Genomic DNA, 84,874 nt, shown 5'->3' on the forward strand with positions numbered 1-84,874 from the left:
TCTATTTAATGTATATTGTAAAAATTATTCTTTATTTATAAAAATACTACAATCAAAATTGAAGAAAAATTAATATTAAGCACGGAAGCAACAATAGTTCTGTCTGGTAACAAATTAAAAAATAAAATTTATTTTCTGTGTATGCGATTGATAGAAAATGATTTAACTACCTAGATTCAATATATTGTATTTTAAATTAATTATTATGCAATTTTTGATATACTGTCGACTTTATATAGTAGCTATTCTTAATTAAAGAATAGATAAGGTTAAATCAATACACAAATTATTTATGATTTGTGATAATGCGTAAACAGGTAAACTTTATCAATATGCTTACACAAAATGAACAGCGATTAATTGTAAAAATAGCTCACCTTTATTACTATGAAGGATTAAAGCAATCGGAAATATCAGCGGCGTTACATATCTCTCAGTCTTGTGTGTCTAGGATGTTATCCCGAGCGACAAAGGAAGGTATAATCAAAATCAATATCATTCAACCGGCTAATATTTTCATTGATTTAGAGTTGGAAATTCAAAATAAATATAAAATAGATCAAGTGATTATTGTAGATGTTGTCGATGAAAATAATGAAGAACAAATAAAACAAACTATTGGTGCAGCTGCTGCACATTATTTGCAAACGACAATTCGAGAGGATGATTTTTTAGGGATTTCGTCATGGAGTAGCCATATAAGAGCAATGGTTGATAAACTTCATCCTTTAAATATAAAGGCAAAAGGTGTCATTCAATTATTAGGTGGTGTAGGTACTAATGGTAATGTTAATGCAACAATTCTTACCCACACCTTAGCAAATTACCTAAATTGTGATGCGTTTTTGTTGCCTTCACAAAGTATAGAAATGTCTAAAGAATATTTCGATCATGTTATGGGAACCGATGAAGTCAAGCAAGTTGTTTCAAAATTTAAAGAAGTTTCTATGGCAATTATTGGTATTGGTGAGCTGACACCGTCTTCCCTTCTAAAAAACTCAGGTAATTATTATAATGAAAGCATGCTCAAAAATCTTGAGTCGAAAGGTGCTGTTGGTGACATTTGTTTACACTATTTTGATAAAAAAGGTAAACCTATTTTATCTCCCGATGAAGATACAGCGATCGGAATGCAATTAAATGAAATAATTGCTTGTCCTCATGTTGTTGCTCTTGCTGGTGGTCGTCGCCGAGCTCAGGCAATAAAGGGGGCATTAATGGGCGGTTATGTCGATGTTCTTATTACTGATAAAGTTGTTGCAGAAATGTTAGTTTAACCATGTAAAACAAAGCTTGTTGTTTAATGATCTAAGTAAGTTTATCGATTTCTCAGTTAAAGGTGATAGATGATGCTATCACCAAATTTTAAGGTAAACTAAATAAACATCTTTATATCTATCAATATTATCCTTCATTTAAACTATCTCTTATAAATAGGATTATTTAGTTAACTATATCGTCCTTAAATTGTAATGAGGGAAAACCAATTTGTTATTATCAGCTATCGTTTTTAAGGCGATTCACTCTTTAAAATCTTCGCTTAACTAAATATACAAGAGGATTAGGCAATAATTTGCAATTATTGTATCTATACGAATGATATGATTAGTATTATATTCAAAAACCTACAATCTTATTTTTTTAGATCTTACCAGTATTATAAGGGAAATGTATGTTTTGTTATTTCACTTTTATTTGGACTATGTTTTATCAAAAAACCATGCAAAATCGTCATTTTTTATTTATAACACTTTTAACTCTATTAAGTACCATTTTCGTGGTAAGTAGTGCAAATGCAGATCAAAATAAGTCATCAGAAGATAAAAATAATAAAAAAATCTTAATTGTTTATTACTCTCGTACTGGTAATACGGATTTTATTGCTAAACAGATTCATGAGCAAATCGGAGGGGATGTAATTAAACTAGAAACTGTTGAACCTTATCCTGAACAATATCGTGCTACAACTATTCAAGCAAGAAAAGAACTCGAAGCTGATTTTCGTCCGGCTTTGAAAAACCAAATTGATAATATTGCTGATTATGATTTGGTTTTTATTGGTTCTCCCAATTGGTGGGGAACTATGTCTATGCCAATAAGAACCTTTCTTTATAGTTATGATTTATCTGGTAAAACAATTGCATTATTTATCACCCATGAAGGCAGTGGTTTAGGTCGATGTATGGATGACCTTAAAAAGTTTATACCAAATGCGACTATTTTGGATGGTATTGCCATTCGAGGAGGCAGTGTACAAAACAGTCAGAAACAAATACAAGAATGGCTTACCAATATCGACATAAGGTAATAGCGTGAATAAAAAATTGTTTTTTAGGTTGTGTATTGATTTTTCAATGTTCATTCTGTTTTTACTGTTAATGGCTTATCCTTTGTCTTTTCATTATCTTCATGAAATATTTGGCGTTGTTTTTGCTCTATTTTTAGGTTTACATACTGGGCTTAATTGGTGGTGGTATAAAAATCTGAACAAAGGTAAATATAATTTAATCCGCAAATGTCATACAGCTGTTAATTTACTACTTATTGCACTTATATTAGTAAATATTATTAGCGCTCTTGGGATCTCCCAGTGGTTATTTCTTTTTTTACCTATAGATTGGGGACTGACAGGTCGTAATTTGCATGTTTTATCAGCTTATTGGGGAATGATCCTTCTGGCAATGCATATCGGTTTTCATTGGGATATGCTAATGAGCATAATGAGGAAAACGCTAAACCTTTCATCTCCACATATTTATAGGACATATTTACTGCGAATATTGACTTTCTTAATTGTTTTTTATGGGTTTTTAGCTACGGTTAAATTGGAGATAGGTGCGCGATTAGTCGCCTATTATTCCTTTTTCTTTTTAGATCCGGAACAATCCTATTTTATGCTACTGATAGATTATCTTGCTTTCTGTGGACTTTGTATTGCTATTACCCATTATGGTATTAAATTCTTACGTAAACTTCATAAAATCAATACTAATCAGAATAACATCAAGATATAAAAACAATGATTGGTAAAATGAGTAAAATAGTTTATTGTTGACAGTATTGATAACAATACTGTAGCCAATTCTACATTACATTAATGGTGTGAAAGGAAATTATTTCACACTATTGAATGGAAAATATGTTATTTATGGTTGATTAAAACTTGTTCTAATACACTTGTGGCATTTTTAGCTGTTTTGGTGCTAATGTGATCATTAATTAACGCGATTAAACTCCTAAGTTGTGATTCAGTTACCCCATTATACATACTCACATTCATATGTGATCTAAGTTGTGGATTAACATTACCTAAACTAGCCAATGCGGCAACTGTTACTAATTCGCGAGTCTGATAATCTAGTACTCCACGTTCAAAAATATCCGCAAACAGGTGTTCTTTTAGAAATACTTCAATCGTAGGTACAAACACTGCATAACCGGATTTAGTGTCTGAAGGGGGTATACCTGTTAATAAAGCTAAATTTTCTTTACCTATCTCATATTTACTTTTATCAGTACGAACTTTTTCGGGGTTAATGCCTACAACATCTTTAACCCCTTTTTCTTGACGAGATTTGACAACTTTTTCAAAAGTGATAATACCATTTAAACTACGAGGAAAACCTGTATAAGCGTACATTTGGATCAATATTTCTTTGATTTCATTGATGGTTAATCCTTGATTTAATCCTGCATCTAATGCCTTTTCTAGTGATTCAAGATCACCTTGAGCCGTTAGTGCAGATATCAAAACTATACTTTGTTGTTTTGGTGTAAGTGAAGATAAAGCATCATCAGATTGGGCATTCGCTATAGAACTTAAACAAAAGATTGTCATCAACAAGCTTGCAAAAAAGGGTCGAATTTTATTAGGCATATTAGTATTTCCTGTCATATTATACGGCACAAGCTATGATCGATATTTTGTTATTTATACATCTACCGATCATCTTGTGCCAATTGTAAAAGCATTGGTTAAATTAATAATTAGAGATTTTTACCGTAAAATTGAGTTAATTTATTCACGGCCTGATCAACATATTTTGGTACCCAATAGGTTTCAATATGAGTCGCATCAGGAATAAGAAACAATTCTTTCTCTGTAGTGCCAGTTGCCACTTTAAATGCTTTTTCAGTCATATATAACGAGTCAGCTTTACTTCCAGCCATCATTAGTAGTGGTTGATTAATTAAATCCATGTTGCTTGCTGCATCAAAATTCATCAAATCAAGCAAACTACTCATTGTGTATTTGGAACTTGAATTTGGATGTTCATGAGTATATTGATAATACTCCATTCCTTGTCGGTAAAGCTCAAAAGGTAGCTTTGCAATTTGTTCTTTGGTTAATTTGGTATCCCCTCCAACATAGGTAACCTCACCACCGGCAGCTTCTTTAGCTCTTGCATCAGAAGCTTGTTTCAAACGCTGTTGAATAGTATCTAGTTGTGAATCCATATAGCCGTTACGACGTACTAAACCGGAATCAAACATACTTAATGTAGCCACGGCTTTAAAGCGTTTATCTGTTTGTGCAGCCTTAAGTGAATAACCACCACCACCACAAATACCTAGTAATCCAAGTCGATTTGCATCAACACCAGGGTACTGAGAAATAAAGTCTGCCATACCGTGAATATCTTCAATTCGGTTTGCTGGTTTATCGACATTACGTGGTTCACCACCACTACCACCTTGATAAGCAGCGTCAGCCACAATAGTTATGTAGTCAAGTTCAGCTAAACGTTGTGCATAAAGTCCCGCGACTTGTTCTTTAACGCCACCATTAGGGTGAGCAATGACTATTGTAGGGTATTTTTTCGCCGGATCATAATTAGCTGGAGTGTAAACATTGGCTACAATTTTAATACCATTAAGTTGATAGGTGACAGGATGAATATTAACTTTACCGACTACATTTTCGGTGATGGCATTAGCATAAGTTAACGTAAACGGATTTTTTCGATAATCATCGGCAACTGCACCACCGGCTAATGATGCAGTTACCACGGCGGCAACAACCATTTTTTTTATCATTTTTTAATTCCTCAAAGTAAGTAAAATGGACAACTAGTCAATTACTCTTTATTGGTAAGTTAATTAAATTAAACAGCATTAATTGCAATATTTATAAAATTATAGTTATCAATTTAAATCCTTAAATATTCGATCCGAGCAAATATGTGCCTAATTCATGCTTTATTGGTATTATGTGTGTGATTCGTTTGTTTTTTACTCTTCAGGGTTTGAGGTTATCTATTTAAATTACAAAGAAAAATGAAAAGTTAACTTAATGATCTAAAATCAATAATTTTGTTTTTTATGATTATTATTTTTAAGTTAATAATTATATTGAAGTGACAGTTTTGGAGGTAATGAAATGGTAAACAAATTGTTTTTATTAGGGTTAGCGCTATTATCTTTTGGAACATTTGCTAACGATAGCACTGGTTATGTAGGAACAGGTGGTATTAACTATATTAAGAATATAAATATTGCTATGGAAACAGAAGATCTCTTTATCAGTAAGGAGAAAATAGATGTTGCTTATCAATTTAAAAATTTAACCGATCATGATATTACTGAAACAATTGTATTTCCATTGCCGATAATGAGTGGCTTAGGTGAGGGTGATTATGCGGATACTGAACGCCTGCTTAATAGTTTTCAAGTTTTGGTCGATGATAAAATAATCATACCTAACCGTCATGTCAGAATCGCTTTTTATCCTAATATTGAGGATGAATACGGTGTGAAACTTGATTTCAACCACAATGATGCTATCGATGTTACTGCTGAAATAATGCAATGTGGAGTTACCGAGTCAATGCTCCTAAATACTTGGACAAGGAAAGAATCCTCAGAAGATATTGATGAAAAAATTGATGCTTGCCAAAACCAAACACTGAAGCAACTTGCCGATACCCATAGTTGGGGAGTGCAAGTAATTTATAGTTGGCAACAAACGTTCAAAGGTAATGCCATTACTAAAGTTAAACATCATTATAATCCATTGGTTGGTGGTGGTATTATCGTCTTTAGTGATTTAACTACTGATGAATATAAAAATTTTTGCGTAGATAATAATTTTATGCGCAAACTCAAACAATCAAAGTTAAAACCTGAGCAACCAACAATACCATCACAAGAACTTAGTTATATCTTAACAACAGGCGCGAATTGGGCTAAACCGATTGGAACATTTACTTTAACTATTGAAAGGGAACCTGACGAAATAGTATCACTGTGTTGGGATGAATCATTACAAAAAATCAACGCCACCCAATTTAGAGCCGTTAAAACCGATTTTATACCAAAACAGGATATATATGTTTTATTTCTTTGATTCATCGGGTAGTGTACTTAATTGTTATTCCGCATGTTCGTTGGTCATTACAATAAATAATATGAAAAATTAATCAAATTAGCCTATGAATACCAAACAAAAGGAAACTCTTAATACACTCAAAGCGTTATTAAATAACATAACGCTTATAGCGGAGGATGTTGATTATTTGAGCTATCAAAGTGTGAATATTCCCAAAAATATTTCGTCGTATGATGCTTATAAGATGATGACTTGCCATCAACCTAAATGGCTGGGAGTGTTGTTTAGAATTAGAGATTTTTTAGGCAAAATAGCGGGTATTGAGCCGATTAAAGGATTCGATAAATTGGGCGAGGATGAACCAAGTGTAGGTAGCACAGTACATTTTTTCACAATAACCGAGAAAGAAAAGCAAAAACTAACATTGGTGGTAAGAGATTCACATCTTGATGTTTGTGTACATATCCGTATTGTTCATGCTAATGATGATCAAAATAAATTATACTTAATTACCTCAGTTAAGAATCATAATGTGATTGGGAAATTATATATGTTACCAGTTTCTGTTATGCATCCTTATATTGTGAGGAGATTATTTAAAAATATAAAGGTTAGTTGAAGGAAGTAATAAGAAATAGGAAATAGCTTATTAATTCTTATTTGCTAATAAATTGGAAGCAGAAAAGGTGTTGATTTATGAGGTAGAAAAATTCTAGTTAGAATATTAACAGAAAATAATTTTTATGAATCAATAAGTTATAAACAGCTTTAGGTGTTTGTTTTTAAATGCGAATTTTGCTATCTTAGATTTAATTTTTACAAATTAAGGAAAATAAAATGATAATTGTAACGCTTACATTTAAAAAACCGATGCCTGAGCTTTTGGCAAAATTGGATGAACATAATATCTTTTTAGATAATTATTTCGCTCAAAACAAATTTATAGCTTCTGGACTTTTCGAGAATAAAACAGGTGGAATAATATTAGTAATGAGTGATTCACTTGAAGAATCAAAAAATATTATGAAAGAAGATCCTTTTTATATCCATGATCTCGTAGATTTTGATTATACCTTCTTTCAAGCATCAAAATTGTCACAAAGCTTATTGGGCAAATAAATCATCTTTTGTATCCGTAACCAAGTAAAATAGTTCGGACAAAATATTATCCTGCAATTGTTTATCATTGTTGTAAAGTTAGTGAAATGATTTGATTTTTGTTGGAATTACTGAGGCTAATGATTCTTATTGGTACTAAAATAATTGTAACTAAAGATGCTCCTCAGTACACGATAATTGTTAATAATACTGAATTTAAACAAATTCGTTTAATAAAAGCTAATAATATGAACAATTAAGTTTGACTTATTAGACTAAAATCCATTTAACTTTTTGAAGAGGTCTTTCATCGTAACTTAAAACACATATCCATTTTTGTATTAATTAACATTAGCTATAATTCACAGATTTATTAGTATTCTAATAAACCTGTGGTCGTTCTTGTGTCAATTCATTTGATTTAAACGCTCAATGAAAATTGATTTCCAATTATCAGATAAGTAAGGTAGTGCAATTAATTGTGTCAATATAGCGTGAGTATTTTCTCGCTGTTGATAACGATAGGATTGAACCAGAGCAATCGTCCATTGAGGGTTAGGGCGCTCAAGTAAAACGATAGGATCGCCTTGTTTAATGCAACCTTCTTCTAATACACGATAAAACCAGCCTGTTTTATGATTATCATGCATTTCCTTACTCATTGAACTAGAATTAAATAAATTGTCCATCGTTTGGCAAGCATCTCGTCCATGTGTTACTTGTACTTTACTGGTTCCTAAAGCCAAAATATCACCAATACATAGGTTATCCTCAGTTAAACCAATTGATGAAATGTTTTCACCAAAAATACCAATTTGATCGAGTTGTGGTTTGTAGTCGGGGTGAAGATGTTGCCAGAATGTATAATGTTCAAGTGCATAATGGAGCAGTGCTTTATCGGCATCTGTGTAGCGTTCTTCTCCTCCATTATCGGTAATTAAACCGTTATAGACGATTTGAGCATTTAATACAGGATCTTTTGTTCTAGTGCTATTAGCATGCGAACAATAACAAAAAATAGTATTTATATTTGACGATAATCTATTTTCGAAATTCATTCTATTGATTCCTTTACGCTAGATGCCAGACAATATATTAACCGAATTATTTTATCATTTTATTCCTTTTTCATAGTAATAAAATTGTTAATTTTAATGATAAAAGATATATTATTGATGACTGGAAAATATCTTGATTCGGCAACACAGTCACTCACATTTTTATAACAATATTAAACAAATGACGATCAAGTGAGGCATTATTGTGGTAAATCGCTATTATTCAAAAGTAATCATTATTGTTACTATTCTTTTTTTTACTATTTTTTCAGTTACAGCAAACCCAAATGATCAATCTGAAATTATGCAAAAATTTGGTGATATACCGCCGCCAGATGAAATAAACCGAGTATTGAGCTCGGGGCCTGTAGCGGATGTTATCTTATTGTCAGTAGCTCCCAATAAATTAGTGGGATTATCATCTCTTTCATTGTCTCCCCAACAAAAGAAGTTTTTTTCGCCAGCTATTCAAAATCTTTCAATGACAGGTCGTTTAGCCGGTAGAGGGACAACCGCTTCTTACGAGAAAATTATCCAATTAACCCCCAACTTAATTGTTGATATTGGTAATATTACTCCAACCTATGTCGATCTTGCTAAGCAAGTTGAAAAGCAAACTCGTATTCCTTATTTATTGATTAATGGAACGCTATCTAGTTCACCTCAGCAAATAAGACAATTGAGCCATATTTTAAATAACGATGAACAAGGTAATGCGTTAGCTGAATATGCAGAAAAAGTATTAAAACAGACTAAAAATATCGGTAATCTAACTAGTAACAATCAAGCCATCAAAGTGTATTCAGCAAGAGGACCTGATGGATTAGAAACGGGATTACGTGGATCGATTCACACGGAAGTCTTAGATTGGATTGGTGCTAAAAATGTTGCCGAACAATCTGGTAAAAATATCATAACTCGCGTATCCATTGAACAGTTAATGATTTGGCAACCAGATGTAATCATTATTTCAGATCGTAATTTTTATGCTAAAGTGAAGAAAGATCCGTTATGGCAGCGTATTAATGCTGTAAAAGAAGGGCGCGTTTATTTAGCTCCTTCTCTTCCGTTTGGTTGGATTGATGGGCCTCCAAGTATTAATCGCTTAATGGGATTAAGCTGGTTAAGTTACATTCTATATCCACAAAATATGTCGAAAGAGCAATTTACAGCTAATATTGTTGAGTATTTCCAATTATTTTATAACTATCAACTATCGTCAGATGAATTAGAACAAATTTTAACACCGGAACCATTGTGATCAAAAAAATAACACCATTTTTAATCCTAATGATTTTATTGATTATTGCCTTCTTTAGTGGAAAGCAGTTGTTCTCGGTTAGCGAGTTTTGTTCATCAATCCAACGAGTGATAACCGGTCAAAAATACACAGATCTAGATATTATTCTCTGGCAAATACGGTTGCCTCGAATTTTAACTGCATTATTAGTTGGTGCTTCTCTATCTGTTGCAGGTAGTACCTATCAAGGGATGTTTAAAAACCCGTTAGTATCTCCGGATATTTTAGGTGTATCAGTGGGGGCTAGTCTTGGTGCAGTAATAGCCATTTATTTTAATTTATCTATCTTTGGCATCCAAATTTGTGCATTTTTATTTGGTTTTATTACCGTACTATTGGTGTATGTCATTGCTCAACTAACTAAGCGACTAGAACCTATTTTGGCGATGGTACTTGCTGGTATATCAATATCCGCAGTATTGGCCTCAGCCATATCATTAATTAAATTATTGGCTGATCCTTATAGCCAATTGACCACAATCACATTTTGGATGATGGGGTCTTTAACCATGGCAACAATGAGTGATTTGTATGTTGTGGCTCCAATTATTCTAATCTGCTTAGTGCCTCTATTTTTACTCCGTTGGCGAATGAACTTAATGAGTCTAGATGATGAAGAGATATCAACGCTTGGTATAAATATTCGTTATTTGCGCATTATTTTTATTTTGATTGCTACTTTGATTACCTCAGCTACCGTTTCAATCACGGGTATTATTGGTTGGATAGGGTTGGTTATTCCTCATTTAGCTCGTTTATGGCAAGGGCCTGATTTTCGTCATTTATTGCCCACTTCAATATGCTTAGGTGCAGGTTTTCTATTAGTCACTGATACCATTGCAAGGTCAGCATTTCCAATTGAATTGCCATTAGGAATATTAACGGCTTTTATTGGTGCTCCTTTCTTTTTAGGGTTGTTAATTAAAGGAAAAACAAAGGTATGAGTAACCTTATAGAACTAAAAAATGTGACCATTGGTTATACTGATCGGTTAATAGCTACTCACTTAAATCTTTGTTTACAAGATCAGCAGATTGTTTGTCTACTTGGCGCTAATGGTTGCGGTAAAACAACATTATTAAAAACGATTCTAGCTATTTTACCCCTCAAGGCTGGGCAAATTTTTATTAATCAAATACCATTAGCACAATGGTCTAAAAGGGCATTGGCTCAGTTTATCGCTTATGTTCCACAAACACATAATTTTGTTTTTCCCTTTACAACGCAAGAAATGATATTAATGGGGCGATCAATGCATCTTAATTGGTATAGTGTACCCAGTAAAAAAGATCTTGAAATAGCTCAACAATGTATGGCAAGGGTAGGGATAAGCCATTTGCAAAGTAGAACATATAGCCGTTTAAGTGGGGGAGAGAAGCAATTAGTGTTAATTGCTCGAGCATTAGCACAACAACCGACGATATTAATTATGGATGAACCTACGGCCAGTTTAGATTATGGTAATCAAATCCGTGTATTAGAATTGATTAAATCATTTCGTCAACAAGGTTTAACTATTTTGCTGACAATGCATCAACCGGAGCATGTATTTGATATATCTGACAGAGTGATATTATTTGATCAAGGAAAAATTTTAGCTGATGATACCCCTGCAACGTGCTTAACCATCGATAATTTATCAAAAATATATTCTTTGGATAAAAGTATTATTAGCAAAAATTTGCGGTTTATAAAATGAGAGTAATCGGTAATGAATAACAACAGGAAAATGATTAACTATGAGAGATATACAATCTATTTACGATATTGATTTTGCATCCTTATATCGAACTCATGCTAGTTTAACATTAAGACAAAATAAAAAGCAGTCCGATTGGGATGCAAGAGCGCCTAGGATGAGGGAAAATGGTGGCAGCTGTTCAAATAGTAATTACATTCGTGATTTTGTGGCTAAAATGGATCTGACCCATGCGAAAACATTATTAGATGTTGGTTGTGGTGGCGGTGCAATTTCGTTAAGTGTGGCACCAAAGCTTCAGCAAGTATACTCCTTAGATTTTAGCTCGAAAATGCTGGACGTGGTCACAGAACGCGCACAACAATTAAATATTCATAATAATACTAATATATTACGAGCTTGGGAGGATTCATGGGATGACATTCCCGAATGTGATATTTGTGTGTCATCGCGGTCATCTATGGTGGCAGATCTTGAACCAGCCTTAGCAAAATTAAACGCTAAAGCAAAAAAAGCTGTCTATATGACTATGACAGTTGATAAGGACTTTATTCAACGAGATATACTAACAGCAATTGGTCGTGATGGTATTGGTTTTCCAACTTATATTTATGCGGTTAACTTACTCTATCAACAAGGATATCAAGTTTCGGTCGATTTCCTTAATACTGAGCCATTAATCAATCCAATGCCAGTAGATGATGAAAAAAGCTTCATTGATTCAGTGATTTGGTCTATTGGCGACTTGAATGAACATGAACTTGAACGCTTAAAGTATTACTACCAAAAAAATAAAGATCATTTAATATCAGGCGGTAATAAAAATCGGACATGGGCATTTTTAGCATGGAATCCCTCACAAAAGAGATAGAGAACCATTTTTTACCACTATAAAAAGATATGATTAACCTTTACAGATTTATTTCATCATGATCAATATTTCATGATGAAATAAATGATTATCGACTTTATCTCTATTTTTTAATAATTATACTCAAAACCTAACCAAAAATTACGACCTTCTTCTATGTAACCATTTGTAAATTGATAAGATTTATCGAAGATGTTATTAACGGCAATATGGGTAGAAAGTTCCTTATTGAAACGATATTCTATTCGTAGATCTGTTTTGCCAAATCCAGCTACTTTTTCGTTGCTATCACTGTAATTATAACTGGAATAACGTAGATCTTGCATGATAGTTATATCCATCGAATCAGTTGGACTGAAATCTATCCAAGAATACAATTTATGTTTTGGTAAACCTTCAACATGATCTATTTTTTTCGGGTTACTATAAATATAACCATAATTAGTACCCACTTTCATCCATGAAGTAACATCACCTTTTATACTTAAATCTATACCATAAAAATTAACAATTCCGCTATTTTGATTCTGAAAAAATGGTTGCCCATTTTTTATTACTGTATGAGCCAAAATAGCATCATTAATGTGGTTATAATAGAGACTAGCCTGATATCCCCATTGTTTATTAAGATTACCGTCATAGGTTAAATCTAATGTTAAAGCTCGTTCTGGTTTTAAATCGGGATTCACTATTCCAAGCGAATTATCTTTTGGTTTCTGAGTCGTATAACGCTCTTTCTGGGTAGGAAAGCGACTACGGTCAGAAAGTGAAAAACGTAATAAATCATCATTATCAAATTGGTATTTTACTAACATTTCCCAATTGAAAGCCTGTTGGTCGTTATCCTGTGATTTTTCATTAGTTTTTTTGCTATTGCGCCAATCATAGCCTATTGCTGCGACTACCTCTAAAGGAGGTGTAACTGACCATTGATATTCAGTTGCTACTGAATAAGTGCGATCTTTATAATGTAACCAGCTACCACCGCGTTTACTTTGTGCTTGATGCACATCATCTTTCCAATGAGCTGAAAAAGATAATACATCTGTTTCACGCATATCAATACCTAATTGTAGTGAGGCTCCATTGCTATAGTCATCATAATGACTATAATCTGGCGCTAAAGTAGTATTCTTCTTATACATTAATAAGGTATTAATAAATTTATCGTGGAAAAAACGGCTTTGTAAATTGATTTTATCTGTTAATTGTGTAATACCATTATAATAAAAACTTTCTTTGTTATAATCAGGCCATTTCCAATAACGATATTTACCTTTGCTTACACCTACAGTTGGCGGACTATCTTTATTATTGTCTTGTTTAGAATAGGTAAAAATATATTGATCAAGTTCGCGTGGGGTCAAACCGATTTTTATCATGCCTTGTTTATCATCGGATGATGAGTTGTAACGTCGACCATTAGCGCCAGCGTTTTTGTTGTTATCATAGTCGGTAGGCAATCCCCAAAAGCGTTGCTTGTATTGACTACCGCTAAATTGTAAAAAACCAATATCATTACTTACACTCAATCGCGCACTACCGTTATAGGCATTGTCTGCACTACGAGCAAATCCTTCGCTATAAGCGATTTTAGCTTCAAAGGGTTTCGATGGTACTATTGTTGATAAATTAATTGCACCGCCCATTAAGTTAGGACCTTGTAATAAGGAAACATAGCCTTTACTGACTTCAATGTTAGCAAGTTCACTCGTCATAAATCGACCAAGATCTAAATTGCCATCATAAGGAACGTAGATAGGGATACCATCAAGAAAAATAGGTACTTGTCGGCTATCAAAACCTCGTAATCTAATCGTTAACTCATTCCGATTCCCTGATTTATCAAGAATTGCGCCTGGCATAGTACTAATTGCTGTTGCAGCATTGTTTTTATTACGGGATTGCATCTGAGACTGCGTGATGACGTCTGGATTCATTGCTTTCGTGCTTCCCCAAATATTCATCACCTCAATATTTTTCACTTTTGTATCTTCATCAGCAAAAACAATAGCAGGGGTTACACATAGTATCATGATATAAATTGATGTTTTTTTCATAGTCATTCGCTATGTATTTATTTATATAACGGTAATAAATTAAACCATTAAAAATATGTATTATCAACTATTATGTGAATTTTGGCTGTATTTTGTCCATTTACACATAAAACAGTAATCCTCCCCAATAAAGATAATCACCATAACGTTTATTTTTTCTTATTTTTTAGAATAAAGCCTTCCAAATTTAATACACCAATAACGAATAGGTTCATAAGTAACAGAAATGCCTTTTTGCATCATGATCAGTTAAATATCGCGATGGCTTAACGTAAAGTGATAATAGCGTCAGACACAATGACTAATAATAGATGCAGGATAACGATGACGTTGATAGATTTTGCAGGAGTTTCATCTTTATGATTATACAAAAGAATAGTTAACTTGACCGTATCCACATATGGATAATATAGGGCTGAATTTTGTCTCAGGATAAACTAGATCAATTGCATTAGGTATGTGGTCTATAAAGAATGTGAGATCACATTGATCTCTTTATTAAAGTTACTTTAAGTTGCAGACTCATCGACTGCCGTTAGCGAGAAAAAGAGGGGGGATGCTAGGGATACCCCGTCCCCCCAATATAACACCTGAATTTTCATTGGTGCTAGCAATGTAATAAAGTTGCTTGAAGATTTATCTCAGTTGGCAAAAAAAGAAATAGGAAACGCAGAGCTTAGCCCTGCATCCCAGAAGATCTTAATCCATGCACTTGAATGTAGAACGCGCAAATGAATTATTGTAATTCCGGCCAAAAGTCTTTGTTGGCAACAATTAAGTCATCAAGAATCTGTTTAGCAACACTTGCACTCGGTACAGTTTTAGATAACGTAAGTGCTTGCCACAATTTTTGATAACTTCCTTCAATCCATGCATCAACTGTTAATTTTTCTACCGCAACTTGTTGTTCCATTAAACCTTTTTGGAAGGTTGGGATTGTTCCAATTGATAGAGGTTCTGGTCCATTGTTACCTACTAAACATGGCACTTCGACCATAGCATCTTTTGAAAAATTCTCAATAATTCCGTTGTTCTCAACAATTAATAGCATGCGTTCTTTTGTGTTAAAGGCTATTGCACAAGCTAAGTCTACAATAAACGTTGCATGAGCTCCAGTATGGAACGAGGCATCTTTGGCAGTATTTGCTGCGATAATTTTTTTAGCCATGCCAAACACCTCTTTTTCTCTTCCTTCTATGACTTCATTAGCCCTTGTGTGATGAATATCTGAATGCTCAACAACATAATCAGGGTAATAGTAATATTTCAAATAGGTATTTGGTAAAGTAGTTGGATCTAATGCATAGATATCTTTCGCTTTCTTAAATGTTTCAATCCAACTAGGCGCTTTATGTTGAAAGTCCTCTGTATTACTTGCATAACCAAATTGATTAACATGTTCTTTGAGTTTAGGTAATAGGTCGTTTCCTGCTTTATCTGTGATACTTGTCCACCAACCGAAGTGGTTTAAACCATAGTAACGAACAATAAAGTCTTTGCGAGATTTGTATCCCAAAATATCAGCAAAAATACCTTCAATAGCAACAGGCATATCACATATATTAATGATCTTTGATGTTGGGCGTAGTCGGCGTGTCGCTTCTGCAACAATTGCTGCCGGATTGGAGTAATTTAACATCCATGCATTTGGTGAATATTTTTCCATATAATCTAAAATTTCAAGGACTCCACCAATCGATCGCATACCATAAGCTATACCACCGGGACCACAGGTTTCTTGTCCTACTACGCCATATTTGAGCGGAATCTTCTCATCTTTTTCTCTCATTTCATACAATCCAACGCGGATGTGTGCCATCACAAAATCAATATCAGAGAAGGCTTCTTTTGGATCTGTAGTATAGGAAAATTTAATTGCAGGATGACGCTCTTGCATCATGATCTTGCACGCTTCACCAAGAATCTGTTGGCGTTCCATATTATTATCATATAACTTTATTTCACCGACAGGAAATCTGTTCGTATTCTCCATTAACATAAGTATAATACCCGGAGTAAAGGTACTTCCTCCACCTGCTATTGTTACTGAAAATTTCTTAGTCATAATTTATACCTTTTATTGTTACTCTAATTTACCTAGTTCTTGATCAACAAGATTACGTATTTCATTAATTTTCATACCATAGACAATTTGAATATGATTACTCTTTTTGACAATACCGGCAGCACCCGTATCTTTTAATTTACTCTCATCGATTAACGTATCATCTTTAATATCAACGCGTAATCGTGAAAAACAATTTTCGACCAAAATGATATTGCTTTCTCCACCCAAAGCCGACACAATCATTTGACCAATTAAGGCCTTTTCTTCCGTTGTGACCAATGGCTTATCCTCGATCATTTCTGAACTATCAGAATTTTCTTCTCTTCCTGGTGTTCTTAGTTTCATTTTGAGAATGATAAACTTTGAAACAAAATACATAACGGATGTTTCTGTTACACCTAATAATACAAAGACAGGCCAATTAGTTCTTCCGACGCCGGTTGGTATGTTATAGATAAGGAAGTCTATAATTCCATTTGTAGCACATACGCGTACATTAAAAATATCGGCTAACATTTGGAATGTACCGTCTATAAGCGAATAAATAACCCAAAGTAATGGAGCACAGAATATAAATAGAAATTCAAATGGTTCGGTGATCCCGACTAATAATGAAACTAAAACAACTGGTAATAAGATGACCTTTAGTTTTTGTTTATTTTCCGGCAATGCAGTTTTATAAAATGCATAAGCAACACCTGCAACACCAAAAATCTTCACCATACCAAAAGTTAAGAAACGGGCAGAACTATCTAGTGTCGTGATAGTTGCATCGGCCATTTCTGCCAAAAATATAGGTTTGGCACCTATAACGATTTGACCATCGATTAACATCTGTCCACCAATAGAGGTATAAACAAAAGGTGACCAGATTAAATGGTGTAAGCCTGTAGGAATAAGAAATCTATTTAGAAAACCATAAATAAAAACACCTGCAGCACCAATAGATTCCATCAAGCTAATTAGAGAGCTAATACCCAACGCGACAATTGGCCAGAAATAAGTTATAAAAATAGAGAAACAGGCAACAATTGGAATCATAACAATTAGGACAAATTTGCTGTTTCCGTAAATAGAAAAGGCGCCTTTAAATTCTTTATTAATAAATTTATTATGAACACTGGCAATAATTACGCCCAAAATAATGCCAAGGAATACACCCATATCGATAACTTGAAAGCCTAAAACAACCACTTGACCTGTACCATATAATGACGAGTTATTTTTCCCTTCGACAAGAAGATCTGTCACTTGTAACCAAGCATTGTTAGACGCGAGATACATAAAGTAAGATAGTGCAGCAACAAATACAGCATCTGCTTTCCTTGTTTTTGCCATGCCTGATGCAATACCTAAACAGAAGAAAAAGCTTAGATTATTCATAATAACCCACATCATACTGGCGATATATTTTCCAAAAATATAAACGTAGCTTTCTGGCTCTATCCATGATTTATTGGAAAGAACACTCATTAAAGCAATGAGCAATCCAACTATCGGTAGGAATAATACAGGACCAATCATCGATTTAGAAAATAATTGTAATTTATTCAAAATATTATCTCTCATACTATACTTCCTTTAAAATATTACACTTCCTATAAAATCGTTCTTTTTATTATTGTTATGATTTAATGATGTGTTTATTTTTAGATAAAAGTATTATCGACTTACAGTAAATTAATCAAGAACGTGATTTATATCACGTTTTTTTTCAGCCATTAGAAATACATTTTTCGATAATTTCATATATGAGTGATAGTGTTACTATAGTAATTTATTTTTTATATTGAAAATTCAACTAATTAAAGTAAAATAAATTGATTTAAATAGATATATAAGAGATCTAAAAGTGATATATATTAAAATTGCGAATGAACTGAAAGTAAGGATCAATGATGACAGCTTTAAGATAGGTGATACCTTGCCGAGTGAGAAAGTTCTCGCTAAAGAATTTAATGTATCAATAATGACAATCAGAAAAGCTCTTGCCATTCTTCAACAAGAGATGATCATTGTGAAAAAACATGGTAGTGGTTCTTATATTCAGAAAAAAATGAATTTTTCAGGTGGCGAACTTGATGGTTTTAAAAAACAAATGGATGATATTGGGTGTCAAAATTATCAAAATAAGGTCATCGACTTTCGTATTATTAGTTGCCCGTTCAATATCGCCAATCATCTGAAAATTGCGGCGGATGAAAAAATCTATTTTGTTAAAAGATTGAGATTAATAAATAATTCGCCGGTATTAATTGAAGATAGCTATATTCCAGTTAACCTCTTTCCTTATTTAAGTGTTGGACATTTAGAAAAATCAAAATTTTCTTACTTTAAGGAAAATTGTAATATTGAAATAACTAAAAGCCTAAGATGGTTCACTCCTGCGATTGCCACTACAGAACAAGTAGATCTACTAAAAATTGAACGTAATTCATTATTACTTAGAATTCAATCAATTAATTATTCTCAACACAATAAAATTGTCGAATTATCTGTTATTCACCAAGATACAAACAAATATAATGTGAAACGTTATGTTGAAAGACGATAGGGGCATTTTAGGATCATTCCTTCGCTTATAAAATACCTGAACCATATTGGTTCCCTATTTTTTAATTTAAAATCTAATTTTTATTATTCATTATGTTACGGTAATGATCTTATTGCGGATCCGGAAGTCAATCACCAAATTTTAAGGTCTGTTTCAAGCAGTTTTTTTATATCTAAAGTCTTTTCAGATAAGCTTTCAATGTGTTTTTCTTGCCAACCGACATCCACCAAAATCAACTCAAACCAAGTACAAAATCGGATACAAAGACTGGTCATTTGGTTCGATAATGGTGTGTATCGGTAAAATGAATTTGACGTTTTTATTTTCAATATATCTGGCTAATAGATTATATAAAAATGATACTAATTTAGTATGAATTTTATTAATTTAAAATGGCAAGTTTTATCTAATTGTTATGTGTATTTTGTATACTGATCTACTTATTATGGCATAAAGCAAGAAGAGAAATATTCTTTATCTCTAAATAGTATTGCTAATTCTGCTTCTTTAGCTGTTAATTATCGCTAGTTATGATGTAATAAACTAAGTTTTATTGTAAGTAATGCTGGGGGGGGGGTAATACTATCCAAAATTAAATGGCATACTAGATAGTCTACTGAAAATATTCTTATTTTATCTTGTTGGTTTTTAAATTGATTGAAGAGGTTCTTTGGAAAGATGGCGGAAGCGCAGAGATTCGAACTCTGGGAGGGTCGCCCCTCGCCGGTTTTCAAGACCGGTGCTTTCAACCGCTCAGCCACACTTCCGCAATGCCTGAGGATATTAAAGGAGAGACGCCTATTTGTAAATAGCTAATTTTAAAAAAATGTGCGTTCGCTTTAAATTTCACCAATTTTATTAGTAACCAATAGGGTTAAGGCGTTTTTACTATTAAAATTAGTGTTGGATTTTATTTAATTGAGTATAATACGCAACAAATTAAATTGTGTGTTTGGGAAAATGTTAGAGCTGATAGAGACTGATGAAAATGGTTATTTGAAGAATTGGCAGGATTGGTCTGTTGATTTAGTTCCTGAATTAGCTTCAAAAGAATCTATTGAATTAACCGATGCACATTGGGAAGTTATTTTATTTGTTCGCGATTTTTATCTGGAATATAAAACCTCTCCTGCTATTCGAGCTTTAGTCAAAGCAATGGAAAAAAAGTTTGGTTCAGAAAAAGGTAATAGCCGTTATTTGTATAAATTATTTCCACAAGGACCTGCCAAGCAAGCAACCAAATTAGCAGGTTTACCTAAACCTGTTAAGTGTATATAGAAAAAGGAAGGTATCAAATTCATGATCAGATGGAAACTACCTTTGTTATTAATGGCAATACTTGGATATTTACAATACTCCTTGTGGTATGGAAAAAATAATATCTATGATTATCAAGATAACGTAAAAATGCTGGCCAACTTGCATGAAGAAAATAATCAATTAAAAGCTCGTAATGAGCAGATGTTTGCTGAAATTAATGATTTACAACGTGGCGTTGAAGCAATTGAGGAGCGAGCTCGCAGTCATTTAGGTATGGTTAAGCCAAACGAATATTATTATCGAATTATCATTGATACCAGTTCACAAAAACGATAAGGCCTGACGTGAATAATACTAATAAAATTATTGCGATAGTTCCAGCGGCAGGTGTTGGCTGTCGTATGAATAGCAAAATTCCTAAACAATACCTAAAAATTGGTTCAATGACGATTTTGGAACATACTTTAAATAAATTATTAACGCATCCCAAAATAGATAAAGTAATTGTGGTAATAAGTCCGAAAGATAGACTATTTCAAACACTTTCGATCGCTACACATGATAAAATTAGTGCTGTTTTAGGTGGTGTGACTCGAGCCGAGTCTGTTTTAGCTGGGTTAAACTCGTTGGATGACAATGTTTGGGCGTTAGTTCATGATGCGGCAAGACCTTGTGTCGATCAAGATGATATTAGTCGATTAATTGAAACGGTAACTTATTCACAACGTGGGGGGATTTTAGCAACCCGAGTTAGTGATACGATAAAACATGCTTATCCAAATGAAGACATTATTGATCATTCAATTGATCGTACTTATTTATGGGGCGCTGCAACACCTCAGTTATTTAAAGTGGGTGAACTAAGGTCTTGTTTAAAGCGGGCTTTAAAAAATCATGTGGTGATTACAGATGAGGCTTCGGCAATTGAGTATTGTGGTGGGCATCCTTTACTCATTGAATGCCGTCGAGATAATATAAAAATTACACGTCCTGAAGATTTAGAATTAGCAAAATTTTATTTAACCAATCATATTACTAATAGGTAAAAAACATGAGAATAGGTCATGGATTTGATGTTCATAAATTTGGCGGAGAAGGACCAATTACACTGGGTGGTGTGAAAATTCCTTATGAGCATGGACTTATTGCACATTCTGATGGTGATGTGGTATTGCATGCTATTACCGATGCGTTGATTGGTGCATTAGCATTAGGAGATATTGGAAAGTTATTTCCTGATACTGATCCTAAATATCAAGGCATTGATAGTCGTATTTTGTTGAGAGAAACATATAGTATTATTCAAACTAAGGGATATGAACTGGTTAATCTTGATGCAACGATTATTGTCCAACAACCGAAAATGCGTCCTCATGTTGATCAAATGCGTGTCAATATCGCTGAAGATCTTAATGTTCACTTCGATCTAATTAGTATAAAAGCAACGACGACTGAACAATTAGGCTTTACTGGGCGTAAAGAGGGTATAGCTTGTGAGGCAGTAGTTTTATTAAAAAAAAATTAACGATTAATTAAATCAGGTAAATAGGTAAAAGTAGTGTTAGTAGAAGAACTCAGTTATTTATACGGAAAACCAACAGTTACTGGGCAATATAAACAGCAGTATGATGATTTTGTTGTTAAAGAAGATCTCGGTTTTGAGCTGACCGGTGAAGGTGAACATGTTTTAGTTTATTTACAAAAACGCGATTGTAATACCATTTATGTTGCTGAACAACTTGCTAAATATGTGGGCATTTCTGCTAAATTAGTAAGTTATGCAGGTTTAAAAGATCGTCAGGCTGTCACTTCCCAATGGTTTAGCTTACATATGCCAGGCCAATCAACCCCTGATTTTTCCGCATTTAATTTGGCAGATTGTCAAATATTACAAGTGACGCGACATAATAAAAAGTTAAAAATTGGTGCGCTAAAAGGTAATCACTTTAATATTAGACTTAAAGAGTTAACCGCTAAGACGGAATTGGATTCTAAACTCGCCTTAATCAAACAACATGGTGTACCTAATTATTTTGGTGAACAACGATTTGGTCGAGATGAAAATAATATTACACAAGCTATAAAATGGGCAAATGGAGAAATTGCTGTTAAAGATAGGAAAAAAAAGAGCTTTTATTTATCTGCCGCGCGAAGTGCTATTTTTAATGATATAGTAAGCAAACGAATTGAGAAGGATCTACATCAACGAGTGCTTGATGGTGATATATTGCAGTTAGCCCAGCGTGGAAGTTGGTTTGTAGCGCAAGCGAATGAGCTAACGGTTTTACAACAACGTTTATTGCAAGGCGAAATTAATATTACAGCACCAATGGTTGGCGATTCGCCACTTGGTACTTTGTCTGTTGCTCTTGAATTTGAACAAGAGTGTTTACAAAAATGGTCTAAATTTGGTGACTTGTTTGAAAAAGAGCGGATTGAAACAGCAAGACGTTCGCTGTTATTACGTCCGCAACAACTTGTTTGGCAATGGTTAGATGATAATTGTATTGAAGTCAGCTTCTATTTACCTTCGGGTTGTTATGCAACAAGTGTGATACGTGAACTGATAATAGGGAAAGTGTAACGCAAATGCAAAGTTTGAAAATGCAGTCTTTAATTAAATTATTGCGTCAGCAAGGAATCAAAGATGAGCGTGTCTTAACAGCAATCGCCTCAATTCCTCGTGAACATTTTATTGATGAAGCGCTGTCTCACCAAGCGTATGATAACCGTTCATTACCTATTGGTAGTGGGCAAACTATTTCACAACCTTATATTGTTGCGCAAATGACCGAGCTGTTGCAATTACAACCTAACTCCAGAGTTCTTGAAATAGGAACAGGGTCTGGATATCAAACAGCAATATTGGCTAAATTAGTCGATCAAGTTTGTTCAATTGAGAGAATTAAAAGTTTGCAATGGAATACAAAACGAAGATTGAAACAACTTGATATTCATAATATAGCAACACGTCATGGTAATGGTTGGCAAGGGTGGCCTGAACGCGCTCCTTTTGATGGTATTATCGTTACAGCTGCCGCATCAGAAGTTCCTCAAAGTTTAGTAGAGCAATTAGCCGATAAAGGACGCTTAGTTATTCCGGTAGGTGAACATGAACAGATTTTACAGGTGATTGAGCGAGATGGTGATAACTTTATTACTAACAATATGGGCGAAGTAAAATTTGTACCATTAGTTAAAGGTGATATAGAGTAAAAACTATCATGATAGACGATGGTTTCATCTTGTTAAATTAATTAATGCATATATTTTTCTCACTTTATCTGGTGTGGCTGGGCGTTATTCATCGGTTTTTATGAAGATATATTGATATATACAGCTCAGTTTAACAAACCGATAGTTTGATTTGGTTAATTCCGCTTTTGTATAATAAACATTATTTTTCCTTCCTATATGTCTACTTATTGCAATAGAAGCATAAAGAGTCGGTAAATGATGAGAGCCATACCAAAAACCGACCATGCATTATGTTGTTAAGGTGATAATTTAATCACCTATTTATTTTATATTGAAACGTATAGCTAACCTGAAACTTCTTGTCAAAAATAGTTGTGTTTATGACTTATTTTCAGATTGTTTCCATTCACAAATCCCATAAATGGCATTAAATAGATAGATTAAGTATTGGGTAGCAATAATGAGGTTATCAGTATAAATGTTTAGACCAATAACAAGTACGTTTAATATCACCCATAAATACCAATTAAATGAGTACCTTAGCATTAACAGCAGTTGTGCCACCACGCCTAATCCAAAAATAAAACAGTTAGTAATCAGTTGGTAAATAGTATTATCAACACCAATGGCATTAGTTAGGTAGATATTAAAAAATACTGCACAGATAAGGAAGATAATTGTGTATAAAAATGCCTGTTCATTAAGCGCGCGAACTTTGACACTTTTATTATCGTCTTGGTTTTTGTGCCAAGTGATGATCCCATAGATGTGAGAACAAAAATAGTAGAAAGTAGGTAGGCTGGCACCAATATTACCACCTAAGAAATTAGCAACACATTCTCCGGTTACAGCGAACATACCAAGTAAATTACCGCTATTTTTACGCTTAGCGAGTAAAATAACACAAAGTAAACCACAAAACGCTCCAAAATAAGATATCGCATAGCGTATGTTTACAGTAGTAAAAGGATCGGTGTATAGAAAGGCTAAAGAGACACAGACTATACAAAATACCGGATAAAATTTATTACGGCCAATGAGTATGATACCTGCGATTAATTTATCCATAACTATTATTCCTCGTGGTTAATAAGTTGATTAACTAAATCGATACAACGTAGGTAGCGCTGTTCATAATCAGGTGAATCTATTTGAATATAATTAATGTTATTTTTTTCTAATATAGAAATAAGTAATTGTTGAAAGTCTTTTCGTTGTTTAGGACTACCTAAATGACGTAAGCCGTCAGCTACCCAAGGGGTATTGTTTCCAAGTAAAATAACCAGATCAAAACGGTAGTTATTGATCATCGCTTGTAAAAATGGATGTTCTTTGCCTTCATATTTCTTGCAGAAAGCTTGAGTGGTCACAAAATCGGTATCAATAAACGATACTTTGTTAGCATGTTTTATAGCAAAATCAATATATTGTGCATGTCCTAAGGCAATTTTATCGTAGTCAGCAAATTGTAATGCTCGTTCATCGCCGCCAAGTTGCGAAAAGACATAATCTCGTCCATATTCCCAAGCACTGGTAGTATTAAATACGTTCGCTAACTTATTCACTAAGGTAGATTTGCCACTTGATTCACCGCCTAAGATAGCGACAGTTCTGACAAAGAATGGTCTGACCTCAGTTGGAATATATTGCCAGTTTTTAAGTGGAGCTTGTCGGATTTGTGTTCCACTTACTGGCATAAATTGTCTGGTTGGATCTATTAACACTGTCTTTAAATTGAATAAATCTTTATACATCTCCACATCTTGTGGTTCACTTGAGTAAACACAATTGGGATCGATGCCTTTTTCTTTAAATAGTTTTTTGACACGATCACTCCATTGATGCCAACCATTTGGATAAGCAGGAATACCATCCTCTTCTAGTAATTCAATATGAATATTTTTTTGATATTTAAAAGTTTGTAGTAGCCAACGAATTCTATCATTGATTGTTGCTTGACGTGACATTGCACTTTGTTCAAATAGCGCCATATCACGTAGCGTATCAGAGCAGAGGATTACATAGAGTTCATCGACTTGACTAATAGCTCGTTGAATAAGGTAGATGTGTCCAGTATGTAGAGGATAAAATTTGCCAAAAATCACGCCGACTTTTTTTTGTTTTATTGGCTCTTCGACTTGTAAATAGTGGTGAAGTGACTGTAATTTTTGCGCACTGGGATTTTTGATTTTATCATTAATAAGTTGACTAAGATAACCTTTAGTCATTTGGCAAGCATCGGCAACGGTTTGTAATGATAAGTTCTTACGTTTTATTACTTTTTTTAAATAATTGAAGCTACTCATGGTGTCTCCTTATATTTCGTTTTATATTTTTTACTAAATGTACATTATTTTATTTAAATGTTCAATATATTAAACAAATAATTTATTTTTTTATCTACCTTATTTACATATAATACAAATTAAGATTCTTTATTATTGATGGGACAAGTTAGTGTGAGATTTGATGGTGATTCAATCAAGATCACTTTGTTCTATTGTTAAAGATGATAACCATACTAAAAAAGGATAAAACAATGAAAATTCAGAAAATCGCCTTGCTAATTGCAGTTATTTCTGGCTCAGCTTTTGCTGATAACAATATCACCTTAAATAAAGTCACCTTATTTTTAAAAGGTGCGGAGTTACAAGGACAATCAACTGTATCATTGACCAAAGGTGAAAGTGAGATTTTGTTAACTGGTATTGCTGATGGTGTTAATCCTAACTCAATCAATGTCGGTTTTAATTCAGATACGAGTATCAAGATATTATCCACTACTTTAAAAAATAATGATGTTGCAAAAAGAGAAGAAAGTAGTGAACTAAAGTCGTTAGGTGATCAGTTACAACAATTAGAGACAAAATATGTTACTACTGAGATTCAATTGAAAGCAGTGTCTGAAACAGTTACCTTATTACAAGGCAATCGTTTAGATGGTTTAGTCAAAACAGCACATGATGAATTGACTGATATGAAAAATGTATTAGATTTTGTTAAAACAAATTTAGCGACTGCGTTGAATGAGCAATATACTTTACAAACAGAGTTAGACAAGCTAGAGCAACAACTCAGTGATTGTAAACAGAAAATAGAACAAGCAAGGGCTGCCTCACACAACTTAAATAATGCCATTGCTGTTAAAGTCTATTCTGATAAAAAAGTAGAACTACCGATGACACTTTCATATGTGACCGAGAATGCTGGTTGGAAACCCGTTTATGATGTACGGGTCGCTGATATTAATTCACCACTACAATTAACCTATAAAGCTGATGTTTATCAGCAAACGGGTTTAGATTGGCAGAATATCGATTTTAGTTTATCAACCGCTAATCCAAGTGAAGGGATCACCGCTCCGGAACTAACACCTTGGCATGTTGATATGTATAGCAATGAGAAAGGTGGTGGTTTCTTCTTTTCTAAGAGTGAAAAAGATTATGATCAAATTAGCGCTAGAGTATCCAAATCTGTAAACCCGATGATTGATAATGTATTAATTAATGCTACCGGTATTGATACTCGTTTTGATGTTAAATTACCTTATACGATTAAAACTAATAGCCAAAACAATATATTAACCCTACAAGATAAACAAGTTGAGGCTAAATATCGTTATATTTCTATACCAAAATTAGATAGTAATGCTTATTTACAAGCCCAAATTGCCGATTGGGATAAACTTAATTTATTACCCGGTAAATCTACTGTATTTTTCAATGGTAATTATATAGGTGAAAGTTTTATTACGACTGCAGATGTGAAAGATACACTTAACCTATCATTAGGTCGAGATAAAAATATTTTGATTACCCGTAATCGTAATCTGGATGAAACTTCAAAACCCTCTTTTTTTAAAGATGAAGTCTCTCAAAAATATGCTTATATTATTACTGTAAAAAATACCAAACCATTACCAATTGATATTGCTATTTACGATCAGTTACCGTTAATTCATCACAAGACAATAGAACTTGATGATGCGAAGTATGGCGACGCTACTTATGATAAAGATACCGGATTATTAGCTTGGGAATTTACATTAAAACCAAGTGAAGCCAAGAATCTTAACTTAAGCTTTAAGTTAACTTATCCAAACGATAAAGCTAACACTATAATAGGCTTATAGACAACATAAAAAGAACAAAGTATGTTATTGCAATGGTTAAATCAGTTTAAACAATATAGTCAAGTGAGTTTGCTAGATATACATTTAGCAAACTTTTTAACGAGTAAAGCGCAGTTAAATGATGAGATTTGGGCTAAACGATTTAGCTTTTTGATTTTATCCCTTAGTATGGAAGTGAGAGAAGGACATGTATGCCTCTCTCTTTCACGTTTAACCCAACAAAATATTGAACCTGAAATCTGGTTAGCATTGTTATCACCCACTGAGCAAGATTGGATAACAACCCTTGAACACGCCACAAAAAAACAGGTAGTAAGTAGTGGTGAACAGCTATCACCACTCATTTTTACTCAAAATAAACTCTATTTTCAACGAATGTGGCTGGATGAAAAGTTAGTTGCCCACTATTTTAATCATACTACATTGGAGCAGAAACCGTTTACTACGAATGATCTGAAAAATATTCTTGATCAGCTATTTACTAATAATGAGGTTACGATCGATTGGCAGAAGGTCGCGGTGGCCGTTGCATTAACACGTAAAGTAGCCATTATTTCTGGTGGTCCTGGTACAGGTAAAACGACAACGGTGGCTAAAATCTTAGCCGGAATTATGTTAACAACCCCTAATGCACGAATAGTTACAGCTGCGCCAACGGGGAAAGCGGCTTCAAGGTTGACCGAATCACTTAGCCGTGCGATCGATTTGCTCTCTTTTCAGTCGTTAAATATAAGGGCTGAAGCAGTGACTTTACATCGTTTATTAGGTGCTAAAGCTGACAATCGTTCGTTCTCTTATCATAAAAATAACCCATTACATGTTGATGTTTTAGTGATTGATGAAGCCTCTATGGTCGATTTAAATATGATGGCAAGGGTTATTGATGCCTTGTCAACGTCAGCTCGACTAATTTTGTTAGGAGATAAAGATCAACTTTCGTCAGTAGAAGCGGGAGCCGTTTTTGGTGATTTATGTGCTTTCATAGCCTCGGGATACAGCGAGGGGAGAGCAGAAGAGTTGAGCTACCTAACCGGGTATTTTGTTCCTGTAAATCAGAATGTTGCATCTATCACAGATAGTATTTGTTTGTTACAAAAGAGCTATCGCTTTAATGAATCATCTGGCATTGGTTTATTAGCAAATGCTGTTAAAGAAGGTCACTATTTGACAGTCAATAAGCTGTTAGCTGATGCTTCACTTAAGGATGTTCAGTATCATCCTTTATCATCCCAACAAGCCTATGAATCGGTGCTTAACGACTGCGTTACACATTATAAGCATTACTTAAATACCATAAAACGATATGGCAATGATGACATTGCTTTAATATTAGACAAGTTTGCCGAGTATCGCTTACTTTGTGCGGTACGGGAAGGATTATTTGGTGTTGAAGGTTTAAATAAACAAATTGAATCATTATTGGCTAAAGATAATTTAATTCGACTGAAAAACAAAGAAACATGGTATATAGGGCGCCCAATCATGATTTTACGTAATAGTGCCTCATTAGGGTTATATAATGGGGATATTGGTATTACGTTAGCCGCTGAACACGATAGTTCAAAACTGCGAGTTTATTTTCCTTTTGCTGATGGATCAATTAAAGGATTTTCACCTTTTAGATTACCTGAACATGAAACGGCGTATGCCATGACAATTCATAAATCACAAGGTTCAGAATTCGATCATGTTAATATAATATTGCCTACTGATTACTCCCCGTTACTGAATCGATCTTTACTTTATACCGCGATCACGCGAGCTAAAAAATCAGTTTCAATTTATGCAGAAGCAAAAATATTAGAAAGAATCGTTAAAAGTCAGATATATCGTGAAAGTGGTTTAGCAGAGCAGATTAATGATTATAGCGCGCAATAGACTATTGTTATAATTAGTTATCAACAATTTGTTAACTAATATAGGTTAATACAGCTCAAGTTCCCAATCTTCGTAGGGTGGATCAATGACATAATCATTATCAAAATAGTAGCGCAAAAAATCTGTAGCACGTTTTTCCGCATAGGGAGCATTTAAAACTTCACCATTTTCATCAAGTTCAATCACATTAGCATAAATGGCAAATACTTGTTCTATAGCGCTAGGATCTTCACCATAAAGAGATAAATAATCAATCCCCTTTAAAGTATATTGGGTTCCACTTGCCATAAAATAGACAAATGTTCTTAATGCTCCACTAAATGAATGACTTAACTTCATATTTTACTTCTATTGAGATAGAAAAGAGGGGGATATTATAAAAAGCACCGGCTAGTTTAGCAAGGTGCTTTTTATTTTGCATGATCGATTAATGGATGATCTTAGCTAAGAAATCTTTGGCACGATCTGATTGTGGATTAGTAAAGAACTGCTCTTTAGAGGTATCTTCAATAATTTCCCCTGCATCCATAAAAATAACGCGGTGTGCCACTTTACGAGCAAAGCCCATTTCGTGAGTAACAACCATCATTGTCATTCCTTCGTAAGCAAGTTCAACCATTACATCTAACACTTCATTAACCATTTCAGGATCAAGTGCTGAAGTTGGTTCATCAAATAGCATCACAATTGGATCCATACAAAGTGCGCGAGCAATAGCAACACGTTGTTGTTGACCACCTGAAAGCTGAGCTGGGTATTTATTTGCATGTGCAAGCAAACCAACGCGATCTAGCAAACTAAGTGCTTTTTCTTGTGCTTCTTTATCAGCTCGCCCAAGTACTTTAATTTGAGCAAGAGTTAGATTTTTTAATATTGTTAAATGTGGAAACAGTTCGAAATGCTGGAACACCATACCAACTTTGGAACGCAATTTAGCCAAATTAGTTGACTGGCTCGTGACTTCTGTTCCATCAATAATAATTTGACCTTTTTGTACTGGCTCTAAACCATTGACAGTTTTAATCAGCGTTGATTTACCGGAACCTGACGGACCACAAACTACCACAACTTCGCCTTTACCGACTCTTGTTGTACAGTTTTTTAATACTTGAAATTGTCCATACCATTTTGATACATTTTCTAAGGAGATCATCTATTTATCCCTTTTTTGAAATAATTAACTAAACGTGAAGCAGTAAAACAAATTACAAAATAACTCGCTGCTGCAAAAATAATCATTGAATATTTAACAGTGCCACCTTGCACATTACCAATTTGTGTAACGCTTGCGCCAAAAAGGTCGATTAAACTCATTACATAAACTAAAGAGGTATCCTGAAATAAGATAATACCCTGCGTTAATAGTAATGGCACCATCGATCTAAATGCTTGAGGTAAAATAATCAAGCGCATTGCTTGGCTTTTTGTCATTCCTAATGCATACGCTGCATGGTATTGACCTTTAGTCACTGCATTAATACCGGCACGAATGATCTCAGAATAATAAGCCGCTTCAAAAAGTGCAAATGCAATCATAGCTGAAACAATTCGAACATCAGCATAAGGCGGAAGATTAAATACATATTTTATAACTTGCGGTAATGCTAAATAAAACCATAACAATACTAATAGTAGTGGTATAGAACGGAATAAATTGACATAGCATTTGGCAAAAATATTAAGTATTTTACAATTTGACAAGCGCATAAGTGCCAGCACTGTACCCCAGACAATACCAAAGATAACGGCATTTAAAGTAATTTTAGTTGTTAGCCATAAACCACTTAATAATAAATGATAATTATCTAATACCAATGAAGGTATATTGGCAATCCAATCAAATAATTGCATCTTATCCTCCATGATTCATATTAGGTAAACGCGTATGTTTTTCAACAATTCGCATAATAGTAATAACGGCATAATTGATCAGCATAAAGGCTATGGTGACGCCGCATAATATTTCGATGATACTATTAGTTGACTCATTGATACGATCAATTTGGCCAATTAAATCGATTAGACCAATAGTTGAAGCAACCGATGAGTTTTTAATAATATTTGTCATCTCAGAGGTCAGTGGCGGAATAATGCGTCGATAAGCATTTGGCAATAGTATATACCGATATGCTTGGCAATTAGTTAAGCCAAGTGCTAAAGCAGCATATCGTTGACCTTTAGGTAAAGTTTGAATACCTGTTCTGACTTGTTCAGCAACACGAGCCGAAGTAAATAATCCCAAAGCAAGTGCTGCAGTGATAAACGAGCTTATATTTGGCGATAATCCAGATATAAACCAAGTTTTTAGACTGCCTGTCAATATTTCTGGCAGAATCATATACCACAAAAACATTTGCACAAGTAATGGAATATTGCGGAATAGCTGAATATAGCTAGCAGCAAAATTTTGTAGAAATTTATTTTCTAAAGTTCGGCAGATCCCTACCAGTGATCCTAGTAAGAAGGCGATGATCCAAGCAGTAACTGCTAAAGAAGCTGTTACAAAGACACCATCTAAAAGCCAGTTTAAATAAATTCCATCACCGTAGGGAGTGGGTTCAAAAAATAATGTCCAATTAAAACTCATAATATATTTAATTCATTAAATTAGATTATGTACCAAATATAACGATATATCGATATAGTCAGTACATAAGATTAGAAAGATAAGAAAAGTATTAATCTAATGCTTTATCATTTGGATTTGCAAAAAGTTCAACCATCTTAGGTGAAATCTCTAGTGCCATATTGGCACCTTTTGGTGGAACTGGTTGAGTAAACCATTTATTGTAAGATTCTAAAGCTTTTCCTGATTTCTGTGCGTCAGCAATTGTTTTGTCCATTAATTGTTTAAATTGAACATCGTCTTTTCTGACCATACAACCATAAGCTTCATAAGAGAGAGGTTCACCAACAATTTTCCATTCTGTAGGATTTATCGCTCGTGAACGTTCACCAGCAAGTAAAGCATCATCCATTAAGAATGCAACAGCTCGACCTGTTTCTAAAGCATTAAATGCATCACCATGATCTTTAGGTGTAATAATACGAATACCTAAATTTTCTTTACTATTGATTTGATTTAAGCGAATTTCAGAGGTTGTTCCTGCGGTAGTTACCACATTTTTACCTTTAAGATCGTTAATACTATTGATATTACTATCTGCTTTCACTAAAAAGCGAGTACCAACAATGAAGATAGTATCTGAAAAACTAACAGTTTTTTGACGTTCTAGGTTGTTAGTGGTTGAGCCACATTCAAAATCATAAGTATAGTTATTAAGTAATTGAATACGAGTCTTAGAGGTAACTGGTAAATATTTTACTTTAAGATTGGGTAAATTTAACTCTTTTTTAACTGCTTCTACAATTAAATTAGAATAATCTTGGGAGTAACCAATTACTTCTTGATTATCACCGTAATAAGAAAATGGAATAGAAGATTCACGATGACCAACAACAATAACACCACTATCTTTTATTTTGGCTAATGTACCGCTTAGTTCCTCTGCAACTGCGGCACCACTCATTAGTCCCAACATTGCAAATGATAACACTAATTTGGTTAATTTTGTTTTTTTGTTCATACTCATCTCCTACTGTTTAATTTGTATCATATTAAATATATTTAATATTTTTACAAAGGGGGTATATTATAACTTATTTTTTAGCATAAAAGTACTTTTTACTGTTTATTTGTATATTATTGAAGTCAGGTGATGCCTATAAATCTTAAGTTTCAGATGCAAATTGGTGTCACCCATATAGTTTATAACCATATAAATTAAAGCAATAATTATGCCATTATCTTAGACTATGAGCGTTTTTTTATGAAAAGTGAAATAAACATCAACAACATGATGACAGAAGAGATCATATCCTTCCATTTAGCATAAGGTGTTAAACCAATTGTTGGCGATATTGTTTGGGTTAAGACGGCGGTTTCAAATTGAGGAAGTTGTTTAATAATATTGCCATGGTGATCAATGATAGCGGTAATCCCATTGTTGGTGCTACGAATTAACGGACGACCAAACTCTAATGCTCTGGCTTGTGCCATTTGTAGATGCTGCCATGGACCAATACTGTCACCAAACCAAGCATCATTAGATACAGTTAGTAAAAAATCTGTATCAGGTGCAAAGTTCTGTAAGATTAAATTAGATAAAATTACTTCGTAACAGATAGCGGTAGTGAACTTGAACCCTTTAATTGTAAGTTGTGGTTGTGTTGCTTCACCAGCTTTCATTGATGACATAGGAATATCAAGAAGAGCAGCAATTGGTTCAAGTACCGATTCTAAAGGGGTGAATTCGCCAAACGGAACTAAGTGATGTTTCTGATAGCGGTTAGTCGTCGGGTATTCATAAGGATTTTTTTCACCAAGAACTAATAACGTATTGTAAATATTGCTGTTGGTTTCGTGAATTCGATCTGCGGGTCGGAAATCAATAATGCCAACTGCAATTTCCGCATCATTTTCTCTGGCTTCATTATCTAGATATTGTAAATAAGGTTGTTGATTTAATTCAAAATCAGTAATACTTGCTTCTGACCAGATAATGATTTTATCTTTACTCAGGTTTGCTTTAGTTAGTTCAGCATACGTACTTAAGGTTTTATTTAATTGCTGGCTTGACCAGCGTAAAGATTGAGCAATATTTCCTTGTATTAACACAAAATTAGCAGAACGTTGACTATTTACTGTCGTCCAATTGATATTTTTGAATGAAAATGGTGCAATAAAGATCACCAATAGTGCAATTACAGCACCAAATGTGTGCGTTTTTTGCGCTAAGCGTTTTATGTTATATAACGTGTAAACAACCAATCCGCATATAATAGTGGTTAATAAATTTACCCCATTAATTCCTATGATTGGAAAGTAAGCACGTAAAGGGCTATCAAGCTGGCTATAACCTATTTGCAACCAAGCAAATCCAGTGAGAATATAACCACGTAAAAACTCAGTTAATTGCCAAATTAGTGGGGCAGCTAGTACTAACTGTTTAAATGAATATTTATGAAAAAATCGATTTAATAAGCGAAGTAAAAGCGCAAATAGCATTGGGTATAACGATAGATATAAGACTAACAGTCCTAAAATGGTAATCGCAATAGGAGTACTAACTTCACCATACTGCTTAATACTGATATAAACCCAATGGATACCAGATGCAAAATAACCAATACCCCAAGTTAAACCAATTCGCATGGCTTGTTTTCTGGTTTTGTCTGCAATTAGCCATAATAGGCCGGCAAATGAGATAATAGATAAAGGCCAAATATGAAAAGGTGCATAGCTAAAAACAGCTATACCACCTAAAATTAAACCTAAGAAAAGATGTTTAAGCATTGTCAGCTAACTCTAAACTAGGCACAGTTGCACCTTCTGGAATAGTCACATGTAATTGAATGATTCGCCGACGATCAGCAATGGTCACTTTAAATTGGTAACCATCAATTGTGATACTTTCACCGCGTACTGGTAAACGACCAAAATGCTGCATTACCAATCCTCCAATCGTATCCATTTCTTCATCACTAAAGTTTGTTGCAAAGGTTTCATTAAAATCTTCAACTGGCGTTAGAGCGCGGACTGTATAAACGGATTGAGATAGGCGACGGATATCACGGTCTTCAACCTCGTCATACTCATCTTCGATATCACCAACAATAAGCTCTAAAATATCTTCAATGGTAACTAGACCAGATACTCCGCCAAATTCATCAATAGCAATTGCCATATGATAGCGCTGCATACGGAACTCTTTTAACATATGATCTACACGCTTACTTTCTGGCACAACAACAGTAGGACGTAAAATATTTTTGAGATTAAAGTTATCAACACCTTCACGAATAAAAATGAGTAGATCTTTGGCTAACAAAATGCCTTCAATATGATCTCGATTTTCACTAATAACAGGATATCGGGAGTGACCATGTTCAGAAATAATATCTAAACATTCATCAAGAGTGTAGTTGTCATTAATGGTAACAATTTGAGAACGGGGGATCATAATATCGCGAACACGTTGTTCTGCTATATCCATTACACCCTCAATCATATCAAGAGTATCAGGATCGATAAGTTCATTTTCTTCAGCTTCGCGTATAACTTCGATCAATTCTTCCTTGTCTTTTGGCTCTGAATTAAATAACTGATTTAACCATAATGTGAACCCTTTTTTCGGTCTCCGGTGATTATCATCACTCATTTGCTCTCATCCCTTTCTGTTAGTGAATTATTTATTTTTATAATTAGGTATTAAATGTACAATTTCATCATCAAGATTACAACATGAATAAACGAAGTAATCTATATTTTTGTTAATCAATTGGTTGATAAGGATTATCAAAACCTAATTGTTTCATGATATCAATTTCGATATTTTCCATTTCTTCGGCTTCTTCGTCAAGAATATGATCATAACCTAACAAATGTAAACAACCATGGACAATCATATGCGCCCAATGCGAAGTTAATGATTTATTTTGTTCTTTTGCCTCTGCTTCTACAACTTGCTTACAAATAATTAAATCACCTAATAGAGGTACTTCAATTTCAATAGGTGATTCAAAAGGAAACGATAATACATTAGTCGGTTTATTTTTATGTCGATAGGTGTTATTTAATTGCTGAGATTCTTGTTCATCAACAATACGAATAGTGATTTCGGCATTATCCATAAATTGCGGCAGAATAACTTCGAGCCACTGCATAATTTGTGGTTCATTTGGCAAATTGTCACAGTTTTGAGTAGCGATTTGTAAGTCTAATATAATTTCGCTCATTATCTATTTCCTGACTATTTATTCTCGATGATAAGGATGATTGGTGGTTAAACTCCAAGCCCGATAAAGGCTTTCAGCAACAATCACACGGACTAATGGATGAGGTAGTGTTAATGGTGAAAGTGACCAACTTTGCTCGGCAAGAGCTTTACAAGCAGGGGATAAACCTTCAGGGCCACCAATTAATAAACTGACATCCCGGCCATCAGTTTTCCAACGCTCTAGCTGCTCAGCTAGATTGTGAGTAGTGTAAGGTTTACCGGGAATGTCGAGGGTAACGATACGATTACCTTTACCACAAGCGCCAAGCATTAACTCACCTTCTTTATCTAAAATCCGTACAATATCTGCATTTTTAGTTCGTTTACCCGCAGGTATCTCAATGAGATCTAAAGGCATATCTTTAGGAAAACGAGAACAATAGTCATCAAAAGCGGTAGTGACCCAATTTGGCATTTTTGTACCGACAGCAATAAGCTGTATCTTCACGCAGTTAACTCCATAACTTCTCGAGTTCGTAAAGTTGACGGCTCTCTTCTTGCATTATATGTACAATCACAGAATCCATATCAACCACCACCCAATCAGCATCATTCTGGCCTTCACTACCTAATACTAGGTGTCCTTGTTTTTTGGCTTCATCAAGAAGGTGACCGGCAATAGAAGCTACATGGCGGTTGGAGGTACCAGTACAAATTATCATGTAATCGGTAATACTGGATTTACCACGGACATCAAGGGTGACAATATCTTTACCTTTTAAATCATCAATTTTATCGAAGATAAAATCTTGTAACGATTGCTGCAAAATAATCTCTCTATGATTAAATAATAAAGTGTTAGTATAGCATATTTTTTAAAAATCACGGTTATGATTGAATGAGATCTTAAGACAATTGACAAAATATTTCAGGTTAACTATACGTTTTAGTATAAAATTTAATGATCATCAAATAAATTTAATCGGTCATAGTTGTTAAAGTGAAATAATACGATCAAACAGTGGATCATGAGTTAAACGGTGTGTCACCATTATTAAGGTTTTATCCTTACAAGTTTGCTTAATTAATGCAATAATTTGTTGTTCGGTTTGCTGATCAAGGCTTTCTGTTGGCTCATCCATTAATATTAATGGTGAGTTGTGTAGTAATGCTCTGGCAATACCGATTCGACGAATTTCCCCTCCAGAAAGTGAACGTCCTCCTTGTCCGAGAGGTAAATCTAACCCTTCTTGTGTCGTTAACAATTTATCAAGTTCTACTTGTTGTAATACCGCAATCAATTGTTGATCGGTTGCTTGCTGATCACCTATAAGTAGATTTTGACGTAAACTATCACTAAATATGGTAATAATTTGTGGAACAACTGCAATTGCTTGTCGTAAGGTTTTTTCATCTAGTTGATTAAGTGGGGTATCATTAAAATAAATATTACCTGAATTAGGCTCCCAAGCACGATTAATCAGACTTAATAGCGTTGATTTGCCACAGCCTGTTTTACCAATCAAGCCAATATGTTCACCGGCTTGAATCGTTAACGAAAAATTGGTTAAGATAGCAAAAGGTTGATTTGGATAACTAAAATTGATTTGCTTAAATTGTAATTTGGCTGAACTTAAATCAATGGTTTTTCCAGATTTAACAAATTTGATATTTGGTGTTTGATTGAAAATAGCACTGGTGCGAGTAGCTGAAGTTAATACCTGTCCTAAGAAGATAAAAGCCCCCGGGATAGGGGTTAAAATTTCAGCACTAGCAAGACAAACAAACACAAACAGCGCAACTAATGGCGATAAAGTGTATTGAGTAATTAACCATAAAACCAGTAAAGTCAGAAATCCTACAATCAGTAATACGACAGCACTGGATAAAGCCATTAATGTTGACTGGCGTTGCTGATTTCGTAGCCAATTGGTTTCGAGTTCATCCAGTTTAGCTCGGTAACGTAATTGAGCATTAAACAGCGTCAATTCAGCTTGACCTTGTAAATAGTTAATTAAAAGTAGACGGTATTCACTTTGCTGTTGAGCCAGCGTTACGCCTAACTGTTTACCTGCTTGGTAAAATATAATCGGTACAGCAAGCAAGGTGATGGTGAGAACAATGGTGATGATAAGAGCAATGGGTAGATTAATTGTACTTAAGCCTACAAATAGCATCACAATTATGATTAATGCGGTGACAATAGGTGAAAATAACTTTAAATAGAGATGATCTAAAGCATCAATATCAACAATAAATCGGTTGAGCAGATCGGCTCTTTGATACTGGGCTAATTGATTAGCGCTCAAAGGTAAAATCTTTCGAAAAGCTAATGTTCTTAAATAAGCTAAGATCTTAAAGGTAGTGTCGTGATCAACTAAACGTTCCATGTAGCGAGCAGCAGTGCGAGTGATCGCAGCACCACGTACACCAGCAGCAGGTAACATATAGTTGAATGTATATAAACCGGCAACACCAACAAATGCAGTAGAGGCTAAAAACCATCCTGATAATGATAGTAGAAATACACTGGCAAAAAGTGTAAGAATCGATAATGATAAACCAATTAAGATCTGCCAAAAATAGTGTTTATAAAGAGCAATATAAGGTCGTAGTATGGCTAGCATGAGATCTCCTTAATATCACAATGAAGTTTACCTTTTGCTAGTTGCCAAATTAAGTCATATTGTTCAACATCATCTATCTGATGTGTGATAGTAATGCTATTAGGTGCAATATGATGTTGTTCAAGGTTTTGTACGGTTTGTTTATCTAAGCTTGCGGTAGGTTCATCGAGTATTAACAGCTGGCAAGGTTTTAACATTGCTCTTGCTAATGCAATCCGTTGCGCTTGCCCAACCGATAGGCGTAATGCATCTTCACCCACTTGCGTATCCAGACCTTCAGGTAATTTGGCAATGACATCGCTTAATTGCGCTTTAATAATAACCGATAAAAGTTCTTCATTGGTAGCATTAGGTTTACCAAGTAAAATATTTTCACGTACAGAGCTATTAATTAGGTAAGGCGATTGTCCTATCCAACTAACTTGTTGTTGCCAATCGGCAAGATCTAATTGATTAAATTCGATACCATTTATTTTGAGCGAGCCTTTATAGGGTAAAAAACCAAGTAATACATGCATTAAAGAGGTCTTACCTTCACCACTGGTACCAATTAGAGCCAGTTGGAATGGTGCTTGCAGTTTAAAAGATAATGGTCCAACAATAGGTTGTTGTTCAATGGATAAAACAATCAGATCTTGTGCTTCAATCGTTTGCAGTGATGTATTGAGTCTATCTTTAATCGTGGTTTGGTTTACTTGTTGTTGTGGTATTTTTTTATTTAAAAAGGCTTCTATATTATCGGCAGCAGCAATGGCTTCAGCTTTAGCATGATAGTAAGTACCTAAATCACGCAAAGGTTGAAAAAATTCAGGAGCCAAAATTAATGCAAAAAATCCGGCAAATAGCGTCACTACACCATTATATGAACCGAAATTAAATTCACCTAAGTAAGAAAATCCAAAATAAACAGCTACAATAGCGATAGAGATAGATGTAAAAAACTCTAATACAGCAGAAGATAAAAACGCCATTTTAAGTACTTGCATGGTTTTAACACGAAAATCTTCAGATGCACGTTGGATCTCCTCGGCCTGCTTTTCTCCTTGATCAAATAAGCGAATAGTATTCAGTCCTTTCAAACGATCTAAAAAGTGACCACTTAAATAAGCAAGCGCCTTAAAATGACGACGATTAATATCAGCTGCGCCCATACCGACTAAAATCATAAAAATAGGAATTAAGGGGGCCGTACAAAGTAAAATTAAAGCAGCTGTCCAGTTGAAAGGTAAAATGGCGATGCAAATTAAAATGGGTGCCATACTGGCCAATCGCATTTGTGGTAGATAGTGAGCATAAAAATTTTGTAGATTATCGACTTGCTCAATCACTAAAGTACTCCAAGCACCAGTAGTACTTTGGTTTAAATAAGCAGATCCACGAGATTCAAGTTGATTAATCAGATTTTGACGAATTTGCTTTCGTACTTTACTGCCCATAGTAAAATTGATTTTTTCGCGTAAATAAATCAATAAAGCACGAGCTAATAGTACGGTAAGTAAAGAAAAAAAGTAAATAAGGACATCTGAAAAATTAAGTTGTTCAATAATGATTTTTTGTAAAATCATCGCCAATAATGAAGCTTGTAAAATCACCAAAATGGTCAAAATAAAGCCGGTTAAAGTGGAAATACGCAAATCTGTTTTATACATTTTTGCATACTGCTTTAACCAACCCAGAAGATAAGTTTGACGGTTTTTATCTAATGACATGGATAGGGCAACTTACTATTTTAGATTATCCAGATAATGTTCTGCATCTAACGCAGCCATACAGCCAGTGCCAGCTGAAGTTATCGCTTGTCGATAAACATGATCCATTACATCCCCTGCTGCAAAAACACCCTCAACACTTGTTTGAGTTGCATTGCCTTGTGTGCCAGATTGTACCTTAATATAACCATTATTTAATTCAAGTTGCCCTTCAAAAACGGCGGTATTAGGTTTATGCCCAATGGCAATAAATACCCCTAATACGGCGAGTTCTTCACTTATATTCGGATCTTGCGTGCTGAGCAATCTCACACCGGTTACTCCCATATTATCACCAAGTACTTCATCTATAATTCGGTGTGTATGTAAAATAACTTTACCTTGTTTTATTTTTTCATCTAAACGATCCATTAATATTTTTTCAGCGCGAAAACCATCTCGGCGGTGAATCAAATGAACTTCACTGGCAATATTAGCCAAATAGAGCGTCTCTTCAACCGCAGTATTACCACCGCCTACTACGGCGACTTTTTGATTACGGTAAAAAAATCCATCGCAAGTAGCACAAGCCGATACACCTTTACTTTTGAAGGCTTGTTCAGACGGTAAACCGAGATATTGAGCTGAAGCGCCCGTCGCAATAATCAATGCATCACAGCTATATTCAGTTTCACTGCCATAAAGCTTCAAGGGTTTGGCACTGAAATCGACACGATCAATCTGATCCAAAATAATTTCGGTATTAAATCTTTCAGCATGTTCTTTCATTTTAACCATGAGTTCAGGACCAGTTAAATCGGGAGCGCCGGCTGGCCAATTTTCAAGATCGGTGGTGGTGGTAAGTTGCCCGCCTTCTTGCATTCCAGTTATTAATACTGGTGAAAGATTAGCTCGTGCAGCATACACTGCGGCAGTATAACCCGCAGGACCAGAGCCGAGTATTAACAAACGTGCATGCTTAGTCTTCATATTTAAATCCTTATTTGTCAAAAATGTTGGCTACTTCGTTGTTAATTTTAAACAAAAATAGCTTTATTAACTTGTGCCAAACAATCCTATTTTACTTAAATTTTGTAAATTTATTTGCTATAAAGTCTAACATTATCAATCTAAATCGTGCAAAAATATTGTTTATTACAGCAATAGGCGATCACGATAAGACTTTTTTCATTGGATAAACTAGGATTATCTTTTTATTTACAATTAATTTAAATTTATTTACGTTTTTTAAAGCGTTTTTATGTTTATTTTTATTTTTAAACGTTTAAAATGTGCGCTTTAATTTATTAATAAATGATTTTCTTTATCTGATAATGGTGTTTTGATTATCGGCTTTTATGACATCCTAACAAAAAAGGAGATAAGATGAACAATCCTTCTAAAGAAAAAGTAGAGACAGTCCTACAAAAAATCAATTGGGCGCAAGAGATTTTGCATTCAGTGCAACAAAATGTCAGTGATCCACAAATAGGCAATGTTCTTTCTGGTATTGCATTTATTATGGATTCAGCTTCATTAGATGCAGAAGCGCTCTATCAATTGGTTAAGTAAAATAGCATTACTTCTTTGTGTTTTTATCAATAATATTCCGTCCATGGACGACGGAATATTATTGATTTATTTAATTAGATTCAGTCAAATAAGTGGTAATATTGGCAAGTGGCCAGCGTGTATGCGATTCAGGCTCATTAATTCGATAGCCAAAAGCTAAGCAAAGTCCAACTCCAAAGCTTTCGCGACTAAATTTAGGCATATATTTTCCCAAAATCTGAACAACGCCATCATGTTGGAATCCACCAATTGTACATGAATCAATGCCACGATATGCTGCAGCTGTGAGCATATTAGCGCAAGCAATATAATCTTGCATTTCAGATGAGTGATTAATGGTTAAACCATTAGCTAAACCGTGCTGATAAAAGTTTATAATTGATTGGCAGGCATCATCAATGGCAGTTTGATCATTTGCATCAGGTAATGTACGAGCAATAGTTTGGCGTAGATACTCACTTTGTAGTGTAAAATTGTTGGCTTTACGATAAAGCACAATGACAAAATGTGAACAAGTTGTGACTTGCTCTTGATTATAACAAACTGTATGCAGCTCTTTTTTAATGTTCTCACTATCTACTATAACAAAGTGCCAAGGCTCCAGTCCAAATGCTGATGGTGATTGTCTTCCTGCTTCTAAAATGTATTCAAGATCTTGCTGACTAATTTTTTTAGTGTTATCAAATTTTTTACATGCATGCCGAAAATCAAACGCTTGTTCTAATTTATCCATATTATCTCCTCATTTTCTATTCCAAGGTGCTACTTTGAAAAGTAGTAACATACCGGGAATGGCTAGAATCGTACATAAACAGAAGAAACTTGTCCATCCTAAATATTCAACCATGATACCGGTGGTGGCATTAATCAATGTTCTTGGTACAGATGCAATACTGGTAAATAAAGCAAATTGCGTTGCGGTATAAAGTGGGTTGGTCGTTTTAGCAATAAATGCCACAAATGCGGCTGAACCAAGACCAACCCCAAGCGCTTCAAATCCTATTACAATCGCTAATAAGATTTTTTCATAAAGACCAATTTCACTGAATGGTCCTTCAATAGACAGCCAAGCAAAACCTAAAATAGAGAAAACCTGTACAAAACCGAAAGACCAAAGTGCGCGATTGATACCGATTTTGATCATCAAAACTCCACCTAATAAAGCACCAAATACACTTGGCCATAAAGATGCATTTTTAGCAATCCAACCAATATCAAAACGGCTATATCCCATTTGCAAGTAAAAAGGGGTAGCAAGCGAAGTAGCCATACTATCACCCAACTTATATAAGAAGATAAATGCTAGAATAATCATCGCTGTTTTAACACCATTACGGGTAATAAATTCACGAAATGGGTTAATGATTATATCTTCTATATGGTGGGTTTTGGGTGCTTGGTTTATGGGTTCTTTGACTAAAAGCGTCATTATAATTGCTGGTATCATAAATAATCCAGTAATCACAAAAACACTGTCCCATGGTAAATAGTTCGATAAGATTAATGACAGAGATCCCGGTACCAATCCTGCCACGCGATAAGCATTAGTATGGATACTATTACCTAATCCTAACTCTTTATCTAATAATAGTTCTCGCCTAAAGGCATCAAGTGCGATATCTTGGGTGGCAGAAAATAGTGCGATGATAAAGCAAATTGTAGCAATTAACCAAATATCTAATGAAGGCGAAAAAAATCCCAGTAACGCGATGAAAAGTAATAATACTATTTGTGAAGCGAGCATCCAACCACGTCGCCTACCTAGTCCTAAAAGCGAAATATTGTCCATAAATGGAGCCCAGACAAATTTCAAAATATAGGGTATTTGGGTTAATGAAAATGCACCAATAGTTTTAATGTTGATGCCTTCGCTTTCTAACCAAGCAGGGAGAAGTTGTAATAATAGATAAAAGGGTAGTCCTGAGGCAAAACCAGTAAAAATGCAAATAAGCATTTTAGTTGTGAAAATAGTTTTAAAAATGGAGTTTTGCGTGAAATTCATTATACAACATTATTGGTTAGTTTTTTGGCAAAGTGTTATCATAGCACACTAATAAAAAAAGTAATTATCAAAGCCCATTTAGACCATTTCGTTATCACTATTTTTTTATCAGTAGCTCAACGCTATTCTTAAAAGTAGAAAACTGATTATAAGCGTATTTTGATTTATTGTGATCAAGAAGTTTCAGGAATGCTATGTGTTTGAGTATATCATTTTAAATAAATGACTCATTAACCTATTAATTAATCGCCAAAAAAGAGGTATTGCAGTATGAAAAATCCAATTAAAATTGCTGTTTTTAGTAGTAAGCATTATGACAAAGAACATTTGGATATCGCAAATAAAAAGTTTGGTTTTGATCTTGAATATTATGAACATAAACTTAGCCATAAAACCGCTGTCACAGCGCAAGGTTTTGACGCTGTTTGTGTATTTGTTAATGACGAAGTCGATAAAAAAGTACTACAAAAGTTAGCGAGTTTTGGTATTAAAATCTTAGCTCTACGTTGTGCTGGTTTTGATAATGTTGATTTAGCTGAAGCCAAAAAACTAGGCATAACGGTTGTTCGAGTACCGGCTTACTCACCTGAAGCAGTGGCTGAACATGCCGTTGCGTTGATGATGACATTAAATCGCCGGACACATAAAGCTTATCAACGCACAAGAGATGCTAACTTCTCGCTTGACGGCCTTACCGGATTTAATATGCATAATCGCACTGCTGGTGTAATTGGTACAGGAAAAATAGGACAAGCTGTAATTCGTATTTTAAAAGGATTTGGTATGAATATCTTAGCTTATGACCCATATCCTAATGATACAGCCGTTGAATTAGGTGCCAAGTATGTTGAATTAGACGAACTTTATGCTAAATCAGACGTTATTACGCTTCATTGTCCAATGACCCCAGAGAATTATCATCTTTTAAATAAAGATTCATTCAATAAAATGAAAAATGGTGTAATGATTATTAACACCAGCCGTGGTGCATTACTTGATGCAACAGCTGCTATTGACGCTTTAAAACAGACTAAAATTGGTTCGCTCGGAATGGATGTTTACGAAAACGAACGTGATCTGTTTTTTGAAGATAAATCCAATGATGTAATTTTAGATGATGTTTTTCGTCGTTTATCATCGTGTCATAACGTCATTTTTACTGGTCATCAAGCTTTTTTAACTCAAGAAGCGTTACTTAATATTTCAGACACGACCTTAAATAATATTAAACAAATAATAGAAGGGAAAACATGCGTAAATATTGTCCAATAACTGGAAATACTTTATGATGTCGTCGATTTTTTAATTACTTATAATATGTAAAATGGATTGTTTATGAAACGTATTATTGTTTTGCTCTCTATGATTTTATTGTTGTCTGCTTGTAATAGTAATAAGCAGTCAACCGTCTCACCTATGAAAGAGCATCGAGGTCATGCCAAAGTCAAAGGTGGCGTTTATCTAGAGAAGGAGCATACTCAACCTAAAACGAATGCACCATTAGCGATGGACAAAGAAAAGTTCATTAAAAAAATGGTAAGTCAGCATGGTTTTAATCGTCAACAGCTTCATGATGTTCTGGAACAAACCAATAAATTGGATTGGGTCATTAATTTAATGGATAAACAAGCACCTAAAGCCGGTACATCCACAGTACCCAATGGTGCTTGGATTCGTTATAAAAATAAATTTATCACCGCAAGTAATATTGCCAAAGGTGTTGATTTTTGGAATCAATATCAGTCGGAATTACAGCGAGCGTATAAACAATATGGTGTACCGCCTGAAATCATCGTCGGTATAATTGGCGTCGAAACAGGGTGGGGCAGAGTTATGGGTAAAACCAAAATCATTGATGCTCTATCAACATTGGCTTTTTACTATCCAAGGCGATCTGAATATTTTTCTAACGAACTAGAAGATTTTTTGATAATGGCTCGTGATGAAGGTGTTGATCCGTTTGATTTAACAGGATCATTCGCTGGAGCCATGGGATATGGTCAATTCATGCCTTCTGCTTTTAGACGTTTTGCGGTTGATTTTAATAGTGACGGTCATGTAGATCTATGGGATCCCGTTGATGCGATTGGAAGTGTGGCAAATTATTTCAAATCTCATGGTTGGCAACGTGACAAAAAAGTTGCCGTTATGGCAGACGGTCAAGCGTCACAACTAGAAAATGGTTTTCATACTAAATATTCAATAGAAACCCTATCTAAAGCGGGATTAAAACCACAAAGCTCGTTAGATAATTATCGAGAGGTGAGTTTATTACGACTTGATATGGGTGATCGTTATCAATTTTGGTATGGGTTACCAAATTTTTATGTCATAACTCGTTATAACCATAGTTCACATTATGCAATGGCTGTTTGGCAATTAGGCCAGGCAGTAAAAAATGCAAGATAGAATTAATGGTTTGAGACCATACTTTATTTTTTTCATGATTAAGTCGTAGCTAGCTACGACTTTTTTTGTCCATTTTTGTATTCAATAAAATCAAAATTAGCTGTGTTACATATTGACTGCGATGTTATACCTTAATATAAAAGGGTAATAATAACGATGCATAGCAATCTCACTTATAAACTAGAGCTGATTAATTTTAATGCAATCAATAATAAGAGTCCGCCAAAAAATTTAACTAATTTAGTTAATGATAGTTTTTGACCAATTTGTACACCAACTTTAGCCATAGGTATGCTAGCAAGCATAATAGTGATAACAGCAGGAAGATAAATAAAACCGAAGCTATATTCAGGTAAACCTTTAATATTCCATCCGGAAATAATATAACCAATTGCACCACCGAAAGCGACAGGTAAAGTAAAGGCTGCAGAAGTACCAATAGCTTTACGCATATTAATACCACATTTTTTCAAAAAAGGTACCACTAAAACTCCGCCACCAACACCTACTAAGGCTGCAAAAATACCGATCAAACCACCCACAATGACATAAATACTATTATTTAACGATATTGCTGTAGGTTGGCTTTTGGTAATATTATTCGTTTTAAATAAAAATTTACCACCAGTGTAAATAAGAAAAATAGTGAAAATCCATTTTAACCCTACACCGGGAATATAAGGTGTAATATATGCTCCACCTAAAGTGCCGATGATACATCCTAAGACCATGCGTTTTAGAATACTCCATTCCACATTATGATTTTTGTTGTGATTCCAACTTGAAGATAGGCTTGTACCAATAATGGTTGCTAGTGATGAAGCAATAGCAATATGTGTAACCCAAGGTCCACCAAGATTGAAATGATCTAAAGTGAAAATTAAAGCTGGTACAATTAATGCTCCTCCACCAACACCGAACAGACCAGATAAAAGTCCAGCACAAGCGCCAACGCAAATTAGGATGAAAAGTTCAAGGACCATAGCAAATCCCTTTAATAATGGATGTTAAATATAATGAGTAATGTTATTCAGTCATCTTAAATTTAGAGAAGTATTATACTGAAAATTCCAGATTTTTAATTGTATGTATTTTTACCAATTCCAACATGTTACTTGAGTTTATTAATGAATTTCAATAAATATTTCTTTGGACATCAAATCACATGATGAGTTTATTGTAAACATTATGAGCTAATAAGTGATATATTAAATACAATAATAGTTTTAATGAACATAAATATTAATATAATTTTTAGTAATAAATTAATACAAAAGGAGTGAGTAATGAAAGATCGTTTAAAATGGATTGATGAATTTGGTTTTATTGGCGAAACGGCAAGTGGTCATACTTTAATTATGGATGGTGGCATTGAACATGGTGGTCGAAATCGTGGCGCACGCCCAATGGAACTTCTTCTTCATGGTGCAGCTGGTTGTATGGCTTATGATATCATGGCTATTTTAAAAAATGCTAAAAAGGAGATCACCGATCTCTGGATAGATATAGAAAAATCTCAAGCTGCATCTTCTCCAAAAGTCTATACTGACATTCATTTTCATATTGTTATAACAGGTAAAAATATTGATACTGAAGCAGTAGAGAAAGCCATAAAACTATCGTCAGAAAAATATTGTAGCGCATCTATTATGTTAAGCAAAACGGCGAAAATGGTTTACACCTATGAACTTCGAGAGTAGTTATGACTTATTAATTTAGATTAACGGGTTATATTGTTAATAACAATTTAATTTCGATTTGTGTGTTGTTAATGATTTAACATTTTGATCTAATCACCTTATTTTAATGTGAGAATGATTATGCAACAGTTAAACAAAAATATGCGCTTTCGAGATCTGGTGATCTTGGGTTTGCTTTTTATAGGGCCAGCGGCACCTGTTGGTTTATTTGGTGTATTAGATGTAATGACTGACGGTGCAGTCGCATTAGTCTATTTTGTGGCAACATTAGTCATGGCATTTACTGCATATTCGTATGCTAGAATGACAAATGTTATACCGCATGCCGGTTCTGTTTATGCCTATTGCTCTGCCGGTATTCATCCACATGCTGGCTTTTTAGTGGGTTGGCTTTTACTACTCGATTATATGTTTATTCCGGCCGTAGCTTATTTGTTTACCGGTATTTTTCTTAATGCATTAATACCTGATATACCGGTATGGGCATGGACATTTTTTGCTGTGGCAGTAACGACAACCTTAAATTTTATGGGAGTGAAAAAATCTGCTAAAATCACCTTCCTTTTTTTAGCCTTCGAAATTATCGTTCTTTCTATCATCTTATTTGTTGGTATTTGGATGTTGGTCACCAATGGCATTAAGCGAGATTGGTTACAGCCTTTTATTGGTGGAGAGTTATTTACCTGGAATAATCTATTTTCAGCTGTCTCTGTTGCTGTTCTATCATTCCTTGGGTTTGATGCAATTGCCACTTTTGCTGAGGAGAATGGAGGTAAGCCTAGTTTAGTCAGTAAAGCCATTCTTGGCTGTCTAGTTTTAGCAGGCTGCTTATTTGTTATTCAAGTTTATATTGGTGAACTACTTAATCCTTACTCACCAGAATACTTACATGAACATCCCGAACTACAAGGAAAAGCCTTTTATAATATCGTCAATCAGGAAATGAACCCTTGGCTTGGTTGGGCTTTAGGGTTAATGAAAGCTATCGGTGCTTCTTTTTCTGCTATGGTAGGACAGGCGGCAGCAAGTCGTTTATTATTTAGCATGGGTCGGGACAAGCGTTTACCTTCAATTTTAGCTAAGGTCGGTAAAAAAAGTGGTGTACCAACCATTGCGATTCTATTTTCAGCAATCTTTAATCTCTGTTTAGCGGCTTATGCTGCAAATAGAGAACAAGGATTATCAACTTTGGTTTCATTTGTTGATGTGGGTGCTTTAACAACATTTATAATGCTACATGTATCAGTTATTGGCTATTTTAAATTTAAAAAAGGTAATCGTGGTACTACTTCATTAATTTTAGATATTGTGATCCCTGCTATTGGTATAGTGAGTTTATTACCGGTATTAATACATATCGATAATTATGCCAAAATTGTCGGTATTGTTTGGTTAATTATTGGGGGCATAATTCTATTTTTTAACAAAAATAAACAGCCTCTTTTATGGTTGGAAAAGAATAAAATATAATCTCGATCTACTACTTCCAGACACCTTAATTATTTGGTAGTATTTCCAATTTATTTAAGGTGTTGTGGTGAAATGATTTCAGAAATAGTACGTGGAGCAATGATCTCCGGTAGTCTAATTATTGCCATTGGTGCGCAAAATCTATTTGTGTTAAAACAAGGTTTACTAAAAAATCATATCTTTTTTGTATCTGCAATTTGCTTTGCTTGTGATTTTATTTTAATGACAATAGGTATTTTAGGTATTGGGACATTTATCAGTAGTAATCCTTTAATTACCAATATTCTTGCCTTATTAGGCGCCGTTTTTCTTCTCTGGTATGGTTTTTGTGCTTTTAAGAGTGCAATTAAAGGTACCAGCAGTATGCAAGTTGAATCTCACGATCCACAAAATAACCGTTTAATGAAAGTTGTTTTATCAACATTAGCAGTTACCTTACTTAATCCTCATGTTTATTTAGATACAGTGGTCATTGTAGGTGGTATTGCCGGCACACTAAATAGCGAACAAAAGTTAGCATTTTTGATAGGGGCGATTTGTATTTCATTCATCTGGTTTTTTGGTATTGGTTATGGAGCTAGATTATTAACTCCTTTATTTAAACGAAAAAAGATGTGGGTGATCTTAGATTGTTTAGTAGGTATTGTCATGTTTTATATCGCTTACCGATTAGTATGGTATGTTATTTATGGTAGTTAATAACTATTAACCGATAAGTATAATTGTTACTCTGATCTGATAATCTAAAAATAGAGTTTTCTTAATTAATAGTGTGACAATTATCACAACAATATAAACTAATTACGTTGTATTATCTCTTCATATGATTATTCATGCTCGCTTAATTTATATCAATTTGGATTGTTACTGTAAAGTTAACTAACTTTGCAGGCAAAACCTAGCAACTTAGTTCAACAAGATAGTTGTTTTTTTTGTTTAAAAAACATTAAAACATCATGAATTAATTTTCATTTAATCCATGAGTAAAGTTGTCATCTTAAGTTAACTTTTATAAAAGTTACTTGTTTAAGTCCAAACCATATCATTAATATTTGGTAATCCAGTTTAAAAGATTAGTTTTTTTGGTTTTCTAGATAGGTATTTTTGAAATTAGTTTTAACAACGGTGAAATAGATCCCTCAAGGAGAACGAAATGAAAAGAAAGGCATTAAAATTAACGCTATTAATAAGTACGATTTTTGCAGTTACTCCATTATTTGCTATAGAACAAGCTAAACTTGAAAGTTACCAATTAAAAAAAATTGTTGTCGATAATCTTGAATTTAAAGATATGGATAAGGATGGCAAACTTACCCCTTATGAGGATTGGCGTTTATCTCCAGAAGAGCGAGCAAAAGATCTTCTTTCAAGATTGTCATTAAAAGAAAAAGCTGGAATTATGATGCATGGTAATGCACCAAGTTTAGATGATGCTATTGGTCGAGGGGATAAATACGATTTTGATAAACTGAGTACCATGATTTTAACTGATAAAGTAAATAGTTTTATCACACGTTTACAAGTAAATCCCCAAGATTTTGCTGCACAAAATAATCAACTTCAAAAAATTGCAGAATCTGATCGTTTATCCATTCCTTTAACCATTAGTATCGATCCTAGAAATACCTTTTATTATGATGATGAGTTAAGTAGTAAAAGTGGTTTTAGTCAATGGCCGGGAACATTAGGAATGGCAGCAATTGGCATTGAGCAAGATATCAATGAGTATGGCAATATTATTCGCCAAGAGTACCGATCATTAGGAGTAACTCAAGCATTATCTCCTCAAGCAGATTTAGGTACCGAACCTCGTTGGGCTCGTTTTGAAGGTACTTTTGGTGAAAGTCCAGAACTCAGCAAAAAAATGGTGCGAGGTTATATATCCGGCATGCAAAATGGTAAAGGTGGCTTAAATTCGCAAAGTGTTGCTGCTGTTGTTAAACATTGGGTTGGATATGGTGCTGCTGAAAATGGATTCGATAGTCATAACGCTTACGGTAAATACGCGCTTTTCACTAAAAAAGATAGTTTGAAAGAACATATTATTCCATTTACAGGCGCTTTTGAAGTTAACGTTTCAGGAATCATGCCAACCTATTCTATATTAAAAAATGCACAAATAAATAATCACCAAATTGAAGCAGTTGGTGCGGGTTTTAACAGTTATTTATTAAAAGACTTATTACGTGATACCTACAAATTTAAAGGTGTGATTATGAGTGATTGGAGTATCACAAATGATTGTAATGAGGTTTGTGAAAATGGTACTCCTCCGGGTGTAACCCCTAAAGTTGAAGGTATGCCGTGGGGTGTTGAAAAATTAACTAAAGAAGAACGTTTTATTAAGGCAGTTGAAGCAGGTGTTCAACAATTCGGTGGAGTTAGTGATAGTTCAATCATTGTTAATGCAGTTGAAAATAAAAAATTAACTGAAAAAATGTTAGATGAAGCTGTATTAGCCATTTTAATTCAAAAATTTGAACTTGGTCAGTTTGAAACACCTTATGTAGATGAAAATATTGCTAACCAATTTGTAGGTAATGAGGATTTCCAAAAAGTCGCCAGTCAAGCTCAATACCATTCAATGGTATTACTTGAAAATAAACAAAAAATCTTACCATTAAAGAAAGCCGCTAAAGTTTACCTGTATGGTTTTTCAGCGACAACTAAAAACCAACTAAGTAATAATGTTAATATTGTCGATAGTCTGGATAAAGCCGATGTAGTGGTCGTTCGCCTTAATGCCCCTTATGAGCAAAATCATAAAAATTACTTTTTTGGTACTATGCATCATGAAGGATCTTTAGCTTTTCCAACAAACGACAAAGATATTGCATTTATAGCCCAAGCAAGTAAAAAACACCCGGTGATTGTTTCTGTTTATTTAGATAGACCAGCAATACTCACTCCGTTAAAACAATATGCTAATGCAGTTATTGCTAATTTTGGTGTAAATGATGAAATACTCTTTACTCGATTATTTGATAATAAACCGTATGTAGCTAAGATGCCTTTTGCACTACCAGATTCTATGGCAAGTGTGAAAAAACAAGCACCTGATTTACCAAATGATATGAAAGCATTATATCCGCTTGGATATGGTTTAACTAAATAATCACATATACTTTGACCAATTCTATTGTTGCCACATTGGTTGGCACAATAGAATGGTTGAAAATGATGATAATTATTCGGCACTTCCTGTGCCTCACTCCTTCGGAGCCAACTCTTTGAGTTGTTCAAATTCGTTCCAGACGAATTTGTCGAACGCTGGCGTTCTCATCGCTTTTTGTGTGATTAATTAAGTATTTTTGTTGCTTGAAGTATGAGGAAGAAAAGTGGTGGGTCGTGAGCTGATTATTCGGCACTTCCTGTGCCTCACTCCTTCGGAGCCAACTCTTCGAGTTGTTCAAATTCGTTCCAGACGAATTTGTCGAACGCTAGCGTTCTCATCGCTTTTTGTGTGATTAATTAAGTATTTTTGTTGCTTGAAGTATGGGGAAGAAAAGTGGTGGGTCGTGAGCTGATTATTCGGCACTTCCTGTGCCTCACTCCTTCGGAGCCAACTCTTCGAGTTGTTCAAATTCGTTCCAGACGAATTTGTCGAACGCTGGCGTTCTCATCGCTTTTTTGTGTGATTAATTAAGTATTTTTGTTGCTTGAAGTATGAGGAAGAAAAGTGGTGGGTCGTGAGCGATTCGAACGCTCGACAAACGGATTAAAAGTCCGCTGCTCTACCGACTGAGCTAACAACCCATATGAATGACGAATAAAATTGGTGGGTGATACCGGGTTCGAACCAGTGACCCCCTCCTTGTAAGGGAGGTGCTCTCCCAACTGAGCTAATCACCCCAAATGTTTCATTTCTGAAACGTCACGGTAAAGATTGGTGGGTGATACCGGGTTCGAACCAGTGACCCCCTCCTTGTAAGGGAGGTGCTCTCCCAACTGAGCTAATCACCCTTACCGTGTGGATGTGCATTATAAGGCACGGCTTAATTCAGTCAACCTTTTTTTTAATATTTCTGTGAAATTGATTGAGTTCGATGTAATTTTAAACATTTTTTGGATGATATATCCCAAAAACTTGTTTTGCGGATTTTTATTTTCAAATTTGTGAATATGATTGACAGAACAATCACTAGATATATTAGAAGTTCATTCATTATGTTAATAAAAAAACACTTAATCGATAAATGCCGAGTTATTATCTATATCGAACCCAACCTTCTGCGTTATGTGTTACTAAAATCGGTGAAACAACCTTTATGTATCGATAATGAAACCATGATTGAATATCCCTATCAAGATATGACCGATATTGAGTTATTCATTGAGGATTTACTTAAGAACGTTACTGGGTTTAAAATTATTGAACTAAATCTTGATAAAATTTATATCCAATCTGAGTGGTTAACCTTACCGGAAGAAGTGAAATTAAATATCAATGAAATTTCATTATTTATTGAAGCTTCAATTTATAAATTATTTCAAGTATCGGCAAAAGATATCTATTTCGATTTTACTTATTCTCATCAGCAGCCAAAACAAATTCAAGTGGCAATATGTGAACGTCAATTTATCGACACTTTGATTAATTTGTTTAATAAAGATAATTTATCATTAGTATTTATTGGTGAAGTTATTGAAAACGGTCAAATCAATTTTTTACCTTGGCGCAAAACCAAACAAAAACAGCAGAAACTACAATTAGCTATAGTAGTCATCTGCTTTATGGGTATTGTTAGTTGCTTGTTTGGTTATTTGTGGCTACATGCTAGGTACAAATTAGAATATTATTCTACACAGGTAATTGATAAACAAAAACTTCAACAAAAGTTAGCACATGAATTATCTATTTATCTACCCAATCCCTCACCAAGTCAAAAACAAATTCAACAGTTTCTGTTAATGATATCAAAACAGATACCAACAACGATTTGGCTAGAGACCTTAGTATATATACCTCAAAAAATCACTGTGAAAGGGCATAGTTTTAGTTATGTTCAAATCACAACCTTAAATGAAGATATACTACAACAGCAACATATAGCTAAGAGCCAAGTAACTTCAGTTACCTCAAATAAAGATGATTTACTGTTTGAATTGGATATTAAATTGAGTGAAGAGTGAATTTTTTAATCGTCCAATTTGGCAACAATATTTACTAAGTTGCTTGTTTTTATTATCAATATTCTGGATTGGTTATCTTTTGTTTATTGTAGATATTGAGCGTGAAGCTGAGCAACAAATGCAACTTTACCATGAAAAAAAAGTCGAAATTGAATTACTACAAGCTAGATTAACACGGTATCAGGCGAGTAAAAGTAATTCATTAAGTTTAATATCAGAAAAAGAGTTAGCACAGGCGATTGAACATAATCATTTAGCTTTAAGCTCCTTTAAACATTATGAAGATGATAGTTATATAAATTGGGAGATTGAACTCTATGGCAAATTTGTTGATTTTATAGCTTTAATTACATCATTGAATGATGATTACTATTATCTTGATTTTCATCATTTAATGATAAATAAGCAAGATCAGCAATTACAAATAACCTTTACATTACTGTTTAAAAAGGAAGTAAAGTGAGAAGTTTGATTGTTATAGGATTAAGTTTGTTAATGGCTAATTTTAATATGGTTAAGGCTAATATTGATACAGTTATATTGCGCGATCCGTTTGCACAACAGAATTTAATACCTTGTAAAGAACATACCAACATTTTATTACAACAGATCCAAAGTTGGCAATTTAAAGGAATAATTGTACAAGTTGATCATTCTTATCGGCAAATTTGGTTAGCATCACAAAGTCAATGGTTATCAATAACCGATAATATTGTACCTAATATTCTATTTCCATGGCAGATGCAATCAATATCTGCCGATAATATCGTATGGCAAGCAAATTTACCTGAGTATTGTCATGATGAAATTTTATGGACGATGCGATTAAATGAATAAACAGTTTAAACAGACAATAATAGGCAGTGTCATTTATCACTTACAAAAAATAATAAGCTGGCTATTGAAAAAAGTAATTGCAATAGTGTTTGTTTTTGCTTTCATCAGCACTATCGGTTTTGCTGATCCTAATCAATATTCAGATATTGACCACAACGATCTTATTTCGATGAGTTTTTACCAAACTGATATCGCCGTTATATTGCAAGCGTTAGCCGATAGTAGACAGTTGAATTTAGTGATGACCGAAGATTTAACTTTAAAACAGACCATAAAACTGCAAAATGTGCCATGGCAAAAAGCATTATCGATCATATTAAACTCAGCTAAATTACAAGCTGAAATTGACGGTAACATACTCTTTATTTCAAAAGCAATTGAACCAGAAGATTTACATCAAAAAGAGTTATTAGAAAAAAGAGAACAAGAGCAAAAGCAACCACTCGATTCGTTAGTGTTAACCGTTAACCATGTTGATCCCACTATATTGCTTGAAACAGTTCAACAACAAGGATTATTGTCTGAAAGAGGTAAAGCAGTGATAGATAAACGAACTAATTCACTAATTATTATCGATTTACCTAAACAATTTGATGATATTAAAAAACTAGTTAAAGTGTTTGATAAATCGTTACCGCAAGTTCATATCTCTGCCCAAATTGTTACCATGAGTGATGAAAGTATGTCAGAACTTGGAATCAAATGGGGATATACAGGGAATTCATCCCAAGTAATAGATAAATTTGATGTAGGACTTGGTGTGACAAATCCTAACTCAAATATAGGTTTTAATTTAGCTAAGATTTCAGGGAATTTGCTTAATTTAGAGTTATCTGCACTTGAATCGGAAAATAAACTCGAAATTATTGCAAGTCCTAATTTACTTACCGCAAATCAAAATATGGCATCAATAAAGCAGGGTACCGAAATCCCTTATGAAGTTTCGAGTGGTAGCAATGGGGCAACTTCAATAGAATTTAAGCAAGCGGTTTTAGGATTAGAAGTGACACCTAAAATATTATCAGATAATCAAATGATTTTAGATCTTTATATCACCCAAAATACAGCAGGACGATCTATAAAACGCGGTGACGGTGGGGAAGCATTAGCAATTGATACTCAAGAAATCAAAACACAAGTAAAAGTGAAAAGTGGTGAAACTGTTGTGTTAGGTGGAATTTTTCAACAACTTAATAGTGCAAATCAAAGTAAGGTACCCGGTATAAATAAGATCCCCGTAGTAGGAAATTTATTCAAATATCAAGGTAAAAAACAACAGAAACGAGAATTAGTGATCTTTATTACACCTCAATTAGTTGAGTAATTGTCTAGGGAGTTGTATTATACTGCATCTTGATTTAGTCATTCACTTTTACACATCAATGTTGATGTGAAAGTATTGTATCAATCATTATCATTAATCTTATTATAGAATAGAGAAAATTATGTTTCGTGTTGTAGCTTCTGATTTAGATGGCACTTTATTAACTCCTGAACATAGATTATCACGCTATACCAAACAAGTTCTACAAGCATTACGTCGAAAAGATATTCATTTTGTTTTTGCAACAGGACGACATCATATTGATGTTGCTCAAATGCGAGAAGATATGGAAATTGATGCGTTTATGATTACTTCAAATGGTGCTAGGGTTCATGACAGCAAAGGTAATTTGATTTTTAGTCAAAGTTTTACGCCAGAGCTAGCTAGTGAGATCGCTAAAATATGTATTGATGATCCTCTGGTTTATACTCATTTGTATCGTGGTGATAATTGGTTAATCAATAAAGAAGATTCATACTCTCTTGAATTTCATAAGCTTACGCAGTTTTCGTACCAGCTTTTTAATCCATTAGATTTTGATACAAATGACATTGCGAAAATCTATTTTACAACAACCGATGATGCACTTTATCCGCATTTAGTTGAGTTAAAAAACAGACTTGAAGCAATATTTGGTAATAAAATTAGCGTGGCATTTTCAACCTTAAATTGCCTTGAAGTGATGGCTGAAAATGTATCAAAAGGCAACGCATTAAAAAATGTCGTTGAAAAATTGGGTCTTAATTTACAAGATAGTATTGCTTTTGGCGATGGGATGAATGATTTAGAAATGTTAAGCGTGGCAGGGAAAGGCTGCATAATGCAAGATGCAAGTGTTGAATTACGTAAAAAATTACCTAATTTAGAAGTGATAGGCTCTAATGCTGATGATGCTGTTCCTCATTATTTAAGTAATCTTTTACTCTAAATTATTTAAGTTATTTGTGTAATGAATATGACTGTAGATAAAGAGCTTAATACACTTGGTTTACGTTGTCCTGAACCGATTATGTTAGTGCGAAAAACGATAAGAGAACTAGCTATAGGTCAAGTTCTTTATGTTATAGCAGATGATTTTGCAACTACTCGCGATATTCCTAGCTTTTGCCGACATATGGATCATGAGTTAGTTGCATCGCAAACGGAATCCAAACCTTATCAATATTGGATTAAAAAATCTCATTAATTATTGCTAAAAAGTTGACAAGATGTTTCAGGTTAAGGGTATGTTTCAGTTAAATCAATTTGCCTTAAATAGTAATGCAATGTACGCCAATCACAAGGGCAAATACTATCTATCATTAAAAAAAGAGTGTGTCTTTTGCCATTACGACGTGATTTTAAATTCAAGATGATCATATAACGAAGTAATAGTGGTTTTTGCATTAAATACCAACGTTGTTTATGCCAATAGATCTGATGTATATAATGAAAGAGTGCTAGTTCGCCTTTTATAGTTCGACAGTAACTAATACTACGCCACCATTCTATTACTAATAACAATATGATAATAAACGTGTAACAATTTAACGAAGTATCTGCTAGTAATATCCAACTTAAAATAATCAGTACTAAATAAAAAACACATAACATCATTACTTGTTGATAAGAAATAGTAAGTGTTGTACTCCACATAATGACTTTTGATTAAGTTAAAATAGCATTATTCCACTATGACAAAAAGATACTTAAAATAATGCTAAAATTGGGAGGTAATGCACATATCAGATGTATTTATTGCAAAAAAGATATATCTAAATTAATAGTAATCTATTTGATTTATTATTTAAAAACAATGTGATAACACCCAATCTTTTACTTACATATAGTTGCATTCTCAAATCGATATTCAAAACTGTTTGACTTTGTTTTTACCTTTTTTATTTGAAATTTATTATCTTGTAAAATACGCTCTAAATTATTGATAAAATTATCTAAAGTATTAATATCGACTTTGTTAGAGAAGGGTGCTAATAATGAAGTCCCCACGCGTATTTTATAATTGATACGTGTGGATTTAATTTTTAAATAGCGTAATTCATTGCGAGTTCCAATATAAATGAGGCTGTTCAATTCTTGAACTATATCTATTTTCTCTTCTTCTTTACCTTTCTGTTTTATGATAAAAACGGGGCAATGCTGTTCATCTATGTTAATAAACCATAATTGTCTGAACTTTAAACCCAAAAAACGTAATAAAAATAAAAATACTGTACATCCCAGAAACATAGCCCCAAAAAATATATTTTCAGGTATATCATGTATTGAATTTAATTGATTAAATTGATAATAAAATATAATAGATAATACCCAAGTTGCAATAAACAGTAATCCCGATAACAGACCAATTCGTATCTCTGTTTTAAAATTAACTCCGTAAAATTGATATATCATCGTATAAACCTTAACTTATTAAAATAATCGAATTATTTATTTTGTTAACTGAAAATAACAAGAATCTTATAGAATAAACATCGTGATAGATAATAATGCTTATTAAGCATGGATATATTAACTCATTAACGATACAATTGAAGCACTTTATTTTGCGCCTTTTAATGTAATAGGTGTATAATTATTGTCATAAAAATATATGTTAAACATTTTCTAGGGGAACAGGGGTGACTTTGTTGCCCTTACTTTTACCTTTAAGAAATTAGGTAGGAATAATTTTGTGATTTTAATTAAACTATTAAAAATTATTTTAAAGCTTTTAATCGGTTGTTTTATTTGTGGCCTAATCATTGGGATTGCTGGGTATGCATATTACTCAAAAGATCTGCCTGATGTTGCTTCATTGAAAGATGTGCGTTTACAAACACCATTACAAGTATTAAGTAAAGATGGTGAATTAATCGCTATTTTTGGTGAACGACGTCGAACACCACTGAAATATGACGAAATACCCCAATTAGTTGTTAATGCTGTTATCGCAACTGAAGATGCGCGTTTTCATGAACATTTTGGAATCGATCCAATCGGTATCATTCGAGCTATGTATATCGGATTGAAACAAAAAGGCTTTTCACAAGGTGGGAGTACCATTACCCAACAAGTCGCAAAAAACTTCTTTCTAACGCCTGAAAAAAGTATATCTCGTAAAGTGAAAGAGATGATTTTGGCCATTCGTATGGAAAAAGAGTTGTCAAAAGAAGAGATAATGGCACTTTATCTCAATATGATTAATTTTGGTTCAAGAGCCTATGGTGTAGCTGCTGCAGCTTATACTTTTTTTGGAAAATCGCCACAAGATTTAACGGTTGATGAAGCTGCCTTATTAGCTGGATTACCGAATGCGCCGTCTGCATTTAATCCAATTGCGCACCCTGAAAAAGCCTTAACTCGCCGTAATTGGGTATTAGGGCGTATGTTAGACCAATCTTATATTACTCAAGCACAATATGATGAAGCGATTAGTAAACCATTAAATGTTAGTTATCATGCACCACAAATCGAATTTTCTGCTCCTTATGTTGCTGAAATGGCTCGTCAATTTATGTACGAAAAATTTGGCGAAAATGCTTATACTGATGGTTATAAAGTCTATACCACAATTTCTAAACAAGATCAGATAGCAGCAACTGAATCGGTACAAAAACATATCATTGATTACGATATAAGACATGGTTACCGAGGTCCTGAAAAAGTATTATGGAAGAATAATGAATCGCCTTGGGATGCAGAACAAATTAAGAAAGAATTAGAAAAGTATATTTGCTATGGTGGCATTTGTCCTGCAGTAGTAATTAAAGCGTCTGATTCAGAGGCTACGGCTGTGTTAACTGATAGTAGCAATATCGTGATTACTTATCAGGGAATGAAGTGGGCTCGTCCATTTATCAGTGATACGCAGCAAGGTGGTTTCCCTAAAAAAGTATCGGATACCATAAAAGCTGGACAATTGATCTGGGTGAGAAAACCTCAAGATAATTGGGAGCTAGCTCAAGTTCCGGCGGTAAATGCTGCTTTAGTTTCATTGGATTCAGACAATGGTGCTATCAAAGCTATTGTGGGTGGGTATGATTTTAATTTGAGTAAATTCAACCGAGCTACTCAAGCATTACGTCAATTAGGTTCAAATATAAAACCATTTATTTATACGGCAACATTAGAGCAAGGATTGACTATGGCTACATTACTCAATGATGCGCCAATTGTGCGCACTACGGGTAGTGAAACTTGGCGACCTAAAAACTCTCCGCCGAGTTATGCAGGGCCATTACGCTTAAGAATTGGTTTAGGTATGTCAAAAAATGTAATGATGGTAAGAGCGCTTCGTGCTGTTGGCATTGATTATGCTGCATCTTACTTAGAGCGATTTGGATTTCCAAAAGAAAATATTTCGCATAATGAATCATTAGCTTTAGGATCAGCATCATTTACTCCACTGCAAGTTGCAAGGGCGTATTCTGTAATTGTTAATGGTGGGTATTTAGTTACTCCATATTTGATTGAAAAGATAGAGTACTATAATAATAAAGATGTCATTTACCAACATCAACCTCTTATTGCTTGTCAGAATTGTAACGATGAAGTTCAGACAACGGAGTCTACACCAGCATCATTAGATAACGTTGAGGATGTTGCTAATCAAACAGATAATGAAGAGCCAGAACTTGCTAATATGAAATCAGAAGATAATTTAATATTACCTGATATGAATAAAGATAATAAATCAAATGACATTACACCAAAATATGCACCACATACATTAAGTAGTGGCATTGCATTTATTATGAAAGACGGACTTCGATCAACGGTATTTGGTGGCTCGGATTGGCAAGGTACAGCTTGGCGAGTCAAATCACTAGGGCGTAAAGACGTGGGTGGTAAAACCGGTACAACTAATGGTTCAAAAGACGTTTGGTTTTCTGGATTTGGTGGTAATATCGTCACAACTGTATGGATGGGCTTTGATGATCATCGTCGTGAATTAGGACGAACTTTCCGCGCAGAAGCAGGGGCGGTGACCGCTAATCCGATCTGGGTCGATTATATGAAAGTGGCACTGAAAGATGTACCTGTAAAAGAAGATGTCAAACCAGAAGATGTTATTTCGGTAACGATAGATCAAAGAACAGGTTTATTACCTCAACCTGGTTCGCAAACTATGTCAGAATATTTTATTAAAGGCACTGAACCAACACATTATGCTACACAAGAAATTGGTACTAAAGTTACCGATTCTGAAGGCAATACTTCTGAATTATTCTAAATAAGGATTCACAATGAATGGTTCAATTAGAATAATTGGTGGAAAGTGGCGTGGACGTAAACTATCTGTTTTAGATAAACAAGGGCTTCGTCCTACAACTGATAGAGTTAAAGAAACCTTGTATAACTGGTTAATGCCAGTTATACATGACAGTATTTGTTTAGATTGTTTTTCAGGTAGTGGATCATTAGGCTTTGAAGCAGCTTCAAGAGGAGCTAAAAGTGTAACACTACTTGAAAAGGATAAACAAGTTGCGCAACAACTTAGTAAAAATAAACAAATTATTGCTAGCGAGGCTATCGATATTTATCAAACTGATACCTTGCTTTGGCTCAACAAAACCGCGCAAAAGCAGTTTGATATTGTATTTATTGATCCACCATTTCATCGCGCTTTGGTTGCCAAAACGGTTAATCAACTTGAAGCAAATAACTGGCTTAAACCTTCATCTTACATCTATGTTGAGACTGAAGTTGATCATAATGTAATGGAATATATCCCATTGAACTGGCAATTACATCGAGAAAAAACGGCTGGTCAAGTTCATTGTTATCTTTTTATTAGAGAAAATAGTTAATGTTTGTATTAATTGGTAAGATTTTATATTCATTTATATGGCTTTTTTTATTATTTAATTTAGTTCATCCTTATCCCAAACCAGCTAATGTTGTAGCTAATATTGGTTTAATTGCTTTTGTGGTCATGCATGGCTTGCAAGCTTGGATGTTACATTCGACCATGACTAATCAAGAAAAACAGCAGGACAAATTTAAAGTACTTCGTTTATTTTTATTTGGTGTTTTTGAATCACTTAGCTGGAAAGATAAAAAATAATGGCAAAAAAGGGTTGCGACAGCCAGAAATTTTTGTATAATGCTTTCCACTTCTTACGAAGCCTTCTAATAAGCGGGAATAGCTCAGTTGGTAGAGCGCAACCTTGCCAAGGTTGAGGTCGCGAGTTCGAACCTCGTTTCCCGCTCCAAATTTTGTTTTCTAGTTGCAATAAAATCCCAAAAAAATTGATAAATATCGCGTTGATCTTATCCATTGTATTAGTATTAATTGTCTATGAGATTAATTTTTGATTTTTATTGCCAGTAAAACCAAATTAAACAAAACATATTACATGATAGATTTTTCTATTTAGATCCTTAACTATTATAATGAATAAGATAAGTTAGAAATTTATCTATCATAAATACATTTTGCTATTTATCACATTTTCCAGAAAATTTAATTATACATTTTGAGCGGCACTCTCTCCAGCAATACGTCCATAAGTAAAAATATCGATTAGTGCATTTCCACCTAAACGATTACCTGCATGAATTCCACCAGCCACCTCACCTGCTGCGTATAATCCTTGAATGATATTGCCTTGTTTATCAATTACACGGGCATTTTTATCTATCTTTAATCCTCCCATTGTGTGGTGAACGGAAGGTTTTCTTGGTGTAGCATAAAAAGGAGGTTGCTCAACTTTTAAGCTTAATGCACTTTTATTAAATTCAAGATCTTTTCCTCGCTCCACATATTGATTATAGCAATCTATTGTTTCTATTAAAGTAGTTGCAGGAACTCTAATTTTATTAGCTAATTCCTCTAAAGTCTCAGCTTGATAAATAATGCCTTCACTGATTTCTCTTTCAATAATTTCATCTGATGTATTGGCCGCCGTTTGGCGAATTTTTTCATCTGCAATCATGTAAATTACACCACCATTATCCATAAACGCTTGTGATAATACATCACGACTTTCGCATTCATTAACAAATCGTTTACCTTGTTGATTAACAAATACAAAATTTTCAGGCGGTACAATTAATCCTGTTAACAATGCACCTGATTTAGGATCACCAACTGGCATAAGTTGTACAAACCCCATACCAACTAATTCAGCCCCAGCTTGTTCACCAATTTTAATACCATCACCAACTAATGCGGGTGAATTTGTCGTTTTAATATCATCAGCGATTTCTGCCCAATAAGTATTATATTTTTGAATCATTTTGGTATTTGCACCAAAACCACCTGATGCAAGTATTACTGCATTATTAACGTGGAAAATAATTTTTGTAGCATTACTTTGGATAGCATTAATCCCGACAACTTTTCCTTCGTTTAAAATTAGATTTTCTGCACAAGTATCAGTCATAATACAGCCATTTTTCTCTATAATTCGTTGTTGCAATATTTCAATAAATTCCACTCCTTTTGGACGTTTAGGTTTATGAGCTCTGCGCCATAACGCTCCAACAGGGATTTCAACAACACTACGATCAAATTTAATTCCTTTTTCTTCTAACCAATTAATTGATTCCATTGCACGGCGCGTTAGTGTTTCAACAAGATCATATTGACCATAGATCGTATTGCCATTGCGATCTGTACGTTTTCCACCCAAATAGGTTTGTATTCGATGTAACTCAATCGAATCAAATAGATAATGCTTTCCTTGTTCTGTTTGTTTAATATATTCCGTGATTTGTTGTTTCAAAACACGAAAATCATTTAGATATTCAATAGCAATTTCAGATTCAGAGACCTCTGTTAGTTTAATCAATGTTTCTTTTTCACCAGATAAACTTGGAAATTGATTTTGCCATTCAGGCTCTGCAGCATTAACCCAACCACCAGTACGCACTGTATTTCCTCCAATAGCAGGAAATTTTTCGATTAGAATAACTGATTTGCCTTTGTCTAAAGCTGATAATGCTGCACTTAATCCCGCTCCGCCACCGCCAACAACTACAATATCAACATTTTTTTCAATGGTCTGTGTGGACCATTTAACAGGCACCTTTGTTCGGTGACGTAAAGCTTCTGAATTACCGCCAGCTAAATCTACAGCGTCAGCAACACCATTAATAACAGCTTGGCTACTCACGGTTGCACCTGATATCACATCAACATTTAACGTTTGCCCTTCAATAATTTGTTGAGGAATTCTTTCAAATGCTGGATTGGCTATACCTTCAGACTCTTTTGAATTATCAACGTTAATGTTTAAGATTTTATCTTCGGAAAATGTCACTGTAATAGGTAGATCGCCATTATGTCCGCGACCATAAGCGGTATAAGATCCCGGAGTAAATGTGATTTTAATTTTTTGCAATTCTTTTATGCGTTGATGTTTTTGCTCTTCAAGTAGACTATCAACAATCATATAATCCATACTCTTCCATAATGGTGCTGGAATTTTGAGGTTTTTACGCTGGTTTATATCCGCAAAAATAGCACAGGTTTCCTTATTTTTTGCTTTTGTTGCCCATTTTGGATCAACTAAGTAGCCTTTTCCGATACTGACCATATCATACCCAGATAGAAGGGCTTGCTCAGCATCAATAACTTGTGCAATACCCCCTACACCTATTACGGGGACTTTTGCTAATTCACCAGATCGTAATTGACAATATTGACTAATTAAAGATTGTTTATTTTCTATATCGACAATGGATGTTCTGGCCCAATGATTCATTGAAAAATGGATATAGTCAATTCCCTGACAAGCTAACTTATCTAATAAATATAGACTGTCATTGAATCGTATACCGGGTTCTTCCAGCTCCTCGGGAGAAAATCGATAGCCAATAATAAAATCATTTTTACTATATTTTTTTACCATTTGATGAATTTGATTCAAAATAGCTAAAGCAAAAGAAGTCCGTTTTTCAAGATTACCGCCCCAGCGATCTTGTCTTTGATTAGAATGAGGTGAAAAAAACTGTTGGATTAAGTAAGTATTTGCTCCATGAATTTCAATACCATCAAAACCAGCCAAAATGGCTCTCTTGGCTGCTTGTGAAAAACTTTCGATCATTGATTCTATTTGTTCTTTTGTCATTTCTAATGGGGTGACTGCATTATCACGTAGAGCTGCAACAGGGCTGGCAGAAATAGGTTTATGCCCGCCATTATATTCTGGATTAGCCATTCTACCTGCGTGATAAATTTGCAGAATAGCTTTTGAACCATTTGTTTTTATTGCGCTCGCTAATTCGGTTAATCCTTCAATTTTTTGATCATCATTAACACCGAGAGCGCCAGGAAAAGCTCTACCATAATTCTCGACAAATGCACTTTCAACAATAATAGCGGCAGCATCACCAGAACGTAAGGCATAATAGTCGATCATTTCTTTGGTGACACTACCATCATAAAATGCAGATTCAATAGTCATTGGGGCCATAATGATTCTATTTTTAAACACTGCACCAGAACGTAAAGGTAATTCAGTAAATAATTTATTCATTGCATATATCTCCTTATACAATATCAGTTTAATACTCTGTTTATTAAGTAAAAATTATCGACTGAATGAGTTATACTATTTAAGATATGAGTTAGTATTTTTCATGTCTCATTAAATTTCGATATTTATTTTTAAGAGCAATATTAATTAACGAATATTTCTTCATTGAAATATCCAAAATATGAGCAATTAACTTTTCAATAAAGTGGCGTTTTATATGTTTGCCTCAATTTGATTTGCAATTTTAACGGCGCGACTTTTATTAATTGCTTTAGCAATATAACGAGGGCTATCTTTATTAAAATAGGCCAATAATCTATTCCATGTTGTCCATAAGCAAACGACAAAAAGCTTATTTGTCAAAACTAATGTATTCTTATTATTGATGATTTAATTTTTATTACTTTATTTTCTAGTCGTTTTATTTTTGATATTAATTTATAGAGTACACATCAATATTTATCTTTATCTAGATTTAATCAAATTACATAAAATGCATATTTATAGTTCTTGCTATTACATAATTTGAACGGTAATACATATCTATACACAACTGATATCAAATATTATTTTCTAATAACATTTCGTCTATTAGATTTTTAGACAATTTTTTTGTTTACTAGACAACCGGTCTAATTATAGACCGATCGTCTAGTAAATGGCAATGAGATATTTTAAAAAATTTTTATGATTTTTAACTAATTGAATTATTGTGATATTAATTTTTGTATGTCATTTATAGACGATATTTAGTGGTGAATGAACAATGATTAAATTTACCGATAAACTGAATTAGTTGTAATCCTTATCAATTTTATTGGGTTATTAAGATGTTATATTAAGTAATTATTGCATCTTTAGAGACGATTCATTAATAGTTTTGCGTTGGTTCATTTTAGACTATTCATATCATAACTATTCTAGCAATAGTCATTGAAGATAAATTATTTGGCATGATAAGTTATTACGCTGAAAAAGATGAGATAGAGCTGTTTGATGAATCATCTAACTATTAAAATTGGATATTTAAGAACTCAAACTATTTTATCTAAAAAATAAATACACTATTTTTATAAGAACCACTAAATTAGAAATGATCCCTCTTGGATTAAAGGAATGACAAAGTAAGATTTTTACCAAAACGATTAACTCAGTTCCTAATGCGCCTCACTGAAAGTACAAGTGAGATGTAAATACCCCATTCTTAGTACACAATTTACGTAGAAAATTACTCTGGGTTTTTTAGTGTTTTATATTCAATCGACGTCATATTATTTAATGCCTCATGCGGTCTTTCGGTATTATAAATGGTTAACCACTCCTCTGTTATTTTCCTAACTTGTTTCAGGTTGTTAACATACCGCCGTATTTTTCTCGCCATTTATAAAAGGTGATTTTTCTATGGCATATTTTCGGCAAAGCTCCTTAACCGGAATGCCGGCTTCAGATTCTTTTAAAATAGATACAATTTGGTGTTCAGACATTTTTTTATATACAAATTCTCTTTTGCTTTTATCATAGAGAATTTTCTACTTGTTTACTGTACTATTTTAGGGGATATTTACAAAAGTATAATCTTATTTTTACCCTATTGGTACCTGATAAGATTAGCGAATGGACTTATTCGGAAAAGAATGCTTTCACATATTAAACATGAAGCAGAGAAGAATAATCAATTTAAATATATCACTTATCAAGAAGATATATTTAAATTGATATTTAGTCGTTATTTTTACAGAATAATACATGGTCTTTTGACCAAGGTGGTGTAAAAACAAAGTAGCTAGCTAAATATGAATTTCTATATTCGCTACTAACTAGTTTTTCCCATACACTAGCTTAATAACACCCATGCTTAAAGTTCTTCAAGTCTTTAGCTAGCGCCTTTTGTTCACTGTAACTCTATTTAAGTGAAGACATTCAACCGGGTTAAAAAATATTTTTATTTAAATTATTTATTGCCCATTCAATTTAAACTAAATGGGCTGAATAATTTAATAACACTTTTTACCAAAGCTAGGACTCATTTCGAGGTTAATTATTCATCCGGTAATGTAAACGCCATAATATAATCACCAGTATTTTTTGAATGAGCGGCTCCACCAACAGAAATAACGACATATTCCTTTCCATTTTCAGGTGAAATAAACACCATTGGTGTTGCACTTGCCCCAACAGGTAAAGGCAATTTAATAAGTTCATGTCCTGTTTGTGCATCATAGCCACGTAAATAATTATCCTGTGTACCGGCAAAAAATACGATACCTCCAGCTGTAACGGTTGTACCAGCATAAGTTGGCATGCCCATGGTTAATGGCATACCCGCTTTAATACCGAACGGCCCCAACTCCTCGGCTGTACCGGCTGGTATTTGCCAAGCAATTTTTTTGGTATCAAGGTTGATAGCCGTAACAGTTCCAAAAGGGGGCTGCAAACAAGGAACACCAATTGGAGAGAACCAGACGTTGGTTTCAATACCATATGGTGTACCATCCATCGGAGCAAGGCCATGCCCATCAGGTGTTGGGGTTTGTGTTTTGATCACTTCTTTATATTGTTCGCGTGTAATAAGGCGTTTTACATTTGGTATGCGAATATCATTGACAAATAGTAGATGATTTTCAGGATCATAAGAAGCACTTCCCCAGTTAAAACCACCTAAGGCACCAGGGTACATTAATCCCCATTTATCAACACCGACTAAAGTAAAATCACCATCATAACGCATATCTTGAAAACTAATGCGACACAAAAGCTGATCAAACATAGTTGTTCCCCACGTTTTTTCTTCACTTAATGGTTCAGCACCAATTTGTGGCATACCTACAGAATATGGTTGTGTAGGTGATATCGTGTTTTCAGGGATTGATCCTGTTTGTGGAACCGGTCGTTCTTCAACTTTGGTTACAGGTGTACCATTACGACGATCTAGTGCAAAAATTTGTCCACGCTTAGTAAGCTGGATGATTGTTGGTACCACTTCACCTGCTTCATTTTTCATATCAATTAATGCAGGTTGTGAAGGAAGGTCATAATCCCAAAGGTCATCATGAGTGGTTTGAAATACCCATTTAGGCTGACCTGTTTGACCATCGAGTGCAACCAGTGCGGCATTATAAGGAATGGATTTTTTAGGACGATCGGCATTATAGTAATCGGTACCAGCACTACCCATTGGGGCATAAATTAGGTCAAGATCGGGATCATAAGCTGCATGTGTCCACATATTTGGAGTGCCTAACGTATAATGATTACCGGATATAGGATCACGTTTAACATTAGGGTCAGCAGGATCCCATGCCCACAGCAATTGGCCACTTTTTACATCAAAAGCTCGTATTGCACCAGCAGGTTCACCTAATTGTTGATTATCAGCAACCCAACCACCAATCACAATTTTATCTTTAGCAACAAGTGGTGCCGATGTTTGATAATAATAACCAGGACCATTATCACCCATATTATCACGAAGATTAACAACACCATTATCACCAAAGTCACTACAAGGTTTTCCGGTTTCGCTATCTAATGCAAATAGGCGGCCATCAACTGTGTTAGCAATGATCCTTTCATGACACTCCGCCCCTTTTATTGTTGAAACATCTTTATAATAACCAAGACCACGGCATCTTTGCCAAGAAATTGCTGATGCTTTACTTTCAAAAACCCACTTACGTTCACCTGTTGTTGCATTAATAGCATGAATCGTATTTTCCGGTGTGCAGGCATATAATGTATTATCAATTTGTAATGGTGTATTTTGATCAACTTTGTTAGGGCTATTTTGATCTCGCCCTGTATGATAGATCCATGCTAATTTTAATTTGTTAACATTATCACGATTAATTTGTGTGAAAGGTGAATAACGAATACCCATCGTATCTCGACTATAACCTGTCCAGTTTATTGGCTTATTATCAGTAGTAATAACTTTAAAATCGTGGCTATCAACATTAGCGACAACTATCGGTTTATTCATGAAGCCACGCGCAAAGAAACATCCAAAAACAATAATGCCAAGGACAGTAGCTATCGTTGAAGAGATACCTTTTTTATTTTTAAATGATGAAAAAATGAAACAAGCGACAATAAAAAAACCTAAAGGGGTAAGAAATCGAGGAAACCATGCCCAATAATCAAAACCAACTTCCCACCAAGTCCAAACAATTGTAGAAAATAAGACAATAGTGATTAAATATAAAGATTTTATATCTTTCTTAATCATCCACCAAGCAGAAAGGGCATAACATAAACCGACAATGATATAATAAAAAGACCCGCCAAGAATAGCGAGCTTCGCACCCATAACGATTAAGAACATGGCAGCTATGACTAAAACAATAGCACAAATATATTGCAAAACACGCACAGTGGATCTCCTTATGAAAAAATAACCTACTATTTATTTTAGTAGATGATAGTTGTATTAAATACTTAGCTTGCCTATTATCAAATTAAATCAAACAGCTTTATTAAATAACATATTGATAATAAATAAAAAAACCAATAACAGCTATTGGCAAGAAGCTGACTTATAGGTTTTATTACTTCTTTCATTTTGGATACGGTGATTAGATTTTAATTCTCTTTAAAAACAGTTTTAGTTTTATCTGATATTTTTATTAGATTCAATAAAAGAGACAGTTATATTGTGTAAATAATATATTGAGCTATGTTTTTGTATATTTTAAACAATCAATATTATAAAATTACTAATCATCTGATAAAATTGTGGTGTAGATTTATATATAATTTTGTTGCTATTTTGTATAAATAATAATCCCAAATAAATCTGAAATCAAATAAATCATGTTTAAATACATCAAGGATATTTGGCTTGGTCAAATCTTAGATTTTAGAATTATTAATGACGATTTTATATGTATCTACCTTTCTTTATAGCTTCCCTTTGTTACTCAATGTAGATAGTTATAGCCTATATTAATCATAAGTTAGTCTTAGCAATACAAGCGATCGGTTGGTTGGTAATAGGAAGTAGTCATTCTTTTTTTAAATCACAATAGTTACCTGATAATAATAAATCAACGTTTTTAACCTTATAATGTGTTGATTCACAGAGATTATTCTTATTTTGACTAGCTTCAAAATAGTATTTATTACCTGCTTTCCACAAAATCCCTTCCAAATATGATTGATTTTCATTACGAATTTCCGTTATTTTTTGCCAAGAATTTGCAGAAATATTCGCGAGTTTAATCATCACTGTTTCGATATATTTAACTCTTTTATTGTAACGACTGTTATATCGAATTTCGACTGCTGTCACTCATAAAATCCATTGACCAACATTTACCTTGTTTATCGGCAACGGATAACTTTTCCGGACTTCGTGGTGGAATACGTTTTTTCCGCTTTATCCTGATATTCAGTTTTAATTCACAATAAACCCGATATACATGTTTATGATTCCATTTATAACCAAGCTTTCTGATGCGGTTAAAACATTTAGGAAAACCCCAACGTAAATGTTGGTCGGTAATTGTATTGATTATTTTCAATGGATTTTATGAGTGACAGCAGTCAAAATCAACGTAGATTTAGGACTTTCAATGTCATTGATGACTTTAACCGAGAGGCATTAGGTATTGATATAGCAGTGTGTTTACCAGCCAGAAGAGTGACCCGTTATCTCGATAAACTGGCTGAGTATTATGGTTATCCATTAAAAGTAAGAGTAGATAATGGACCAGAATTTACCGGAAACGTATTCAATAATTGGGCTGACGCACATGGCATAACTATAGATTACATCAATCCGGGGTGTCCTTATCAAAATGGCTATATAGAACGATTTAATCGTACTTATCGAACAGAAGTATTGGATTTATATGTTTTTAACAACCTGAAACAAGTAAGGAAAATAACAGAGGAGTGGTTAACCATTTATAATACCGAAAGACCCCATGAGGCATTAAATAATATGACGCCGATTGAATATAAAACACTAAAACACCCAGAGTAATTTTCTAGGTGAATTGTGTACTAAGAATGGGGTATTTACATTTTAAAAACTCACATTCTTCAAATTTAACTTTAGCCGTTTAAATAAGATTAAACGGTATAGACTCCTGAATTATTTTTACATCATTAAAGCCCTCTATCAGAAAAACAAAACACCACTAAGTTATGGTGGTGGGCTGGAATACAGTTGTGATTTGGTGGATATGATATCACGGTAGGCAATCATATCGAGTTAACCGGAGCGGTGATAGCTTCAGAAGCAGATGATAAAACCCGTAATCGTTTAGAAACAGGAACGATAGGCTTTAGTGATATTAAAAACAAGGCGGAATATAATGTAAGCAGTATTTCGGTGTCAGGAGGAGCGAGTTATGGCAATCAAGGAGATAGTGGCGGATCGAACAAGTTAACACCGACAAGCAACAAGCCATCGGTGTATTAACATGGAGATAAATCATCAAATATCACCCACTCGGCGATATCGGAAGGCGAATTAATCGTTCGTGATAAAGAGGGACAAAAACAAGATATCAATCAATTAAGTCATGATACTGATAATGTGCATCAAAAACTCAAACCAACTTTTGACAAAGAGAAAGAGCAACGAAAACAAGATATCGTAACGGGGCTGAAAGATTTAGCCGCACAATTAAAACAACTGGAGAAAAACCTTAACAAGGATGCGGTATTTACATCTATATGAGAAATTTTGTGTAACAAATTCCTGCAATGAAACCGATCACAAGTAACAGTAGTAAAACGCTTTTTTTGGAACGTTTTAATGCTCTATTTATAGGTAATTGGTTAAATGAGAAGCTTTTTTTATTAGCCATGTTTTTTCCTCAAAATAAGTTTTAAACCGATTGGATATAGACATTTATACCAAAGAATGACAAACAACGTATTTATCATTATTACTGGAATAAAAGGAACAATTCCCATTGATAGTATTTGTGTCCAAGAGAATGTTGGTCTCGTCATTGCGTAAAATACAAAAATGCCGATTGAAAAAAATAATACTTGACTGAATATACTTTGTTTAAATAATGATTGAACACTTTTATTTGGAGTATTTACACCCATTAAAATAACAAAAGGTATTAATCCAAGCTGAAATCCACCCATAGTATTTGTAAAAAAATGAATTCCTTGAGTATTATATGAAAATAAAGGGCAGGGTATTAGACCAAGTAAAAAGTATAATAATACCGCTACACAACCATATCTGTTATGAAGTGTAACGCCAATGAATAAAACGATAATAAATTGAATATTCAAAGGAATGATAGAATTTACAGGGAGTAAGATATCATAACTAGCGCTCAGTAATAATGAAAAAACTATAATAAAAAGACATTTAATTATTATATCCATAGAATTAAATGTCATTTTTAAATTCCACTCCATTACTTTAAATAATTAAATTAGTTATTAAATAAAGTATCGATGGACACATTAAACAACCAAAACCGGTATAAAATGTTGCGACCACTGCTCCATAAGGCACAAGTCGAGGATCAGTTGCTGCTAATCCTGCTAGCGTACCACTTGATGTACCCATTAATCCGCCATAAACCATTGCACCTTGTGGATTGGTTACACCAAAAATTTTGGCGATAAAAGGAGTTGCTATCATCACAAATATTGATTTGACAATACCAGCGGCTATACTTAAAGCTATAATATCTGAACCAACATTTAATGCTGTTCCAGTCACTGGACCTACAATAAAAGTAACTGCTCCAGCTCCTATTGTTGCCACCTCTCTAGCATCCCTATACCCAAAACAATAAGCAACAACAGCACCAATGACAAAAGCACCTATAATACCAACAAACATTGAAACGGCACCTGAAAGACCTGCTTTTTTTAGTTCTTCAAATCTCGCTCCAAATCCAGTTGATACTATGGCATAGTCTCTCAACATTGCCCCACCCATAACGGCAAAACCAGAGAACATTGGGATATTTGATATACCTTTTTGCCCTCCTGTTATACTTCCACCAATATAAGCTAAAATTAATCCTGCACTAATCGCAATGGCTGAGCTAGCAATTCTTCCTTTCGTCACTTTTTTGGATATAAATGAGGAGATCCACATAATTAATCCGACAATCAAGAATGTCATTACAAAACCATTATTGATAAAAATGGTCTGTATTATTTTTAAAATATCCATATGCTTATCTCGCTATTTTGACTTATTTGATTCAGCTAATTCAGCTTCCCAGTTCTCATTGACTGTGGCTAATTTAGTAATAACTCTAATTAAAGGCCAAAGTAATGCGCAACCGAGTGTACCGGCAGTAAATGCCATTAGCCCACCAGAAACAGCCGCGTAAACATTTTGGATAGCTGACATAGCTACAACAATAGGTATATACATTGAAGACCAGAAGGTAATTCCTGATATAGTTGCAGGTTTCATCCAGCCTTTTTTTCTAAAATATTCATTACATGCCATGAGTAAAATCATAGCAAATCCAACTCCTCCAATATCAGCAGGGATCCCTAAGAGATGCCCAAGAATAGTGCCGAGTAAAACACCAACAAACATACAGAAACTTAATAAAGCTAGGCCATAAATAATCATGTGGATCTCCCTATAGAGATTGCATAAATGCAATCTCTATTTTCAGTATTACTCAACAATAAGAATGATATCGCCACTACTTAATCTAACACCAACTTCAGCTTTGATTTCTTTTACAATACCGTCAGCAGGTGCAGGAAGTGGATTTTTCATTTTCATTGCTTCCATAATTGCAACTTCTTGGTTTTTCTTAACAGAATCGCCGACTTTAACTTTATACTCGACAATTTTTCCCGGCATTTTAGCTTTTAATTCAGTCATTTTTAGCTCCTTTATAGTTCAGTTAATAAAATGTTAATTACGATTTATATGTTTAAATCTAGATATACAGACTCTCTAGATAATAAAGAAATATCATTTATCGATTTACCCAAAAGCGTTTTGCTATCACTACATAACTCTTTTAATGAAATACCATATCCATTAGAAAGATCGACTTCTGGATCAATACGTAACTTATTTTCTTTTTCTATTGCATGGATGTTATCCAATAGAAAATGTAGTTTATTTATGTTGTTGTTTGTGAAATGAGTAAATGACAAAATAATATCGAGATCGGAATCATCATGAATATAGTGATAGCCAGTGACTATCTCTAATGCAGTTGATCCCCAAATACCGATCTTCACATCATTTTGATGTTGAAGTATGAGATTCTTTAATGTCTTCATTACACGATTTGAGGTATAGTCTTGAGCATGCTCAATTACAATTTGAGTCACGTCATAAGGTGTAATGACATTGATAATCTCATTATTATCAGCATAATCTGCGATTTTTATTCGCCCTTGTTCATTTCGATGCCAAGAGGAAAAGGCAATAGCAACAGTTCCAGTTGGTGTTCGTTCATCTTTACGTCTTACTATGGCAGGAATTGAGTCAAAATAAGGTTGCGATAAATAACGTTGTTCATCTTGGTTCTCATCAGGTAGTAAAAGAGATTGATAAAATTTATTATCTCTCTGTGTTACACATAAGTTGTTTAATATTCTTTCCCGACCTTCACGGCTTATTTCTACTAGCATATGTCTTTTATACATAATGTTAGTTCCCCTTTATCCATGCTGGGTCTTGTTTTGAACTAGATTGCATTTGTAATTGGGCTTCAATTATTGAATCAAATAATCTTGTTTTTTCAGGACCTTTAATTACAGCAATAGCAGAGAAGTTTTGATAATCTTCAACTACTGATGGAAAATAGGTTAATTCTGTGGCGTCGGTATTAAATTTTATATGTGGACTTATTTTTACCACTCTTCCTTTTATACGTAAGATTGTTCTTGCTACACGGCTTATTGTTTCTATTGTTGGAAAGGTTGTTCCCGTAACATATACTTCATACTCCGGATTAGTTCTTTTTCTTTGATAGGATATAATTTTCCCTTCTCTATTACAGACGTGTCCTTTTGAACTAATAGGGAAACTATCTGCTAAAGGTAATCCTCCTGCTAACATTTCATGGTACTGTCCACCGATTGGTGATGGGATCATGGATATATCATCGCGTAAAGGAATGCCGTCTAGAGTTAACCAACCAAATTCTTGGCAACCATAAAGATCATGAATTTGCCAACCATATTGACTTGCCAATTCGATTAATTCCAATTTCAAAGGTGTGCCAGCACAAAGTACGATACAATCACGAGGAAGCAGTTCATAAAAACCTAATGAGGCGGCATCGATTAATGTTGAATAGATAAAACTAGATTCTCCAATAATGAATTTAGGTTTATCTTCACATAATGAAAGAATGAAAGCATCTCTTCCCGATCTTTTTAGAAAGTTCCAAGAAATTCCAACTGATCGTAGTGCGTTAGCACTAAAAACGTTGACTAAAGGAGCATAAGTAATAAGCGCATGATCGCCTCGTTTACCTCCAACTTGTGCCATAATTTTTTCAGCTACTAATTGACGTTGCTGAAGTTCAGGCTCTGTTACTCCAACAATATTTTGGAAGGCACTTGAGCCTGTTGTGAATGTGATGTAACTAAAATTGAAAGGCGTATGAACTTCTTCAATAACATGTGCTGCTGTTGCCCCTGCAATGCCTTTATCGGAGAGTGTCCGTTTGGGCATATCTTGCAAGGTTGGCGCAGAATCAATATCATCGACAATAGTTTTCAAACTGTTTAATAATATGTTCATAGAGGCCTTCCTTATCTTCTTTAAAACCATTTTCTAATTTAATAAAAAATCTGATTTTTTAGTGTTGTTAATTAACCGGCTAAATATCGACTTTTTATTGCATTAAATTGTTCATTCATTTTTTGAATAACAACTGGTCTGGTTGTTCTTCCGCCTCGTTTTTCACCAAGACATCCTCTTCCCCAAGGACCCAAAGCTTCATTGTTTCCTTGTTTTTTTAGCGATTTAACTTCATTAACATGAGCAATCACTTTTGGACGAATATCACTGATTTGATTAATAATCTCATTGATACCGCCTAATTTTTCGAAAAATTGAGGGCCAGCGGCAAAAACAGGATTTGATTTTGATAATTCAGTTAGATAGTCGAGATCTAATTTGGTTATGCGTGCAACAGAAGAAACTGGCATTACATGAATCATGGTGCCAAATTCAGGACTCATAGATAAAATATGATCTGCTTGTAATCCATGACATAAAAATGCACCGCTAATTGCGCGTCCAACAACTATTGCTACAATTGGATGCCCAGATTTACGAGCTTCAGCTAATGCTAATTGATATGCACCAGTTGATTTATTCATACCAAAAATTTCTTCTTGTTTTCCTGGTCCATTACCCGGAGTGTCAACAATCAAAATTAATGGTCTTTTATCTTCTATTGGTTTATCTTTATCAGCTTTAATGGTGGCATAAACAGTTAATGCCATTTTGTAAGCTTCTTCTAAACCTATAACCCCAGCATAAACTACCGGAAATTTTTCATTAGCCGCCATGGCGTCATTAGCAATTACGGTACAGATTTTGTTATCTAACATTGCAGTTCCAATAACTGCTCCAGGACCAAACTCAGTATCTTTAATGCAGAGGTCACCAACAATATTTTCCTGAAAGCTATCTTGATCGATAATAAAATCAATCGCTGCTCGGCCTTGTCCAATTAGTGTTTCCATCAGGTTTCTCCATTAAAATTTATAAGGTTCTAAACTATCAATATCTAATTTTTTAACCTGATTAAGAAAATCAGTTACCGTCATTTCAATTAATTCATCTGGATTGTCGTTATTTGCATATTTCCATACATCAACGGAATCTTTTGGTTTAAGGTCTATCGATAGTTTTACACATTTAAGTTGTTTTTTGACAAGCTCTTCAGAACCAATTCGTCGCAGTTTTTCGATATCATTCATAGTTAGATTTAAGACACTTTCTAGTTGTGATCTAAATGCTGAAATCTTATCATCGACTAAGAAGTTACAATCTTGCATGATATATTTATGCTTACTGCCTGTAGTACGGAAAACAAGAGAGACATCACTGGCATCAAACTCCTCTTTACCCATCTCTTGTTCTATTACTTCAGGTCCTGTTAAGCCAACTCGTCCATATTGATTCATGATAATTACATCGGTTGCTGCGGCTACAAACCCCATTCCACCAAAAGCGCCGATTTTACTGCCAACAAGGGTAATGATAGGAACTTTACCCCGACAGTTTTGAATTTGATCCATTACTTCGGCATGCGCTAATAGTCCTGCATTGGATTCTTGTAGTCTTACTCCACCGGTTTCAAAAGAGATAACCACTGCTGGACCTTGATTATCTTTGAGATTTGGATGTGTTTTTTTCATTTCATGGTAAGCTTCTAATGCAAGTCGAATGCTATTAACCATTTTCGCTCCATTAACTTCACCAATCGCACCACCGATAAAACGTCCTTCCATTGAAACAACAAATATTGGACGTTTACCAATAAGACCGACACCTGTTACCATTCCGTCATCAAATTCAACGGCTTCACCTAAAACCGGTAGATGCGGGCTTTCAAGTTTATCCATTGGTGAGGCTAATTCAGTAAATGTTCCTTTATCAACAATACCGAAAGCACGTTGTCGAGCGGTTGAACCTAAAAAACTGTTATTTTGAAGATTATCCCATTTTGACATTTCTATTCTCCTTCCTTACCAGCTGCAGCCAATTCGCCTATCGATTGATATAATCTAAGACTTACAACAGCAGGGGTTGCATTATTGTCATTGATCTCAAATAAAACATCATGAACACCCGACTCATTAACAAATTTCTGCAATACTTTTTCCCAAACATGTTCAAAACCAGTCACTGGGGTAACAACTTTGAATTCAGCTTTGTTGCTATTTTTCTTTGGATGAATGAGTACTTCCATATCTCCAGAACCTACTACACCAAAGTGAAAGTCGATATCAATTGGCTCTTTTAACTGCTCAGCTTTGAACTCAAAATGTAATGTATTTAATGATTTTTTTGTCATATCAATTTCTCCAATTTCTTACCAGCTATGATATCGTTTCGGTGGTTGATATAAGCCACCTGACCAATCAACTAGCTCACGTATATTTTTTGCTGCCAGAATTGAGCGATTCGCTTTATTTCTATCTATTCCTAAATCTTCAGGAGTTTGGATAATTCCTTTTTCCCTTAATATTTTGGTGATTTTCGGATCTGCTCTTAATCCTATTTCTGTATAACCTGCGACGCCTTCGATTGCTCTCATTCGTTCTTCTAATGTTCGACACATATGTAAGTTTGCAATCCCTTCTTCCGAAATGATATGAGTGACATCATCGCCATACGCCATTATTGGTGGTAAGGATAAGTTGGCATTTTTTTGTAAACCAAATGCATCTAATTGTTCTACATAAGCAGGTGTCATTTTTTCTAAAAATGTTTCAGCCATTTGAACTACAAGACGTTTACCACGAGGAATATTTGGTCCTATTTGGCCAGCTTGCGCAGCATATTCAGCGCCACATTTTAGCCATGCATCAGTTGAGTGACGTCGACCTTTTGAGTCACAACCCATATTTGGCGCACCACCAAAACCAGCAACCCTTTTGCTTGTAGCCGTACTACTGTTTCCATATTTATCGATTTGTAAGGTTCCGCCAATAAACATATCAACCGCATAATGTCCCGCTGTTTGGCAATAAGCACGATTTGAACGCATGCTACCGTCAGTCCCAACGAAGAAAACATCTGGCCGTGCATTACAATATTGTTCCATTCCTAATTCACCACCAAATGAATGAATGGTTTTAACCCAACCGCTCTCAATGGCAGGAATCAAAGTTGGATGAGGATTGAGTGCGAAGTGAGAACAACATTTTCCTTTTAGACCAAGTTCTTCACCATAAGTAGGCAACATTAATTCAATTGCTGCGGTATAAAATCCGATACCATGGTTAAGGCGTTGAATTCCGTATTTAGCATAAATACCTTTTAACGCTATCATGCCCATTAGAATCTGCTGATCGGTAATTAAAGCTGGATCACGGGTGAAGAGAGGTTCTAAATAGAATGGTTTTGGTGATTCAATGACGATATCAACCCAATCGCTTTGTATGTCAACTCGTTTCACTTTATCGACGATTTTATTAACTTGAGCGATAACAATTCCTTGACTAAATTTAGTCGCTTCAACTTGTACTGGTGTATCTTCGGTGTTGAATCCAGTGTATAAATTACCTTCTCGATCACCTTCGTAGGCACAAATTAGTGTGACTTTTGGTGTCAGATCCATGAAATACCGTGCAAATAATTCTAAATAGGTATGGATTGCACCTAATTCGACCTTACCACTATTAATAAATTCAGCGATTTGAGCGCCTAACGGGCCGCTGTAGGCGAAATCTAATTTTTTAGCTATTCCTTTTTCAAATATTTCAAGGAAAATAGGTAATGAAAGTGCAGATTGCACCATATGTAAGTTATTTATTTTGCTACTATCGACTTTAGACAAGCATTCAGCTAAGAAATCAGCTTGTTTTTGATTATTTCCCTCTAAATTAATCTTGTCTCCAGGCCGTATAACAGCTTCTAACAATTTTACTGTATCTGCTGCACTTACTTCTTTGCCATTTTTAATATATGGCATTGCAAGAGACATTCTTTGCAAATATTCAGTTTTTCTTGTATCCCACTTTTTGTTGCTACTCATTTATTTCTCCTTTTAGTAAAAATGGAGTGCCTGATCTAATTTTGCCTACAACTTAAATAAAATTTCTCCGGAATCCACAGAAACAGTCTCTCCATTAGATAAACGAACAATCAGTTCTCCTGTCGGTGATAACGCAGAAATGGTTCCTTCTTGTTGTTTATTATCGTTAAAAAAGATAATCTCTTTACCAATTGAACAGGAATGTTCAATCCAATCTTTTCTTATTTCGCTAAACCCTTGTTTTTGCCATTGTTGAAAATAAAAAATCACATTTTCTAAAATTGTCGTTACTAGTAACGTTCTATCTAATTTAACTCCTGTTTCTATAAATAATGAGGTAGCTATTTTTGCTATCTCTTGCGAAAAATCGGTCAGTTCATGTTCAACATTAAGCCCGATACCTAAAACTAAAATGTGTTGTTTTGGATTAAGTTCACTGTTTTTTAAAATGACATTCTCAATGAGTAATCCGGCACATTTCTTACCTTTATCGGAATGTAGGTCATTAGGCCACTTAATCTTCAAATTTAATTTTGTTAATTGATAAATAGCCCGTTGAATAGCAACCGCTAAAACTAAGGTTGATTGTGCTAACTGAGTTATATCTATAAAAACTGGCATCACAATGCTCATCAATAGACCTTTTGTATTTGATGATTCCCAGTTTTTTTGGTTGCGGCCATAACCATTTGTTTGTCTATCCGCAATAACAATGAAGTTATTTGGTCCACTTTCAGAAACAGCGTTTTTGGCATAAAGATTAGTTGAATCAATACACTCAAAGTGTAAACATTTCCAATCATTGATATAACGAATAGTAGGTTCCATAACTTTCTCCATTTATAACCAGCCAATAGTTGCGATATAGACACCGGTTGCTATTGCAGTTGTGAATGTGCCACAAATAGTTGCACCCATCGCAATTGGCATGATGACGCAGTATGGATTTTCTTGCATGGCTGCTTTTTGCGCGATTTTGGCACAGGTTGGCATACACGATACCCCAGCGATAGCAACGACTGGATTAAATTTGCCTTTTGTTGCCCAGTAGTAAATCCAACCACCAATAAGCGCTCCAATACCAGATACTGCTAAAGCAAAAATACCGATCACTAACAAAATAAAGATTTTTGGATTTAATAAAATGTTGGCATCACATAGCACACCTAAAATGAGTCCCATAAAGAAAGTAGAGCCATATAAAACAACGTTTTCTAAAAAGTTTTGTAACGGTTCAATTTCAGCTTCTTTAATCGCAATACCAAGGAAAAATGACATCATAAGTGGTGCGGCAACCGGTAATAACAAGCAGAGGACGGCACATAAGATGATAGTTACTGTGAATTTAGTTTTCTTACTGACTTCAGGCATATCAAATTCCATGTCAATACCACGATATTTTTTAGGTATCATTAGTTTGATTATGTATGGATAACCAACGTAAGTTAAACTTAAGTAAAGGTAGGCAATAACAGCGATTGGAACAAATAGATCTTTAGCCATTATCAATGAAGCAAAAAGAACCATTGGACCATCTGCACCACCGATTATTGCAGCAGCAGCAGCTTCACCTGGTGTTAAACCTAAATAGACACCAAGAATAAGTGCAGAAAAAGTACCTAGTTCGGCAAATATAGCCAAAGTCATACAGGTCCATGGACGAGTAAGTATAAAACTTATTTCACTCATGGAACCTATTCCCATAAAGATTAAACATCCAATGAGAGCGTTACTAAATGTTAAATTGTAAATAGGTTGAAGGAAATTCACCTGCATCACATCAATAATGGCATCAGGTTCAGAAACGAGTGGGTCTAAGATAATATTACCAAGAACACCATCACCCAAATATAACGATGCGGTATTTATTGCTATCATGCCAATACCCATTGGAACCATAATTAGTGGTTCTAATGTTTTTTTAAATCCTAGGTAAGCAAGGATGATGCCAAACAGAGTCATTAAAATTCTAGCAACCGCTAAGATTGGTGATTGCATAAACAATGACGAAATACCAGGAAAAATCTGTATTAGTAAATCCATAATAACTCCTTAATTATTTTCGTCTGATGAGTTATTAGGTTTGCTCATCACTTTACTTATAAAAATAACCAGAGCAATGACAATGTAAGAAATTGCTGCTGTTATGCCGTAACAAAATAGGGTATATAAAAAGATATTCATACGTTCTCCAAATATGTTTAATCTTCTTTAATCAAAAAATTTTCCAAAAAAAAAGCACATGCTTATCTCTAAGCATGTGCTTCTCGAATTAGTATAAAAATTAACAACTTGTGATTTTACAAACATAAAAAAACAGCCTACAAAAAAGGTTGGCCGTCAATTTACACTAATTCACTTTGGCGTTAATAAATTTTTACTAAGACACTTTACAAAATATTCACTTTAAACTGTCAAAATCTTATCACTAAAAAAAATTTGGTACAACTATTTTTATATTAAATGTGATCAATATCACTTTAAGTGCATAATCCCTAATCCCATTCGTTCATGATTAGTATATAGCGAAAAGGCAGAATATCCATAGGTTGCAACAGCAACCCAATTTTTGTTGGTTACCATGCTTACTTTCATTTTCAAACTAGAGTCAACAGTAGGTTGAACTACCATTGCATTTAGCGCCTCTAATCCAGCATGAATTAAAGCATGCAATTGACCAGATGTTTTATTGACTGTTTCTGTTGAAAGGGCAGTATTAACAATTGATTTTATATAGACATGGGATATTTTATCACTGATCCCAGTGATAAAAGTTACAGCAGCGCGATGTGTTGGTAGTTGATTAATATATTGTTTTAACGCTTTTTCTTCTTCTTCAGTGTCACTCATGGCAAGTAATACAGCCATTTTGCCAATTGGTGTTGTTTCAGTTATGGTTTGCATTTTTAAATCCTCATGATGCAATAAATAAAGGGTACAGTCCCAGATAACCAGGATGTTTTAATTTTTAACTATCTGTTTTAATTTAGATAATGGTTCTTTTGGATAAGAGTTATTAAATCGTCATTCACATTCTTCCAAAAAGTGAGAAAAATGTTTTTCCTGTACACCTTTAAATTTGCGTAAATGCCATTTAGCCTGATTCCAAAATACTTACACTCACTTGCATCTAATGCTTTATAGTTTTTAATTCATTATCGAGTATTTATAACTGAATTAGCTATAAACAGTGAAAATTGTCATTAATTTTAGTTTATTTTCATTGACCCATTTGACATCTGCTTTTGCTCTTAACTGACTACCAATAAATTTATTCGTTTATTTCTTTTAAACCAATTTAATCGTTTTTTACTCTTTTTTTCATTCTAAATGATTTTAATCATCAATTACAATCACTAAATAATTTTAATAAATTCAATATGTTGCAATTAAGGTTATAATTTTTTGGCAAAAAATCATTTTTATTAATATCGTAATAGCAATAAAAAACTATTATTTATATTATTACTATAAATTATCTATGGCATTAATTGCTACAAACTTATCAAGGAAATTTGGTTTGTGTTTTTCCTCGAATTTAATTTTTTTTATATGAATTTTTGTTCTAATTATTGTTATTTATATATATCAGTATTATTGGGTATTGCATCATGGTTAAATCTGTTAATTTTGTTGTGAAGTTACCTGATATGAAGGGAAAATTAC

81 protein-coding genes, 5 tRNA genes and 3 pseudogenes are annotated in these 84,874 nt (G+C 34.1%); 38 read left to right on the top strand and 51 right to left on the bottom strand.

The features are described 5' to 3' along the window. The first annotated feature begins 332 nt into the window (after positions 1 to 332). From A9G11_RS07485 to A9G11_RS07495, 3 genes are all read left to right on the top strand, one after another. Positions 333 to 1,277: a sugar-binding transcriptional regulator gene (locus A9G11_RS07485; protein ID WP_065619070.1), complete on the top strand. Its 945-nt coding sequence runs from the start codon at positions 333 to 335 to the stop codon at positions 1,275 to 1,277. Positions 1,278 to 1,672: 395 nt separating this feature from the next. Next, positions 1,673 to 2,308 (top strand): flavodoxin, encoded by a 636-nt coding sequence (locus A9G11_RS07490; RefSeq protein ID WP_218056090.1) that lies wholly within the window; start codon positions 1,673 to 1,675, stop codon positions 2,306 to 2,308. Between the two features lie 4 nt (positions 2,309 to 2,312). Further along, positions 2,313 to 3,014 (top strand): hypothetical protein, encoded by a 702-nt coding sequence (locus A9G11_RS07495; protein ID WP_081298467.1) that lies wholly within the window; start codon positions 2,313 to 2,315, stop codon positions 3,012 to 3,014. 128 nt (positions 3,015 to 3,142) lie between these two features. Here A9G11_RS07495 and A9G11_RS07500 read toward each other — a convergent pair whose 3' ends face one another. Together A9G11_RS07500 and A9G11_RS07505 are read right to left on the bottom strand one after the other, a co-directional pair. Beyond that, positions 3,143 to 3,877, bottom strand: coding sequence for a carboxymuconolactone decarboxylase family protein (locus A9G11_RS07500; protein ID WP_065618985.1), 735 nt, complete (start codon positions 3,875 to 3,877; stop codon positions 3,143 to 3,145). Between the two features lie 110 nt (positions 3,878 to 3,987). Further along, positions 3,988 to 5,037, bottom strand: a complete 1,050-nt coding sequence (locus A9G11_RS07505) for an alpha/beta hydrolase (protein WP_065618987.1) — start codon at positions 5,035 to 5,037, stop codon at positions 3,988 to 3,990. 343 nt (positions 5,038 to 5,380) lie between these two features. On the opposite strand from A9G11_RS07505, the gene A9G11_RS07510 reads away from it, so the two are divergent. The 3 genes from A9G11_RS07510 (at position 5,381) to A9G11_RS07520 (ending at position 7,447) form a co-directional block, all read left to right on the top strand. Next, positions 5,381 to 6,346 carry a DUF4424 family protein gene (locus tag A9G11_RS07510; protein WP_065618989.1) on the top strand — a complete coding sequence of 322 codons (966 nt, stop codon included), beginning with the start codon at positions 5,381 to 5,383 and terminating at the stop codon, positions 6,344 to 6,346. A gap of 85 nt (positions 6,347 to 6,431) precedes the next feature. Further along, entirely contained in the window at positions 6,432 to 6,947 is a 516-nt protein-coding gene (locus A9G11_RS07515) for a DUF2867 domain-containing protein (RefSeq protein ID WP_065618991.1), read from the top strand. A 218-nt stretch (positions 6,948 to 7,165) separates the two neighbouring features. Continuing rightward, entirely contained in the window at positions 7,166 to 7,447 is a 282-nt protein-coding gene (locus A9G11_RS07520; protein WP_065618993.1) for a YciI family protein, read from the top strand. Positions 7,448 to 7,833: 386 nt separating this feature from the next. Here the strand turns inward: A9G11_RS07520 and A9G11_RS07525 are convergent, their stop codons facing one another. Then, entirely contained in the window at positions 7,834 to 8,484 is a 651-nt protein-coding gene (locus A9G11_RS07525; RefSeq protein WP_065618995.1) for an MOSC domain-containing protein, read from the bottom strand. Between the two features lie 205 nt (positions 8,485 to 8,689). Here A9G11_RS07525 and A9G11_RS07530 point away from each other — a divergent pair, with 205 nt between their 5' ends. From A9G11_RS07530 to A9G11_RS07545, 4 genes are read left to right on the top strand one after another with little or no spacing between them, the layout of a single operon-like run. Further along, positions 8,690 to 9,745 (top strand): iron ABC transporter substrate-binding protein, encoded by a 1,056-nt coding sequence (locus tag A9G11_RS07530; RefSeq protein ID WP_065618997.1) that lies wholly within the window; start codon positions 8,690 to 8,692, stop codon positions 9,743 to 9,745. A gap of 29 nt (positions 9,746 to 9,774) precedes the next feature. Then, positions 9,775 to 10,728 carry an iron ABC transporter permease gene (locus A9G11_RS07535; protein WP_141674378.1) on the top strand — a complete coding sequence of 318 codons (954 nt, stop codon included), beginning with the start codon at positions 9,775 to 9,777 and terminating at the stop codon, positions 10,726 to 10,728. Beyond that, positions 10,725 to 11,483 (top strand): ABC transporter ATP-binding protein, encoded by a 759-nt coding sequence (locus A9G11_RS07540; RefSeq protein ID WP_065618999.1) that lies wholly within the window; start codon positions 10,725 to 10,727, stop codon positions 11,481 to 11,483. Before A9G11_RS07535 ends, A9G11_RS07540 begins: the two co-directional genes overlap by 4 nt. Positions 11,484 to 11,523: 40 nt before the next feature. Then, complete coding sequence (locus tag A9G11_RS07545) at positions 11,524 to 12,354, top strand: class I SAM-dependent methyltransferase (RefSeq protein WP_065619000.1); 831 nt, start codon at positions 11,524 to 11,526, stop codon at positions 12,352 to 12,354. A 110-nt stretch (positions 12,355 to 12,464) separates the two neighbouring features. On the opposite strand, the gene A9G11_RS07550 is transcribed toward A9G11_RS07545, so the two are convergent. The 3 genes from A9G11_RS07550 to A9G11_RS07560 all read right to left on the bottom strand — a co-directional run bounded on the left by A9G11_RS07550 (position 12,465) and on the right by A9G11_RS07560 (position 18,051). Beyond that, entirely contained in the window at positions 12,465 to 14,414 is a 1,950-nt protein-coding gene (locus A9G11_RS07550; protein WP_081298468.1) for a TonB-dependent receptor plug domain-containing protein, read from the bottom strand. Between the two features lie 736 nt (positions 14,415 to 15,150). Next, a complete protein-coding gene (locus A9G11_RS07555) occupies positions 15,151 to 16,479 on the bottom strand; it encodes a 6-phospho-alpha-glucosidase (RefSeq protein WP_065619004.1) in 1,329 nt (442 codons plus the stop codon). An 18-nt stretch (positions 16,480 to 16,497) separates the two neighbouring features. Continuing rightward, positions 16,498 to 18,051 (bottom strand): PTS transporter subunit EIIC, encoded by a 1,554-nt coding sequence (locus tag A9G11_RS07560; RefSeq protein WP_065619006.1) that lies wholly within the window; start codon positions 18,049 to 18,051, stop codon positions 16,498 to 16,500. 283 nt (positions 18,052 to 18,334) lie between these two features. Between A9G11_RS07560 and A9G11_RS07565 the strand changes: the two genes are divergently transcribed. Further along, complete coding sequence (locus A9G11_RS07565) at positions 18,335 to 19,036, top strand: GntR family transcriptional regulator (protein WP_065619008.1); 702 nt, start codon at positions 18,335 to 18,337, stop codon at positions 19,034 to 19,036. Between the two features lie 679 nt (positions 19,037 to 19,715). On the opposite strand, the gene A9G11_RS07570 is transcribed toward A9G11_RS07565, so the two are convergent. Then, positions 19,716 to 19,803 (bottom strand) — tRNA-Ser (locus tag A9G11_RS07570). Between the two features lie 193 nt (positions 19,804 to 19,996). On the opposite strand from A9G11_RS07570, the gene A9G11_RS07575 reads away from it, so the two are divergent. Genes A9G11_RS07575 through A9G11_RS07600 form a run of 6 tightly spaced genes read left to right on the top strand, consistent with a single transcriptional unit; the run spans position 19,997 to position 23,512 of the window. After that, on the top strand, positions 19,997 to 20,314 hold the full coding sequence (locus A9G11_RS07575; RefSeq protein WP_065619010.1) for a TusE/DsrC/DsvC family sulfur relay protein: 318 nt from the start codon (positions 19,997 to 19,999) through the stop codon (positions 20,312 to 20,314). 21 nt (positions 20,315 to 20,335) lie between these two features. After that, entirely contained in the window at positions 20,336 to 20,632 is a 297-nt protein-coding gene (ftsB, locus tag A9G11_RS07580) for a cell division protein FtsB (RefSeq protein WP_065619012.1), read from the top strand. A gap of 8 nt (positions 20,633 to 20,640) precedes the next feature. After that, positions 20,641 to 21,342: a 2-C-methyl-D-erythritol 4-phosphate cytidylyltransferase gene (gene ispD, locus A9G11_RS07585; protein ID WP_081298469.1), complete on the top strand. Its 702-nt coding sequence runs from the start codon at positions 20,641 to 20,643 to the stop codon at positions 21,340 to 21,342. Between the two features lie 5 nt (positions 21,343 to 21,347). Continuing rightward, positions 21,348 to 21,821, top strand: a complete 474-nt coding sequence (gene ispF / locus A9G11_RS07590) for a 2-C-methyl-D-erythritol 2,4-cyclodiphosphate synthase (RefSeq protein WP_065619014.1) — start codon at positions 21,348 to 21,350, stop codon at positions 21,819 to 21,821. Positions 21,822 to 21,854: 33 nt separating this feature from the next. Continuing rightward, on the top strand, positions 21,855 to 22,880 hold the full coding sequence (gene truD, locus A9G11_RS07595; RefSeq protein ID WP_065619016.1) for a tRNA pseudouridine(13) synthase TruD: 1,026 nt from the start codon (positions 21,855 to 21,857) through the stop codon (positions 22,878 to 22,880). Positions 22,881 to 22,885: 5 nt separating this feature from the next. After that, a complete protein-coding gene (locus A9G11_RS07600; protein ID WP_065619017.1) occupies positions 22,886 to 23,512 on the top strand; it encodes a protein-L-isoaspartate(D-aspartate) O-methyltransferase in 627 nt (208 codons plus the stop codon). Between the two features lie 360 nt (positions 23,513 to 23,872). Here the strand turns inward: A9G11_RS07600 and pnuC are convergent, their stop codons facing one another. Together pnuC and nadR are read right to left on the bottom strand one after the other, a co-directional pair. Continuing rightward, positions 23,873 to 24,562: a nicotinamide riboside transporter PnuC gene (pnuC, locus tag A9G11_RS07605; protein ID WP_065619018.1), complete on the bottom strand. Its 690-nt coding sequence runs from the start codon at positions 24,560 to 24,562 to the stop codon at positions 23,873 to 23,875. Positions 24,563 to 24,567: 5 nt separating this feature from the next. Continuing rightward, positions 24,568 to 25,800, bottom strand: a complete 1,233-nt coding sequence (gene nadR / locus A9G11_RS07610; RefSeq protein ID WP_065619019.1) for a multifunctional transcriptional regulator/nicotinamide-nucleotide adenylyltransferase/ribosylnicotinamide kinase NadR — start codon at positions 25,798 to 25,800, stop codon at positions 24,568 to 24,570. Between the two features lie 233 nt (positions 25,801 to 26,033). Between nadR and A9G11_RS07615 the strand changes: the two genes are divergently transcribed. After that, entirely contained in the window at positions 26,034 to 27,626 is a 1,593-nt protein-coding gene (locus A9G11_RS07615; protein WP_065619020.1) for a DUF4139 domain-containing protein, read from the top strand. 21 nt (positions 27,627 to 27,647) lie between these two features. Further along, the gene (recD, locus tag A9G11_RS07620; protein ID WP_065619021.1) at positions 27,648 to 29,504 is read left to right on the top strand and encodes an exodeoxyribonuclease V subunit alpha; all 1,857 of its coding nucleotides are present in this window, start codon (positions 27,648 to 27,650) and stop codon (positions 29,502 to 29,504) included. A gap of 45 nt (positions 29,505 to 29,549) precedes the next feature. Here the strand turns inward: recD and A9G11_RS07625 are convergent, their stop codons facing one another. The 13 genes from A9G11_RS07625 to trxB form a co-directional block, all read right to left on the bottom strand. Next, a complete protein-coding gene (locus tag A9G11_RS07625) occupies positions 29,550 to 29,843 on the bottom strand; it encodes a DUF7677 family protein (RefSeq protein WP_065619022.1) in 294 nt (97 codons plus the stop codon). A gap of 88 nt (positions 29,844 to 29,931) precedes the next feature. Further along, the gene (locus tag A9G11_RS07630) at positions 29,932 to 30,657 is read right to left on the bottom strand and encodes an amino acid ABC transporter ATP-binding protein (protein WP_065619023.1); all 726 of its coding nucleotides are present in this window, start codon (positions 30,655 to 30,657) and stop codon (positions 29,932 to 29,934) included. Next, complete coding sequence (locus tag A9G11_RS07635) at positions 30,654 to 31,355, bottom strand: ABC transporter permease subunit (RefSeq protein ID WP_065619024.1); 702 nt, start codon at positions 31,353 to 31,355, stop codon at positions 30,654 to 30,656. Before A9G11_RS07635 ends, A9G11_RS07630 begins: the two co-directional genes overlap by 4 nt. A 1-nt stretch (position 31,356) precedes the next feature. Next, the gene (locus tag A9G11_RS07640) at positions 31,357 to 32,091 is read right to left on the bottom strand and encodes an amino acid ABC transporter permease (protein WP_065619025.1); all 735 of its coding nucleotides are present in this window, start codon (positions 32,089 to 32,091) and stop codon (positions 31,357 to 31,359) included. Between the two features lie 91 nt (positions 32,092 to 32,182). Then, a complete protein-coding gene (locus tag A9G11_RS07645; RefSeq protein ID WP_065619026.1) occupies positions 32,183 to 33,091 on the bottom strand; it encodes a glutamate/aspartate ABC transporter substrate-binding protein in 909 nt (302 codons plus the stop codon). Between the two features lie 227 nt (positions 33,092 to 33,318). Next, positions 33,319 to 34,860, bottom strand: coding sequence for an apolipoprotein N-acyltransferase (lnt, locus tag A9G11_RS07650; protein WP_065619027.1), 1,542 nt, complete (start codon positions 34,858 to 34,860; stop codon positions 33,319 to 33,321). Beyond that, positions 34,853 to 35,725: a CNNM family magnesium/cobalt transport protein CorC gene (corC, locus tag A9G11_RS07655; RefSeq protein WP_065619028.1), complete on the bottom strand. Its 873-nt coding sequence runs from the start codon at positions 35,723 to 35,725 to the stop codon at positions 34,853 to 34,855. The genes lnt and corC overlap by 8 nt, the downstream gene beginning before the upstream one ends. A gap of 112 nt (positions 35,726 to 35,837) precedes the next feature. Continuing rightward, positions 35,838 to 36,302 carry an rRNA maturation RNase YbeY gene (ybeY, locus tag A9G11_RS07660; RefSeq protein ID WP_065619029.1) on the bottom strand — a complete coding sequence of 155 codons (465 nt, stop codon included), beginning with the start codon at positions 36,300 to 36,302 and terminating at the stop codon, positions 35,838 to 35,840. A gap of 18 nt (positions 36,303 to 36,320) precedes the next feature. Beyond that, positions 36,321 to 36,791, bottom strand: coding sequence for a 23S rRNA (pseudouridine(1915)-N(3))-methyltransferase RlmH (rlmH, locus tag A9G11_RS07665; RefSeq protein WP_065619030.1), 471 nt, complete (start codon positions 36,789 to 36,791; stop codon positions 36,321 to 36,323). A gap of 4 nt (positions 36,792 to 36,795) precedes the next feature. Then, complete coding sequence (gene rsfS / locus A9G11_RS07670) at positions 36,796 to 37,113, bottom strand: ribosome silencing factor (protein WP_065619031.1); 318 nt, start codon at positions 37,111 to 37,113, stop codon at positions 36,796 to 36,798. Between the two features lie 165 nt (positions 37,114 to 37,278). Then, on the bottom strand, positions 37,279 to 38,910 hold the full coding sequence (gene cydC, locus A9G11_RS07675) for a heme ABC transporter ATP-binding protein/permease CydC (protein ID WP_065619032.1): 1,632 nt from the start codon (positions 38,908 to 38,910) through the stop codon (positions 37,279 to 37,281). Then, on the bottom strand, positions 38,904 to 40,619 hold the full coding sequence (cydD, locus tag A9G11_RS07680) for a heme ABC transporter permease/ATP-binding protein CydD (RefSeq protein WP_065619033.1): 1,716 nt from the start codon (positions 40,617 to 40,619) through the stop codon (positions 38,904 to 38,906). Before cydD ends, cydC begins: the two co-directional genes overlap by 7 nt. Before the next feature lie 15 nt (positions 40,620 to 40,634). Further along, positions 40,635 to 41,588: a thioredoxin-disulfide reductase gene (gene trxB / locus A9G11_RS07685; protein WP_065619034.1), complete on the bottom strand. Its 954-nt coding sequence runs from the start codon at positions 41,586 to 41,588 to the stop codon at positions 40,635 to 40,637. Positions 41,589 to 41,984: 396 nt separating this feature from the next. Here trxB and A9G11_RS07690 point away from each other — a divergent pair, with 396 nt between their 5' ends. After that, a complete protein-coding gene (locus A9G11_RS07690) occupies positions 41,985 to 42,170 on the top strand; it encodes a hypothetical protein (RefSeq protein ID WP_065619035.1) in 186 nt (61 codons plus the stop codon). A gap of 70 nt (positions 42,171 to 42,240) precedes the next feature. Here A9G11_RS07690 and A9G11_RS07695 read toward each other — a convergent pair whose 3' ends face one another. Continuing rightward, complete coding sequence (locus A9G11_RS07695) at positions 42,241 to 42,903, bottom strand: NAD(P)H-dependent oxidoreductase (protein WP_065619036.1); 663 nt, start codon at positions 42,901 to 42,903, stop codon at positions 42,241 to 42,243. A gap of 9 nt (positions 42,904 to 42,912) precedes the next feature. After that, complete coding sequence (locus A9G11_RS07700; protein WP_065619037.1) at positions 42,913 to 44,172, bottom strand: AmpG family muropeptide MFS transporter; 1,260 nt, start codon at positions 44,170 to 44,172, stop codon at positions 42,913 to 42,915. Between the two features lie 282 nt (positions 44,173 to 44,454). Between A9G11_RS07700 and A9G11_RS07705 the strand changes: the two genes are divergently transcribed. Both A9G11_RS07705 and mltB read left to right on the top strand, forming a co-directional pair. Then, positions 44,455 to 45,444: a 2-hydroxyacid dehydrogenase gene (locus A9G11_RS07705; protein WP_065619075.1), complete on the top strand. Its 990-nt coding sequence runs from the start codon at positions 44,455 to 44,457 to the stop codon at positions 45,442 to 45,444. 63 nt (positions 45,445 to 45,507) lie between these two features. Continuing rightward, on the top strand, positions 45,508 to 46,581 hold the full coding sequence (gene mltB / locus A9G11_RS07710) for a lytic murein transglycosylase B (protein WP_065619038.1): 1,074 nt from the start codon (positions 45,508 to 45,510) through the stop codon (positions 46,579 to 46,581). A gap of 173 nt (positions 46,582 to 46,754) precedes the next feature. On the opposite strand, the gene A9G11_RS07715 is transcribed toward mltB, so the two are convergent. Next, positions 46,755 to 47,564, bottom strand: coding sequence for a sulfite exporter TauE/SafE family protein (locus tag A9G11_RS07715; protein WP_065619039.1), 810 nt, complete (start codon positions 47,562 to 47,564; stop codon positions 46,755 to 46,757). A 303-nt stretch (positions 47,565 to 47,867) separates the two neighbouring features. Between A9G11_RS07715 and A9G11_RS07720 the strand changes: the two genes are divergently transcribed. From A9G11_RS07720 to A9G11_RS07735, 4 genes are all read left to right on the top strand, one after another. Then, positions 47,868 to 48,281 carry an OsmC family protein gene (locus tag A9G11_RS07720; RefSeq protein WP_065619040.1) on the top strand — a complete coding sequence of 138 codons (414 nt, stop codon included), beginning with the start codon at positions 47,868 to 47,870 and terminating at the stop codon, positions 48,279 to 48,281. A 120-nt stretch (positions 48,282 to 48,401) separates the two neighbouring features. Continuing rightward, positions 48,402 to 49,751 carry an APC family permease gene (locus A9G11_RS07725; RefSeq protein WP_218056093.1) on the top strand — a complete coding sequence of 450 codons (1,350 nt, stop codon included), beginning with the start codon at positions 48,402 to 48,404 and terminating at the stop codon, positions 49,749 to 49,751. Positions 49,752 to 49,823: 72 nt separating this feature from the next. Beyond that, positions 49,824 to 50,450 (top strand): LysE/ArgO family amino acid transporter, encoded by a 627-nt coding sequence (locus A9G11_RS07730; protein WP_065619042.1) that lies wholly within the window; start codon positions 49,824 to 49,826, stop codon positions 50,448 to 50,450. Between the two features lie 454 nt (positions 50,451 to 50,904). Further along, complete coding sequence (locus tag A9G11_RS07735) at positions 50,905 to 52,866, top strand: glycoside hydrolase family 3 protein (RefSeq protein WP_065619043.1); 1,962 nt, start codon at positions 50,905 to 50,907, stop codon at positions 52,864 to 52,866. Between the two features lie 565 nt (positions 52,867 to 53,431). Here the strand turns inward: A9G11_RS07735 and A9G11_RS07740 are convergent. The 3 genes from A9G11_RS07740 to A9G11_RS07750 form a co-directional block, all read right to left on the bottom strand. After that, positions 53,432 to 53,507, bottom strand: a tRNA-Lys gene (locus A9G11_RS07740). A gap of 20 nt (positions 53,508 to 53,527) precedes the next feature. Beyond that, positions 53,528 to 53,603: transfer RNA gene (locus A9G11_RS07745), tRNA-Val, on the bottom strand. Between the two features lie 35 nt (positions 53,604 to 53,638). Beyond that, a tRNA-Val gene (locus A9G11_RS07750) sits at positions 53,639 to 53,714 on the bottom strand. A 204-nt stretch (positions 53,715 to 53,918) separates the two neighbouring features. On the opposite strand from A9G11_RS07750, the gene A9G11_RS07755 reads away from it, so the two are divergent. From A9G11_RS07755 to tusA, 6 genes are all read left to right on the top strand, one after another. Beyond that, positions 53,919 to 54,884 carry a PilN domain-containing protein gene (locus A9G11_RS07755; RefSeq protein WP_065619044.1) on the top strand — a complete coding sequence of 322 codons (966 nt, stop codon included), beginning with the start codon at positions 53,919 to 53,921 and terminating at the stop codon, positions 54,882 to 54,884. After that, positions 54,874 to 55,347, top strand: coding sequence for a hypothetical protein (locus tag A9G11_RS07760; RefSeq protein WP_065619045.1), 474 nt, complete (start codon positions 54,874 to 54,876; stop codon positions 55,345 to 55,347). Before A9G11_RS07755 ends, A9G11_RS07760 begins: the two co-directional genes overlap by 11 nt. Before the next feature lie 32 nt (positions 55,348 to 55,379). Further along, complete coding sequence (locus tag A9G11_RS07765) at positions 55,380 to 55,721, top strand: hypothetical protein (RefSeq protein WP_141674375.1); 342 nt, start codon at positions 55,380 to 55,382, stop codon at positions 55,719 to 55,721. Then, positions 55,714 to 57,045: a secretin N-terminal domain-containing protein gene (locus A9G11_RS07770; RefSeq protein WP_218056094.1), complete on the top strand. Its 1,332-nt coding sequence runs from the start codon at positions 55,714 to 55,716 to the stop codon at positions 57,043 to 57,045. The genes A9G11_RS07765 and A9G11_RS07770 overlap by 8 nt, the downstream gene beginning before the upstream one ends. A 121-nt stretch (positions 57,046 to 57,166) precedes the next feature. After that, the gene (locus tag A9G11_RS07775) at positions 57,167 to 57,973 is read left to right on the top strand and encodes a Cof-type HAD-IIB family hydrolase (protein WP_065619047.1); all 807 of its coding nucleotides are present in this window, start codon (positions 57,167 to 57,169) and stop codon (positions 57,971 to 57,973) included. A gap of 21 nt (positions 57,974 to 57,994) precedes the next feature. Then, entirely contained in the window at positions 57,995 to 58,231 is a 237-nt protein-coding gene (gene tusA, locus A9G11_RS07780; RefSeq protein ID WP_065619048.1) for a sulfurtransferase TusA, read from the top strand. A gap of 32 nt (positions 58,232 to 58,263) precedes the next feature. Here the strand turns inward: tusA and A9G11_RS07785 are convergent, their stop codons facing one another. Then, a complete protein-coding gene (locus A9G11_RS07785) occupies positions 58,264 to 58,680 on the bottom strand; it encodes a protein YgfX (RefSeq protein WP_065619049.1) in 417 nt (138 codons plus the stop codon). Between the two features lie 180 nt (positions 58,681 to 58,860). Further along, positions 58,861 to 59,439, bottom strand: a complete 579-nt coding sequence (locus tag A9G11_RS07790) for a hypothetical protein (protein WP_065619050.1) — start codon at positions 59,437 to 59,439, stop codon at positions 58,861 to 58,863. 289 nt (positions 59,440 to 59,728) lie between these two features. Here A9G11_RS07790 and A9G11_RS07795 point away from each other — a divergent pair, with 289 nt between their 5' ends. The 4 genes from A9G11_RS07795 to A9G11_RS07810 all read left to right on the top strand — a co-directional run bounded on the left by A9G11_RS07795 (position 59,729) and on the right by A9G11_RS07810 (position 63,242). Next, positions 59,729 to 62,260, top strand: a complete 2,532-nt coding sequence (locus A9G11_RS07795) for a PBP1A family penicillin-binding protein (protein WP_065619077.1) — start codon at positions 59,729 to 59,731, stop codon at positions 62,258 to 62,260. A 13-nt stretch (positions 62,261 to 62,273) separates the two neighbouring features. Continuing rightward, positions 62,274 to 62,837: a 16S rRNA (guanine(966)-N(2))-methyltransferase RsmD gene (rsmD, locus tag A9G11_RS07800; RefSeq protein WP_065619051.1), complete on the top strand. Its 564-nt coding sequence runs from the start codon at positions 62,274 to 62,276 to the stop codon at positions 62,835 to 62,837. Continuing rightward, positions 62,837 to 63,094 carry a DUF1145 domain-containing protein gene (locus A9G11_RS07805; RefSeq protein ID WP_065619052.1) on the top strand — a complete coding sequence of 86 codons (258 nt, stop codon included), beginning with the start codon at positions 62,837 to 62,839 and terminating at the stop codon, positions 63,092 to 63,094. Before rsmD ends, A9G11_RS07805 begins: the two co-directional genes overlap by 1 nt. 72 nt (positions 63,095 to 63,166) lie before the next feature. After that, positions 63,167 to 63,242 (top strand) — tRNA-Gly (locus tag A9G11_RS07810). Between the two features lie 255 nt (positions 63,243 to 63,497). Here A9G11_RS07810 and A9G11_RS07815 read toward each other — a convergent pair. The 6 genes and pseudogenes from A9G11_RS07815 to A9G11_RS14190 form a co-directional block, all read right to left on the bottom strand. After that, positions 63,498 to 66,512 carry a flavocytochrome c gene (locus A9G11_RS07815; protein ID WP_065619053.1) on the bottom strand — a complete coding sequence of 1,005 codons (3,015 nt, stop codon included), beginning with the start codon at positions 66,510 to 66,512 and terminating at the stop codon, positions 63,498 to 63,500. A 1,228-nt stretch (positions 66,513 to 67,740) separates the two neighbouring features. Beyond that, positions 67,741 to 67,863, bottom strand: a pseudogene (locus A9G11_RS14050) (integrase core domain-containing protein); the annotation flags it as partial. A gap of 5 nt (positions 67,864 to 67,868) precedes the next feature. Then, a pseudogene (locus A9G11_RS14610) lies at positions 67,869 to 67,996 on the bottom strand (transposase); the annotation flags it as partial. 554 nt (positions 67,997 to 68,550) lie between these two features. Continuing rightward, a complete protein-coding gene (locus A9G11_RS07820) occupies positions 68,551 to 70,881 on the bottom strand; it encodes a membrane-bound PQQ-dependent dehydrogenase, glucose/quinate/shikimate family (RefSeq protein ID WP_065619054.1) in 2,331 nt (776 codons plus the stop codon). Between the two features lie 630 nt (positions 70,882 to 71,511). Continuing rightward, positions 71,512 to 71,799 carry a hypothetical protein gene (locus tag A9G11_RS07825; RefSeq protein WP_065619055.1) on the bottom strand — a complete coding sequence of 96 codons (288 nt, stop codon included), beginning with the start codon at positions 71,797 to 71,799 and terminating at the stop codon, positions 71,512 to 71,514. After that, entirely contained in the window at positions 71,774 to 72,031 is a 258-nt protein-coding gene (locus A9G11_RS14190; protein ID WP_141674376.1) for a transposase, read from the bottom strand. Before A9G11_RS14190 ends, A9G11_RS07825 begins: the two co-directional genes overlap by 26 nt. Positions 72,032 to 72,039: 8 nt before the next feature. On the opposite strand from A9G11_RS14190, the gene A9G11_RS07830 reads away from it, so the two are divergent. Continuing rightward, positions 72,040 to 72,495: an IS3 family transposase gene (locus tag A9G11_RS07830; RefSeq protein WP_065619056.1), complete on the top strand. Its 456-nt coding sequence runs from the start codon at positions 72,040 to 72,042 to the stop codon at positions 72,493 to 72,495. Between the two features lie 243 nt (positions 72,496 to 72,738). Further along, a complete protein-coding gene (locus A9G11_RS14195; protein WP_141674377.1) occupies positions 72,739 to 72,936 on the top strand; it encodes a hypothetical protein in 198 nt (65 codons plus the stop codon). A 383-nt stretch (positions 72,937 to 73,319) separates the two neighbouring features. Here A9G11_RS14195 and A9G11_RS07835 read toward each other — a convergent pair whose 3' ends face one another. The 15 genes and pseudogenes from A9G11_RS07835 to A9G11_RS14800 all read right to left on the bottom strand — a co-directional run. Beyond that, positions 73,320 to 73,883, bottom strand: coding sequence for a biotin transporter BioY (locus A9G11_RS07835; protein WP_065619057.1), 564 nt, complete (start codon positions 73,881 to 73,883; stop codon positions 73,320 to 73,322). 22 nt (positions 73,884 to 73,905) lie between these two features. Then, positions 73,906 to 74,673 carry a malonate transporter subunit MadM gene (gene madM / locus A9G11_RS07840; protein WP_065619058.1) on the bottom strand — a complete coding sequence of 256 codons (768 nt, stop codon included), beginning with the start codon at positions 74,671 to 74,673 and terminating at the stop codon, positions 73,906 to 73,908. Positions 74,674 to 74,685: 12 nt separating this feature from the next. After that, the gene (gene madL, locus A9G11_RS07845; protein ID WP_065619059.1) at positions 74,686 to 75,087 is read right to left on the bottom strand and encodes a malonate transporter subunit MadL; all 402 of its coding nucleotides are present in this window, start codon (positions 75,085 to 75,087) and stop codon (positions 74,686 to 74,688) included. A 48-nt stretch (positions 75,088 to 75,135) separates the two neighbouring features. Beyond that, positions 75,136 to 75,348, bottom strand: a complete 213-nt coding sequence (locus A9G11_RS07850; protein ID WP_065619060.1) for an acetyl-CoA carboxylase biotin carboxyl carrier protein subunit — start codon at positions 75,346 to 75,348, stop codon at positions 75,136 to 75,138. A 44-nt stretch (positions 75,349 to 75,392) separates the two neighbouring features. After that, on the bottom strand, positions 75,393 to 76,127 hold the full coding sequence (gene mdcG / locus A9G11_RS07855) for a malonate decarboxylase holo-[acyl-carrier-protein] synthase (protein ID WP_065619061.1): 735 nt from the start codon (positions 76,125 to 76,127) through the stop codon (positions 75,393 to 75,395). A 4-nt stretch (positions 76,128 to 76,131) separates the two neighbouring features. Further along, positions 76,132 to 77,232 (bottom strand): acyl carrier protein, encoded by a 1,101-nt coding sequence (locus A9G11_RS07860; protein WP_065619062.1) that lies wholly within the window; start codon positions 77,230 to 77,232, stop codon positions 76,132 to 76,134. Between the two features lie 71 nt (positions 77,233 to 77,303). Then, positions 77,304 to 78,185: a biotin-independent malonate decarboxylase subunit gamma gene (gene mdcE, locus A9G11_RS07865; protein ID WP_065619063.1), complete on the bottom strand. Its 882-nt coding sequence runs from the start codon at positions 78,183 to 78,185 to the stop codon at positions 77,304 to 77,306. Positions 78,186 to 78,197: 12 nt separating this feature from the next. Then, a complete protein-coding gene (locus A9G11_RS07870; protein WP_065619064.1) occupies positions 78,198 to 79,178 on the bottom strand; it encodes a biotin-independent malonate decarboxylase subunit beta in 981 nt (326 codons plus the stop codon). A gap of 2 nt (positions 79,179 to 79,180) precedes the next feature. Continuing rightward, positions 79,181 to 79,522 (bottom strand): malonate decarboxylase acyl carrier protein, encoded by a 342-nt coding sequence (mdcC, locus tag A9G11_RS07875; protein ID WP_065619065.1) that lies wholly within the window; start codon positions 79,520 to 79,522, stop codon positions 79,181 to 79,183. Positions 79,523 to 79,540: 18 nt separating this feature from the next. Then, entirely contained in the window at positions 79,541 to 81,208 is a 1,668-nt protein-coding gene (mdcA, locus tag A9G11_RS07880; RefSeq protein WP_065619066.1) for a malonate decarboxylase subunit alpha, read from the bottom strand. 45 nt (positions 81,209 to 81,253) lie between these two features. Next, on the bottom strand, positions 81,254 to 82,036 hold the full coding sequence (locus A9G11_RS07885) for a biotin--[acetyl-CoA-carboxylase] ligase (protein WP_065619067.1): 783 nt from the start codon (positions 82,034 to 82,036) through the stop codon (positions 81,254 to 81,256). Between the two features lie 12 nt (positions 82,037 to 82,048). After that, positions 82,049 to 83,251, bottom strand: a complete 1,203-nt coding sequence (gene madB / locus A9G11_RS07890; RefSeq protein ID WP_081298475.1) for a Na+-transporting malonate decarboxylase, carboxybiotin decarboxylase subunit — start codon at positions 83,249 to 83,251, stop codon at positions 82,049 to 82,051. 9 nt (positions 83,252 to 83,260) lie between these two features. Continuing rightward, the gene (locus tag A9G11_RS14685; protein WP_255308536.1) at positions 83,261 to 83,392 is read right to left on the bottom strand and encodes a hypothetical protein; all 132 of its coding nucleotides are present in this window, start codon (positions 83,390 to 83,392) and stop codon (positions 83,261 to 83,263) included. Between the two features lie 291 nt (positions 83,393 to 83,683). Next, on the bottom strand, positions 83,684 to 84,112 hold the full coding sequence (locus A9G11_RS07895; RefSeq protein WP_065619069.1) for a HutP family protein: 429 nt from the start codon (positions 84,110 to 84,112) through the stop codon (positions 83,684 to 83,686). Between the two features lie 123 nt (positions 84,113 to 84,235). Continuing rightward, a pseudogene (locus A9G11_RS14800) lies at positions 84,236 to 84,319 on the bottom strand (IS1595 family transposase); the annotation flags it as partial. Positions 84,320 to 84,874: the final 555 nt, after the last annotated feature.

It is taken from the genome of Gilliamella sp. wkB108 (assembly GCF_001690195.1).
GTDB classification, from domain to species: Bacteria; Pseudomonadota; Gammaproteobacteria; order Enterobacterales; family Orbaceae; genus Gilliamella; species Gilliamella apicola_L.

Bases quoted from the DNA above. Each gene is read 5' to 3' on its own strand.
- mdcA (WP_065619066.1), bottom strand. From the start codon at position 81,208: ATGAGTAGCAACAAAAAGTGGGATACAAGAAAAACTGAATATTTGCAA.
- A9G11_RS07510 (WP_065618989.1), top strand. From the start codon at position 5,381: ATGGTAAACAAATTGTTTTTATTAGGGTTAGCGCTATTATCTTTTGGA.
- A9G11_RS07540 (WP_065618999.1), top strand. From the start codon at position 10,725: ATGAGTAACCTTATAGAACTAAAAAATGTGACCATTGGTTATACTGAT.
- mltB (WP_065619038.1), top strand. From the start codon at position 45,508: ATGAAACGTATTATTGTTTTGCTCTCTATGATTTTATTGTTGTCTGCT.
- A9G11_RS07545 (WP_065619000.1), top strand. From the start codon at position 11,524: ATGAGAGATATACAATCTATTTACGATATTGATTTTGCATCCTTATAT.
- recD (WP_065619021.1), top strand. From the start codon at position 27,648: ATGTTATTGCAATGGTTAAATCAGTTTAAACAATATAGTCAAGTGAGT.
- A9G11_RS07640 (WP_065619025.1), bottom strand. From the start codon at position 32,091: ATGAGTTTTAATTGGACATTATTTTTTGAACCCACTCCCTACGGTGAT.
- A9G11_RS07505 (WP_065618987.1), bottom strand. From the start codon at position 5,037: ATGATAAAAAAAATGGTTGTTGCCGCCGTGGTAACTGCATCATTAGCC.
- A9G11_RS07785 (WP_065619049.1), bottom strand. From the start codon at position 58,680: ATGTGGAGTACAACACTTACTATTTCTTATCAACAAGTAATGATGTTA.
- A9G11_RS07485 (WP_065619070.1), top strand. From the start codon at position 333: ATGCTTACACAAAATGAACAGCGATTAATTGTAAAAATAGCTCACCTT.
- mdcG (WP_065619061.1), bottom strand. From the start codon at position 76,127: ATGTATAAAAGACATATGCTAGTAGAAATAAGCCGTGAAGGTCGGGAA.
- A9G11_RS14685 (WP_255308536.1), bottom strand. From the start codon at position 83,392: ATGAATATCTTTTTATATACCCTATTTTGTTACGGCATAACAGCAGCA.
- A9G11_RS07625 (WP_065619022.1), bottom strand. From the start codon at position 29,843: ATGAAGTTAAGTCATTCATTTAGTGGAGCATTAAGAACATTTGTCTAT.
- madL (WP_065619059.1), bottom strand. From the start codon at position 75,087: ATGATTATTTATGGCCTAGCTTTATTAAGTTTCTGTATGTTTGTTGGT.
- A9G11_RS07525 (WP_065618995.1), bottom strand. From the start codon at position 8,484: ATGAATTTCGAAAATAGATTATCGTCAAATATAAATACTATTTTTTGT.
- A9G11_RS07830 (WP_065619056.1), top strand. From the start codon at position 72,040: ATGAGTGACAGCAGTCAAAATCAACGTAGATTTAGGACTTTCAATGTC.
- A9G11_RS07695 (WP_065619036.1), bottom strand. From the start codon at position 42,903: ATGGATAAATTAGAACAAGCGTTTGATTTTCGGCATGCATGTAAAAAA.
- A9G11_RS07835 (WP_065619057.1), bottom strand. From the start codon at position 73,883: ATGACATTTAATTCTATGGATATAATAATTAAATGTCTTTTTATTATA.
- A9G11_RS07850 (WP_065619060.1), bottom strand. From the start codon at position 75,348: ATGACTGAATTAAAAGCTAAAATGCCGGGAAAAATTGTCGAGTATAAA.
- A9G11_RS07520 (WP_065618993.1), top strand. From the start codon at position 7,166: ATGATAATTGTAACGCTTACATTTAAAAAACCGATGCCTGAGCTTTTG.
- A9G11_RS07615 (WP_065619020.1), top strand. From the start codon at position 26,034: ATGAAAATTCAGAAAATCGCCTTGCTAATTGCAGTTATTTCTGGCTCA.
- A9G11_RS07500 (WP_065618985.1), bottom strand. From the start codon at position 3,877: ATGCCTAATAAAATTCGACCCTTTTTTGCAAGCTTGTTGATGACAATC.
- A9G11_RS07720 (WP_065619040.1), top strand. From the start codon at position 47,868: ATGAAAGATCGTTTAAAATGGATTGATGAATTTGGTTTTATTGGCGAA.
- A9G11_RS07870 (WP_065619064.1), bottom strand. From the start codon at position 79,178: ATGTCAAAATGGGATAATCTTCAAAATAACAGTTTTTTAGGTTCAACC.
- A9G11_RS07725 (WP_218056093.1), top strand. From the start codon at position 48,402: ATGCAACAGTTAAACAAAAATATGCGCTTTCGAGATCTGGTGATCTTG.
- ispF (WP_065619014.1), top strand. From the start codon at position 21,348: ATGAGAATAGGTCATGGATTTGATGTTCATAAATTTGGCGGAGAAGGA.
- madM (WP_065619058.1), bottom strand. From the start codon at position 74,673: ATGGATATTTTAAAAATAATACAGACCATTTTTATCAATAATGGTTTT.
- A9G11_RS07535 (WP_141674378.1), top strand. From the start codon at position 9,775: ATGATTTTATTGATTATTGCCTTCTTTAGTGGAAAGCAGTTGTTCTCG.
- A9G11_RS07735 (WP_065619043.1), top strand. From the start codon at position 50,905: ATGAAAAGAAAGGCATTAAAATTAACGCTATTAATAAGTACGATTTTT.
- A9G11_RS07765 (WP_141674375.1), top strand. From the start codon at position 55,380: ATGGCTAATTTTAATATGGTTAAGGCTAATATTGATACAGTTATATTG.
- A9G11_RS07730 (WP_065619042.1), top strand. From the start codon at position 49,824: ATGATTTCAGAAATAGTACGTGGAGCAATGATCTCCGGTAGTCTAATT.
- A9G11_RS07635 (WP_065619024.1), bottom strand. From the start codon at position 31,355: ATGCAATTATTTGATTGGATTGCCAATATACCTTCATTGGTATTAGAT.
- A9G11_RS07700 (WP_065619037.1), bottom strand. From the start codon at position 44,172: ATGAATTTCACGCAAAACTCCATTTTTAAAACTATTTTCACAACTAAA.
- tusA (WP_065619048.1), top strand. From the start codon at position 57,995: ATGAATATGACTGTAGATAAAGAGCTTAATACACTTGGTTTACGTTGT.
- A9G11_RS07630 (WP_065619023.1), bottom strand. From the start codon at position 30,657: ATGATCTCCTTAGAAAATGTATCAAAATGGTATGGACAATTTCAAGTA.
- cydC (WP_065619032.1), bottom strand. From the start codon at position 38,910: ATGCTAGCCATACTACGACCTTATATTGCTCTTTATAAACACTATTTT.
- A9G11_RS07815 (WP_065619053.1), bottom strand. From the start codon at position 66,512: ATGAATAAATTATTTACTGAATTACCTTTACGTTCTGGTGCAGTGTTT.
- A9G11_RS07770 (WP_218056094.1), top strand. From the start codon at position 55,714: ATGAATAAACAGTTTAAACAGACAATAATAGGCAGTGTCATTTATCAC.
- A9G11_RS07860 (WP_065619062.1), bottom strand. From the start codon at position 77,232: ATGAACATATTATTAAACAGTTTGAAAACTATTGTCGATGATATTGAT.
- pnuC (WP_065619018.1), bottom strand. From the start codon at position 24,562: ATGGATAAATTAATCGCAGGTATCATACTCATTGGCCGTAATAAATTT.
- A9G11_RS07515 (WP_065618991.1), top strand. From the start codon at position 6,432: ATGAATACCAAACAAAAGGAAACTCTTAATACACTCAAAGCGTTATTA.
- A9G11_RS07645 (WP_065619026.1), bottom strand. From the start codon at position 33,091: ATGAACAAAAAAACAAAATTAACCAAATTAGTGTTATCATTTGCAATG.
- A9G11_RS07555 (WP_065619004.1), bottom strand. From the start codon at position 16,479: ATGACTAAGAAATTTTCAGTAACAATAGCAGGTGGAGGAAGTACCTTT.
- A9G11_RS07790 (WP_065619050.1), bottom strand. From the start codon at position 59,439: ATGATATATCAATTTTACGGAGTTAATTTTAAAACAGAGATACGAATT.
- corC (WP_065619028.1), bottom strand. From the start codon at position 35,725: ATGAGTGATGATAATCACCGGAGACCGAAAAAAGGGTTCACATTATGG.
- A9G11_RS07490 (WP_218056090.1), top strand. From the start codon at position 1,673: ATGTTTTGTTATTTCACTTTTATTTGGACTATGTTTTATCAAAAAACC.
- mdcC (WP_065619065.1), bottom strand. From the start codon at position 79,522: ATGACAAAAAAATCATTAAATACATTACATTTTGAGTTCAAAGCTGAG.
- A9G11_RS07715 (WP_065619039.1), bottom strand. From the start codon at position 47,564: ATGGTCCTTGAACTTTTCATCCTAATTTGCGTTGGCGCTTGTGCTGGA.
- A9G11_RS07895 (WP_065619069.1), bottom strand. From the start codon at position 84,112: ATGCAAACCATAACTGAAACAACACCAATTGGCAAAATGGCTGTATTA.
- A9G11_RS07805 (WP_065619052.1), top strand. From the start codon at position 62,837: ATGTTTGTATTAATTGGTAAGATTTTATATTCATTTATATGGCTTTTT.
- A9G11_RS07575 (WP_065619010.1), top strand. From the start codon at position 19,997: ATGTTAGAGCTGATAGAGACTGATGAAAATGGTTATTTGAAGAATTGG.
- ybeY (WP_065619029.1), bottom strand. From the start codon at position 36,302: ATGAGCGAAATTATATTAGACTTACAAATCGCTACTCAAAACTGTGAC.
- A9G11_RS07755 (WP_065619044.1), top strand. From the start codon at position 53,919: ATGTTAATAAAAAAACACTTAATCGATAAATGCCGAGTTATTATCTAT.
- A9G11_RS07775 (WP_065619047.1), top strand. From the start codon at position 57,167: ATGTTTCGTGTTGTAGCTTCTGATTTAGATGGCACTTTATTAACTCCT.
- madB (WP_081298475.1), bottom strand. From the start codon at position 83,251: ATGGATTTACTAATACAGATTTTTCCTGGTATTTCGTCATTGTTTATG.
- A9G11_RS07600 (WP_065619017.1), top strand. From the start codon at position 22,886: ATGCAAAGTTTGAAAATGCAGTCTTTAATTAAATTATTGCGTCAGCAA.
- A9G11_RS07690 (WP_065619035.1), top strand. From the start codon at position 41,985: ATGAACAATCCTTCTAAAGAAAAAGTAGAGACAGTCCTACAAAAAATC.
- cydD (WP_065619033.1), bottom strand. From the start codon at position 40,619: ATGTCATTAGATAAAAACCGTCAAACTTATCTTCTGGGTTGGTTAAAG.
- A9G11_RS07550 (WP_081298468.1), bottom strand. From the start codon at position 14,414: ATGAAAAAAACATCAATTTATATCATGATACTATGTGTAACCCCTGCT.
- rsmD (WP_065619051.1), top strand. From the start codon at position 62,274: ATGAATGGTTCAATTAGAATAATTGGTGGAAAGTGGCGTGGACGTAAA.
- lnt (WP_065619027.1), bottom strand. From the start codon at position 34,860: ATGCTTAAACATCTTTTCTTAGGTTTAATTTTAGGTGGTATAGCTGTT.
- trxB (WP_065619034.1), bottom strand. From the start codon at position 41,588: ATGAAGACTAAGCATGCACGTTTGTTAATACTCGGCTCTGGTCCTGCG.
- A9G11_RS07885 (WP_065619067.1), bottom strand. From the start codon at position 82,036: ATGGAACCTACTATTCGTTATATCAATGATTGGAAATGTTTACACTTT.
- A9G11_RS07560 (WP_065619006.1), bottom strand. From the start codon at position 18,051: ATGAGAGATAATATTTTGAATAAATTACAATTATTTTCTAAATCGATG.
- mdcE (WP_065619063.1), bottom strand. From the start codon at position 78,185: ATGGAAACACTAATTGGACAAGGCCGAGCAGCGATTGATTTTATTATC.
- nadR (WP_065619019.1), bottom strand. From the start codon at position 25,800: ATGAGTAGCTTCAATTATTTAAAAAAAGTAATAAAACGTAAGAACTTA.
- ftsB (WP_065619012.1), top strand. From the start codon at position 20,336: ATGATCAGATGGAAACTACCTTTGTTATTAATGGCAATACTTGGATAT.